Source organism: Agromyces sp. SYSU T00194 (genome assembly GCF_040496035.1).
In the GTDB taxonomy this organism is placed as follows: Bacteria; Actinomycetota; Actinomycetes; order Actinomycetales; family Microbacteriaceae; genus Agromyces; species Agromyces chitinivorans.
In genome coordinates, this window is sequence record NZ_JBEPJZ010000002.1 from 171,607 (window position 1) to 284,126 (window position 112,520).

The 112,520-nt window shown below is 72.3% G+C and carries 104 protein-coding genes, 3 tRNA genes and 1 other RNA gene (2 of these 108 only partly in view); 55 read left to right on the top strand and 53 right to left on the bottom strand.

Annotated elements, in window-relative coordinates; genetic code table 11:
• On the top strand, nt 1-962 hold the 3' portion of the coding sequence (locus ABZK10_RS13575) for a glycosyltransferase (RefSeq protein WP_353809832.1). 292 nt of this gene lie to the left of the window's left edge; 962 of the gene's 1,254 nt are visible here — the last part of the coding sequence; the start codon falls outside the window, past its left edge; its stop codon occupies nt 960-962.
• A gap of 10 nt (nt 963-972) precedes the next feature.
• A tRNA-Ile gene (locus ABZK10_RS13580) sits at nt 973-1,046 on the top strand.
• Here ABZK10_RS13580 and ABZK10_RS13585 read toward each other — a convergent pair.
• Entirely contained in the window at nt 1,028-2,002 is a 975-nt protein-coding gene (locus tag ABZK10_RS13585; RefSeq protein ID WP_353809833.1) for an SDR family oxidoreductase, read from the bottom strand. The two genes, ABZK10_RS13580 and ABZK10_RS13585, sit on opposite strands and share 19 nt — an antisense overlap.
• Before the next feature lie 125 nt (nt 2,003-2,127).
• Between ABZK10_RS13585 and ABZK10_RS13590 the strand changes: the two genes are divergently transcribed.
• The 5 genes from ABZK10_RS13590 to ABZK10_RS13610 all read left to right on the top strand — a co-directional run bounded on the left by ABZK10_RS13590 (nt 2,128) and on the right by ABZK10_RS13610 (nt 5,445).
• The gene (locus ABZK10_RS13590; RefSeq protein ID WP_353809834.1) at nt 2,128-3,270 is read left to right on the top strand and encodes a 3-hydroxyisobutyryl-CoA hydrolase; all 1,143 of its coding nucleotides are present in this window, start codon (nt 2,128-2,130) and stop codon (nt 3,268-3,270) included.
• A gap of 7 nt (nt 3,271-3,277) precedes the next feature.
• Nucleotides 3,278-3,748 (top strand): NUDIX domain-containing protein, encoded by a 471-nt coding sequence (locus ABZK10_RS13595; protein ID WP_353809835.1) that lies wholly within the window; start codon nt 3,278-3,280, stop codon nt 3,746-3,748.
• A gap of 188 nt (nt 3,749-3,936) precedes the next feature.
• On the top strand, nt 3,937-4,128 hold the full coding sequence (locus tag ABZK10_RS13600) for a hypothetical protein (RefSeq protein ID WP_353809836.1): 192 nt from the start codon (nt 3,937-3,939) through the stop codon (nt 4,126-4,128).
• 147 nt (nt 4,129-4,275) lie between these two features.
• Nucleotides 4,276-5,295: a sodium:calcium antiporter gene (locus ABZK10_RS13605; protein ID WP_353809837.1), complete on the top strand. Its 1,020-nt coding sequence runs from the start codon at nt 4,276-4,278 to the stop codon at nt 5,293-5,295.
• An 18-nt stretch (nt 5,296-5,313) separates the two neighbouring features.
• The gene (locus ABZK10_RS13610) at nt 5,314-5,445 is read left to right on the top strand and encodes a hypothetical protein (RefSeq protein WP_353809838.1); all 132 of its coding nucleotides are present in this window, start codon (nt 5,314-5,316) and stop codon (nt 5,443-5,445) included.
• On the opposite strand, the gene ABZK10_RS13615 is transcribed toward ABZK10_RS13610, so the two are convergent.
• Nucleotides 5,446-6,207 carry a putative endonuclease domain-containing protein gene (locus tag ABZK10_RS13615; RefSeq protein ID WP_353809839.1) on the bottom strand — a complete coding sequence of 254 codons (762 nt, stop codon included), beginning with the start codon at nt 6,205-6,207 and terminating at the stop codon, nt 5,446-5,448.
• A gap of 110 nt (nt 6,208-6,317) precedes the next feature.
• Between ABZK10_RS13615 and ABZK10_RS13620 the strand changes: the two genes are divergently transcribed.
• Nucleotides 6,318-8,051 (top strand): bifunctional 3'-5' exonuclease/DNA polymerase, encoded by a 1,734-nt coding sequence (locus tag ABZK10_RS13620; protein ID WP_353809840.1) that lies wholly within the window; start codon nt 6,318-6,320, stop codon nt 8,049-8,051.
• Nucleotides 8,052-8,240: 189 nt separating this feature from the next.
• Nucleotides 8,241-8,759, top strand: a complete 519-nt coding sequence (locus ABZK10_RS13625) for a DUF3145 domain-containing protein (RefSeq protein ID WP_353809841.1) — start codon at nt 8,241-8,243, stop codon at nt 8,757-8,759.
• A 158-nt stretch (nt 8,760-8,917) separates the two neighbouring features.
• On the opposite strand, the gene ABZK10_RS13630 is transcribed toward ABZK10_RS13625, so the two are convergent.
• From ABZK10_RS13630 to aceE, 8 genes are all read right to left on the bottom strand, one after another.
• Complete coding sequence (locus ABZK10_RS13630; protein ID WP_353809842.1) at nt 8,918-9,667, bottom strand: cytochrome c biogenesis protein CcdA; 750 nt, start codon at nt 9,665-9,667, stop codon at nt 8,918-8,920.
• An 8-nt stretch (nt 9,668-9,675) separates the two neighbouring features.
• Entirely contained in the window at nt 9,676-10,224 is a 549-nt protein-coding gene (locus ABZK10_RS13635) for a thioredoxin family protein (protein WP_353809843.1), read from the bottom strand.
• 91 nt (nt 10,225-10,315) lie between these two features.
• Nucleotides 10,316-11,551 carry a beta-ketoacyl-[acyl-carrier-protein] synthase family protein gene (locus ABZK10_RS13640; protein ID WP_353809844.1) on the bottom strand — a complete coding sequence of 412 codons (1,236 nt, stop codon included), beginning with the start codon at nt 11,549-11,551 and terminating at the stop codon, nt 10,316-10,318.
• Nucleotides 11,552-11,632: 81 nt separating this feature from the next.
• Complete coding sequence (locus ABZK10_RS13645) at nt 11,633-11,881, bottom strand: acyl carrier protein (protein WP_353809845.1); 249 nt, start codon at nt 11,879-11,881, stop codon at nt 11,633-11,635.
• Between the two features lie 66 nt (nt 11,882-11,947).
• Complete coding sequence (locus ABZK10_RS13650) at nt 11,948-12,952, bottom strand: beta-ketoacyl-ACP synthase III (protein WP_353809846.1); 1,005 nt, start codon at nt 12,950-12,952, stop codon at nt 11,948-11,950.
• Between the two features lie 29 nt (nt 12,953-12,981).
• Entirely contained in the window at nt 12,982-13,902 is a 921-nt protein-coding gene (locus ABZK10_RS13655; protein WP_353809847.1) for an ACP S-malonyltransferase, read from the bottom strand.
• Between the two features lie 100 nt (nt 13,903-14,002).
• On the bottom strand, nt 14,003-15,205 hold the full coding sequence (locus ABZK10_RS13660) for a PucR family transcriptional regulator (RefSeq protein ID WP_353809849.1): 1,203 nt from the start codon (nt 15,203-15,205) through the stop codon (nt 14,003-14,005).
• 5 nt (nt 15,206-15,210) lie between these two features.
• Nucleotides 15,211-17,937 (bottom strand): pyruvate dehydrogenase (acetyl-transferring), homodimeric type, encoded by a 2,727-nt coding sequence (gene aceE / locus ABZK10_RS13665; RefSeq protein ID WP_353809850.1) that lies wholly within the window; start codon nt 17,935-17,937, stop codon nt 15,211-15,213.
• Nucleotides 17,938-18,159: 222 nt separating this feature from the next.
• Between aceE and ABZK10_RS13670 the strand changes: the two genes are divergently transcribed.
• Nucleotides 18,160-18,232 (top strand) — tRNA-Val (locus tag ABZK10_RS13670).
• Nucleotides 18,233-18,257: 25 nt separating this feature from the next.
• Here the strand turns inward: ABZK10_RS13670 and ABZK10_RS13675 are convergent.
• Nucleotides 18,258-20,351 (bottom strand): multicopper oxidase family protein, encoded by a 2,094-nt coding sequence (locus tag ABZK10_RS13675; RefSeq protein WP_353809851.1) that lies wholly within the window; start codon nt 20,349-20,351, stop codon nt 18,258-18,260.
• A 187-nt stretch (nt 20,352-20,538) separates the two neighbouring features.
• On the opposite strand from ABZK10_RS13675, the gene ABZK10_RS13680 reads away from it, so the two are divergent.
• The 5 genes from ABZK10_RS13680 to rnpB all read left to right on the top strand — a co-directional run bounded on the left by ABZK10_RS13680 (nt 20,539) and on the right by rnpB (nt 23,156).
• The gene (locus ABZK10_RS13680) at nt 20,539-20,706 is read left to right on the top strand and encodes a hypothetical protein (protein WP_353809852.1); all 168 of its coding nucleotides are present in this window, start codon (nt 20,539-20,541) and stop codon (nt 20,704-20,706) included.
• 18 nt (nt 20,707-20,724) lie between these two features.
• Entirely contained in the window at nt 20,725-21,120 is a 396-nt protein-coding gene (locus tag ABZK10_RS13685; protein ID WP_353809853.1) for a hypothetical protein, read from the top strand.
• A 10-nt stretch (nt 21,121-21,130) separates the two neighbouring features.
• On the top strand, nt 21,131-21,952 hold the full coding sequence (locus tag ABZK10_RS13690; protein WP_353809854.1) for a Nif3-like dinuclear metal center hexameric protein: 822 nt from the start codon (nt 21,131-21,133) through the stop codon (nt 21,950-21,952).
• A 43-nt stretch (nt 21,953-21,995) separates the two neighbouring features.
• Complete coding sequence (locus ABZK10_RS13695) at nt 21,996-22,733, top strand: zinc ribbon domain-containing protein (RefSeq protein WP_353809855.1); 738 nt, start codon at nt 21,996-21,998, stop codon at nt 22,731-22,733.
• A 47-nt stretch (nt 22,734-22,780) separates the two neighbouring features.
• Nucleotides 22,781-23,156: RNase P RNA component class A (gene rnpB, locus ABZK10_RS13700), an RNA gene on the top strand.
• A 19-nt stretch (nt 23,157-23,175) separates the two neighbouring features.
• On the opposite strand, the gene ppgK is transcribed toward rnpB, so the two are convergent.
• The gene (gene ppgK / locus ABZK10_RS13705) at nt 23,176-23,976 is read right to left on the bottom strand and encodes a polyphosphate--glucose phosphotransferase (protein WP_353809856.1); all 801 of its coding nucleotides are present in this window, start codon (nt 23,974-23,976) and stop codon (nt 23,176-23,178) included.
• A 66-nt stretch (nt 23,977-24,042) separates the two neighbouring features.
• On the opposite strand from ppgK, the gene ABZK10_RS13710 reads away from it, so the two are divergent.
• Nucleotides 24,043-24,228, top strand: coding sequence for an SPOR domain-containing protein (locus ABZK10_RS13710; RefSeq protein WP_353809857.1), 186 nt, complete (start codon nt 24,043-24,045; stop codon nt 24,226-24,228).
• A gap of 22 nt (nt 24,229-24,250) precedes the next feature.
• Here the strand turns inward: ABZK10_RS13710 and panB are convergent, their stop codons facing one another.
• Nucleotides 24,251-25,138, bottom strand: coding sequence for a 3-methyl-2-oxobutanoate hydroxymethyltransferase (gene panB / locus ABZK10_RS13715; protein WP_353809858.1), 888 nt, complete (start codon nt 25,136-25,138; stop codon nt 24,251-24,253).
• A 134-nt stretch (nt 25,139-25,272) separates the two neighbouring features.
• Between panB and ABZK10_RS13720 the strand changes: the two genes are divergently transcribed.
• Nucleotides 25,273-26,610 (top strand): glutamine synthetase family protein, encoded by a 1,338-nt coding sequence (locus ABZK10_RS13720; protein WP_353809859.1) that lies wholly within the window; start codon nt 25,273-25,275, stop codon nt 26,608-26,610.
• A 19-nt stretch (nt 26,611-26,629) separates the two neighbouring features.
• Nucleotides 26,630-29,656, top strand: coding sequence for a bifunctional [glutamine synthetase] adenylyltransferase/[glutamine synthetase]-adenylyl-L-tyrosine phosphorylase (locus ABZK10_RS13725; protein WP_353809860.1), 3,027 nt, complete (start codon nt 26,630-26,632; stop codon nt 29,654-29,656).
• A 110-nt stretch (nt 29,657-29,766) separates the two neighbouring features.
• Here ABZK10_RS13725 and glnA read toward each other — a convergent pair whose 3' ends face one another.
• A complete protein-coding gene (gene glnA / locus ABZK10_RS13730; protein WP_353809861.1) occupies nt 29,767-31,191 on the bottom strand; it encodes a type I glutamate--ammonia ligase in 1,425 nt (474 codons plus the stop codon).
• A gap of 142 nt (nt 31,192-31,333) precedes the next feature.
• Between glnA and ABZK10_RS13735 the strand changes: the two genes are divergently transcribed.
• Nucleotides 31,334-31,765, top strand: a complete 432-nt coding sequence (locus ABZK10_RS13735; protein ID WP_353809862.1) for an RDD family protein — start codon at nt 31,334-31,336, stop codon at nt 31,763-31,765.
• 84 nt (nt 31,766-31,849) lie between these two features.
• Here the strand turns inward: ABZK10_RS13735 and ABZK10_RS13740 are convergent, their stop codons facing one another.
• The 3 genes from ABZK10_RS13740 to lipB are packed head-to-tail and all read right to left on the bottom strand — an operon-like array spanning nt 31,850 to nt 34,251.
• Nucleotides 31,850-32,560 carry a DUF4191 domain-containing protein gene (locus tag ABZK10_RS13740; protein ID WP_353809863.1) on the bottom strand — a complete coding sequence of 237 codons (711 nt, stop codon included), beginning with the start codon at nt 32,558-32,560 and terminating at the stop codon, nt 31,850-31,852.
• Nucleotides 32,561-32,614: 54 nt separating this feature from the next.
• Nucleotides 32,615-33,604 (bottom strand): lipoyl synthase, encoded by a 990-nt coding sequence (lipA, locus tag ABZK10_RS13745; protein ID WP_353809864.1) that lies wholly within the window; start codon nt 33,602-33,604, stop codon nt 32,615-32,617.
• The gene (lipB, locus tag ABZK10_RS13750; protein WP_353809865.1) at nt 33,601-34,251 is read right to left on the bottom strand and encodes a lipoyl(octanoyl) transferase LipB; all 651 of its coding nucleotides are present in this window, start codon (nt 34,249-34,251) and stop codon (nt 33,601-33,603) included. Before lipB ends, lipA begins: the two co-directional genes overlap by 4 nt.
• Before the next feature lie 108 nt (nt 34,252-34,359).
• Here lipB and ABZK10_RS13755 point away from each other — a divergent pair, with 108 nt between their 5' ends.
• Nucleotides 34,360-35,820, top strand: a complete 1,461-nt coding sequence (locus tag ABZK10_RS13755) for a hypothetical protein (protein WP_353809866.1) — start codon at nt 34,360-34,362, stop codon at nt 35,818-35,820.
• Nucleotides 35,821-35,829: 9 nt separating this feature from the next.
• Here ABZK10_RS13755 and sucB read toward each other — a convergent pair whose 3' ends face one another.
• Nucleotides 35,830-37,239: a 2-oxoglutarate dehydrogenase, E2 component, dihydrolipoamide succinyltransferase gene (gene sucB, locus ABZK10_RS13760; protein ID WP_353809867.1), complete on the bottom strand. Its 1,410-nt coding sequence runs from the start codon at nt 37,237-37,239 to the stop codon at nt 35,830-35,832.
• 66 nt (nt 37,240-37,305) lie between these two features.
• The gene (lpdA, locus tag ABZK10_RS13765) at nt 37,306-38,679 is read right to left on the bottom strand and encodes a dihydrolipoyl dehydrogenase (protein WP_353809868.1); all 1,374 of its coding nucleotides are present in this window, start codon (nt 38,677-38,679) and stop codon (nt 37,306-37,308) included.
• Between the two features lie 225 nt (nt 38,680-38,904).
• On the opposite strand from lpdA, the gene ABZK10_RS13770 reads away from it, so the two are divergent.
• The 4 genes from ABZK10_RS13770 to ABZK10_RS13785 all read left to right on the top strand — a co-directional run bounded on the left by ABZK10_RS13770 (nt 38,905) and on the right by ABZK10_RS13785 (nt 43,372).
• Nucleotides 38,905-39,828, top strand: coding sequence for a proteasome assembly chaperone family protein (locus tag ABZK10_RS13770; protein WP_353809869.1), 924 nt, complete (start codon nt 38,905-38,907; stop codon nt 39,826-39,828).
• Between the two features lie 193 nt (nt 39,829-40,021).
• Nucleotides 40,022-41,371, top strand: coding sequence for an RNA polymerase sigma factor (locus tag ABZK10_RS13775; RefSeq protein WP_353809870.1), 1,350 nt, complete (start codon nt 40,022-40,024; stop codon nt 41,369-41,371).
• Nucleotides 41,372-41,378: 7 nt separating this feature from the next.
• The gene (locus ABZK10_RS13780) at nt 41,379-42,644 is read left to right on the top strand and encodes a Mur ligase family protein (protein ID WP_353809871.1); all 1,266 of its coding nucleotides are present in this window, start codon (nt 41,379-41,381) and stop codon (nt 42,642-42,644) included.
• A complete protein-coding gene (locus ABZK10_RS13785) occupies nt 42,641-43,372 on the top strand; it encodes a type 1 glutamine amidotransferase (RefSeq protein ID WP_353809872.1) in 732 nt (243 codons plus the stop codon). The genes ABZK10_RS13780 and ABZK10_RS13785 overlap by 4 nt, the downstream gene beginning before the upstream one ends.
• Nucleotides 43,373-43,463: 91 nt before the next feature.
• Here ABZK10_RS13785 and ABZK10_RS13790 read toward each other — a convergent pair whose 3' ends face one another.
• The gene (locus tag ABZK10_RS13790; RefSeq protein WP_353809873.1) at nt 43,464-43,700 is read right to left on the bottom strand and encodes a DUF7455 domain-containing protein; all 237 of its coding nucleotides are present in this window, start codon (nt 43,698-43,700) and stop codon (nt 43,464-43,466) included.
• 177 nt (nt 43,701-43,877) lie between these two features.
• On the opposite strand from ABZK10_RS13790, the gene ABZK10_RS13795 reads away from it, so the two are divergent.
• On the top strand, nt 43,878-45,956 hold the full coding sequence (locus ABZK10_RS13795) for a DNA gyrase/topoisomerase IV subunit B (protein WP_353809874.1): 2,079 nt from the start codon (nt 43,878-43,880) through the stop codon (nt 45,954-45,956).
• An 81-nt stretch (nt 45,957-46,037) separates the two neighbouring features.
• Here ABZK10_RS13795 and ABZK10_RS13800 read toward each other — a convergent pair whose 3' ends face one another.
• The gene (locus ABZK10_RS13800) at nt 46,038-48,515 is read right to left on the bottom strand and encodes a DNA gyrase/topoisomerase IV subunit A (RefSeq protein WP_353809875.1); all 2,478 of its coding nucleotides are present in this window, start codon (nt 48,513-48,515) and stop codon (nt 46,038-46,040) included.
• 75 nt (nt 48,516-48,590) lie between these two features.
• On the opposite strand from ABZK10_RS13800, the gene ABZK10_RS13805 reads away from it, so the two are divergent.
• Nucleotides 48,591-49,739 carry an alkaline phosphatase family protein gene (locus tag ABZK10_RS13805; protein ID WP_353809876.1) on the top strand — a complete coding sequence of 383 codons (1,149 nt, stop codon included), beginning with the start codon at nt 48,591-48,593 and terminating at the stop codon, nt 49,737-49,739.
• On the opposite strand, the gene ABZK10_RS13810 is transcribed toward ABZK10_RS13805, so the two are convergent.
• Complete coding sequence (locus tag ABZK10_RS13810) at nt 49,736-50,323, bottom strand: DUF3043 domain-containing protein (RefSeq protein ID WP_353809877.1); 588 nt, start codon at nt 50,321-50,323, stop codon at nt 49,736-49,738. The two genes, ABZK10_RS13805 and ABZK10_RS13810, sit on opposite strands and share 4 nt — an antisense overlap.
• A 40-nt stretch (nt 50,324-50,363) precedes the next feature.
• On the opposite strand from ABZK10_RS13810, the gene ABZK10_RS13815 reads away from it, so the two are divergent.
• The 5 genes from ABZK10_RS13815 (at nt 50,364) to ctaF (ending at nt 55,453) form a co-directional block, all read left to right on the top strand.
• Nucleotides 50,364-51,788, top strand: a complete 1,425-nt coding sequence (locus ABZK10_RS13815; protein WP_353809878.1) for a dipeptidase — start codon at nt 50,364-50,366, stop codon at nt 51,786-51,788.
• A gap of 81 nt (nt 51,789-51,869) precedes the next feature.
• Complete coding sequence (gene erpA / locus ABZK10_RS13820) at nt 51,870-52,226, top strand: iron-sulfur cluster insertion protein ErpA (protein WP_286309348.1); 357 nt, start codon at nt 51,870-51,872, stop codon at nt 52,224-52,226.
• A gap of 180 nt (nt 52,227-52,406) precedes the next feature.
• Nucleotides 52,407-53,294 (top strand): aa3-type cytochrome oxidase subunit II, encoded by an 888-nt coding sequence (gene ctaC / locus ABZK10_RS13825; protein WP_353809879.1) that lies wholly within the window; start codon nt 52,407-52,409, stop codon nt 53,292-53,294.
• A gap of 5 nt (nt 53,295-53,299) precedes the next feature.
• The gene (ctaD, locus tag ABZK10_RS13830) at nt 53,300-55,036 is read left to right on the top strand and encodes an aa3-type cytochrome oxidase subunit I (RefSeq protein WP_353809880.1); all 1,737 of its coding nucleotides are present in this window, start codon (nt 53,300-53,302) and stop codon (nt 55,034-55,036) included.
• Complete coding sequence (gene ctaF / locus ABZK10_RS13835; RefSeq protein WP_353809881.1) at nt 55,037-55,453, top strand: aa3-type cytochrome oxidase subunit IV; 417 nt, start codon at nt 55,037-55,039, stop codon at nt 55,451-55,453.
• Between the two features lie 103 nt (nt 55,454-55,556).
• On the opposite strand, the gene ABZK10_RS13840 is transcribed toward ctaF, so the two are convergent.
• The 6 genes from ABZK10_RS13840 to ctaE are packed head-to-tail and all read right to left on the bottom strand — an operon-like array spanning nt 55,557 to nt 61,344.
• Nucleotides 55,557-56,216, bottom strand: coding sequence for a class I SAM-dependent methyltransferase (locus tag ABZK10_RS13840; RefSeq protein ID WP_353809882.1), 660 nt, complete (start codon nt 56,214-56,216; stop codon nt 55,557-55,559).
• A 41-nt stretch (nt 56,217-56,257) separates the two neighbouring features.
• Nucleotides 56,258-57,106 (bottom strand): methyltransferase domain-containing protein, encoded by an 849-nt coding sequence (locus ABZK10_RS13845; RefSeq protein ID WP_353809883.1) that lies wholly within the window; start codon nt 57,104-57,106, stop codon nt 56,258-56,260.
• Nucleotides 57,107-57,131: 25 nt separating this feature from the next.
• Nucleotides 57,132-58,748: a cytochrome bc1 complex cytochrome b subunit gene (qcrB, locus tag ABZK10_RS13850; RefSeq protein ID WP_353809884.1), complete on the bottom strand. Its 1,617-nt coding sequence runs from the start codon at nt 58,746-58,748 to the stop codon at nt 57,132-57,134.
• On the bottom strand, nt 58,745-59,821 hold the full coding sequence (gene qcrA, locus ABZK10_RS13855; protein WP_353809885.1) for a cytochrome bc1 complex Rieske iron-sulfur subunit: 1,077 nt from the start codon (nt 59,819-59,821) through the stop codon (nt 58,745-58,747). Before qcrA ends, qcrB begins: the two co-directional genes overlap by 4 nt.
• A gap of 36 nt (nt 59,822-59,857) precedes the next feature.
• A complete protein-coding gene (gene qcrC / locus ABZK10_RS13860) occupies nt 59,858-60,649 on the bottom strand; it encodes a cytochrome bc1 complex diheme cytochrome c subunit (RefSeq protein WP_353809886.1) in 792 nt (263 codons plus the stop codon).
• A gap of 50 nt (nt 60,650-60,699) precedes the next feature.
• Nucleotides 60,700-61,344 carry an aa3-type cytochrome oxidase subunit III gene (ctaE, locus tag ABZK10_RS13865; RefSeq protein WP_353809887.1) on the bottom strand — a complete coding sequence of 215 codons (645 nt, stop codon included), beginning with the start codon at nt 61,342-61,344 and terminating at the stop codon, nt 60,700-60,702.
• Nucleotides 61,345-61,476: 132 nt separating this feature from the next.
• Between ctaE and trpD the strand changes: the two genes are divergently transcribed.
• Entirely contained in the window at nt 61,477-62,529 is a 1,053-nt protein-coding gene (trpD, locus tag ABZK10_RS13870) for an anthranilate phosphoribosyltransferase (RefSeq protein WP_353809888.1), read from the top strand.
• Here the strand turns inward: trpD and glpK are convergent.
• Nucleotides 62,522-64,036 carry a glycerol kinase GlpK gene (glpK, locus tag ABZK10_RS13875; protein WP_353809889.1) on the bottom strand — a complete coding sequence of 505 codons (1,515 nt, stop codon included), beginning with the start codon at nt 64,034-64,036 and terminating at the stop codon, nt 62,522-62,524. The two genes, trpD and glpK, sit on opposite strands and share 8 nt — an antisense overlap.
• 181 nt (nt 64,037-64,217) lie before the next feature.
• Between glpK and dhaK the strand changes: the two genes are divergently transcribed.
• Genes dhaK through dhaM form a run of 3 tightly spaced genes read left to right on the top strand, consistent with a single transcriptional unit; the run spans nt 64,218 to nt 66,586 of the window.
• Nucleotides 64,218-65,219, top strand: coding sequence for a dihydroxyacetone kinase subunit DhaK (dhaK, locus tag ABZK10_RS13880; RefSeq protein WP_353809890.1), 1,002 nt, complete (start codon nt 64,218-64,220; stop codon nt 65,217-65,219).
• 27 nt (nt 65,220-65,246) lie between these two features.
• Nucleotides 65,247-65,897: a dihydroxyacetone kinase subunit DhaL gene (gene dhaL / locus ABZK10_RS13885; RefSeq protein WP_353809891.1), complete on the top strand. Its 651-nt coding sequence runs from the start codon at nt 65,247-65,249 to the stop codon at nt 65,895-65,897.
• Nucleotides 65,894-66,586, top strand: coding sequence for a dihydroxyacetone kinase phosphoryl donor subunit DhaM (dhaM, locus tag ABZK10_RS13890; RefSeq protein ID WP_353809892.1), 693 nt, complete (start codon nt 65,894-65,896; stop codon nt 66,584-66,586). The genes dhaL and dhaM overlap by 4 nt, the downstream gene beginning before the upstream one ends.
• A 16-nt stretch (nt 66,587-66,602) precedes the next feature.
• Here the strand turns inward: dhaM and ABZK10_RS13895 are convergent, their stop codons facing one another.
• Complete coding sequence (locus tag ABZK10_RS13895; RefSeq protein WP_353809893.1) at nt 66,603-68,303, bottom strand: SDR family oxidoreductase; 1,701 nt, start codon at nt 68,301-68,303, stop codon at nt 66,603-66,605.
• Nucleotides 68,304-68,444: 141 nt separating this feature from the next.
• Between ABZK10_RS13895 and ABZK10_RS13900 the strand changes: the two genes are divergently transcribed.
• Nucleotides 68,445-69,707: a sensor histidine kinase gene (locus tag ABZK10_RS13900; RefSeq protein ID WP_353809894.1), complete on the top strand. Its 1,263-nt coding sequence runs from the start codon at nt 68,445-68,447 to the stop codon at nt 69,705-69,707.
• Complete coding sequence (locus ABZK10_RS13905; RefSeq protein WP_353809895.1) at nt 69,704-70,327, top strand: response regulator; 624 nt, start codon at nt 69,704-69,706, stop codon at nt 70,325-70,327. The genes ABZK10_RS13900 and ABZK10_RS13905 overlap by 4 nt, the downstream gene beginning before the upstream one ends.
• Here ABZK10_RS13905 and ABZK10_RS13910 read toward each other — a convergent pair.
• On the bottom strand, nt 70,320-71,204 hold the full coding sequence (locus ABZK10_RS13910; protein ID WP_353809896.1) for an AraC family transcriptional regulator: 885 nt from the start codon (nt 71,202-71,204) through the stop codon (nt 70,320-70,322). The genes ABZK10_RS13905 and ABZK10_RS13910 overlap by 8 nt on opposite strands.
• Nucleotides 71,205-71,352: 148 nt before the next feature.
• Here ABZK10_RS13910 and ABZK10_RS13915 point away from each other — a divergent pair, with 148 nt between their 5' ends.
• Both ABZK10_RS13915 and ABZK10_RS13920 read left to right on the top strand, forming a co-directional pair.
• The gene (locus tag ABZK10_RS13915) at nt 71,353-71,748 is read left to right on the top strand and encodes a hypothetical protein (protein WP_353809897.1); all 396 of its coding nucleotides are present in this window, start codon (nt 71,353-71,355) and stop codon (nt 71,746-71,748) included.
• Between the two features lie 73 nt (nt 71,749-71,821).
• The gene (locus ABZK10_RS13920) at nt 71,822-72,268 is read left to right on the top strand and encodes a DUF2871 domain-containing protein (RefSeq protein WP_353809898.1); all 447 of its coding nucleotides are present in this window, start codon (nt 71,822-71,824) and stop codon (nt 72,266-72,268) included.
• A 10-nt stretch (nt 72,269-72,278) separates the two neighbouring features.
• Here the strand turns inward: ABZK10_RS13920 and ABZK10_RS13925 are convergent, their stop codons facing one another.
• Together ABZK10_RS13925 and ABZK10_RS13930 are read right to left on the bottom strand one after the other, a co-directional pair.
• Entirely contained in the window at nt 72,279-72,791 is a 513-nt protein-coding gene (locus ABZK10_RS13925; protein WP_353809899.1) for a hypothetical protein, read from the bottom strand.
• A gap of 123 nt (nt 72,792-72,914) precedes the next feature.
• Complete coding sequence (locus ABZK10_RS13930; protein ID WP_353809900.1) at nt 72,915-73,334, bottom strand: nuclear transport factor 2 family protein; 420 nt, start codon at nt 73,332-73,334, stop codon at nt 72,915-72,917.
• Between the two features lie 516 nt (nt 73,335-73,850).
• Here ABZK10_RS13930 and ABZK10_RS13935 point away from each other — a divergent pair.
• Nucleotides 73,851-75,995 (top strand): molybdopterin-containing oxidoreductase family protein, encoded by a 2,145-nt coding sequence (locus ABZK10_RS13935; protein WP_353809901.1) that lies wholly within the window; start codon nt 73,851-73,853, stop codon nt 75,993-75,995.
• Here ABZK10_RS13935 and ABZK10_RS13940 read toward each other — a convergent pair.
• The gene (locus tag ABZK10_RS13940) at nt 75,924-77,231 is read right to left on the bottom strand and encodes a DUF1254 domain-containing protein (protein ID WP_353809902.1); all 1,308 of its coding nucleotides are present in this window, start codon (nt 77,229-77,231) and stop codon (nt 75,924-75,926) included. The two genes, ABZK10_RS13935 and ABZK10_RS13940, sit on opposite strands and share 72 nt — an antisense overlap.
• Nucleotides 77,232-77,419: 188 nt before the next feature.
• A complete protein-coding gene (locus ABZK10_RS13945; RefSeq protein ID WP_353809903.1) occupies nt 77,420-77,581 on the bottom strand; it encodes a hypothetical protein in 162 nt (53 codons plus the stop codon).
• A gap of 222 nt (nt 77,582-77,803) precedes the next feature.
• Here ABZK10_RS13945 and ABZK10_RS13950 point away from each other — a divergent pair, with 222 nt between their 5' ends.
• Nucleotides 77,804-78,643 (top strand): patatin-like phospholipase family protein, encoded by an 840-nt coding sequence (locus ABZK10_RS13950; protein ID WP_353809904.1) that lies wholly within the window; start codon nt 77,804-77,806, stop codon nt 78,641-78,643.
• 32 nt (nt 78,644-78,675) lie between these two features.
• On the top strand, nt 78,676-79,668 hold the full coding sequence (locus ABZK10_RS13955) for a 1-acyl-sn-glycerol-3-phosphate acyltransferase (RefSeq protein WP_353809905.1): 993 nt from the start codon (nt 78,676-78,678) through the stop codon (nt 79,666-79,668).
• 20 nt (nt 79,669-79,688) lie between these two features.
• Here ABZK10_RS13955 and ABZK10_RS13960 read toward each other — a convergent pair whose 3' ends face one another.
• Nucleotides 79,689-79,916, bottom strand: a complete 228-nt coding sequence (locus ABZK10_RS13960; RefSeq protein ID WP_353809906.1) for a 2TM domain-containing protein — start codon at nt 79,914-79,916, stop codon at nt 79,689-79,691.
• Between the two features lie 145 nt (nt 79,917-80,061).
• On the opposite strand from ABZK10_RS13960, the gene ABZK10_RS13965 reads away from it, so the two are divergent.
• A complete protein-coding gene (locus tag ABZK10_RS13965; RefSeq protein WP_353809907.1) occupies nt 80,062-80,664 on the top strand; it encodes an HdeD family acid-resistance protein in 603 nt (200 codons plus the stop codon).
• Nucleotides 80,665-80,709: 45 nt separating this feature from the next.
• Here ABZK10_RS13965 and ABZK10_RS13970 read toward each other — a convergent pair whose 3' ends face one another.
• Together ABZK10_RS13970 and ABZK10_RS13975 are read right to left on the bottom strand one after the other, a co-directional pair.
• Nucleotides 80,710-81,381 (bottom strand): GAP family protein, encoded by a 672-nt coding sequence (locus ABZK10_RS13970; protein ID WP_353809908.1) that lies wholly within the window; start codon nt 81,379-81,381, stop codon nt 80,710-80,712.
• 43 nt (nt 81,382-81,424) lie between these two features.
• A complete protein-coding gene (locus ABZK10_RS13975) occupies nt 81,425-82,189 on the bottom strand; it encodes an SDR family oxidoreductase (protein ID WP_353809909.1) in 765 nt (254 codons plus the stop codon).
• 76 nt (nt 82,190-82,265) lie between these two features.
• On the opposite strand from ABZK10_RS13975, the gene ABZK10_RS13980 reads away from it, so the two are divergent.
• The 4 genes from ABZK10_RS13980 (at nt 82,266) to ABZK10_RS13995 (ending at nt 84,936) form a co-directional block, all read left to right on the top strand.
• Complete coding sequence (locus ABZK10_RS13980; RefSeq protein ID WP_353809910.1) at nt 82,266-82,736, top strand: NfeD family protein; 471 nt, start codon at nt 82,266-82,268, stop codon at nt 82,734-82,736.
• A 27-nt stretch (nt 82,737-82,763) separates the two neighbouring features.
• Nucleotides 82,764-83,705, top strand: coding sequence for an SPFH domain-containing protein (locus ABZK10_RS13985; protein ID WP_353809911.1), 942 nt, complete (start codon nt 82,764-82,766; stop codon nt 83,703-83,705).
• Nucleotides 83,706-83,713: 8 nt separating this feature from the next.
• Entirely contained in the window at nt 83,714-84,466 is a 753-nt protein-coding gene (locus ABZK10_RS13990; RefSeq protein WP_353809912.1) for a glycerophosphodiester phosphodiesterase family protein, read from the top strand.
• Between the two features lie 92 nt (nt 84,467-84,558).
• A complete protein-coding gene (locus tag ABZK10_RS13995; RefSeq protein ID WP_353809913.1) occupies nt 84,559-84,936 on the top strand; it encodes an RNA polymerase-binding protein RbpA in 378 nt (125 codons plus the stop codon).
• 33 nt (nt 84,937-84,969) lie between these two features.
• Here ABZK10_RS13995 and lnt read toward each other — a convergent pair whose 3' ends face one another.
• The 9 genes from lnt to ABZK10_RS14040 all read right to left on the bottom strand — a co-directional run bounded on the left by lnt (nt 84,970) and on the right by ABZK10_RS14040 (nt 94,829).
• Nucleotides 84,970-86,535, bottom strand: coding sequence for an apolipoprotein N-acyltransferase (gene lnt / locus ABZK10_RS14000; protein WP_353809914.1), 1,566 nt, complete (start codon nt 86,533-86,535; stop codon nt 84,970-84,972).
• Nucleotides 86,532-88,961, bottom strand: coding sequence for a DEAD/DEAH box helicase (locus ABZK10_RS14005; RefSeq protein ID WP_353809915.1), 2,430 nt, complete (start codon nt 88,959-88,961; stop codon nt 86,532-86,534). The genes lnt and ABZK10_RS14005 overlap by 4 nt, the downstream gene beginning before the upstream one ends.
• A gap of 12 nt (nt 88,962-88,973) precedes the next feature.
• Nucleotides 88,974-89,726, bottom strand: coding sequence for a twin-arginine translocase subunit TatC (gene tatC / locus ABZK10_RS14010; RefSeq protein ID WP_353809916.1), 753 nt, complete (start codon nt 89,724-89,726; stop codon nt 88,974-88,976).
• A 46-nt stretch (nt 89,727-89,772) separates the two neighbouring features.
• Nucleotides 89,773-90,027: a Sec-independent protein translocase subunit TatA gene (gene tatA / locus ABZK10_RS14015; RefSeq protein ID WP_353809917.1), complete on the bottom strand. Its 255-nt coding sequence runs from the start codon at nt 90,025-90,027 to the stop codon at nt 89,773-89,775.
• Nucleotides 90,028-90,113: 86 nt separating this feature from the next.
• Nucleotides 90,114-91,109: a helix-turn-helix transcriptional regulator gene (locus ABZK10_RS14020; RefSeq protein WP_353809918.1), complete on the bottom strand. Its 996-nt coding sequence runs from the start codon at nt 91,107-91,109 to the stop codon at nt 90,114-90,116.
• Entirely contained in the window at nt 91,109-92,122 is a 1,014-nt protein-coding gene (locus ABZK10_RS14025) for a helix-turn-helix transcriptional regulator (RefSeq protein WP_353809919.1), read from the bottom strand. Before ABZK10_RS14025 ends, ABZK10_RS14020 begins: the two co-directional genes overlap by 1 nt.
• A 31-nt stretch (nt 92,123-92,153) precedes the next feature.
• Nucleotides 92,154-93,092 (bottom strand): FKBP-type peptidyl-prolyl cis-trans isomerase, encoded by a 939-nt coding sequence (locus ABZK10_RS14030; RefSeq protein ID WP_353809920.1) that lies wholly within the window; start codon nt 93,090-93,092, stop codon nt 92,154-92,156.
• A gap of 58 nt (nt 93,093-93,150) precedes the next feature.
• Nucleotides 93,151-94,152, bottom strand: a complete 1,002-nt coding sequence (locus ABZK10_RS14035; RefSeq protein ID WP_353809921.1) for a tRNA (adenine-N1)-methyltransferase — start codon at nt 94,150-94,152, stop codon at nt 93,151-93,153.
• Nucleotides 94,149-94,829 carry an HAD family hydrolase gene (locus ABZK10_RS14040; RefSeq protein ID WP_353809922.1) on the bottom strand — a complete coding sequence of 227 codons (681 nt, stop codon included), beginning with the start codon at nt 94,827-94,829 and terminating at the stop codon, nt 94,149-94,151. Before ABZK10_RS14040 ends, ABZK10_RS14035 begins: the two co-directional genes overlap by 4 nt.
• 78 nt (nt 94,830-94,907) lie before the next feature.
• On the opposite strand from ABZK10_RS14040, the gene ABZK10_RS14045 reads away from it, so the two are divergent.
• Complete coding sequence (locus tag ABZK10_RS14045; protein WP_353809923.1) at nt 94,908-95,825, top strand: PAC2 family protein; 918 nt, start codon at nt 94,908-94,910, stop codon at nt 95,823-95,825.
• 78 nt (nt 95,826-95,903) lie between these two features.
• Here ABZK10_RS14045 and ABZK10_RS14050 read toward each other — a convergent pair whose 3' ends face one another.
• Nucleotides 95,904-96,722, bottom strand: a complete 819-nt coding sequence (locus ABZK10_RS14050; RefSeq protein WP_353809924.1) for an undecaprenyl-diphosphate phosphatase — start codon at nt 96,720-96,722, stop codon at nt 95,904-95,906.
• A 58-nt stretch (nt 96,723-96,780) separates the two neighbouring features.
• Nucleotides 96,781-98,109 (bottom strand): M20/M25/M40 family metallo-hydrolase, encoded by a 1,329-nt coding sequence (locus ABZK10_RS14055; protein ID WP_353809925.1) that lies wholly within the window; start codon nt 98,107-98,109, stop codon nt 96,781-96,783.
• Between the two features lie 130 nt (nt 98,110-98,239).
• On the opposite strand from ABZK10_RS14055, the gene ABZK10_RS14060 reads away from it, so the two are divergent.
• From ABZK10_RS14060 to ABZK10_RS14085, 6 genes are all read left to right on the top strand, one after another.
• A tRNA-Leu gene (locus ABZK10_RS14060) sits at nt 98,240-98,325 on the top strand.
• 285 nt (nt 98,326-98,610) lie between these two features.
• Nucleotides 98,611-99,363, top strand: coding sequence for a DnaE2-dependent mutagenesis accessory factor ImuA' (imuA', locus tag ABZK10_RS14065; protein ID WP_353809926.1), 753 nt, complete (start codon nt 98,611-98,613; stop codon nt 99,361-99,363).
• Nucleotides 99,360-100,931: a DNA polymerase Y family protein gene (locus ABZK10_RS14070; protein ID WP_353809927.1), complete on the top strand. Its 1,572-nt coding sequence runs from the start codon at nt 99,360-99,362 to the stop codon at nt 100,929-100,931. Before imuA' ends, ABZK10_RS14070 begins: the two co-directional genes overlap by 4 nt.
• Nucleotides 100,931-104,362 (top strand): error-prone DNA polymerase, encoded by a 3,432-nt coding sequence (locus tag ABZK10_RS14075; RefSeq protein ID WP_353809928.1) that lies wholly within the window; start codon nt 100,931-100,933, stop codon nt 104,360-104,362. The genes ABZK10_RS14070 and ABZK10_RS14075 overlap by 1 nt, the downstream gene beginning before the upstream one ends.
• A gap of 102 nt (nt 104,363-104,464) precedes the next feature.
• The gene (locus ABZK10_RS14080; RefSeq protein WP_353809929.1) at nt 104,465-105,631 is read left to right on the top strand and encodes an MFS transporter; all 1,167 of its coding nucleotides are present in this window, start codon (nt 104,465-104,467) and stop codon (nt 105,629-105,631) included.
• 167 nt (nt 105,632-105,798) lie between these two features.
• Nucleotides 105,799-106,662, top strand: coding sequence for a DUF3097 domain-containing protein (locus tag ABZK10_RS14085; RefSeq protein ID WP_353809930.1), 864 nt, complete (start codon nt 105,799-105,801; stop codon nt 106,660-106,662).
• Nucleotides 106,663-106,707: 45 nt separating this feature from the next.
• Here the strand turns inward: ABZK10_RS14085 and ABZK10_RS14090 are convergent, their stop codons facing one another.
• The 4 genes from ABZK10_RS14090 to ABZK10_RS14105 all read right to left on the bottom strand — a co-directional run bounded on the left by ABZK10_RS14090 (nt 106,708) and on the right by ABZK10_RS14105 (nt 111,699).
• The gene (locus ABZK10_RS14090) at nt 106,708-107,793 is read right to left on the bottom strand and encodes a VIT1/CCC1 transporter family protein (RefSeq protein WP_353809931.1); all 1,086 of its coding nucleotides are present in this window, start codon (nt 107,791-107,793) and stop codon (nt 106,708-106,710) included.
• A gap of 116 nt (nt 107,794-107,909) precedes the next feature.
• Nucleotides 107,910-108,389 carry an Lrp/AsnC family transcriptional regulator gene (locus ABZK10_RS14095; RefSeq protein ID WP_353809932.1) on the bottom strand — a complete coding sequence of 160 codons (480 nt, stop codon included), beginning with the start codon at nt 108,387-108,389 and terminating at the stop codon, nt 107,910-107,912.
• Between the two features lie 44 nt (nt 108,390-108,433).
• Entirely contained in the window at nt 108,434-109,867 is a 1,434-nt protein-coding gene (locus ABZK10_RS14100; RefSeq protein ID WP_353809933.1) for an MFS transporter, read from the bottom strand.
• Between the two features lie 23 nt (nt 109,868-109,890).
• Nucleotides 109,891-111,699: a DEAD/DEAH box helicase gene (locus tag ABZK10_RS14105; protein WP_353809934.1), complete on the bottom strand. Its 1,809-nt coding sequence runs from the start codon at nt 111,697-111,699 to the stop codon at nt 109,891-109,893.
• Between the two features lie 111 nt (nt 111,700-111,810).
• Between ABZK10_RS14105 and ABZK10_RS14110 the strand changes: the two genes are divergently transcribed.
• Nucleotides 111,811-112,520, top strand: partial view of an SGNH/GDSL hydrolase family protein gene (locus ABZK10_RS14110; RefSeq protein WP_353809935.1) — the 5' portion only. 100 nt of this gene lie beyond the right edge of the window; only the first 710 of its 810 coding nucleotides appear in the window; the start codon lies at nt 111,811-111,813; its stop codon lies beyond the right edge, outside the window.

Below are 112,520 nucleotides of genomic sequence, written 5' to 3' on the forward strand. Positions count from 1 at the left end.
TGCCGTGGCGCATCCGGGCCAACAGCGCCCGCATCCTCGACGAGGTCCGGCCCGACGTGGTGCACTTCCAGTCGCACATCGTGGTGGGGCGCGGCCTGTCCGTCGAGGCGAAGGCGCGGGGCATCCGCATCGTGGGCACCAACCACTTCATGCCCGAGAACATGCTCGAGTTCACGCTCATCCCGAAGGCGTGGCAGGAGTGGGCCGTCGGGCTCGCCTGGAAGGCCGCCCGGCGCACGTTCGGCCGTGCGGAGTCGGTCACGACCCCGACCCGCCGCGCCGCCGAGTTCCTCGAGAAGTACACCGGCCTCAGCGGCGTGCATGCGATCTCCTGCGGCGTCGACGCGGCCAGGTACTCGCCGAACTGGGAGCCCCGCACCGAGAACCGCATCGTGTTCGTCGGCCGCGTCACGGGCGAGAAGCAGATCGACGTGCTGCTGCGCGCCGCGACGCTGCTGCCGCCCGAGCTCGACGCGAAGATCGAGATCGTCGGCGGCGGCGACCAGAAGCGCAACCTCGAGCACCTCGCGGTCGAACTCGGCATCGCCGACCGCGTCACCTTCACCGGCTACGTGACCGACGAGCAGCTGCGCGACGTCTACCACCGGGCATCCGTGCTCGCGATGCCCTCGATCGCCGAGCTGCAGTCGATCGTGACCATGGAGGCGATGGCCTCGGCGCTGCCCGTCGTGGCCGCGAACGCCATGGCGCTGCCGCATCTCGTGCACGACGGCGAGAACGGCTACCTCTTCGAGCCGGGCAGCCCGGAGGACCTGGCGGCGAAGCTCCGCATGGTGCTCGAGGCCGACCCGGAGCGCTACGCCGAGTACAAGCGGGAGTCCCTCCGACTCATCGCCGCGCACGACATCCAGCGCACGCTGACGACGTTCGAGAGCCTGTATCGTGGTGAGCCGGTGACCGATCCGGTCACCGATGGTGCGTCGGCGGCTCGGCCCGAGTGAGTCGGTGCGCGGGGCGGTAGCTCAGCCGGTTAGAGCAGTGGACTCATAATCCATCGGTCACGGGTTCAAGTCCCGTCCGCCCTACCGTCGGTCGATGCGGCGTCACCCCCGCGGTCGCCGGGCCCCGCCGGACGGCCGCTTCCGACGCGATCGAGCGCGAACCGCCAGGCACGCGCCGCCTCCGTCGGCGACCGCAGCCGACGGAACGCGGGTTCCTCCGCACCGGGGCCCGCGAGCTGGAGCACGCCGGACGGCCCGAAGAATCCGGTGCCGTCGCCCTCGCTCGCCAGCGCGAGGAGCGCCGGCTCGGCGGCCTGCGCCGGCGGGTTGCCGGTGTGCTCCTCGGCCGCATGCAGCAGGACCGGCGGGACGAGGGCGCGCACCGCGGGCGCGATGCCGGTGCCCGGTGCCACGCCCGGGTGGCAGAGGTTGACGCGGATGCCCCACCCGACCTCGGCACTCCGGCGCCCCAGTTCCATGCCGAACAGTCCCAGCGCGAGCTTCGAGGCCGCGTACGCGCGCATCGGTGCGTAGCGCCGTTCCGGCTGCGGGTCGTCCCAGTCGATGCGCGCCGTGGCGGCGGCGAGGCTGCACTGGATCGCCACGCGTGCGCCGCGCCTCCGAAGCAGCGGCAGGAGCCCGAGCACCAGCGCGGCGTGCCCGAGGAAGTTCACCTGGAGGTGCAGTTCGTTGCCGTCGACGGTCACGCGCCTGCCGTGCTCGCCCAGCAGCACGACTCCGGCATTCAGCACGAGCAGGTCGATGGGACGCTCCTCGCGTCGAAGGGCGTCCGCGAGGCCGCGCACGGAGTCGAGTACCGCGAGGTCCAGGTCGCGGACGTGGAGCTGCGCGTCCGGTGTGGACGCACGGATCTCGTCGGCGACCCGCTCGCCCTTCCCGCGGTCGCGCACCGGCATCAGCACCTCGGCTCCGGCGCCGGCGAGCGCCCGCGCGACCTCCACTCCGACGCCGCTCGACGCGCCGGTGACGAGCGCCCTCCTCCCGTGCCAGTCGGGCAGCTGCAGCGGCGAACGGGACATGACTCCAAGGATGCCGAACCGCACGGGAACGGCGTGCCGCGACCCGCGCATCCGTCGGGTGCGACACGGCGCCGTGGCGCGAGCCGGTCTCGCGCACGGCCTCCGGCCCGGTAGCGTGGGGGACGATGTCTACGCCTGTCAGCGCCGAGGTCCGGGGATCCGTCGGCCACCTGCGTCTCACCCGTCCCGATTCGATCAATGCCATCGACCTCGCCATGATGCAGGGGTTGAGCGACGCGCTCGACGCCTGGGCGGAGGACGATGCCGTCGAGGCCGTGCTGCTCGACGGCGTCGGCGACTACGGGTTCTGCGCGGGCGGCGACTTCCGCGAGATCCTCGCGCGGGCCGCCGAGGGCATGACCATCGGCTCGGTGTTCTTCCGCAACGAGTACCGGGTGATCGCCAAGCTCGCCGAGTACCCCAAGCCGGTCGCCTCGATCATGCACGGCATGACGATGGGCGGCGGCATCTCGCTCGGCGGCCACGTCGCCACCCGCGTGGTGACCGACCGCGTGAAGCTGGGGCAGCCCGAGACCGGCTACGGCTTCGTGCCCGACGGCGGGGCGACCTGGCGGCTCGCGCGCACGCCCGGCGAGATCGGCACCTACCTGGCGCTGAACTCGGTCGACCTGACCGCGGCCGACGCGATCGCGCTCGACTTCGCCGACGCGATGGTGCCCGCCGACCGCGTGGAGGAGCTCACCGCCGCGCTCCTCGACGCCGACGCCGGCGCCCACGCCGCGACGGTCGCCGAGTTCGCCGTCGACGCGGGGCCCTCGCCGGTGCTGGCGCGGCAGGACTGGATCGACGCCTGCTACTCGGCCGACTCGGTGGAGGCGATCCTCGAGCGGCTGTGGTCGTTCTCCAACGGTCGCGCGGTGCAGGGCCTGAAGGCGGAGGACTCGGCCGACCCCGACGCCGCGACCGCTGCGGGCGAGGCCGCCGAGATGCTCCTCCGGCTGTCGCCGACGGCACTGGTCGCCACCCTGCGCTCGGTGCGCGCCGCGCGCGACGGCGAGACCCTGCGTGACGCGCTCGAGCGCGAGCTGCGCCTCGCCCGCTGGTTCACCACCCAGCCCGACCTCTTCACGGGCGTGCAGGCGCTCGTCGCCCAGAACACGGGCACGCTGCACCAGGACACGGTGCCCGAGTGGAAGCCGGGCGGCCTCGAGGACGTCGACCTCACCGACATCGTCGCGGCGATGGAGACGCCATTGCGCCACAGCGTGTTCGACCGGGGCCTGGCCATCCCCGAGGCCGAGGCGTAGGAGCGCGGTGGAGGACGCCGATGCGTACCTGCGTCGGCTGCGCCGCGCCGTCGGCCACGACCCGCTCTGGCTCACGAGCGTCACGGGCGTGGTGCTCGACGCGGATGCCTCGCGCTGCCTGCTCGTGCGCCGGTCCGAGACCGGCCTGTGGGCGCCCGTCGCCGCGGTGCTCGGCCCGGGGGAGGAGCCCGCGCCGGCGATCGAGCGCGCCGTCCGTCTCGACACGGGTGCGGATGCGACGACCGACCGGCTCGCGTGGGTGCACGTCACCCGGCCCCTGCAGTACGCGAACGGCGATCGCGCGCAGTACCTGAACCTCGTCTTCCGCCTGCGGGCGGCGCCGGCGACGGATGCCCCCGAGCCGGCCCGCGCCCGGTGGTTCCCGCTCGACGGGCTCCCGTCCGACCTCGGCGACGACCACCGCGAACGCATCGCGGCCGCGCTCGCGCCCGGCACGGGCACCCGGTTCGCGCGCTGAGCCGGTGGCAACGCCGAGACGCCGTCCGTCGAGCGATGCGGCGGCGCGGGCGGGGCTGCCGCTTCCAGGTCGTCGACGTCTGCGTGCGGCCCGAGCACCGGGGTCGGTGCTGGGGAGTCTGACGCGGCCGGGCGCGGGCACTGTGCGTTTCCGGAGGCGGCGGACCGGAACGCGGTAGCGTGGAGCGCATGGATCTCCAGCTGCTGATCGGGATCGGGGTCTTCGTCGTCGTCGTCGGCGGGGCGTCGTGGTACTTCTTCATCCGCCGCGACGAGCCGAAGGTGCACACCTACGGCTCCCGCGAGAGCGACCAGAACATGAACCTCGCAGAGGCGCAGACCGACCTCGGCCGGCACGGCCGCATCGGGGGCGACGTCTAGTCCCACGCGGCATCCGCCGTCGTATCGTCCTGGCCGAGCGCGCGTCAAGCGGTCGCGCCGGGCAGCGCGCCCGCCTAGGCTGCCGCGCATGCCGTCCTCCCCGCACGCCCGCGCCGCCCGCCCCGCTCGACCGAGCACGGCGCGCGCGTGACGGGCGCCTGGCCGCTCTGGGCGAGCATCCTCGGGCTCGTGGCATCCGGCCTCGTCATCGTCTCGGCAGGCTGGAGGCTCACCCGCACCGCCGACCTGCTGGCGGTGCGCACCGGCATGGGGCAGGCCCTCGCGGGGGCGCTGTTCCTCGGCGCCGTGACCTCGCTGCCCGGCATCATCACGACCGTGACCGGCGCGACGGCGGGCGACGCGGGCTTCGCCCTCGCGAACCCCGTCGGCGGCATCGCGGTGCAGACCGTGTGGCTCGCCGTGGCCGACCTCGTCTACCGCCGCGCGAACCTCGAGCACTCGGCCGCCTCGCTCGAGAACCTGCTGCAGTCGCTCGTGCTGGTGGCGATCCTCGCCGTGCCCGTGGTCGCATACGCGACGCCGGAGTTCGCGATCGGCTGGATCCATCCGGCGACCCTCGCGATCCCGCTGCTGTACGGCTACGGGCTGTTCCTCACCAACCGCATGCGTGCCGACCCCATGTGGGAGCCGGTGCAGACGCCCGACACGCAGCGCGAGTCCGAGGAGGACGACGACGAGCGCATCCCGACGCGGGTGCTCTGGCGCCGGCTCGTGGTGCTCGCGGGCATCGTGGGCGCGACCGGCTGGGTGATCGGGCAGTCGGGGCTCGGCCTCATCGCGGCCACGGGGTGGCCGAGCGGCGTGACGGGCTTCACGGTGACGACCGCGATCACGTCGCTGCCCGAGCTCGTGACGCTCATCGCCGCCGTGCGGATGGGCGCGCTGACCCTCGGGGTCGGCAACATCATCGGCGGCAACCTCTTCGACAGCCTGATGATCCCCGTGGCCGACGCCGCGTACACCGACGGCACGATCTACGAGGCCGCGGGCCCGTCGAGCCTGGTGCTGCTCGGCGGCACGGCGCTCATGACGGCCGTGCTCGCGGCGGGCCTGCTCGTGCGCGAGCGGAAGGGCATCGGGTTCGAGGGACTGTCGATCCCGGCGGTCTACGGACTGACGGTGGCGGCCGCCATCGCCGCCACCTGACCGCGATAGGGTCGCTGCATGCTGGACGTCTCGACCCCCGCCGGCGTCGCCTTCGCGCTGCTGGTCGTCGCCTCCCTGCTCACGACCCTCATCCTCGCGGTCGTGCGCCTCGTGCGGATGTCGCGTGAGGACGACGACGAGGACGAGTGATCACGTCGCGAGCGCCTCGTCGGGCACCCGCAGCGCATCGACCGCCAGGTCTCCCCGGATGCGCCGCATGAGCGCCACGACCTCGTCGACCACGTCCTCGGTGAGACCGGTGCACGTGACGGAGTAGGGGCCGAGCGGTTCGAGCCCACGGGCGCGGATGCGGATGACCTCCCAGCCGACCTCGTTCAGCGCCGCGTCCTTCTCCTGGTCGGAGCCCTCCTTGAGCCCGCGGTGCGCGCGACCGCCGCGACCGGGGTCGTCGTACTCCACGGCGATGCGCAGCTGCGGCACGAGGATGTCGGGCCAGACCTCCTGCCTCCCGTAGAACATGCGCGCCGTGCGCACCGCGTTCACGCGGTGGTGCAGGCGGATGCGACGGGCCAGCATGATGCGCAGGCGCTGCTCGGTCGCGGAGGTGCGCACCTTCAGTCCGGGCTTCATGAAGGCCAGGCCCGCCTCGCGCGCGGCGCCGGGCGACGCGGCGTTCCGGATGCACTTGGCGCAGCTCGGGCCCGTGAGCACCGCGCGCACGGACGCCCGGTAGCGATCGTGCCCGCGCGGGCAGCGCCACTCGTACTCGGCGCCCACGCGGGTCTCCACGGCGACCGCGCGCCGGTCGGGCGGTGCGGCCTTCGCGATGAGCTCGCGACGCGAGCGCTGCGTCTCGTCGAGCAGCATGCACAGCGGGCACGGACGCGACAGCGCGACCACGCCGTCGCCGCGCGGGGCGCCGTGGCCGCAGCCGAAGCGCACCGCGGTCATCGCACGGCTCCGAGGCCGGGAGCGGGCGCGGGATGCTGCGTCGTCGTCATGCCCCGGATGCTCCCACCACCCGGCGACACCGGCACCCCGCGTCCCCGGTGCAGGCCAGAATGGGAGGCGTGCACCTCCTCCTCGCCCGCGCCGCATCGGGCGCGGCCTCGATCGTGCACCTCGAGGAGGGCACGGTCGAGCGGCTGGCCGACGCCGACCTGCCGGTGCGGGTGGCCGAACTCGAGACGCGTGGGCCGCGCTGGGTCTGGAGCGACACGCGCCACTGGTACCGGCCGCTGCTCGCCGCGGGCGTGCGCGTCGAGCGCTGCCACGACCTGCGGCTGGCCCGCGCCATCCTCCGCGCGTCGAGCCTGGTCGAGGGCTACGACGCCGCCGAGGGCCACGACGCCGGCTGGGACGCCCCGCCCGCGGAGCCGCTGCCGTCGGCCGCATCCCGCGGCACGCCGCTGTTCGAGTTCGGCGAGCTCGAGGCATCCGTCGCGCCGACCCGCAGCGTCGACCTCCACTCGGCACCCGAGTCCACCGCCGAGTACGACCGGCAGCGGGCCGCGATCGAGGCGTCGGGAGCGGATGCGCCGAGGCTGCGCCTCCTCCTCGCGGCGGAGTCGGCGGGAGCGCTCGTCGCCGCCGAGATCCACGCGGGCGGCATTCCGTGGCGCCGCGACGCCCACGAGGCGGTGCTCGAGGCGGCGCTCGGCGATCGACCGGCCAGCGGGCGCAAGCCGCGTCGCCTCGAGGAGCTGCAGGCCGAGATCGCCGACGCGCTCGGCGGCCCGGTGCAGCCCGACTCCCAGTCGGAGCTCCTGCGCGCCCTGCAGCGGGCGGGCCTGCCGGTGCGCACGACGCGGGCGTGGGAGCTGCAGGAGGTCGACCACCCGGCGATCGCGCCGCTGCTGCAGTACAAGAAGCTCGCGCGCCTGCTCGCCGCGAACGGCTGGGCCTGGCTCGACGAGTGGGTGCGCGACGGCCGGTTCCGTCCCGACTACCTGCCGGGCGGCGTGGTCACCGGCCGGTGGGCGACCCGCGGGGGAGGCGCGCTGCAGCTGCCCAAGGCGGTGCGCGGCGCCGTGGTCGCCGACCCCGGGTGGCGGCTCGTGGTCGCCGACGTGGCGCAGCTCGAGCCGCGCGTGCTCGCTGCGATGGCCGGCGACCGGGCGATGGCCGAGTCCGCTCGCGGCGCCGACCTGTACGACGGCATCGTGCGGCGCGGCGTCGTCGCCACCCGCGACGAGGCGAAGGTCGCCATGCTCGGCGCCATGTACGGCGCGTCGAGCGGCGACGGCGGCCGGCTCGCGCCGCGGCTCGGGCGGGCGTACCCGCAGGCGATGGGCCTCGTCGACGCCGCCGCGCGCGTCGGCGAGTCCGGAGGCGTCGTGACGACCCTCCTGGGGCGCTGCTCGCCCGCGCCCTCCGCCGACTGGCGCGCGCTGCAGTCGGCCGCCTCGCAGCCCGACGCCACGCCCGCCGACGAGCGGCGGGCCCGCACCACGGCGCGTGAATGGGGCCGGTTCACCCGCAACTTCGTGGTGCAGGGCACCGCGGCGGAGTGGGCGCTGTGCTGGCTGGCCGAGATCCGCCGCGGGCTGCACGCCCTCGAGGTGCCCGTCACGGCACGCCGGTCGACCGCCGCCGGCCCGGTGTTCGCGGGCCGCCCGCACCTGGTCTACTTCCTCCACGACGAGGTCATCGTGCACGCTCCGGCGGGGTGCGCGGATGCGGCCGCCGACGTGGTGCGCGACGCCGCCGTGCGCGCGGGCGAGCTGCTGTTCGGGGATGCGCCGGTCGACTTCCCGCTCGACCTCGCGATCGTCGACCGCTACTCCGACGCGTGAGGGTGCCGAGCCGTACGCCCCGGTCGTCCGGATCGGCGTGGGCGAACCGCGGATCACACCCTTGTCATTCCGGGCCTCGTGGGGGAAGATTGCCTCGACGCGAGGCGACTCGCGCCGACAGCTGAACACGAAGCTCCATCCGTGCCCGAGGTCGTAGGGGAAGACGCACCTCGAGAAACGGAGCAGGAGATGACGGATGCAACTCGGCAGGCCATGCCTGCGCGGGGCGTGGTCTACGTGCACTCGGCGCCTCGCGCACTCTGCCCGCACGTGGAGTGGGCCATCGGTCGCGCACTGGGCCAGGCGGTGAGCCTGGACTGGGCCGACCAGCCGGTGCTGCGCGGCGCCCAGCGCGCCGAGGTGTACTGGGAGGCAACCCAGGGCACGGGCGCGGCCATCGCATCGTCGCTGCGCGGGTGGGAGCACCTGCGATTCGAGGTCACCGAGGACCCGTCTCCGGGCTCCGACGGCGCGCGGTGGATGCACACGCCCGACCTCGGGGTGTTCCACGCGCAGCTCGACACGTCGGGGAACGTGGTCGTCCCCGAGGACCGGGTCCGGTACGCCATGGAGATCGCGGGCGCCGATGCCGTCGAGCTGCACCGCGAGCTGCGCCTCGCGCTCGGGCAGGAATGGGACGACGAACTGGAGCCGTTCCGCCACGCGAGCGACTTCGCACCCGTGGTCTGGCTGCACAAGGTGGGGTAGCGGTCGGGCCCGCGCACCGGGCCGCGTGGCGCTCCGCGTCGTCGGATGAGGGATTCCCCGGCGGTGCGTGCGAGCGAAACGCACCCGGTTCGCCCCGCGGGCGGCGGATGCCACGAGGCATCCGCCGCCCGCCCCCCATGTTGGCGCGTGGCGATGCGTCAGGGCAGCAGCGACCGCTCGAGCTCCTCGATGGGGGCGTACCAGCCCTGGTCGAGCACGAAGGTCTGCAGCGTCTTGTCGAGCCCCAGCACCACGCCGACGCCGACGATCACCAGCAGCACGCCGACCGTGCGGCGCAACCACCCGCTCGGGTCCGCGAGCCAGCCGAGCCGCCGTGCGAGGCCCTGCCCGGCGAGCCCGATGAGCAGCAGCGCCAGCGCGAGCCCCAGCGCGTACACCGACACGTAGAGCGTGCCCGCGGCCAGCGAAGCCGGCAGCACCGTGGCGACGATCAGCGCATAGGTCGGGCTGCAGCTCGAGAACGCGGGCCCGAGCGCGGCGCCGAGCAGCACGTCGCCGCCCAGCCCGCCGCGACGGTAGCCGGCATCGAGCAGCCGCCCGCCGCGCGCCTGCAACCCGGTCGCGAGCTGGATGCGCTCCCACGTGCGCGGCATCGCGAGGGTCAGCCCGAACACGGCCACGATCACGCCGGACAGGAGCTGCCAGACCAGCACCGGCACGCCCAGCAGCGCCGTCGTCGCCTTCAGCAGCATCGTGAACGCCACGACGGACACGGCGAGGCTGGCCGCGATGACGAACGGGCGGTACCAGGCGCGCTCGGCGACCTCGGCGTCGGTGGAGCTGCGCACGACCGAGCCGCCCACGATCACGGGCAGCAGCGGCAGCACGCACGGCGCGAGCACCGTGAGCACGCCCGCGGCGAATGCGGCGAGGGTCAGTGCGAGCACGGCCGGCGTCAGCTCCCGGCGATGCCGAGCGCGGCGAGCGACGGCGCGAGCACGGGCTGCTCGTAGGCCACGTAGCGGTCGACGAGCGCACCGGAGCCGTCCACGTGCACGAGCGTCGTCTGCAGCGTCACGCCGTACTGCGCGCGCAGGTCCTGGTGCGAGTCGTAGTCGACCTTCAGCACCGTGACGCCGTCGGGCACCCCGGAGGCCAGGATGTCGGCCTCGAGCGCGCGGCACTGCACGCACCAGGTCGCATGGAAGAACAGCACGCGCTCGCCCTCGGCGGCGTCGAGCGCGGCAGGGGAGTAGTCGACGTACGCACCCGGCGTCGCGGCGTCGGGTGCGGCACCGGAGGCATCCGCGGCATCCGCCGACTCCGTGGTCCCGCCGTCCTCGGTGGCGTCCGGGGTCGCGGGCTCGGCCGCGGCGCGCGCCGACGGCGATGCGGCGGTCTCGACGGCGTCGTCGCCGCCCGTCGCTGCGAAGACCACGGCGGTGGCGATGCCGCCGGCGACGAGCACGCCGACGACGGTGAGGGCGATGGATCGGGGAGTCACGCGCCCATCATGGCATCCGGCCGCGCATGCGCACGGACGGTTCGCGCGGCCGTCACCACCTCGTAAGGAGTGGCGACGGCCGCGCGGCGGGTCAGGCGGTGCGGAACGCCGCGACGGCGTTGTGGCCGCCGAACCCGAAGGAGTTGCTGATCGCCAGCGCGTCGCCGTCGCCCAGCGCGCGCGGCTCGGTGACGACGTCGAGCGGGATCTCCGGATCCTGCTCCGACAGGTTGATCGTCGGCGGCATGACGCGCTCGGAGAGCGCGAGCACCGTGAACATGGCCTCGATCGCGCCGGCGCCGCCGAGCAGGTGGCCGGTGGACGACTTGGTCGCGGTCACGGCGATGTCGTCGAGCCCGTCGCCGAACACGCGGCGGAGCGCGTTGTACTCGGCGATGTCGCCCACGGGCGTGCTCGTCGCGTGCGCGTTGATGTGGCGCACGTCGGACAGCTCGGCGCCCGCGTTGCGCACGGCGGCGATCATGGCGCGGGCCGCGGCCGACCCCTCGGGGTCGGGTGCCGTGATGTGGTACGCGTCGCTCGTGATCGCCCCGCCGAGCACCTCGGCGTAGATGCGGGCGCCGCGGGCCCTGGCGTGCTCCTCGGTCTCGAGCACGAGCGCAGCAGCGCCCTCGCCGAGCACGAACCCGTCGCGACTCACGTCGTAGGGGCGCGAGGCGACCGACGGGTCGTCGTTGCGGCGCGACAGCGCCTGCATCGACGCGAACGCGGCGATGGGCAGCGGGTGGATGGCCGCCTCCGAGCCGCCGGCGATGACGACGTCGGCCAGGCCGTCCTGCAGGTGATCGTAGGCGTTCACGATCGCCTCGGTGCTCGAGGCGCAGGCCGACACGACGGTGCGGATGCCGGCGCGCGCGTGCAGGTCCATGCCGATCGCCGCGCCCGGGCCGTTGGGCATGAGCATCGGGACGGTCATGGGCAGCACGCGGCGCGGGCCGCGCTCGCGCAGGGTGTCCCACGCGTCGAGCAGCGTCCAGACGCCGCCGATGCCGGTCGACCAGTCGACGGCGAGCCGCTCGGGCGCGACCTCGGGCGCACCGGCGTCGGCCCAGGCCTCGCGGCCGGCGACGAGCGCGAACTGGCTCGACGGGTCGAGACGCTTGGTCTCGTGCCGCGCGAGCACGTCCGCGGTGGGCACGGCGGCCTGCGCGGCGAAGGTGACGGGCAGCTCGTGCTCCGAGGCCCATCCGGCCTCGATGCTGGTGGCGCCGGAGGTTCCGGCGAGGAGCGCCTTCCAGGTGTCGACGGCGGTGCCGCCGAGCGGTGTGGTGGCGCCGATTCCCGTGACGACGATCTTCTTGGTCATGACGATGGACTCTCTCGGGGAGGGGGTGGCGTGGGCATGTCGTGGGGCCGGCCGACGAGCGGCCGGCCCCACCCGATGCGACTAGGCCTGGGCCTTGACGATGAAGCCGACGGCGTCGCCGACGGTCTTGAGGTTCTTGACCTCTTCGTCGGGGATCTTCACGTCGAACTTCTCCTCGGCGTTGACCACGATGGTCATCATCGAGATGGAGTCGATGTCGAGGTCGTCGGTGAACGACTTGTCCAGCTCGACCGTGTCGGTCGCGATGCCGGTCTCGTCGTTGATGAGCTCGGCCAGGCCGGCCAGGACTTCTTCGGTGGACAGTGCCATGGTGCGTTTCTCCTTGTGATGTCGCTCGTATGACCGGGGTTCAGTCTAGAGGGGGGTGGATGCGGCTCAGGGAAGAACCACGACTTGCGCGCCGAACACGAGCCCGGCGCCGAACCCGATCTGCAGGGCGAGGCCGCCCGACAGCTCGGGGTGCTCGGTCAGCAGGCGGTGCGTCGCGAGCGGGATGGATGCGGCAGACGTGTTGCCGGTGGTCTCGATGTCGCGGGCGATGGCGACCGTGTCGGGCAGCCCGAGCTGCTTGGCGAACTCGTCGATGATGCGCATGTTCGCCTGGTGGGGGATGAAGGCGGCGAGGTCGGATGCCTCGACGCCGGCCGCCTCGAGCGCCTGCTTGGCGACCTTGGCCATCTCCCAGACGGCCCAGCGGAACACCGCGGGACCCTCCTGGCGGAGCGTCGGCCAGGCGGCCGTGCCGTCGCGGAACTCGGTGAGCTTGGCGTTCATCGAGACCACGTCGGCCTTCGAGCCGTCGGAGCCCCAGACCGTGCGCGAGATGCCGGGCGTCTCGCTCGGCCCGATCACCGCGGCGCCGGCGCCGTCGCCGAGCAGGAACGAGATCGAGCGGTCGGCGGGGTCGACCACGTCGGAGAGCTTCTCCGCGCCGATCACGAGCGCGTAGTGGGCGGCGCCGGTGCGGATCAGGGCGTCGGCCTGGGCCACTGCGTACGCGTAGCCGGCGCAGGCCGCGTTCGAGTCGTACGCGGCGGCCGGGTTCGCACCGACCCGGTCGGCGACGATCGCCGAGATCGACGGGGTCTGCAGGGTGTTGCTGATGGTCGCGACGATGACGAGGTCGATCTCGGCCGGGTCGACGCCCGACCGCTCGATCGCCTCCTTCGCGGCCTCGGTGGCGAGGTCGACCGCACCGATCCCGGCGCTGGCGCGCGTGCGCGTGACGATCCCGGTGCGCTGGCGGATCCACTCGTCGGAGGAGTCGATCGGCCCGATCAGGTCGTCGTTGGGCACGATGCGGTCGCCGCGGGCCGCGCCCAGAGCGAGGATGCGCGTGTATGCGGGGCCGGTGGCCTGCTTGAGGGTGGGGGTCGTCATGGGTGCTCTCTGTCGGGGTCGGGTGCCGCTCACGCGACGGCGTCGAGGAGGTCGCGCGCAGCGGCCAGGTCGTCGGGCGTCTTGACCGCGACCGACGGCACGCCGCGCAGCCCGCGCTTGGCGAGGCCGACCAGCGCGCCCGCCGGTGCCAGTTCGATGATGCCCGAGACGCCGCGGTCGGCGAAGGACGCCATGCACAGGTCCCAGCGCACGGGCGATGAGACCTGTCCGACGATGAGCTCGAGGTAGCGGGCGCCCGATTCGACGATCGACCCGTCGTTGTTGGTCCAGAGCGGCAGCGACGGGTCGTGCACGTCGAGGGTGCCGGCCGCCTCGGCGAGTCGATCGACCGCGGGAGCCATGTACGCCGTGTGGAATGCGCCGGCGACCTGGAGCGGCACCACGCGTGCGCCGCGCGGGGCGTCCTCGGCGAGCTTCGCGAGCGCGTCGCGGGCGCCCGCGACGACGACCTGGCCGCCGCCGTTGACGTTCGCCGGCGCCAGGCCGAGCTCGGCGAGCTTCGCGTCGAGCGACTCGGCGTCGCCGCCGAGCACCGCGCTCATGCCCGTCTCCTCGAGGGCGGCCGCGTCGGCCATCGCCCGCCCGCGCACGGCGACGAGCCGCATCGCGTCGTGCTCCGAGAGCACGCCTGCGCCCGCTGCGGCGGTCAGCTCGCCGACCGAGTGCCCGGCGATGCCGCCGATGCGCTCGCGTCCGCCGTCTTCGGTGAGCGCTCGCAACGTCATCAGGCCCGCGGCGACGATCAGCGGCTGGGCGATCGCCGTGTCGCGGATCGTGTCCGCATCGCTCTCGGTGCCGTGCCGCACGAGGTCGACGCCGGCGGCATCCGACAGCTCGGCCAGGTGGGCGGCGTACGACGGCTCTGCGAGCCAGGGCGAGAGGAAGCCGGGGGTCTGGGATCCCTGACCCGGGCACACGACGACGATCACCGTTCCAGTCTGCCAACGCGACGCGCGGCGCGAGTGTGCATGCTCGACAAGGCTCGGCGCGAACCGTTGTCCAGATGCCACAGCGACATCCGGGAACGGATCAGGACCGGCGCACCGGGGTCTCGTGGTCGCTCATCGACCCGATGATGAGCGCGGCCTGCAGGATCAGCGCCTCACGCGCACCCGTGGCGTCCCACCCGATGACGTCCGACACGCGCTTCAGCCGGTACCGCACGGTGTTGGGGTGCACGAAGAGCTCGCGGGCCGTCGCCTCGAGCGAGCGGCCGTTGTCGAGGTAGCACCAGAGCGTCGTGAGCAGCTCGGTCGAGTGCGCCTGCAGCGGCCGGTAGATGCGATGCACGAGGGTCGCCCGGGCGAGCGGGTCGCCCGCGAGGGCCCGCTCGGGCAGGAGGTCGTCGGCGTGCACCGGTCGCGGGGCGTGCCGCCACGACCGGGCGACGGCGAACCCGGCGAGGGCCGCACGGGCGCTCTTCGAGGCGTCGACGAGGTTCGGCACCTCGTGGCCGAGCACCAGGTGCCCGGGCCCGAAGTGCGGCTCGAGCGCGACGGCGATCTCCATGAAGCTGAGCGCGGCCGACGTGCCGATCTGCTCGTCGCCGTCGTGGGTGCGCGGGTCGGACCGGCCGACGACGAGCACGAGGCGACTGCCCTGCACGCCGATCAGCACGTCGGCGGCCATGTGCCGTGCGGCGCGGCGCACCTGGTCGACGTCGAGCGTCTTCGGCGTGGTGCCCACCAGCACCGCGACCTCGCCGTGTCCGTGCCAGCCCAGTGCGGCGATGCGGCTCGGCAGCTCCTCGTCGTACTCGCCGGAGAGGATCGAGTCGACGACGAGCGCCTCGAGGCGCGCGTCCCACAGGCCGCGCGCCTCCGCGGCGCGCGCGTAGACGTCGGCGGCGGCGAACGCGATCTCCCGCGAGTACAGCAGGATCGCCTCGCGCAGTGGCTCGCCGCCGTCCTTCACCCGCTCCTCGACGACCTCCACGGTCACGCGGATGAGTTGCAGCGTCTGCTGCAGGCTCACCGAGCGCAGGAGCTCGCGCGGGGCCGCGCCGAACACGTCGGCGGCGATCCACGGCGTCGACCGCGGGTCGTCGAACCAGGCGATGAACGAGGTGATGCCCGCCTGCGCGACGAGGCCGACCGCCGAGCGGCGGCTCGGAGGCATGTCGCCGTACCACGGCAGCGTGTCCTCGAGTCGCTTGAGCGTCGCGGTCGACAACTCACCGGAGATCGTCCGCAGCCATGCGAGCGTCTCCGCCTTCGTCCGGTTGGCGGCCACGTCGGCTAGCTCTCACCCCCGGCGGACCCGGTGGTGCCGGCGTTCACGTCGTGCAGCCGGTACTTCTCGATGGCCTGCGCCGGGATGCCGCGGTCGATCTCGCCGCGCTGGGCGAGCATCTCGAGCGTGCGCACCACGACCGACGGGCCGTCGATGGTGAAGAAGCGACGCGCGGCGGGGCGGGTGTCGCTGAAGCCGAAGCCGTCGGCGCCGAGCGTCGCGAAGTCGCCGGGCACGTACGCGCGCACCTGGTCGGACACCGCGTGCATGTAGTCGGTCACCGCGACGAACGGGCCGCCGGCCGACTCGAGCTTGCTCGTGAGGTACGGCACCTGCGGCGTGGCATCCGGATTCAGGAAGTTGTGCTCGTCGGCGGCCAGGCCGTCGCGGCGCAGCTCCGACCACGAGGTCACCGACCACACGTCGGCCGACACGCCCCAGTCGTCGGCGAGGAGCTGCTGCGCCTCGAGCGCCCACGGGACGGCGACACCGGAGGCCATGACCTGGGCCTTCGGGCCCTGCACCTGCGAGGCCGAGATGCGGTGGATGCCGCGCTCGATGCCCTCGACGTCGACGCCCTCGGGCTCGGCGGGCTGCACGATCGGCTCGTTGTAGACCGTCAGGTAGTACATGACGTTCGGGTCGGGGTGCTCGCCGCCGTACATGCGCTTCAGGCCGGCCCGCATGATGTGGCCGATCTCGTAGCCGTAGGCGGGGTCGTAGGTGACGACCGCGGGGTTCGTCGACGCCAGCAGCGGCGAGTGCCCGTCGGCGTGCTGCAGTCCCTCGCCCGTGAGCGTGGTGCGGCCCGCGGTCGCGCCGATGATGAACCCGCGCGCCATCTGGTCGCCTGCGGCCCACATGGCGTCGCCCGTGCGCTGGAACCCGAACATCGAGTAGAAGACGTAGATCGGGATGAGCGGCTCGCCCTCGACCGAGTACGACGTGCCGATCGACGTGAACGCCGCCATCGCGCCGGCCTCGTTGATGCCGACGTGCACGATCTGGCCCTGCGGGCTCTCCTTGTACGCCAGCAGCAGCTCCCGGTCGACCGAGGTGTAGTGCTGGCCGTTCGGGTTGTAGATCTTCGCGCTCGGGAAGAACGCGTCGATGCCGAACGTGCGGGCCTCGTCGGGGATGATCGGCACGATGCGGTTGCCGAAGTCCTTCGCACGCATGAGGTCCTTCAGGAGGCGCACGAAGGCCATCGTCGTGGCGATCTCCTGGTGGCCCGAGCCCTTCTTCGCGATCGCGTAGGCCGAGTCGTCGGGCAGCGAGATCGCGGTGTGGTTCGTGCGGCGCTCCGGCAGGTAGCCGCCGAGCTCGCGCCGGCGCTCGTGCAGGTACTGGATCGCCTCGTCGTCCTCGCCCGGGTGGTAGTACGGCGGGAGGTAGGGGTTCTCCTCGAGCTGCGCGTCCGTGATCGGGATGCGCATGGTGTCGCGGAACGTCTTGAGGTTGTCCAGCGTCATCTTCTTCATCTGGTGGGTCGCGTTGCGGCCCTCGAACGCCGGACCGAGGCCGTAGCCCTTGATGGTCTTGGCGAGGATGACGGTGGGCTGCCCCTTGTGCTCGCTGGCGGCCTTGAAGGCGGCGTAGACCTTGCGGTAGTCGTGGCCGCCGCGCTTGAGGTTCCAGATGTCGTCGTCGGAGAGGTCCTTGACGAGCTCGAGCGCACGCGGGTCGCGTCCGAAGAAGTTCTCGCGCACGTACGCGCCCGACTCCGCCTTGTAGGTCTGGAAGTCGCCGTCGGGGGTGATGTTCATGAGGTTGCGCAGGGCGCCCTCGTCGTCGCGGCCGAGCAGGTCGTCCCACTCGCGGCCCCAGACGACCTTGATGACGTTCCAGCCGGCGCCGCGGAAGAAGCTCTCGAGCTCCTGGATGATCTTGCCGTTGCCGCGGACGGGGCCGTCGAGACGCTGCAGGTTGCAGTTGATGATGAAGTTCAGGTTGTCGAGGCCCTCGTTCGCCGCGACCTGCAGCTGGCCGCGGCTCTCGACCTCGTCCATCTCGCCGTCGCCGAGGAACGCCCAGACCTGCTGGTCGCTGGCGTCCTTGATGCCGCGGTTGGTGAGGTACTTGTTGAGCTGCGCCTGGTAGATCGCGTTGATCGGGCCGAGGCCCATCGACACGGTCGGGAACTGCCAGAACTCCGGCATGAGCCGCGGGTGCGGGTAGGAGGGCAGCCCGTTCGGGGCGTGCGACTTCTCCTGGCGGAACCCGTCGAGCTGGTCGGTCGTGAGCCGGCCCTCGAGGAAGGCGCGGGCGTAGGTGCCGGGGGAGGCGTGGCCCTGGACGTAGACCTGGTCGCCGCCACCCGGGTGGTCCTGGCCGCGGAAGAAGTGGTTGAACCCGACCTCGTAGAGCGCGGCCGACGATGCGTACGTCGAGATGTGGCCGCCGACGGCGATGCCGGGGCGCTGGGCGCGGTGCACGAGCATCGCCGCGTTCCAGCGGATCCACGCGCGGTAGCGGCGCTCGAGTCCCTCGTCGCCGGGGAACTCCGGCTCGTTCTCCGGAGCGATGGTGTTCAGGTAGTCCGTGGTGGGCACCATCGGCACGCCGAGGTGCAGCTCCTTGGAGCGCTTGAGCAGGCTGAGCATGATCTCGCGCCCGCGCTGGTGGCCCTGCGACGCGACCAGCGCGTCCAGGGACTCGGACCACTCCGCCGTCTCCTCCGGGTCGGAGTCCATCTCGGTTGCGGAGTACGGGTCCTGGTCGTTGACAGTCACACTCGACCTCTCTCGTGTCTCTCGTGGCAGATCCTGCCGTGACGGCGCGCGTTGGTGACGGCCGGGTCGCGGCACGCGGCACACCTTGCCATCCTAGGGTCTCGCGGAGCGAGCGACGCCAATCGGCGGATGCGGCGCCGCGCCATGCGGTCCGTGCCCGGCGCCGTGGGCGGTCGGAGCAGCTCGACGACGGTAGACTCGCAGGGTCGCGCAGGCGGCGGAGGGCCTTTAGCTCAGTTGGTAGAGCGCCACGTTTACACCGTGGATGTCATCGGTTCGAGCCCGGTAGGGCCCACGCCTCGCCTCCCGCCGGCGACCGCCTACGTCGGCTGGCCGGTCTGCGGGGGGCCGACGCGGAACGGGCGCATCATCTCGTTGTCCTCGTGCTCGACGATGTGGCAGTGCCAGACGTACTGGCCGGGCGTGTTGAACTGCGCGCGCACGCGGGTCACCTCGCCCGGGTAGGCGATCACGGTGTCCTTGACGCCCGTCTCCCACAGCTCCGGCGGAACTGCGGAACCGACCGGCTCGACGTGCGACGTGCCCTCGTCGACGAGGATCGGCTGCCGATCGACGACCTCGAACGCGACCTCGTGGATGTGGATCGGGTGCGCGTCGCCGGTGGTGTTGTAGAGCTCCCAGACCTCGGTGCCGCCCACCGTCGGGTTCTCGGTGAGCGCCTCGTCCCAGGTGCGCTCCGACCAGGTGCCGTCGTCGGCGACGACGCCGAGCTGGGCCTCGACGGGCCCCTCGGTGCCGTTGCCGGCCACCGCGGACTCCTCGATGAGCGCGAGCCGACGCGTCGCGGTCTCCGGTGGCAGCGGCGTCCGCAGCGGCAGTTGCAGGAAGGCCGGAGGCGTCGTGGCGTCCTGCCCGACGGCCGGCGCGACGCGGAACTGCATCACCTGGCCGGTCGTCAGCGGGTCGGCGGGATCGAAGTCCACCCCCGGCACGCCGCCGCCGAACGGTTCGTCGGGCCCGACGTTCTGCAGCACGTACTGCCCGACCGGCACGTCCGTGAAGTCGACGATGAGGTCCGCCCGTTCGGCAGGCCCGAGGAGCAGGCGGTCTCCGGTGCTCGACGTGAGGTCGACCGGCGCATCGAGGAACCCGCCCTCGTTGCCGATCGCCCAGGTGCGCACGCCGGGGACGCCCGCGAAGTCGAGGATGAGGAAGCGCGACTGGCAGCCGTTCAGGAACCGGAGCCGGTACCGGCGCTGCTCGACGTCCAGGAACGGCCAGGTGGTCCCGTTGACGATCAGCGTGTTCCCGAAGAACTCGGGGTTCCAGATCGGCGAGAACTCGCTGTCGGGGATGAACGGGCCGTCGATGCCGTCGAAGAAGGTGCGCGTGTCCGGGTAGAACAGGCTGCCGTCCGCGTTGAACGAGCGGTCCTGCACCGCGAGGGCGATCTCCCGGTAGGACTTGTTCGGCGGGAACTTGTCGTTCTCGCGCGGCGCGGGGCCGGGCAGCACGGCCCGCGTCCCGTCGCGGGAGTCGAGCACGGCGTCGTCGCCCTGCGGGCCGCCCCGGATCAGGTAGAACCCGGCGGGTCCGGCGTAGACGTTCAGTCGCGTCATCCCCAGTGCATGGTCGTGGTACCAGTCGGTCGAGGCGCGTCCCAGGTTGGGGTACTGCGACACGGCGGTGCCGGGGCCCCACGCGTAGGCCGGGTCCTGCCCGTATGCGGCTGCCGCCTTCGCGGCGAAGAATGCGTACCAGGTGCCCTCGGTCGCGTAGGACGCGGGGATGTCGATCGCGTCGGGGAGGAACCAGGCCTCGGTGTAGCCGTCGCTGTAGTCCCCGACGCCGACCGCGCCGTGCACGTGGGTGACGATCGGCACCGGCCCCTCGTAGGCGTCCGGGGTGCTCGTGAACGACGGGCGCGAGTCGCGACCGCCGGTGCCTCCCGGCGGGTTGGCCCAGTGCAGCGTGGGGTCGACCGGGAGCAGGTGCGGGAGCGCGCGGCCCGCATCGTCGGTGAGGGCGTTGATCCACGTGACGCGCACGGGCCGGTCGTAGGAGGCCTCGATCGTGAGCGACGGGGCGTTGTGCAGGAGCAGGCCGCGCTTCGAGGCGGCCCTCACCGCCCCGTAGCCCCAGAGCGTGGTCGCCGGCAGCGGGGTCGGCAGCACCTGCTGGGTGAACTGCCGCATCGAGATCTCGTAGGTGTCCGCGGGCTTCCCGCCGGGCATCGTGATGGTCCCCGACCGGGGCATCACCGGCGGCACCAGCACCGGCGCCTGGTACTTCGGGATGTCGCCGGGGGGCAGCGACCCTCCGGGGACCTCGGCCGCCGCGAGCGGCACCCGGAACGGGGTGCCGCCGACGGTTCCGACGAAGACCAGTCCGGCCCCCGCCACGGTTGCGATCCGGAGGAAGTCGCGCCGGCTTGCGGACGTTCGGGTGTCCATGATGGCTCCTCTCGGCATCGACGTCGTCGTCGGTCCGATCCGGGCCCGCTGCGAGCGCGGGCCATGCACGGGATGATTCCACCGGCCCGGGCCCCGCAGCGGGCCGAAGGACCCGCCGCGGTGTCGGATCGGGTCCTCCGCGACGGGAACGGCGACGGCCGTGCGCGGCGGCTCCTAGACTGCCCGCATGGGAGACGTGCATCCGGACGCCTGGGTCTCGCCGCACGCCGTGCTGCGGGGCGACGTCTCGATCGGACCCGGATCGCGCGTGCTCGACTTCGCCGTCCTCGACGGCCGCCGCGGGTCGGTGCGGATCGGCACCGACGTCGTGGTCATGGAGCACGCGGTACTGTGAGCGCGCGAGGAGCACCCGGTGGTGATCGGCGACGCCGTGCTGGTCGGCCCGCACGCGCACGTGAACGGCGCGCGCGTCGAGGACGAGGTCTTCCTCGCGACCGGGGCCGCGCTCTTCCCGGGTTCCCGCATCGGCACCGGCTCCGAGGTGCGGATCCACGGCGTCGTGCAGGTGAACTCGACGCTCGCGCCGGGCACGGTGGTGCCCATCGGATGGATCGCGGCCGGCACGCCCGCCGAGCTGTTCGCACCCGATCGGCACGACGATCTCTGGGCCGTGCAGCGCGAGCTGGACTTCCCCGGCACGGTGTACGGCGTCGGGCGCGACACGTCGATGCGCGAGCTCATGCGACTCCAGTCGGAGCAGTACGGGCCGGGCGCCGGCCCGGGAGACCCGCCGACGCCCCCGCGCTAGGCTGGCGCACGTGCCTGTCTCCCTCGCCGACGCCGTCGCCGCCGCGCACCGGCTCTGGCCGCTCGACGGCGCGGAGGCGTGGGACGCGCCCGGCCTCGTCAGCGGCGACCCGCGCTCCGAGGTGTCGCGCGTGCTGCTCGCCGTCGACCCCGTCGGGATCACCGTCGACGAGGCGCTCGATGGCGGGTACGACCTGCTGCTGACGCATCACCCCCTGCTCCTGCGCGGGGTGACCTCGGTCGCGGAGGACCGCTACAAGGGTGCGCTGCTGGCGCGGCTCATCAGAGGCGGATGCGCGCTGCTCGGCGCCCACACCAACGCCGACGTGGTGGAGGAGGGCACCTCAGCGGTGCTCGCCGCCGGGCTCGGCCTGGTCGACGCGCAACCGATCGTGCCGGGGGCCGTGCCGTCCCGAGGGCTCGGTCGGGTGGGCGATCTCGCCGAGCCGGTCACGCTCGGGCGCTTCGCGCGACGCGTGCTCGACCTGCTGCCCGCGACCGCGGGCGGCGTGCGGGTCGCGGGCGACTACGACCAGCCCGTGCGCCGCGTCGCCGTGTGCGGGGGAGCGGGCGACTCGCTGCTCGCCGACTCCGCCGTGCGCGCGGCGGACGCCTACGTCACGGCCGACCTCCGGCACCACCCGGCCTCGGAGTCGCGCGAGCAGACGTTCACCGCCGGCTCCGGGCCCGCGCTCGTCGACGTGTCGCACTGGGCGAGCGAATGGCTCTGGCTCGACGCCGCCGCGACCGAGTTGCGCGCCGCGCTGCCGGGCGTCGAGGTCGACGTCAGCGAGTCGCGCACCGACCCGTGGGACTTCGCCGTCGTACACTGACCGCTCCGGCGCATCCGCACCACCCCCAGACCGAGGAGAACACGTGAAGGCCACTCCCGCAGCGCAGCAGGAGCTCCTGCGCCTCCAGGCGCTCGACACCCGACTCCAGCAGATCGCGCACCGGCTCGGCGCGCTGCCGCAGGCGGAGCAGCTCGCCGAGCTCGGCAGCCGCGACGACCAGGCGCGCCGCAGGCGCACCGAGGCGTCCGGTGCGCTGGACGACGCGCGGGCCGAGCTGCGTCGCGTGGAGTCCGACGTGGAGGTCGTCGAGGCGCGGATCGCGCGCGACGACGCCCGCCTCGCGTCGAGCACCTCGATGAAGGACGTCGCGGGCCTGGAGTCGGAGCTCGCATCGCTGCGACGCCGCCTCGGCGACCTCGAGGACATCGAGCTCGCCGTCATGGAGCGCGTCGAGGAGCACGAGACCGCGGTGCACGGCATCGACGACGAGCGCGAGGACCTGGCCGGCGAGATCGCCCGCGTCTCGGACGAGCGCGACGAGGCGGCAGGTGCGCTCACGACCGAGCGCGACCAGGTCGCGCGCGACCGCGCGGCCATCGCCGAGGGCCTGCCGGAGGACCTCGCGGCGTTCTACGAGCGTCGCCGGGTCGCCGGCGGCGGCATCGGGGCGGCGCTGCTGCGCCAGCGCACCTGCGGCGGCTGCACCATCACGCTCACCGGGTCCGACCTCGAGGACGTGCGTCGCGCCGCGGACGACGACGTGCTGCAGTGCCCCGACTGCGACCGCATCCTCGTGCGCACCGACGAGTCCGGCCTCTGACGCCGCACCCGGCGCGCGCCTCCGACCGGTAGGCTGGAGGGTGCGAGCGGGTCGGCAAGACGGTCGCGTCGCCCGAGCGATCGGGCGCCGAGGAACGTCCGGGCTCCGCAGGGCAGGACGGTGGGTAACACCCACCCGGGGCAACCCGCGAGACAGTGCCACAGAAAGCAGACCGCCACGGGCTCCGGCCCGCGGCAAGGGTGAAACGGTGGGGTAAGAGCCCACCAGCGGCCGCGGTGACGCGGTCGGCTCGGCAAACCTCGTCCGGAGCAAGGCCAGACAGGGAACCATGGGGCTGCCCGTCCCGTTCCCGGGTGGGCCGCTGGAGGGTCACGGCGACGTGGCCCCGAGAGAGATGGCCGTCCAGCCGGTGTCGCGCAAGCGCCCGGTGAACAGAACCCGGCGTATCAGCCGGCCCGCTCGCCCCACCGGGACGCCGGTGTCACCCCTCGTTCGACGACGACGGATGCTCCACGCCGGCCGCCCACTCCGTGCCGTACACCACGGCCATCGCGGCGGCGCCCAGGATGCCCGCGTTGTTCCGATGCACCGCCGGCACGATCGGGGTGTTCAACTTCAGCAGCGGCAGGAAGTGCTCGTGCCGCTTCGAGACCCCGCCGCCGACGATGAACAGGTCGGGGGAGAACAGGAACTCCACCGTCTCGTAGTAGCGCTGCAGCCGCTTGGCCCACTTCTCCCAGGTGAGCTCCTTGCGCTCCATCACCGAGTACGCGGCGCGGCTCTCCGCATCCCTGCCGTCGATCTCGAGGTGGCCGAGCTCCGAGTTGGGCACCAGCACGCCGTCGTAGAGGAGCGCGGAGCCGATGCCGGTGCCGAGCGTCGTCATGATCACGAGTCCGCGTTCGCCCAGGCCGGCACCGAACCGCGACTCGGCGTAGCCCGCGGCATCCGCGTCGTTGATGAAGTGGATGGGCACGCCGAGCTCCTTCTCGAACAGCGCCTCGGCCGGGAGGCCGATCCACTCGTCGGAGATGTTCGCCGCCGACATCGTGCGGCCGTGCCGCACGATCGCGGGGAAGCAGATGCCGATCGGCGTCTGCCCGTCGTGGTCGAGCTGCCCGAGGAGCTCCTTCGTGGCCTCCAGGATGTCGGCCGGTTCGCCCCCCTGCGGCGTCGGCACCTTGATGCGATCGGAGACCAGCTCGCCGGCGTCGACGTCGACCATCGCCCCCTTGATGCCGGTTCCGCCGATGTCGATGCCGATGGCTCGCTCCCCGCCCATGTGGTCACCCTAGCGCGAGCCCGGCACGCCGGGGAGGGGCGCGTCGGTCGGGCGTAGGATCGGGACATGACGTCCCAGGGGGAAGATCAGTACTGGTACAACATGCGCACCGGCGAGGTCGAGCGGGGCTTCGTGTCCCCGTCCGCCGACCGCGTGGGCCCGTTCCCGACGGCCGGTGAGGCCGCCCGGGCCCTCGAGATCCTGCGCGCGAACAGCGCGAAGTGGGCCGAGGAGGATGCCGCGGAGGACTGATCCCCGCGCCCGGCGGCCCGACCTACTCGTAGCTGTGCTCGGGGCCCGGGTAGACGCCGGAGTCGACATCGGCGCGCCACGCGCGCGCGGCGTCGCCGAGCGTCTGGGCGAGGTTCGCGTACTGGCGCACGAACTTCGGGATCCGGCCGGTGGTCAGGCCCGCCCAGTCGGTCCAGACCAGCAGCTGCCCGTCGGTGTGCGGTCCTGCGCCCACGCTGATGGTCGGGATCGCCAGGGTCTCGGTCACCCGCTTCGCGGCATCCGCCGGCACCATCTCGAGCACGACCGCGAACGCGCCGGCGTCCTGCACGGCGACGGCGTCCTCGACCAGGCGGTCGGCCGCGTCGCCGCGGCCCTGGATGATGTGGCCGCCGAGGCCGTGCTCGGACTGCGGGGTGTAGCCCACGTGGCCCATGACGGGAATGCCGGACTGCACGATGCGCTCGATCTGCGGTGCGCTGCGCCGCCCGCCCTCGAGCTTGACGGCGTGCGCGCCCGACTCCTTCATGAACCGCACCGCCGTGTGGAGGGCCTCCTCGGGACCCGACTCGTAGGAGCCGAACGGCATGTCGGCGACGACGAACGCCCGCGTCACGGCCTTCGCCACGGCCCGGGTGAGCGGCATGAGCTCGTCGACGGTGACCGGCAGCGTCGTGTCGTAGCCGAGCACGTTGTTGCCGGCCGAGTCGCCCACCAGCAGGAAGTCGATGCCCGCCTCGTCGAAGATGTGTGCCGTGAGCTGGTCGTAGCTCGTGAGCCCCGTGATCGGGATGCCCTGCTCCTTGGCGTTCTGGAAGTGCCGGGTGCGGACGCGTCGGGGGCCTGCGGCCCGCCCCGACGCCCCGCCGTAGGGGTTCTGCTCGGCGGCGGCGGACGACGGGTCGGCGGACGGCTCAGGCAGCTCTGGCATGCGGCAAGTCTAGCCATGCGGCATGGGCCGCCCGGCGGCATCCGCCGCACTGCCGGGCACGCCGACGCGCGCCCGCGCCGGGTCGTGGCCGGGCTGCGGAGCCAGTAGCCTAGACGAAGCGAGAGAGGGTGTAGATGGACAAGCAGCGGGACTTCGTGCTCCGGACCATCGAGGAGCGGGGCGTCAAGTTCGTCCGGCTCTGGTTCACCGACGTGGTGGGCACGCTGAAGTCGGTGGCGATCGCGCCGGCGGAGGTCGAGGGGGCGTTCACCGAGGGGCTGGGATTCGACGGCTCCGCGATCGAGGGACTCACCCGCAGCTACGAGTCCGACCTGCTCGCGCACCCCGACCCCACGACGTTCCAGACGCTCCCGTGGCGCGGCGACATCGACCCGACCGCGCGCATGTTCTGCGACATCACCACGCCCGACGGCGAGCCGGCCGTCGCCGACCCCCGCAACGTGCTGAAGCGCACCCTCGAGAAGGCCGCCGACGCGGGCTTCACGTTCTACACGCACCCCGAGATCGAGTTCTACCTGCTGAAGTCGTCGAAGATCGGCGCCGAGGGCCCGCAGCCCGTCGACTCGGCCGGGTACTTCGACAACGTGCCGGGCGGCACGGCGCACGACTTCCGTCGTCGCTCGGTGCGCATGCTCGAGGACCTCGGCATCTCGGTCGAGTTCAGCCACCACGAGGCCGGTCCCGGCCAGAACGAGATCGACCTCCGCTACGCGGACGCGCTCGCGATGGCCGACAACATCATGACCTTCCGCACGGTGATCAAGGAGGTGGCGATCGAGCAGGGCGTGTACGCCACGTTCATGCCGAAGCCGTTCTCCGACCAGCCGGGCTCGGGCATGCACACGCACATGTCGCTGTTCGAGGGCGACAGCAACGCCTTCTTCGAGGCCGGCGCACAGTACCAGCTGTCGAAGATCGGTCGCCAGTTCATCGCTGGCCTGCTGCACCACGCCGGCGAGATCTCGGCCGTCACCAACCAGTTCGTGAACTCCTACAAGCGCCTCTGGGGCGCCGACGAGGCGCCGAGCTTCATCACCTGGGGCCACAACAACCGGTCTGCGCTCGTGCGCGTGCCGCTCTACAAGCCCAACAAGGGCCAGAGCGCGCGTGTGGAGTACCGCGCGATCGACTCCGCGGCGAACCCGTACCTCGCGTTCTCGCTCCTGCTCGCCGCGGGCCTGAAGGGCATCGAGGAGGGCTACGAGCTCCCGCCCGAGGCCGAGGACAACGTGTGGTCGCTGAGCGACGCCGAGCGCCGCGCGCTGGGCTACAAGTCGCTGCCGGCGAGCCTCGACCACGCCATCGAGTACATGGAGGGGTCGGAGCTGGTCGCCGAGACGCTCGGCGAGCAGGTCTTCAACTACGTGCTCGCGAACAAGCGCCAGGAGTGGCGCGAGTACCGCAGCCAGGTGACCCCGTTCGAACTCAAGCGCAACCTGGAGATCCTCTAGCATCGGCCGGCGGGACACCATGAGCGGCCGGAGCCAGAGCCTCACCGCCCTCGCCCGCCTGGGGTTCGACGACCTGAGCGCCGGCGCCGAGCGCCTCGCAGCGGTCGGCGAGCTCCTCGGGGTCGGGGAGGACGCGTGCGTCGGAGTCGTGCGCCACGCGGCGGACCCCGACCAGGCGCTCGCCCTCCTGCAGGACCTCGCCGAGCGCGACGTCGACCGCGTCGCGTCGCTCGTCGCGGACCCGACCGCCGCCGCGGGACTCGGGCGCCTGCTCGGCGCGTCGCGCGGACTCGGCCAGTTCTTCGAACGACACCCCGCCGAGCTCGAACTGCTGCGCGACGGCCCCGTGGCACCTGCCACGGCGGGGGAGTACCGCGCACGCATGCTCGAGGCCATCGACGGGCTCGGCCACGGCGGGCTCGACGACGCGGAGGCCGCCTGGCCGGCGCTGCGCGCCCGATACCGGCGGATGCTCGCGCAGATCGCGTTGTACGACCTCAGCGCCGCCGACGCGGTGGACGTGCTCGACCGCGTCGCAGCGGCGCTGGCCGACCTCGCCGGCGCGGCGATCGACGCGGCCATCGAGCTCGCGCGCCGGGCGCACTCCCGCCGCGAGGGTGATCCCGCCGCACCGGCGCGGTTCCCGGCCGAGCGGGTCGCCGCAACCCGGCTCGCGGTCATCGGCATGGGCAAGGCCGGCGCGCGGGAGCTGAACTACGTGAGCGACGTCGACGTCATCTTCGTCGCCGAGTCGGCCGACGACGAGGTCGTCCCCGGCCCGGTCGCCATCGACATCGCCACGCGCCTCGCGATGACCATGATGCGCGCGCTCAACGGCGCATCCGTCGAGCCGCCGCTCTGGGAGGTCGACCCGAACCTGCGGCCCGAGGGCAAGGACGGCGCGCTCGTGCGCTCGCTCGAGTCGCACCTGACGTACTACGACCGCTGGGCGAAGAGCTGGGAGTTCCAGGCGCTGCTGAAGGCGCGTGCCATGGCGGGCGACCTCGAGCTGGGCGGCCGCTACGTCGACGGTGTCGCCCCGAAGGTGTGGGCGAGCGCGTCGCGCGAGAACTTCGTCGAGTCGGTGCAGAAGATGCGCGAGCGGGTCACCGAGTTCATCCCCGACGACGAGATCGACGTGCAGTTGAAGCTCGGCCCGGGGGGACTGCGCGACATCGAGTTCACGGTGCAGCTGCTGCAGCTCGTGCACGGGCAGTCCGACGATTCGGTGCACCAGCGGGGCACGGTCGCCGCGCTCGACGCCCTGGCGCTCGCGGGCTACGTGGGTCGCGTCGAGGCGGCGGAGTTCACCCGCGACTACCGCATGCTGCGCGTCATGGAGCACCGGCTGCAGCTGGAGCGCCTGCGGCGGACCCACCTCATGCCGCGCACCGACGAGGGCATGCGGCTGCTGGCCCGGGCGAGCGGCCTCGCGCCGACCGGCGAGGAACTGCGCCGGCTCTGGCAGGCGACGCGCGCTCGCGTCCGCGGCCTGCACGAGCGCCTCTTCTACCGCCCGCTGCTGTCGGCGGTCGCGGCGCTGCCGGAGGAGGGCCTCGAGCTCACCAGCGAGCAGGCGGCGGCGCGCCTCCAGGCGATCGGCTTCCGCGATCCGGCAGGTGCGCTCGCGCACATCGCCGCGCTCACGAGCGGCGTCTCACGCCGTGCGGCCATCCAGCGTCACCTGCTGCCCGTGCTGCTCGACTGGTTCGCCGACGGGGCCGACCCCGACTACGGGCTCCTGGCGTTCCGCCGCCTGAGCGACCGACTCGGCTCGGCGCACTGGTACCTCCGGTTCCTCCGCGACTCGACCGCGGCCGCGCTCCGGCTCACCCGGGTGCTCTCGGGGTCGCGGTTCGTCGGCGAGCTCCTCGACCTGGCGCCCGAGTCGGTCGTCTGGCTCGACGACGACGCCGAGCTGCGCCCGCGTGCGATCGACGAGCTCCGGGAGGAGGCGCAGGCGGTGCTCGCCCGCCACGCCGACCCGGAGGCGGCGGCGAAGGTGCTGCGGACCATGCGGCGGCGCGAGGTGCTGCGCCTGGCCTTCTCGGCCATCGTCGGCACGTGCTCGGTCGAGGAGCTCGGCTACGGCCTCGCGGACATCACCCAGCAGCACCTCGAGGCGATGCTCGCGGCGATCCGCCGACCGGCCGGCGGCGACGGCGACGGCATCGAGTTCGGGATCATCGCGATGGGTCGTTTCGGCGGCCGCGAGCTGGGCTTCGGATCGGACGCCGATGTCATGTACGTGTTCCGCCCCGCCGGCGCCGAGTCGCAGGACGCCCAGAAGCGCGCCCAGTTCCTGGTCTCCGAGTTGCAGCGCCTGACTGCGGACGCCCGGCTGCCGCTGGACCTCGATGCGGACCTGCGGCCCGAGGGGCGCAACGGGATCATGGCGCGCTCGCTCGACGCGTACCGGGCGTACTACGCGCGCTGGTCGCTGACGTGGGAGGCGCAGGCGCTGCTGCGCGCGCGGGGCGCCGCGGGCGATGCGGCGCTGCTCGCCGAGTTCGAGGAGCTCGCCGACGCGATCCGCTACCCGGCCGTGATCGGCGAGCAGGAGGTCCGCGAGGTCAAGCGGATCAAGGCCCGGGTCGAGAACGAGCGGCTCCCGCAGGGCGCCGACCCGATGCGCCACCTGAAGCTCGGGCGCGGGTCGCTGAGCGACGTGGAGTGGTTCGTGCAGCTGCTGCAGCTGCGCAAGGCCACCGACGTGCCCGACCTGCGGACGACGTCGACGCTGCAGGCGCTCGCGAGCGCCGCCCGCGCGGGCTTCGTGACCGACCACGACGCCGAGATCCTCCGCGAGGCGTGGATCATCGCGTCCCGTGCGCGCTCCGCGCTGACGCTCTGGCTCAACAAGACGACGGACGTGCTCCCGGTCGAGCGCACGCAGCTCGAGGGCGTCGCACGACTCCTGGAGTACCCGCCCGGATCGGCCAGCCAGCTCGAGGAGGACTACCTCTCCGCGACCCGCCGCGCCCGCCGGGTGTTCGAGCGCTCGTTCTACGGCGAGCCCGAGCGGCGCCAGCCGAGCACGGGCTGACCCGGTCGCATCCGCTCGCCGCGGCCACGCGCGGCGAGGCATGGCCGGCGCCGGAGACGCCGATGGGCCGCACCACCGAAGTGGTACGGCCCATCGGGGATGTCAGGCGATCAGACGCCGAAGTACAGCTCGTACTCGAACGGGTGCGGCCGCTGCGCGAGCGGCTTGATCTCGTTCTCCATCTTGTAGTCGATCCAGGTCTCGATGAGCTCCGGCGTGAAGACGCCGCCCGCGAGGAGGAACTCGTGGTCGGCGGCGAGCGCGTCGAGCGAGTCCTGCAGCGAGTTCGGGACCTGGGGGATGTTCTTGGCCTCCTCGGCGGGGAGCTCGTAGAGGTCCTTGTCGACCGGCTCGTGCGGCTCGATGCGGTTCTTGATGCCGTCGATGCCGGCCATGAGCTGGGCCGCGAACGCGAGGTACGGGTTGCCCGAGGCATCCGGCGCGCGGAACTCGATGCGCTTGGCCTTGGGGTTGGTGCCCGTGATCGGGATGCGGACCGCGGCGGAGCGGTTGCCGGCCGAGTAGACCAGGTTAACCGGCGCCTCGAAGCCCTTGACCAGGCGGTGGTAGCTGTTCAGCGTGGGGTTCGTGAACGCGAGCACCGAGGGGGCGTGGGCGAGGATGCCGCCGATGTACCAGCGCGCGACGTCGGAGAGCCCGCCGTAGCCGGCCTCGTCGTAGAACAGGGGGCTTCCCTCGTTCCACAGCGACTGGTGGGTGTGCATGCCCGAGCCGTTGTCGCCGAAGAGCGGCTTCGGCATGAAGGTCGCGACCTTGCCCCACTGGTTCGCGGTGTTCTTCACGATGTACTTGAACTTCAGGATGTCGTCCGCGGCGTGGACCATCGTGTCGAAGCGGTAGTTGATCTCGGCCTGGCCGCCCGTGCCCACCTCGTGGTGCGCACGCTCGAGCACGAGGCCCGACTCGATGAGCTTCAGCGAGATGTCGTCGCGCAGGTCGGCCTGCTTGTCGACCGGCGAGACGGGGAAGTAGCCGCCCTTGTAGGGGGTCTTGTTGGCCAGGTTGCCGCCCGGCTCCTCGCGACCGGTGTTCCAGGCGCCCTCCTCGGAGTCGACCGAGTAGAAGCTCGCGTTCTGCTTCACCTCGTAGCGCACGTCGTCGAAGATGTAGAACTCGGCCTCGGGGGCGAAGTAGGCGGTGTCGGCGATGCCGGTGGAGGCGAGGTACTTCTCGGCCTTCTTGGCGACCTGGCGCGGGTCCTTGGCGTAGATCTCGCCGTTGCGCGGGTTGTAGATGTCGAACACCATGATGAGCGTGCGCTCGGCCCGGAACGGGTCCACGTACGCGGTGGTCACGTCGGGGATGAGCTGCATGTCCGACTCGTGGATGTTCGCGAAGCCGCGGATCGACGAGCCGTCGAAGAGCTGGCCGACGGTGAAGAAGTCCTCGTCGACGGTCGACGCCGGGATGTTGAAGTGCTGCTGCACGCCCGGAAGGTCGGTGAAGCGGATGTCAAGGAACTTGACGTCCGTCTCCTTGATGAACGAGAGCACTTCGGATGAATCACTGAACATGTGGCGTTTCTCCAAAATCGGGGGAGGGGACCGGACGACTACCTCGGTGCAGCCGATCCGACGCTACCGACCGGCGGTTACCCGGCCGTGACACTAATGTTTCCGGCATGTTACGTAGGCGGCAACCGTCTAGACTCGTCCGGTGCCCGAGAACCCCACCACGTTCGGCCAGCTCCCGCCCAGCGAATGGCCCGGCGAACGCCTCGGGCTCCCGGAGACGGGCCCCGGTTCCGTGGGGCGGGTCGGCCGTCGCATCCTGGCGATCTGCATCGACTGGCTGATCGCCAACCTGATCCCGCTGCTGTGGGCCTCGTACGCCTCGAACGTGCACTCCTGGTCGACCCTCGCGGTGTTCGCGGTCATGCAGGTGCTGTTCATCCCGACCATCGGCGGCAGCATCGGGCATCGCATCACCGGCATGCGCGTGATCGCGCTCGACGGGGGCTGGGTGGGCCTGCGGCGACCGGTCGTGCGCACGCTGCTGCTGGTGATCGTCGTGCCGGCGCTGATCTGGGACTCCGACCAGCGCGGCTTCCACGACAAGGTCGCCGGCACGGTGCTCATCCGCGCCTGAGCGAGCGGATGCCCCGGGGCGGACCGGGGCGGAGGCGAGCGGATGCCCGTCGCATCCGCTCCACCGCATCGGGCGAGGCCCGGTTCAGCGCACCTTGCCGCGCTGCGGTCGCGCCTTCATCGGGTCGATGCCCTTCGGGATGGGCAGCTGCGTCTGCAGCGAGTTGAGCCGGTTGCCGACCGCCATGACCTCGGCCTTGGTGAGCGACTTCTTGATCGACTTGAGCGACCTGGGCAGCTTGTGCAGCGGGATCGCGCCCTCCTCGGTGCCGACGCTCAGCTGCGTGATCTGCACGTTGGGGAGGATGCGGGCGATCTTGCGCTGCTCGTCGTCGAGCATGCGCTTCGTGCGGGTGGGGGAGCCCTCGCCGATCAGCGCGACGCCGCCCTTGCCGACGGCGCGGTAGATCGCGTCCTGGGTCTTGCCGTTGACCGCGACCGGCATCTCGTTGCCCATCCAGCCGCGGCGCAGGCCCGACTTCAGCACGGCGCCCACGGCGCCCGGCTGGCCCTCGATCTGCGAGTACGCCGCCCGCTCGGCGCGACGGCCGAGGATGACGAGCGCGAGCAGCAGGCCGCCGAGGAGGCCCGCCACGAGGAAGAGCGAGATGGTGAACCAGTTGCCGTTGCCGATCAGCACCGACAGCAGCGCCGCCACCAGCACGGGTGCGAGGAACCCGAGGAGGATGAGCCAGGGAGCCGTCGAATCGTGGCGGCGGGTCATCTGGAAGACCTGCCACATCTGCTTGATCCGGCCGGGCTCCTTCGTCGACGAACGGTCCTTGCTGCGTGCCATGGTGTCTAGGATACCGGCGCGGCCGGGCGACGTTGACCGCCGCCCGGCCGATGTTCAGACGACGGCCTGCTCGAAGCCCAGCGCCGCGTCGGCGAGGTGCTCGAGTTCGGCGGGGATCTGCCTCCCACTGCGGCGCATCGACTGCGCCCACAGGCGCCCGGCACGGTAGGACGAACGCACCAGCGGACCGGCGAGCACCCCGAGGAACCCGATCGCCTCGGCCTCGTCGCGGAGCTCCACGAACTCCTCCGGCCGCACCCATCGGTCCACCGGGAGATGACGCGGGCTCGGGCGCAGGTACTGCGTGATCGTGATGATGTCGGTGCCGGCGGCGTGCAGGTCGCGCAGGGCCTCGGAGACCTCCTCGCGGGTCTCGCCCATGCCGAGGATGAGGTTCGACTTCGTGATCAGGCCCGCGTCGCGCCCCCGCGTGAGCACGTCGAGCGACCGCTCGTAGCGGAACGCCGGGCGGATGCGCTTGAAGATGCGCGGCACGGTCTCGACGTTGTGCGCGAACACCTCGGGCCGGGCCGAGAACACCTCGCCGAGGTGCTCGGGGCGCCCGGAGAAGTCGGGCACGAGGATCTCCACGCCCGTGCCCGGGCTCTGGCGGTGGATCTCGCGGATGGTCTCGGCGTAGAGCCACGCGCCCTCGTCGGGCAGGTCGTCGCGGGCGACGCCGGTGACGGTCGCGTAGCGCAGCTCCATGCGCGCGACCGACTCGGCCACGCGACGCGGCTCGTCGGTGTCGTAGTCGGCGGGCTTTCCGGTGTCGATCTGGCAGAAGTCGCAGCGCCTCGTGCACTGCGAGCCGCCGATCAGGAACGTCGCCTCGCGGTCCTCCCAGCACTCGTAGATGTTCGGGCAGCCGGCCTCCTGGCACACAGTGTGCAGGTCCTCGCTCTTCACCAGCGACTGCAGCGACCGGTACTCGGGGCCCATCTTCGCGCGGGTCTTGATCCATTCGGGCTTGCGCTCGATCGGGGTCTGCGCGTTGCGGACCTCGAGGCGGAGCATCCGACGGCCCTCGGGTGCGGTGCTCACGCGACCACCTCCTCGCGCTCGGCGGCGAACTCGGCGACGAGTCGGTCGCGGACCGCTCCGACCAGGTCGGACGGATGCGTCGGATGCCCGATCACCCGCGAGATCGTGGTCACGCCCGCGTCGCGGATGCCGCACGCGACGATGCGACCGTACGGCTCCAGCGAGTTGCTGCAGTTGAGCGCGAACCCGTGCATCGTGACGCCCTCGGCCACGCGCACGCCGATCGCGGCGATCTTGTCCTCGGCGCCGGGCGGGCCGACCCAGACCCCGGAGCGGCCGTCGACGCGACGGCCGTCGACCCCGAGGGGCTGCAGCACGTCGATCAGCACCTGCTCGAGGCGCCGGACGTAGCCGACCACGTCGATCGGCTCGGCGAGGCGGATGATCGGATAGCCGACCAGTTGGCCCGGACCGTGCCAGGTGATCTTGCCGCCCCGGTCGACGTCGACGACGGGGGTGCCGTCGACCGGCCGTTCGTCGGGGGCGGTCCGCTTGCCGGCGGTGTAGACGGACGGATGCTCCAGCAGGAGCGCGGTGTCGGGGCGTTCACCCGCGACGACCGCTCGATGGACGGCGCGCTGAAGGTCGAGACCCTCGATGTACGGCACGGAGTTGGCGCTTAGCCCCGCGACGATGACGTCGAGCATGACCCCAGTCTAGGTGTCGCGTCCTCCACACGCGCCCCCATCGCGGAAGCGCGACGGGGGAGCGGCGGCGCGGGGCCGTCGCGCGCCTCGCCGGGCGATGCTGTGGCGGTGACTGGCGGAACCGAGGGCGTGCTGACGGGGGGCTACCGGGTCGTGCGGCGCATCGGCGCGGGCCGGCGCTGCACGGCATGGCTCGCCGCGCCCCCGGCGGACGGCGGGGGGTCGGAGGCGCCGGTGGTGCTCCGCACGTACCCGGCCGGTGCCGCCCCGGGCCCGCTCGCGGTCGAGGTCGCCGCGCTGGCGCGCACGGCGCGTGGCGTCCTCCCCGCGCTGGTGGACGTGATCGGCGACGGCACGCGCACGACCCTCGTCGTCGAGCACCTCGAGGCGGGGCTGCCCGAGCTGCTCGAGTGCCGGGAGTGGTCGCCGGGCGAGGCGGTCACCCTCCTCGCGGGGGTCCGCGAGGCCGTGCTCGCGCTCGAGTCCGCCGGGTTCGCACCGGACCGCCTCGCGCCAGGTCAGGTGATGCTCGATCGCACGGGCCGGCCGCGCCTCGTCGGGGCGGGGAGCCTCCGCGACCTCACCGACGCGAGCGGGATCGCGCGGAGCGAGGCCGCCCGGGCGGCGATCGCCGCGTACGGCGGCCTCGTGCGCGCCGTGGGCGCACGGCTGCCCGACCCGGCCGTGCTGGACGCGTTGGCCGGCTGGTGCGACCGGGCCGGTCGCTCACGGCCGTTCGTCCGCGACGACGCCGCGTGGGAGCGGGAGCTGTTCGCCGTCGCGCCCCCGGCGCCGATTCTCCGGGGCGACCGCTCGCCCGCGGGGCGGGCCGCGGACGGGGTCGGGTCGCCCGCCCCCGGCGCGGTCGGTCGGGTCGGGGACGCCGGGGCCCGACCCGAGTCGTATGCCGGGCCCGCGAGCGGCGGCGCGGCGGCCTGGGCGGGCATCCTGCAGCTGCCCGAGCAGACCGCGGAGGCGTGGGAGCAGGCGCTCGACGCGGGACTGCCCGCCCGGCTGCGCAGCGCACTCCGCGCCCGTCGGCGACCGCTGCTCGTGGGCGCGGCCGTCGCCGCCTCGGTGCTGGTGCTCGCGCTCACCGCGCTGCAGGGCGACGGTGCAGCCGATGCCGCGGACGACGCGCGGGCGCCCTCGACCGACGTCGCGTCGCCCGCCGAGGTCGACACGGTCACCGAGGCGGCCGATCCCGGAGCATGGGAGCCACCGGATCCGGACGCCGACCCCGCCGAGGCGGCGGCAGCGCTGCTGGCTCGGCGCGCGCGGTGCCTCGAGCTCCGCTCCGAGCCGTGCCTCGCAGACGTGGTGCAGCCGGGTTCGCCGATCGAGGCAGACGATCGCGCATGGATCGGCGAGGCATCCGTCGGCGAGGCGCCGATCGGCGCAGTGCACTCCACCCCGGCAGCGGTCGACCCGCGGGAGGTCGTCGTCGTCGATGTGCTCGGCGACGCCGTGCTGGTCGAGGTCGGATCGGGCTCGCCGGAAACGCCACCGGCCTCGGTCCTCATCGTGAGGGCCGAGGCCGGGTGGAGATTGCGGTCGCTCCGGGAGTGACCGGCGGGATCAGATGCCGAGGTCGCCCTCGAAGTCGCCTTCCTCGAGGCGGTCCTTGACCGCGGTGAGGAATCGGGCGGCGTCGGCCCCGTCGATGATGCGGTGGTCGTACGACAGCGCGAGGTAGACCATCGAACGGACCGCGATCGCGTCGGAGCCGTCCTGGCTGACCACGACCGGACGCTTCACGACGATGCCCGTGCCCAGGATAGCGGTCTGCGGCAGGAACACCACGGGGGTGTCGAACAGCGCACCGCGCGAGCCGGTGTTCGTCAGCGTGAAGGTGCCGCCGGCGAGCTCGTCGGGCTTCAGCTGGTTGTTGCGGGTGCGCTCGGCGAGGTCGGCGATCTGCGCCGACAGGCCGGCGATGTCGTGCTCGCCCGCGTTCTTGATCACCGGGGTCAGCAGGCCGCGCTCGGTGTCGACCGCGATGCTCAGGTTCTCGGTGTCGGGGTAGACGATCGAGTCGCCGTCGACGGTCGAGTTGATGATCGGGTACGCGCGGAGCGCCTCGATGGCGGCCAGCGCGAAGAACGGCATGAAGGAGAGCTTGTTGCCGGTCTCCTCGAGGAACGCCGCCTTGGCCTTGTCGCGGAGGCGCGCCACCTTGGTGACGTCGACCTCGACGACGCTCGTGAGCTGGGCCGTCGACTGCATCGAGACCACGGCGCGCTCGGCGACGACCTTGCGCAGGCGCGTCATCGCCTGCGTCGTGCCGCGCAGCGGCGAGGGCTCCGGGCGCGGCTTCGGCGCTGCAGCGGGCGCGGCTGCGGCCTCCGTCGACCGGGCGTCGAGCACGTCCTGCTTGCGGATGCGGCCGCCGACACCGGTGCCGGTGACGGTCGAGAGGTCCACGCCCTGGTCGTTCGCGAGCTTGCGCACGATCGGGGTGACGTAGCCGCCGCCCGCGTGGGCCGGGGCGGATGCGGCAGGAGCGGCCGGGGCCGCGGGAGCGGCCGGGGCCGCAGGAGCGGCCGGTGCCGCGGGAGCCGCCGGTGCTGCGGGCGGTGCGGGCGGAGCCGCGGGTGCGGCCGGGGCTGCGGGCGCCGCAGGAGCGGGCTCCGGCTCCGGGGCCGGCTCGGGAGCGGGCTCCGGCTCGGGAGCAGCCTCGGGCTCGGGAGCGGGCTCCGGCTCGGGGGCTGCGGCGGGCTCCGGCTCGGCCGCCGGCGCTGCGGCGCCGGAGCCGTCACCGATGGTCACGAGCGGCGTGCCGACCTCGACCGTCTCGTCCTCCTGGACGAGGATCTCCTCGATGACCCCCGCGACGGGCGACGGGATCTCGGTGTCGACCTTGTCGGTCGAGACCTCGAGCAGGGGCTCGTCGACCTCCACCTGGTCGCCGACGTTCTTCAGCCATCGGGTGACCGTACCCTCGGTGACACTCTCACCGAGTGCCGGGAGGCTGACGGATTCGCTCATGCGATTGACTCCTTCACAGCGTGTGCGCTTTCTAGCTTATTGCAGGGGTGTTCGGGGCCGCGGGCGTCACATCGCGTGCAGCGGCTTGCCGGCGAGCTTCAGGAACGCCTCGCCGAGCGCCTCGTTCTGCGTCGGGTGCGCGTGCAGGAGCGGGGCGACGTCCTCGGGGTACGCCTCCCAGTTCACGGCCAGCTGGGCCTCGCCGATGAGCTCGCCGACGCGTGCGCCGATCATGTGGACGCCGACCACGGGGCCGTCCTCGACGCGGACGACCTTGATCGATCCGCTCGTGCCGAGGATGTGGCTCTTGCCGTTGCCACCGAGGTTGTACTCGTAGCTCGACACCTGATCGTCGCCGAACTGCTCCTTGGCCTTCGCCTCGGTGTAGCCGACCGACGCGACCTCGGGGTCGCAGTAGGTGACCTTCGGGATGTTGACGTCGTCGACGACGATCGGGTCGAGGCCGGCGAGCTCCTCGGCGACGAAGATGCCCTGCTGGAAGCCGCGGTGCGCGAGCTGGAGCCCGGGGACGATGTCGCCGACGGCGTAGACGCCCGGAACGCTCGTCTCGAGGCGGTCGTTGGTGAGCACGAACCCGCGGTCCATCTCGATGCCGACCTCCTCGTAGCCGAGGTTGTGGGTCGCCGGACCGCGGCCGACCGCGACGAGGAGCAGGTCGGCCTCGACGGTCGTGCCGTCCTCGAGCGTGACGACCACGCCGCTGTCGTCCTGGGTGACGCCCTGGAAGCGCGTGCCGAGCTTGTAGTCGATGCCGCGCTTGCGGAACGCGCGCTCGAGCTGCTTCGAGACCGACTCCTCCTCGTTGGGCACCAGGTGCGGCAGGGCCTCGATGATCGTGACGTCGGCGCCGAACGAGCGCCACACGCTCGCGAACTCGACCCCGATCACGCCGCCGCCGAGGACGGCGACGCGCTGCGGCACCCACTCGAGCTGGAGGGCGGTCTCGCTGGTGATGACCCGGCCGCCGATCTCCAGGCCGGGGAGCGTGCGCGAGTACGAACCGGTGGCCAGGACGACCTTCGCGCCGGTGATGGTCTGGTCGCCGACCTGGACCGTGGTCGGCGAGGTGAGACGCCCCTCGCCCTCGACCACGGTGATGCCGCGGGCCTTGACGAGTCCCTGCAGGCCCTTCCACTTGCTGGAGACGACGCCGTCGCGGTAGGCGTTCACGGCGGGCATGTCGATGCCCTCGAACGTGGCCTTCACGCCGAACTTCTCCGACTCCTTGGCCCCGTCGGCGATCTCCGCCGCGTGCAGGAGCGCCTTCGTCGGGATGCAGCCGCGGTGCAGGCAGGTGCCGCCGAGCTTGTCCTTCTCGATGAGGGCGACGCTGAAGCCGAGTTGCACGGCGCGCAACGCGGCCGCGTAGCCTCCGCTGCCTCCTCCGAGAACGACGACGTCAAAATTCTGCTCGGACACTCGGATATCTCCCTTGCGCACCAGATGTCTGCGACACGGTCTGCCCGGCGGATCGGTGGTCGCCGGCAGGCTGCTCGGGCGAGTCGTTCTCGCCCCACACGACCTTACTACCCGTCGGACCCGCCGGTGCGCGGGCGGTCGTGCACGCGAAGTGTTCGCTCTCGGCATGCCACCGGGCAGCGGGCGGCGGCGGCCACGGGCATCCCGCTCAGTAGCATTGGAGGCATGCGAGACCCCCGCGAACTCTACGAGCTGGTCGACGGCGTCGAGGTCCCCGAGGGGCTCCCGCTGGTCGCCGGCCTCACCGGGTTCGCCGACTCGGGCGGCGCCGTCTCGCAGTTCACGAGCTACCTGGTCGACACGCTCGACACCGAGCTGGTGGCGGAGTTCGACGTCGACGAGCTGCTGGACTACCGGGCCCGTCGCCCCGTCATCACGTTCGACCAGGACCACATCTCCGACTACGAGCCCCCACGCCTGCGGATGCACCTCGCGAGCGACGAGCTCGGACGGCGATTCCTCCTGCTGACCGGCTTCGAGCCCGACTTCCAGTGGGAGCGGTTCGTGCGCGCGGTGCTGGACCTCGTCGACCGGTTCGGCGTGGCGACCGCGACCTGGGTGCACGCGATCCCCATGCCCGTGCCGCACACGCGTCCGATGGGCGTGACCGTCAGCGGCAACCGGGACGACCTCGTCGAGTCGATGTCGGTGTGGCGCCCGCACACGCAGGCGCCCGGCAACGCGCTGCACCTGCTCGAGTACCGGCTGCGCGAGCGCGGCATGCCGATCGCCGGCTTCGTGCTCCTGGTGCCGCACTACCTCGCCGACACCGAGTACCCGCTCGCGGCGGTGTCCGCGCTCGAGTGCATCAGCGCGGCGACGGGGCTGATCTTCCCGACCGACGCACTCCGCGAGCAGGGACGCGAGTTCATCGCCCGCATCGATGAGCAGGTCGGCGAGAACGGCGAGCTCGCGAAGCTGGTCGGCTCGCTGGAGGAACGCCACGACGCCTACATGGAGGGCACGACGCTGCGGTCGCCGCTCACCGACGAGGCGGGCGAGGTGCCCAGCGCCGACGACATCGCCGCCGAGTTGGAGAAGTTCCTCGCGTTCCGCCGCACGCGGGACGACGACACGCCGCGCGGATAGCGGGCGAGGGGAATTCGATCCGCCTGGAGCGGGTTATAATTGTACGAAGGACCCATCGAGTCGGCCGTCAGCGATCTGCCCGCGATCGCACCCGACTTGACATGGGCCTTTGTAATGTCCGAAACGATCGTGCGGCCCGAGAGTCGGGCCCGGCGGCACGCCGTCGCATCGATCGGACCCGAGAGGTTTCCGCATGGCACAGCAGACCGAACCGAAGCAGGGCGCCCCTGCGACGAAGGCCGCGAAGTCCGCATCCACCGCCACCAAGTCGCCCGCGAAGCAGGCCACCGGCACGGGCTCGACGGCGAAGAAGGCCACGACCAAGCGCGCGCCCGCGAAGTCGACGGGCTCGAGCACCACGAAGACGCGCACGGCGAAGCGCACCGACGAGGCGCCTGCGACCGAGCAGCGCGCCCCGCGTTCGCGCGCCGCGACCGGCACCCGCAAGAAGGCCGCCCCGAAGGACGCCGACGAGGAGGAGGCCGACGGCCCCGACGCCGACGACCAGCACGAGGACGAGGCCGAGACCCCGACCGCCAAGGTCGAGGCGCACCCGACCGGCGCCATCGTGCTGCGCGCCGTCGACGAGGACGACGACGTACCGGTCTACTCGACCCAGATCACGGGTGCCACGGCCGACCCGGTCAAGGACTACCTGAAGCAGATCGGCAAGGTCGCGCTCCTGAACGCGGCCGAGGAGGTCGAGCTCGCGATGCGCATCGAGGCCGGCCTGTTCGCCGAGGAGAAGCTGTCGCACATGTCCAAGGAGGAGCATCGCAGCCAGCTCGGCCGCGAGCTCGCCTGGGTCGCGAAGGACGGCCAGCGCGCGAAGAGCCACCTCCTGGGCGCGAACCTGCGCCTGGTGGTCTCCCTCGCGAAGCGCTACACCGGCCGCGGCATGCAGTTCCTCGACCTCATCCAGGAGGGCAACCTCGGCCTCATCCGCGCGGTCGAGAAGTTCGACTACACCAAGGGCTTCAAGTTCTCGACCTACGCGACGTGGTGGATCCGCCAGGCGATCACGCGCGCCATGGCCGACCAGGCCCGCACCATCCGCATCCCGGTGCACATGGTCGAGGTCATCAACAAGCTCGCTCGCGTGCAGCGCCAGATGCTGCAGGACCTGGGCCGCGAGCCCACGCCCGAGGAGCTGTCGAAGGAACTCGACATGACCCCCGAGAAGGTCGTCGAGGTGCAGAAGTACGGCCGCGAGCCGATCTCGCTGCACACCCCGCTCGGCGAGGACGGCGACAGCGAGTTCGGCGACCTGATCGAGGACACCGAGGCGGTCGTCCCGGCCGACGCGGTGGGCTTCACGATGCTGCAGAAGCAGCTCGAGAGCCTGCTCGACTCGCTGTCCGAGCGGGAGGCCGGCGTGATCCGCATGCGCTTCGGCCTCGGCGACGGCCAGCCGAAGACGCTCGACCAGATCGGCGACACGTTCGGCGTGACGCGCGAGCGCATCCGCCAGATCGAGTCGAAGACGATGGCGAAGCTGCGCCACCCGTCGCGCTCCCAGTCGCTCCGCGACTACCTCGAGTAGGCCGCAGGTGCGCTACGCGCCGGCGATCCTCGTCGGCCGGTTCGTGCGGTTCCTCGCCCGGCTGCGCAAGCCCGGCGGGGGATCGGCCGTGCCCGGCCTCGTGGTGAACCGCATCGCCCCCGGCTACCTCCCGCACGCGCTCGGCGCGTTCCCCGACGGCCTCGTCGTGGTCTCGGGCTCGAGCGGCAAGTCGACGACGACCAAGATGCTCGTCGGGGTGCTGCGCGCGCACGGGCGATCGGTCTTCACCAACCCGTCGACCGCGAACATCAGCCAGGGCCTCACCTCGGCCCTGCTCGAGCGCGCCGACGTGCGGGGCCGGGTGCCGGGCGATCTCGCGGTGCTCGAGATGGACGAGGGCCACGGTGCGCGCGTCACGGCGGGCCTCCACCCCGACGTCGTGGTGCTGACCAACGTCATGGTGGACCAGATCGACCGGTTCCACGACTCCGAGGCGGTCGCGGGCATGCTCGGGCGCATCGCGGGCCGCGCCACCCGCTCCATCGTGCTCAACGCCGATGACGCGTACCTGGTGCAGGTGGCGTCCGTCGCCGAGCGGGGGGTCGCGATCGAGCGATTCGGCGTGAGCGGCGAGGTGCTCGCGGCGACGCCGCGCGGGCTCGGCAACGCCGAGACCGCGGGGGAGCGGCTCGCCCCCGGCGACGGCGTGCGCATCGTCGCCCTCGACGGCGACCGCGTCACGCTCGAGGCGGACGGACGCACCGTCGACGCGCGGCTGCCCGCCCGCGGCATCCACTACGCCGTCGATGCGGCGGCCGCGATCGCCGGCGCCCGCGCGGTGCTCGGCCGCGACCTCGACCTCGATGCCGCCGCCGCGTCGATCAGCGCCATGCCGGCGGTCTTCGGCCGCGGCGAGCGGGTGTCGGTGCGCGGGGTCGACGTCGAGTTCGTCCTGGTGCAGAACCCGTCGAGCTTCCAGCTGAACGTCGACGGCATCGCCCCCGGCACCGACCAGATCCTGTTCGCCATGGGGTCGGACGTGCGCGACCCGTCCTACTTCTGGCCGGTCGACGCCTCAGGCCTGGGCCGGGTCCACGCGGTCTCGGGGTCGAAGGCGCACGAGGCGGCGCTCCAGCTCGCCTACGACGGGGTGGTCATCGATCGCGTCGAGCCCGACCTCGGCACCGCGCTCGACGAGTTCCTCGCACTGCCCGAGCCCGAGACGGGCGTGAAGACGATCGTGTTCACGGCCGACTCGATGCGCCGCACCCGCGCCCACCTCGGCCTCGCCGAGGCGAAGGAGGACGCATGACGACCCTGGCGATCGTGAGCCTGTTCCCCAGCCTGCTGAACGTCAACGGCGATGCCGAGAACGGCGACGTCCTCGCCGCGCGCGCCCGCTGGGCGGGGCTCGATGCGATGCACCTGCGGCTCGAGGACGCCGGCGAGATGCCGGTCGAGCCCGACGTGATCGTGCTGGGCTCGGGAACGGATGCGGCCGCGCACGTGGCCCGGGAACGCCTCGCGCCGCTCCACGACGACCTGCGCCGGTGGGCGACCGAGGGCGTGCGCATCCTCGGCGTCGGCATCGGCATGGAACTGCTCAGCTGGGGGATCGAGTTCGCGGACGGCGGCACCCTCGAGGGCCTCGGCATCGTGCCGGGGCGCGCGGTGCCGCGCGATGCGCGGGTGAGCGACGACCTCGTCGTGCGCACGAGGCACGGCCTGCTCGTCGGCTACGAGAACCACGCCCGCGACTACGTGGGCGCCGAGGCCTCGCCGCTCGGCCGCGTCGTCCGCGGCAGCGGCAACGGCCGCGACTCCGGGCAGGAGGGCGTGGTCATGGGATCCGTCATGGGCACGCACCTGCACGGGCCGGTGCTCGCGAAGCACCCCGTGCTGGCCGACGCGATGCTGACCGCCGCCGCCGAGCGGCGCGGGGCGACGTACCGCGTCGCCGACGCGGCATCCGTCGTCGACGGCTACGCCGACGCGGCGCGATCGACGATCCTCGAGCGCCTGGGCGTTTCCGCGGGCTGACCGCTCGGGTGGCGGCGCGTCGGCCCCGGGGGAACGACGACGGCCCGCCCGGATCCGAGGATCGCGGACGGGCCGGTGAGGTCGTCGAGCGCTAGGGGCGCGACTCCGAGACCAGGCGGCTGGACTCGTCGTGCCAGCTGTGCGCGATCTCGGAGAGCTTCTCCTGGTGCTTGCGGCCGTGGTGCGCGCAGAACAGCAGCTCGCCGTTGTTCACGACGACGCGGATGTACGCCTGCGCACCGCAGCTGTCGCAGCGGTCCAGCGCGGTGAGCTCGTGCGGCGGCTCGAGCTCATCGACCGCACCATCGGTCTCCGGGTATCGGGTCATGGCTCCTCCTCCGTACGTGCACCGAATTCTTGGGTGCCTCCATGAAAGCACGGCCCGGCTGTGCGTTCGGCCCGGAGGGACGGTATTTCGCTCAACGCGTACAGTGCGCCGACGGATGCCCCCGGGCGGGGTGTCGACGTCGGGGCGACGCCCGACGCGCGGGTAGTCTGGACGGTCGTGAGCGCAGACTATTCCGCCAGGCACCTCTCCGTACTCGAGGGTCTCGAGGCGGTGCGCAAGCGCCCGGGCATGTACATCGGATCCACCGACTCGCGCGGACTCATGCACTGCCTGTGGGAGATCATCGACAACTCGGTCGACGAGGCGCTCGCGGGCCACGGCTCGGAGATCGACATCGTGCTGCATCGCGACGGAAGCGTGGAGGTGCGCGACCAGGCCCGCGGCATCCCCGTCGACGCCGAGCCGCGCACCGGGTTGTCCGGAGTCGAGGTCGTCTTCACGAAGCTCCACGCGGGCGGCAAGTTCGGCTCGGGGTCGTACGCCGCCTCCGGCGGACTGCACGGCGTCGGGGCATCCGTCGTCAATGCCCTCTCCGAGCGGCTCGACGTCGAGGTCGACCGCGACGGACGCACCTGGGCGATGTCGTTCCACCGGGGCGAGCCGGGTGTCTTCGACGACGGCGGCACGCCCACGCCCGACGCGGCGTTCACGCCGTTCGAGCTCTCCAGCGAACTGCGGGTCGTCGGCAAGGTCGCCAAGAAGACGACCGGCACCCGCGTGCGCTACTGGGCCGACCGGCAGATCTTCACGCGCGACGCCGCGTTCCTCGCCGAGGAGCTCATCGGGCGCGCGCGCCAGACCGCGTTCCTGGTGCCCGGCCTGGGCATCTCGATCGTCGACGAGCGCGGCGACGAGCCCGAGACCACGCGCTTCCGGTTCGACGGCGGCATCTCGGAGTTCGCGGAGTACCTCGCGACCGACCCTGCCGTGACCGACGTCTGGCGCCTCGAGGGCTCGGGCACCTTCACGGAGACCGTGCCCGTGCTCACCGACTCGGGCACCATGGTCTCGACCGAGGTGGAGCGCGAGTGCGTGGTCGACGTGGCCCTGCGCTGGGGCAACGGCTACGACACCACGGTGCGCAGCTTCGTGAACATCATCGCCACGCCCAAGGGCGGCACGCACCTCGCCGGCTTCGACCAGGGGCTCATGCGGGTCATCCGCGCCCAAGTGGAGCAGAACGCGCGACGCCTCAAGGTCGGCACCGACAAGCTCGACAAGGACGACGTGCTCGCCGGCCTCACGGCGGTCGTCACCGTCCGCCTCGCGGAGCCGCAGTTCGAGGGCCAGACGAAAGAGGTGCTCGGCACCCCGGCCGTGCGCGCGATCGTCACGAACGTGGTCGCGACCGCGTTGAAGGAGCGCTTCGCCTCGACGGCGCGCGCCGACAAGGCGCAGTCGTCGGCGCTGCTCGAGAAGGTCGTGGCGGAGATGAAGGCGCGCATCTCGGCGCGCACGCACAAGGAGACGCAGCGGCGCAAGAACGCGCTCGAGAACTCGACGCTGCCCGCGAAGCTGGTCGACTGCCGGTCGAACGACGTCGCGCACAGCGAGCTGTTCATCGTCGAGGGCGACTCGGCGCTCGGCACCGCCAAGCTCGCCCGTGACAGCGAGCACCAGGCGCTGCTGCCGATCCGCGGCAAGATCCTCAACGTGCAGAAGGCGTCGATCGCCGACATGCTCGGCAACGCCGAGTGCGCGTCGATCATCCAGGTGATCGGCGCCGGGTCGGGTCGCACCTTCGACATCTCCATGGCCCGCTACGGCAAGGTCATCATCATGAGCGACGCCGACGTCGACGGCGCGCACATCCGCACCCTGCTGCTGACGCTCTTCTTCCGCTACATGCGCCCGATGATCGAGGAGGGGCGCGTGTTCGCGGCCGTGCCGCCGCTGCACCGCGTCGTGGTCATGCATCCCGGCTCGAAGCCGAACGAGACCATCTACACCTACTCCGAGGCCGAGCTCGACGGCGTGCTGAAGGGCCTGCAGCGCAAGAACCGCCGCTACCAGGACCCGATCCAGCGCTACAAGGGCCTCGGCGAGATGGACGCCGACCAGCTCGCGGTCACGACCATGGACCCGCGTCACCGCACCCTGCGACGCGTCGGCATCGCCGACGCCGAGCAGGCGGGCCGCGTGTTCGAGCTGCTCATGGGCAACGAGGTCGCGCCGCGCAAGGAGTTCATCGTCGACAGCGCCGCCGCGCTCGACAAGGAGCGCATCGACGCCTGACCCGGCGCCCGCCGGGGGAGGCGGGGGCGGATGCCGGGGCATCCGCCGCACCCGTGCGGTCGGTCGCGGCGCGTCGTCCGCTCAGCCGACCCGGCGGCCGATCGCGCCGACGACCGCGTCGAGCGGGGTGCCCGACGCGTCGCGCTTGGCACCGGGCTCCGGCAGCGTGCGGGTGGCGCCGTCGGTGCCGACCGCGAGCGCGGGCTCGGGTCCGACCCAGGCGACGGAGAGCTCGGTCTCGCCCTTCAGGAAGCGCTGGGCGCGCACGCCGCCGGTGGCCCGGCCCTTGCCGGGGAACTCGGCGAACGCGCTGACCTTCGCCGAGCCGGGGTCCGTGCCCATGAGCGTCTCCCCGCCCGCGGCGACCGTCGCCACGACCGACTGCTCCACCTCGTCGGCGGCGAGCGCGGTGAAGTGCACGACGCGCGCGTCGGCGCCGAGCTTGATGCCCGCCATGCCGCCCGCCGCGGCGCCCTGCGGGCGCACCGACGATGCCGGGAAGTGCAGCAGCTGGGCGTCGGATGCCACGAAGACGAGTTCGGCGTCGTCGGGCGCCGGTGCCGCGGCGACCAGCTCGTCGCCGGGCTTCATCGCGATCACCTCGAAGTCGGGCCGGTTCGGGAACGCCGACGGGACGACGCGCTTGACGACGCCCTGCTTCGTCCCCAGCGCGATCGGCACGTCGCCGGTCATCGGGACGACCGCGAGGATGCGCTCGGAGCGATCGGGCAGCGCGAGGTAGTCGTGCACCCGCACGCCCGCGCCGAGCTGCACCGAGTTCGGCGGGAGCGCCGGCAGCTCGAGCGGGGAGAACCGCACCAACCGGCCGCGACTCGTGATCGCACCGATCTCGGTGCGGCTCGTGGTCGCGAGCGAGGAGCGCACCGCATCGTGCTTGCTGCGGCGCTTCGGCACGGTGATCACGGGCGGGCCGTCCTCGCCGACGGGGAGGTCGACGCGGGCGATGCGACCGGTGACGCCCAGGAGCACCCGGCAGGGGACGTCGGCGTGCTCGAGGTCCTCGGGGGCCTGCTTGCGGCGCTTGGCGCCGGCCGGCTGCTGCTTCGCCTCGGTCAGCAGCGTGCGCCGGGGCGATCCGTACCGCTCGGCGACGTCGCCGAGCTCGTCGGCGACGAGCGTGCGGATCGCGAGCTCGCTGGAGAGCAGTTCCTCGAGCTCGGCGATCTCGGCCAGCAGGGTGTCGCGCTCGGCCTCGAGCTCGATGCGGGAGAACTTCGTGAGGCGGCGCAGGCGCAGCTCGAGGATGTACTCGGCCTGCAGGGTGCTGAGGTCGAAGACGTCGATGAGGCGCGAACGGGCCTGCTCGGTGTCGTCGGAGGTGCGGATCACCTGGATGACCTCGTCGATGTCGAGGATCGCGATGAGCAGGCCCTCGACGAGGTGCAGCCGGTCCTTCCGCTTCGTGAGGCGGAACTGCGAGCGGCGCGTGACGACGCTCACGCGGTGGCCGATGTAGACCTGCAGGAGCTCGCGCAGCCCGAGCGTCTGCGGCTGGCCCTCGACGAGGGTCACGTTGTTGATGTTGAACGAGTCCTCGAGGGGGGTGAGGCGGTACAGCTGCTCGAGCACGGCCTGCGGGTTGAACCCGGTCTTCACGCCGATCACGAGGCGCATGCCGCGCTTGCGATCGGTGAGGTCGGTGACATCCGAGATGCCCGTGATCTTCTTGGCGTTGACGCCGTCCTTGATCTTCTCGATCACGCGCTCCGGACCCACGAGGTACGGGAGCTCGGTGACCACGAGGCCGGACTTGCGGGCCGTGAGCTGCTCGATGCTCACCTTCGCGCGGGTCTTGAACGAGCCGCGGCCGGTCGCGTAGGCGTCGCGGATGCCGCCGAGGCCGACGATCGTGCCCCCGGAGGGGAAGTCGGGCCCGGGCACGAACTCCATGAGCTCGTCGAGGCTCGCCTCGGGGTTCGCGATGAGGTGCTGGGCGGCCGCGGCGACCTCGTTCAGGTTGTGCGGCGCCATGTTGGTGGCCATGCCGACGGCGATGCCGCTCGCGCCGTTGACGAGCAGCCCGGGGATCGCCGCGGGCAGCACCTCGGGCTGCAGGAACGAGTTGTCGTAGTTCGGCACGAAGTCGACGACGTCCTCGTCGAGGCTCTCGACCATCGCCAGCGCCGGGGGTGCCAGGCGCGCCTCGGTGTACCGCGGGGCGGCCGGGCCGTCGTCGAGCGAGCCGAAGTTGCCGTGCCCGTCGACGAACGGCACGCGCAGGCTGAACGCCTGGGCCATGCGCACGAGCGCGTCGTAGATCGCCGCGTCGCCGTGCGGGTGCAGGCGTCCCATGACCTCGCCCACGACGCGCGCGGACTTCACGTGGCCGCGGTCGGGGCGCAGGCCCATCTCGCTCATCTGGAACAGGATGCGGCGCTGCACCGGCTTCAGGCCGTCGCGCGCGTCGGGCAGCGCCCGGGAGTAGATGACGGAGTAGGCGTACTCGAGGAACGAGCCCTGCATCTCGGACGCGACGTCGACGTCCTCGATGCGTTCGGCGATCTGGTCGTCAGCGGGCAGCTCAGGCGTTCGGGACATCCGTGCTCTCGATCGGGCGTGCCGCGAGGGCACGGGTTCACAGGGGGTCGCCCGGCCTGTGCCAGACTGGGCGCGATGCGAGCCATGCTACCCGTCGCCGCCCCCGATGCCCCGCGGCTCACCGACGTGCTGGCGAGTGCGATCGAGAGCGTGCAGGGCCTGCCGAACCGGCTCGACCTCCCCGCCGCGGACGTCGCGATCGTCGTGCTCGTGGACGGCCTCGGCGCGTCCAACCTGCGGGCCCGGGCCGGGCACGCCCGCCGGCTCTCCGCGCGGTTCGGCAAGCGCGACGTCGTCCGCACGGTGTTCCCCTCCACGACCGCGGCGGGCATCACCACGTTCGCGACGGGTCTCGAACCGGGCACGCACGGCCTCGTCGGCTACCGGGTGTTCGACGCCGCGGCCGACCGCACCGTGAACGTGCTGAGCGGCTGGGACGTCGAGGGCACCGACCCCGTGGCGTGGCAGCCGCACCCGACCCTCTTCGACGCGGCCGTCGCCCGAGGCATCCGGGCGGTCGCGGTCGGCCCGGCGAGGTACCGCTCGTCCGGGTTCACGCGCGCTGCGCTGCGCGGTGCCGAGTACGTCGGCGCCGATTCGGTCGAGTCGCGCTTCGCCGCCGCGGGCGAACTCGCCGAGGCGGGGGGTCCGGCGGTCGTCTACGTCTACGTGCCGGAGCTCGACATGGCCGCGCACGCGGTGGGCTGGGAGTCGGACCGCTGGCTGGGGGAGCTGGAGCGGCTCGACGCCGCGTACGGCGACCTCGAGCGGCGGATGCCCCGGGGCGCGGGCCTGCTCGTGACCGCCGACCACGGCGTGCTCGACGTGGCCGCGCACCGGCACGTGCTGATCGACCGGGACCCCGCGCTCGTCGACGGCGTGCGGCACGTCGCTGGCGATCCGCGCTGCCTCTACCTGACCTTCGAGCCGGGTCTCGGCGCGGCGGAGCGCGCAGCGCTCGTGGCGCGGTGGCGCGAGGCCGAGGAGTCCCGTGCGTGGGTGCTCACGCGCGAGGAGGCGATCGCCTCGGGCGCGTTCGGCCCCGTCGCATCCGTCGTCGAGTCGCGCATCGGCGACCTCGTGGTCGCGGCGCGCTCGCAGGTCGCGTACTACGACGGGCGCGATCCGAACCCCGGCCCGCGCGCCATGGTGGGCCAGCACGGCTCGGCGACCGACGACGAGGTGCGGGTGCCGCTCGTCCGCGCCGGGGCGTACGCCCGCTAGCTCGGGTAGTTCCCGCGCTTGACCTGCGGCTTCGGCAGGCGCATCGGGCGCAGCTGCAGCGCGCGCATCGCGGCGTACCAGCGGATGCCGCCCTCGACGCGCGTCTCGCCGAACTTCGCGGCGAGCTTCTTGCGCAGGGTGCGGCCGAGCAGGAGCACGTCGATCACGGCGGCGATGAAGAACACCCAGAGCGCCATGGTGCCGATGATCTGCGTCTCGTAGCTCGGGATGAACGTGAGGATGATCACGAGGAACATCACCGGGATGAGGATCTCGCCCAGGCTGAAGCGCGCGTCCACGTAGTCGCGGATGTACTTCTTCTGCGGGCCGCGGTCGCGCTGCGGGAGGTAGCGCTCGTCGCCCGCCGCCATGCCGACCCGGGCGCGTTCGCGCGCCTCGGCCGACTTGGCCTTCTGGATGCGGGCCGCCTCCTTGCGGTCGTTCGGCACGAGCGGCCGCTTGCGTGCGGCCTCCTGCTCGGCGCGGGACGGCGTCGGTGCGCCCTTGCCCTTCGGTGCCGGCGCCTTCGCGGCGTCGTCGCCGGTGGGTGCCTGGTCGGTCTCGTTGCTGGGGGTCTTGGCCACGTCTGATCCTCGGATTGCCGGTCCCCTTAAGATTACCCGCATGAACGAGCCTGCCCCGACCGGGAGCGACCACCCGTCCGCCGACGAGCGCGAGGAGCGCGTCCGGGAGGCGGTCGACGCCGGCTTCCCGACCACCGTGGCGGAGCTCTCGCGACTCGTGCGCATCCCGTCGGTCGCCTGGGACGGCTTCGACCCCGCACACGTCGCGGAGAGTGCGGAGGCCGTCGCGGAACTGCTGCGCGGCACGGGCGTCTTCGACACCGTCGACATCGCGCGCGCGCCGGTCGGCGACGACCCCGCCGTGCTCGGCCAGCCGGCGGTGCTCGCCCGGCGCGCCGCGCGCAACGGCCGCCCGACCGTGCTGCTCTACGCGCACCACGACGTGCAGCCGCCGGGGGAGGACGCCGACTGGGACTCGCCGCCGTTCGAGCCCACCGCCCGCGGCGACCGCCTGTACGGGCGCGGGGCCGCCGACGACAAGGCCGGCGTCATGGCGCACGTCGCCGCGGTCCGCGCGCTCGCATCCACGGCCGAGTCGATCGACCTCGGCATCGCGCTGTTCATCGAGGGCGAGGAGGAGGACGGATCGCGCTCGTTCGCGAACTTCCTGGAGGTGCACCGCGACGCGCTCGCCGCCGACGCGATCATCGTCGCGGACTCGACGAACTGGGACGTCGAGACGCCGGCCCTCACGGTCGCCCTGCGCGGCAACGTCACCTGCCGGGTCACGGTCTCCACGCTCGCGCACGCGTCGCACTCGGGCATGTTCGGCGGTGCGGTGCCCGACGCGATGATGGCGATGATCCGCCTGCTCGACACGTTGCACGACGCCGACGGCGCGGTCGCCGTCGACGGGCTCCGCTCGATCGAGATGGAGACCCCGCCGTACGATGAGGAGCAGCTCCGCGGCGAGGCCGGCCTGCTCGACGGCGTCACGCCGATCGGCCGCGGCAGCATCCCGCACCGGCTCTGGGCGCAGCCGTCGATCACCGTCACCGGCACCTCCGCACCGCGTCTCGTGGACGCCTCGAACACGCTCGCCCCGTCGGTCACGATGAAGCTCAGCGTGCGCGTGGCCCCCGGCCAGCAGGCGGCGGAGGCCGCGGCGGCGATCGAGCGGCACCTGCGCGCGCAGGCCCCCTTCGGCGCGCACGTCGACATCGACGACGTCGTCACGGGCGATCCGTTCCTCGTCGACACCGACGGCTGGGCGGTCGACGCGATCATGGGCGCGATGGCCGACACCTGGCCGCAGGCCCCGGTCCAGACCGGCATCGGCGGTTCGATCCCCTTCATCGCCGACCTGACCCGGGTCTTCCCGGACGCGCAGATCCTGGTCACGGGCGTCGAGGACCCCGACTCGCGCGCGCACAGCCCGAACGAGTCGCTGCACCTGGGGGCGTTCAAGCGGGCCGTGCTGACCGAGGCGCTCTTCCTGGCCCGGCTGGACGCGCGCACCGACTGAGCCCGCCCGGGCCCCCGCCGCATCCGCCCGGGGTAGAATCGCACCGGACACCCCGTCAGCCGCGATCGTTCGAGGAGCACCATGACGCAGACCATCCCCGCCGAGACGGCCGCCCACGGCGTCAGCCTGAGCGACAACGCCGCAGCCAAGGTGAAGAGCCTGCTCGAGCAGGAGGGTCGCGACGACCTGCGCCTGCGCGTGGCGGTGCAGCCGGGCGGATGCTCCGGGCTGATCTACCAGCTCTACTTCGACGAGCGCCTGCTCGACGGCGACGCGACCGTCGACTTCGACGGCGTCGAGGTCATCGTCGACCGCATGTCGGTGCCCTACCTCGACGGTGCGGCGATCGACTTCGAGGACACCATCCAGAAGCAGGGCTTCACGATCGACAACCCGAACGCGCAGGGCAGCTGCGCGTGCGGCGACTCGTTCCACTGAGCTGAATCGACCGAAGCGGGGGCGGCCACGGGCCGCCCCCGCTTCGGCGTACCCGGATGCGGGCGACGGCAAGGCGACGCGGCGGTGGGCCGTGCACACGGTGGGCTGCGCGTCGGAGTAGGCTAGGGATCGATCACCACTTCACTGAGAAGTGCCTACGAATCTCCCGAAAGGTCACCGGTGCGCCAGAACCGCCGTCTCCGATGGGCTGCTCTTCCGATCGCAGCGACACTCACAATCGTCCTCGCCGGATGCACGCAGGCGCAGTTGAACGGTTTCCTGCCGGGCTTCGTCGAGGGGGAGGAGCCCGTCACCAACCACACCGAGCGCGTCTCGGGACTGTGGGTCACCTCGTGGCTCGTGCTGCTGGTCGTCGGCGTGGTGACCTGGGGCCTCACGATCTGGGCGGTCGTCGTGTACCGCCGCCGACGCGGCCAGACCGGCCTCCCGGTGCAGCTCCGGTACAACATGCCGATCGAGGTGTTCTACACGGTCGTGCCGCTCATCCTGGTGCTGGGCTTCTTCGCCTTCACGGTGCGCGACCAGAACGCCATCGAGGCGCGGTACGAGAACCCGGACGTCACGATCGAGGTCATCGCGAAGCAGTGGGCCTGGGACTTCAACTACGTCGATGAGGACGTGTACTCGCCCGGCATCCAGGGCCAGGTCGAGGACGGCGGATCGTTGGTCGAGTCCGAGGTGCCGACCCTGGTGCTCCCGGTGAACGCGAAGATCGAGATCGAGCTCGAGTCGCGCGACGTCATCCACTCCTTCTGGGTCGTCGACTTCCTCTACAAGAAGGACATGTACCCCGGCAAGACCAACTACATGTCGGTCGAGCCCACCCGCGAGGGCACGTATGCCGGCAAGTGCGCCGAGCTCTGCGGCGAGTACCACTCGCTGATGCTCTTCAACGTCGAGGTCGTCTCGCAGGCCGAGTACGACGCCTACATCCAGTCGCTGCGCGACGCCGGCCAGACCGGCCAGCTGTCGAGCGAGTACGACCGCAACCAGAACCTGCCGGGCACGGGCGCGCCCGAGGTCGTCGAGCACGAAGAGGAGAACTGAGCGACATGAGCACCACTGCCGCACCGGCCAGGCCGAGCGCCGCCGCGTCGCCCTTCGGCCCGCCGTCGGTCGAGCGCAAGGGCAACGTCCTCGTCCGGTGGATCACCTCCACCGACCACAAGGTCATCGGGTACCTGTACCTGATCACCTCGTTCATCTACTTCTGCATCGGCGGCGTCATGGCGCTGATCATCCGCGCCCAGCTGTTCGAGCCGGGCCTGGAGATCCTCCAGACCCGCGAGCAGTACAACCAGCTGTTCACGATGCACGGCACGATCATGCTGCTGATGTTCGCGACGCCGCTGTTCGCGGGCTTCGCGAACGTGCTGATGCCGCTGCAGATCGGCGCGCCCGACGTCGCGTTCCCGCGTCTGAACGCGCTGGCGTACTGGCTGTTCAACTTCGGCTCGCTCATGGCGGTCGCCGGCTTCCTCACCCCCCAGGGTGCGGCCTCGTTCGGCTGGTTCGCCTACCAGCCACTGGCATCGACGACGTTCTCACCGGGCATCGGCGGCAACCTCTGGATGCTCGGCCTCGGCATGTCGGGCTTCGGCACGATCATGGGCGCGGTGAACTTCATCACCACGATCATCACGATGCGCGCGCCGGGCATGACCATGTTCCGCATGCCGATCTTCACCTGGAACACCCTGGTCACGTCGATCCTGGTGCTCCTCGCGTTCCCGGTGCTCGCAGCGGCGATCCTGGCCGCGTCGGCCGACCGCATCTTCGGCGCCCATATCTACGATCCGGCCAACGGCGGCGTCATCCTCTGGCAGCACCTGTTCTGGTTCTTCGGCCATCCCGAGGTGTACATCATCGCGCTGCCGTTCTTCGGCATCGTGTCGGAGATCTTCCCGGTGTTCAGCCGGAAGCCGATCTTCGGCTACAAGACCCTCGTGTACGCGACCATCGCGATCGCGGCCCTCTCGGTCACGGTCTGGGCGCACCACATGTACGTCACCGGTTCGGTGCTGCTGCCGTTCTTCGCGCTGCTGACGATGCTCATCGCCGTTCCGACGGGCGTGAAGATCTTCAACTGGATCGGCACGATGTGGCGCGGCTCGATCACGTTCGAGATGCCGCTCGTGTGGTCGCTCGGCTTCCTCATCACGTTCGTGTTCGGTGGCCTCACGGGCGTCATCCTCGCCTCGCCGCCGCTCGACTTCCACGTGTCCGACAGCTACTTCGTGGTGGCGCACTTCCACTACGTCGTCTTCGGCACGGTCGTGTTCGCCATGTTCGCCGGGTTCTACTTCTGGTGGCCGAAGTGGACCGGCAAGATGCTCAGCGAGCGCCTCGGCGCGTGGCACTTCTGGCTGCTGTTCATCGGCTTCCACACGACGTTCCTCATCCAGCACTGGCTGGGCGTCGTGGGCATGCCCCGCCGGTACTACTCGTACCTGCCCGAGGACAACATCACCTGGATGAACCAGCTGTCGACGATCGGCGCAATGATCCTCGCGGTCTCGATGATCCCGTTCTTCCTGAACGTCTTCATCACCGCCCGGCGTGCGCCGAAGGTGACCGTCAACGACCCGTGGGGTTACGGCCGCTCGCTCGAGTGGGCGACCAGCTGCCCGCCGCCGCGGCACAACTTCACCTCGATCCCGCGCATCCGCTCGGAGTCGCCGGCGTTCGACCTCAACCACCCCGAGGCAGCGCTTCCGATCGGCATCGGGCCGGCGAAGGACGCCCCGGATGCTCCGACCTACGAGGTCACCGAAGGGAAGGTCAAGTAGATGCGCGCGAATGTCGGGATCTTCTGGATCATCGCTGCGTTCTTCGCCCTCGCGGACGTCGCGTACATCGTCTGGTCGGTGATCGAGTACGGGCACCCCGAGTGGGTCGGCCTCGTGGCCATCGGCCTCAGCGCCGTGCTGGCGGCGTTCATCGCCTTCTACCTGGGCATGGTGCACCGCGCCCAGGGCGGTGAGCTCCCCGAGGACCGCCTCGACGCGAACATCGACGACGGGGATGCCGAGCTCGGCTTCTTCAGCCCGTGGAGCTGGTGGCCGATCATGCTCGCGGCTGCGGCGGCCCTCGGCTTCCTGGGGCTCGCGGTCGGCTTCTGGATCACCTTCATCGCGGTCCCCGTGGTGCTCGTGAGCCTCGTCGGCTGGACCTACGAGTACTACCGCGGACTCTTCGCGCGCTGACCCTTCGCACGCTGACGCATCGCGCACGCCGACGGCCCCTCCGGTCTCCACCGGAGGGGCCGTCGGCGTTCGGGGACCTCGGAGGCGCGGGCTCGGGCGCGAGTCAGCCGGGCCGCACCGCGCCGATCACGCTCCACCGCGCACCGCGGCTCCGCAGCGGGATCTCGAAGCCGTCGGCGCGGAGCGCGTCGATCATCACGGCGGGTCGGTGCAGGTACCCCCGGAATCGCTTCCCGCTGATGCGGTGGAGCAGGTTCTTGGTGCCGATGCGCAGCAGCGTCCACGGCGTACGCGGCGGATGGCTGAAGACGACCGCGCGCCTCGCGCGGCCGGCGGCCGCATCGAGCAGCCGAACCGCATGCGGGTAGCAGCAGACCACGCGGTTCAGCACGACCACGTCGACGGGTGCGACCGCGTCGGGCCGTTCGGCCAGGTCGACCCCCACGACTCGGGTGATCCGGCGTTCCAGGCCGTGTTCGGTCGCGAGCGCGCGGGCGACGCCCTCGTACTCGCCGGAGAGCTCGAGGTTCACCGCACGGGCCGCGCCGTGCTCGAGCAGTTCGAGCTGGAGCTCACCGACCCCGCCGCCGATCTCGAGGACGCTGGCGCCGCGCACGCCCATGTCGTCGAGGAACGCGAGGATGCGACGGTCCAGGCGGGGGAGCCCCCTGCGCCGATACCTCCGCGCGACGGACTCGGCGAACCGCGTGTCGAAGATCTCCTCGTAGCGGCTCGTCGCGCCCGGGTCGCAGCATGCGTCCACGGCTCCAGTATGCGCCTGCAGCAGCACGCGGAGGACGCTGGTCAGTCGCCGGAGGCGAAGACCAGCACGTCGACCGAGACCGTCACCCGGCCGACGACCGGGTCCGTCCCCGCGGAGGCGTGATGGGCCGACGGGCCCATGGCCACGAGGTCGACGACCGCGGGGTCGCCGCCGTCGAGCGCTCCGTCGAAGCGTGACGCGTCGAGCAGGCGGAGGCCGGCGGCAGCGGCATCCGCCAGCACCGCCTCGCGCTTCCCGCCCCGGACGTCGATCACGGCTCCCGCGGCGCGCAGCTCCGACAGGTGGTGGTCGGAGGGGATGACCGTGACCAGACGGCCGCCCGGCGCGAGGACGCGCGCGAACTCGGGCAGGTTGCGCGGCGCGAAGACGTTGAGCACCCGATCGACGCCCGAGGTGGCCACGGGCAGCGGAGACCAGAGGTCGAGCACGACGCCCAGGACCTCCGTCGCCGGGGCCCCGTCGCGGGTGCGGCGCACCGCGGTGCGCACCGCGTCGGGGGAGAGGTCCGCCAGGAGCGCCGTGGAGGGAACCGCGATGCGTTCCAGGGCCGTCGTGGCGTACTGGCCCGTGCCGCAGCCCAGGTCCACGAGCACGGCGCCCTCAGGGGCGTCCGCGGCGGCTGCTTCCGCCACCGCGTCGCGCAACGAACGGAATGGGGGCGTCTCGAGCACGCGATCGCGCGCAGCGAGCATCTCGGCGGTGTCGCCGCGGACCTTCGGGCGCTTCGCCGGGAAGAGCGTCAGGTAGCCGCGCCGGTTCGCGTCGTACGCGTGGCCGTTCCCGCACCGGATCGTGCCGCGCACGTCGCCCCCGAACGCGCCGACGCAGATCGGGCACCGCAGCAGGTCGACGAGTGGCCGACCGGTCATGCGATGCCCGATCCGAGGTAATGCGTCAGTGGTGGTCCGAGTGCGAGGCCTCGAGCTCGGCCCGGGTGACCGGCGCGATGCGGTCCTCGAAGAACCAGCGCGAGAAGCCCGCCCGGAGGCGCTGGCCGAACGTGATGCGCCCGCGTGCGTCGGGGCGGATCATGAGCGGCTCGTAGCTCTCGTAGCTCACGAGGCGCCAGCGGTCGTACTCGTCGAGGGGCTGGTGCACCTCGATGAACTCACCGCCGGGGAGCTTCACGATGCGCCCCGACTCGTAGCCGTGCAGCACGATCTCGCGGTCCTTCTTCTGCAGCGCGATGCAGACGCGCTTGGCGATGAAGTAGGCGAGGATCGGGCCGAGGATGACGACCGCCTGCAGGGAGTGGATGACCCCCTCCATCGTCAGCTTGAAATGCGTCGCGATGATGTCGGAGCTGGCCGCCGCCCAGAGGCCGGCGTAGAAGGTGACACCCGCCGCGCCGATCGCGGTGCGCGTCGGGGCGTTGCGCGGACGGTCGGCGATGTGGTGCTCGCGCTTGTCGCCCGTGACCCAGGCCTCGATGAACGGGTAGATGAACACCAGGCCCAGGAAGACCAGCAGGCCGACCAGCGGGACGAGGATGTTGAACGACCACGTGCGCTCGAGCCAGACGAACTCCCAGCCCGGCGGGATGAGTCGCAGCGCGCCGTCGGCGAAGCCGATGTACCAGTCGGGCTGCGTACCGGCGGAGACCGGGGACGGGTCGTAGGGCCCGTAGTTCCAGATCGGGTTGATCGTGAACAGCGACGCGATGAGCGCCAGCACACCGAAGACGATGAAGAAGAAGCCACCGGCCTTGGCCGCGTACACGGGCAGGATGGGCGGGCCCACGGCGTTCTGCTGCGTCTTGCCCGGCGCCGCGTACTGCGTGTGCTTGTGCACGACGACGAACAGCAGGTGGACGGCGATGAGCGCGACCACGAGCGCGGGCAGCAGGAGGATGTGCAGCGTGTACAGGCGGCCGACGATGGCCGTGCCCGGGAACTCGCCGCCGAAGAGGAGGAACGAGGTCCACGTGCCGATCAGCGGGATGCCCTTGATCATGCCGTCGATGATGCGGAGGCCGTTGCCCGAGAGGAGGTCGTCGGGGAGCGAGTAGCCCGTGAAGCCCTCGCCCATCGCCAGCACGAAGAGCACGAAGCCGATGACCCAGTTCAACTCGCGCGGCTTGCGGAACGCGCCCGTGAAGAAGATGCGCAGCATGTGCAGGCCGATGGCCGCCACGAACAGCAGCGCCGCCCAGTGGTGCATCTGGCGCACGAACAGGCCGCCGCGCAGGTCGAACGAGATGTCGAGCGTCGAGGCCATCGCGACGGACATCTCGATGCCCTTCAGGGGCACGTACGAGCCCTCGTAGTGCACCTCGGCCATCGAGGCCTGGAAGAAGAACGTCAGGAACGTTCCCGTGATGAGCACCACGACGAAGCTGAACAGCGCGATCTCGCCGAGCAGGAACGACCAGTGGTCGGGGAAGGCCTTGCGGCCGAGCTCCTTGACGACGGTCGAGATGCTCGTGCGCTCATCGATGTAGTTGGACGCGGCGGCCGTGAAGCCGCCCTTCCGCTTCTCGGGGGCGCTGGTGGTCGGGGCTGCGGTGCTCAATGGCGCTCCCAGAAGCTCGGGCCGACGGGTTCGTTGAAGTCGCTCTGCGCGACGAGGTAGCCCTCGTCGTCGACCGCGATGGGCAGCTGGGGCAGCGGCCGCGCGGCCGGGCCGAAGATGACCTCGCAGTGGTTCGCGACGTCGAACTGCGACTGGTGGCACGGGCAGAGCAGGTGGTGCGTGTGCTGCTCGTAGAGCGCCACGGGGCACCCGACGTGCGTGCAGATCTTCGAGTAGGCGACGATGCCCTGGTAGGACCAGTCCGCGCGCTCGGGCGTCTCGTTGAGGTCCTCGGGGTTGAGGCGCATGAGGAGGACCGCGGCCTTCGCCTTCTCCTCGAGCTTGTGGTGCTCGAGCTCGTTGAGGCCCTCCGGGATGACGTGGAACGCGCTGCCGATCGTGACGTCCGACGCCTTGATGGGCACGCCCGAGGGGTCGAGCGTGAGGCGCGTGCCCTCGGCCCACATCGTGTGGCTGAGGAGCTCGACCGGGATCTGGTCCTGCGGCGCGAGGCCGCGGAAGAGCACGACGGCGGGCAGCGGGAAGACCACGAGCGCGCCGATGAGGCTGTTGCGGATGACCGAGCGGCGGCTGAAGCCGGACTCCTCGTCGGCGTCCTGGAAGACCTTGATCGCGCCGGCGCGGGTGTCATCGCTGCCACGGACGGGGTGGCGCTCGTCGACCTGCTCCACGTCGTACATGAGGGCCTTGCCCCAGTGCACGGCGCCGACGCCGATCGCGAGCAGGGCGAGTGCGACGCCCAGCCCGAAGAAGAGGTTGTTCAGGCGCACGTCCACGACCGAGCCCGACTCCATCGGGAACAGCATGTACGCGGCGATCGCCCAGACGCTGCCGACGATCGACAGGTAGAAGAGCGTGTAGACGGTGCGCTCGGCCGACTTCCGCTTCTTCGGGTCCTCGTCCGTGACCCGCTTGCGGTGCGCCGGGAACCCGGGGTTCTCGAACGCATCCGCCGCGATCACGGCGGTGCCGGGGGAGGCGGCGACCTCCTGCCCGTGCGATGACGAGCCGGCAGCGGCGATGTCCGTACCGCCGTTGTCGTCCTGTGCCATGGTTCTCCTTCTTACGCTTCCTCGATGCCCGTGCGCCTAGTTCGACTTCGCCGTGATCCACACCGTGATCGCGACGACCGCGCCGAGACCGAAGATCCAGATGAAGAGGCCCTCGGCGACCGGTCCGAGCGAACCCAGCTCGAAGCCACCCGGGGAGCGGTTGTCCTGGATGTACTGCAGGTAGGTGATGATGTCGCGCTTGTCCTCGGGCGTGATGTTGAGGTCGTTGAAGACCGGCATGTTCTGCGGCCCGGTGACCATCGCCTCGTAGATGTGCACGCCGGTGACGTCGTTCAGCGCGGGCGCGAACTTGCCCTCGGTGAGGGCACCGCCGGCACCCGCGACGTTGTGGCACATGGCGCAGTTGATGCGGAACAGCTCGGCGCCGTTCGCGGCGTCGCCGCCGCCGTTGACGAGGGAATCGGCGGGGATGTCGGGGCCGGGCCCGAGCGACGCGACGAAGTAGGCGAGCTGCTTGATCTGCTCGTCGGTGAACTGCACCGGCTTCTGCTCGGCCTGGGGGCCCTGCATCTGCATCGGCATGCGGCCGGTGCCGACCTGGAAGTCGACCGCTGCGGCACCCACGCCGATGAGGCTGGGCCCGGCGTCCGTGCCCTGCGCGTCGAGGCCGTGGCAGGTGGCGCAGTTGGCCTGGAAGAGCTTCTTGCCCTCGTCGATCGTCTGCTGCGACGTCGCGTCGACCTCGGCCTGCGCGGTGCCCGTGCTGAAGGCGGCGTAGGCGCCGCCCGTGAACACGAGCCCGAGCGCGAGGAGCGCCACGGTGGCGAGCGGGGAACGTCGTCCCGTCCGACGCTTCGAGCTGGTCATCGTTCTCTTCCTGTTGCGGTGCATGCGGATGGTCGTGGGCTCCCGGTGCGTCATTTGAGGACGTAGATGACGAAGAACAGGCCGATCCAGACCACGTCGACGAAGTGCCAGTAGTACGACACCACGATGGCGCTGGTCGCCTCCTTGTGCCCGAAGTGCTTGACCGCGTACGCGCGGCCGACGACCAGCAGCATGGCGATGAGGCCGCCCGTGACGTGCAGCGCGTGGAAGCCGGTCGTGAGGTAGAACGCGGAGCCGTACGCGTTGGAGTCGAGGGCGATGCCCTCGGAGACGAGCGTGGCGTACTCGAGCACCTGGCCCGAGACGAAGATGGCGCCCAGGACGTAGCTCACGAGGAACCACTCGACGAGGCCCCACTTGCGGAGCTGCCACAGGCTGCCGGTGCGCCGGGGCTGGAACTTCTCGGCTGCGAAGACGCCGAACTGTGCGGTGAACGAGGAGGCGACCAGGATGGCCGTGTTGATCGCGGCGTACGGGACGTTGAGGCGCCCGGCCTCGAAGTTCCACAGCTCGGGCGACGTCGAGCGCAGCGTGAAGTAGATCGCGAACAGACCGGCGAAGAACATGACCTCGCTGCCGAGCCAGACGATCGTGCCCACCGCAACGGTGTTGGGCCTGTTGATCACGGGCGTTGTGGCCGCAGGGGCGATTGAGGAGCTCGTCACGCTCCCCATTATGGCCGATTTCTCAGACGGGTTTTGAGCACCCCATCATCCGTGTCTCGGAAACGCATGGGAGCGCGCCCCGATTCCAGCCGTGAACAGGCCGTGAATCCGGTGGGAATCCGGTCTGGCTAGGATCGTGGCATGCTCGAGACCCCCACCTGGCCGTCGGTCCTGACCGCCCTCCTCGACCGCGAGGACCTCAGCGTCGCCGAGGCGGCCTGGTGCATGGAGCAGGTGATGACCGGGGCCGCGTCGCCCGCGCAGCTCGCCGCGTTCCTCGTCGCGCTGCGCGCGAAGGGCGAGACGGTCGACGAGGTCGTGGGCTTCCGCGATGCGATCCTCGAGCACGCGGTGCCGCTGGACGTCGACCCCATGGCACTCGACATCGTCGGCACGGGCGGCGACCGCGTGGGCACGGTGAACGTGTCGACCATGGCCTCGATCGTCGCCGCGGCATCCGGGGTGCCCGTCGTCAAGCACGGCAACCGCGCGGCGAGCTCCTCGTCGGGCTCGTCCGACGTGCTCGGTGCCCTCGGCGTCGACCTCACCATCGCCCCGGAGCGGGTCTCGTCGGTGCTCGACGAGGTGGGCATCACGTTCGTGTACGCGGCCGCGTTCCATCCCGGGTTCCGGCACGCCGGCCCCACGCGCGCGGACCTCGGCATCCCCACCGTCTTCAACATCCTCGGTCCGCTCTGCAACCCGGCCCGGGCCGAGGCGTCCGCGGTCGGCGTCGCCCAGCTCGACCGCGTGCCGCTCATCGTCGGCGTGTTCCAGACCCGTGGCGCGACCGCGCTGGTGTTCCGGGGCGACGACGGCCTGGACGAGTTGACCACCACGGGGCACAGCCACATCTGGGAGGTCTCCGGCGGCACCGTCCGCGAGCACGACCTCGACCCGCGCGACGTCGGCATCGAGCGCGCGCAGATGAGCGACCTGCTGGGCGGCGACGCCGCGCACAATGCCCAGGTGGTGCGCGACGTGTTCGCCGGGGCCCGCGGCCCGGTTCGCGACATCGTGCTGCTCAACGCGGCCGCCGGGCTGGTCTCCTACGCGCTCGCCCGCGACCCCGGGCAGCTCCAGCGCAACATCCTCGACCGGTTCCGCGAGCAGCTCGCGGTGGCCGCCGAGGCGATCGACTCGGGCGCGGCCGCGGCGAAGCTCGACGCGTGGGTGGCGGCGACCGTCAGCTGACGTCCTCGTCGACCCAGTCGAAGGTGCGGGTGACCGCCTTCTTCCACTGCCGGAGCAGGCGCGCACGCTCGGCCTCGTCGATCTGCGGCTCCCACCGCCGGTCGGGACGCCAGTTCGCCCGCAGCTCGTCGAGGTCGCGCCAGACGCCGGTCGCGAGCCCGGCGGCGTAGGCGGCACCGAGCGCGGTGGTCTCGGCGACGACCGGCCGGACGACGGGGATGCCGAGGATGTCGGCCTGGAACTGCATCAGCGTGTCGTTGGCGGTCATGCCGCCGTCGACCTTCAATTCGGCGGCGGATGCCCCGGCGTCGGCGTTCACCGCGTCGAGCACCTCGCGGGTCTGGAACGCCGTCGACTCGAGCACGGCGCGTGCCAGGTGCCCCTTGTTCACGAAGCGCGTGAGGCCCACCAGGGCGCCGCGGGCGTCCGGACGCCAGTAGGGGGCGAACAGCCCGGAGAACGCCGGCACGAAATAGGCCCCGCCGTTGTCGTCGACGGTCTTCGCGACGGTCTCGATCTCCGCCGCCTCCGAGATGAGGCCCAGGTTGTCGCGCACCCACTGCACGAGCGACCCGGTGACGGCGATCGACCCCTCGAGTGCGTAGTGCGGCGGCGCGTCGCCGAGCCGGTACCCGACGGTCGTGAGCAGGCCGTTCGACGAGTGCACGATCTCCTCGCCGGTGTTGAAGATGAGGAAGTTGCCCGTGCCATAGGTGTTCTTGGACTCGCCCGCGTCGAACGCCGCCTGCCCGAACGTCGCGGCCTGCTGGTCTCCGAGGATGCCGGCGATCGGCGTCTCGCGGAGCAGGCTCGACGCCGCCGCGACGCCGTATACCTCCGACGACGAGCGGATCTCCGGCAGCATCGCGCGCGGCACGTCGAAGGCGGCGAGGATCTCGTCGTCCCACTGCAGGGTCTCGAGGTCCATGAACAGGGTGCGGCTCGCGTTCGTGACATCCGTCGCGTGCACGCCGCCGTCCACGCCGCCGGTGAGGTTCCACAGCAGCCAGGTGTCGATCGTGCCGAAGAGGAGCTCTCCCGCCTCGGCGCGCTCCCTCGCGCCGTCGACGTGCTCGAGGATCCACGCCACCTTGGTGCCGGCGAAGTAGGTCGCCAGGGGCAGCCCCGTGGTGGCTGCGAACCGGCCGGGGCCGCCGTCGGCCGCGAGCCGGTCGACGAGGGGCTGCGTGCGCGTGTCCTGCCAGACGATCGCGTTGTACACCGGGAGGCCGGTCGTGCGGTCCCATACGACCGCGGTCTCGCGCTGGTTCGTGATGCCGACGGCGACGATGTCGTGCCGCGTGATGCTGGCCTTGCCGAGGGCCTGGCCGATGACCTCGCCCGTGCTGCGCCAGATCTCGATCGGGTCGTGCTCGACCCAGCCGGCGCGGGGGAGGATCTGCCGGTGCTCGAGCTGCCCCGTCGAGACGACGCCGCCCGATCGGTCGAAGACCATTGCGCGGGTGCTCGTGGTGCCCTGGTCGATCGCGATCACGTACTCGCCCATCCGCGTACCTCCCCGCCTCGCGCATCGACGCGCGCGACCCACCCTACCCACGCGGCCACCCCGCACGACAGGCCGCGCACGGGGGCTGCCGGAGCGCGCCGGGGCGGCGTAGGTTGGGGGCGGGCGTCGCATCGCGGCGAGCGCGCTCCGACGGAGCGGTCGACGTGCCGAGGGGAGGGGCATGAAGAAGCTCATCAACGACCCGTCCGACGTGGTCGCGGAGTCGGTCGCGGGGTTCGCCGCGGCGCACGCCGACCTGGTGCGGCTCGTGTCCGACCCGCTGCACGTGGTGCGCCGCGATGCGCCGGTGGCGGGCAAGGTCGGCATCGTCAGCGGCGGAGGCAGCGGGCACGAGCCGCTGCATGCGGGCTACGTGGGGTACGGCATGCTGGACGCCGCCGTGCCCGGCGCCGTGTTCACCTCGCCCACGCCCGACCGGATCCTCGCCGCGACGCGCGCGGTCGACGGCGGGGCGGGGGTGCTCCACATCGTGAAGAACTACACCGGGGACGTGCTGAACTTCGAGACCGCGGCCGATCTCGCGGCGGCGCACGGCATCGAGGTGCGTGCGGTCGTCACGAACGACGACGTGGCGGTGCGCGACTCGCTGTACACGGCCGGCCGCCGAGGCACCGGCGGCACGGTGCTGGTCGAGCGGATCGCCGGTGCGGCCGCGGAGCGCGGCGACGACCTCGACGCGGTCGCGGCCATCGCGGCGGCGGTCAACGCCGACGCGCGGTCGATGGGCGTGGCCCTCGAGCCGTGCGTCGTCCCGCACTCGGGCGAGCCGAGCTTCACCCTCGGCGACGACGAGATGGAGTTCGGCATCGGCATCCACGGCGAACCCGGGCGCGAGACCATCCCGCTGGAGCCCGCGGACGCGATCACCGACCGGCTGCTCGACGCGATCCTGCCCGACCTGCCGTTCGCCTCGGGCGACCGCGTGCTGCTGCTCGTCGACGGCATGGGCGGCACGCCGCTGTCGGAGCTCTACATCGTCTACCGCCGCGCCGCCGAGCGCCTGGCCGACGCCGGCATCGAGGTCGTCCGGTCGCTCGTGGGCGACTACATCACGGCCCTCGAGATGCGCGGTTGTGCACTGACGCTGCTGCGCCTCGACGACGAGCGGCTCGAGTTGTGGGATGCTCCCGTGCAGACCGCAACGCTGCGCTGGGGACGATAGCCGGCTGGCCGACACGTGAGGAGTGGCATGGACGACGTGGGTGGGAACTGGGCCTCGGAGTGGATCCGACGCAGCGCCGCGACGATCGCGGAGCACCGCGCGGAGTTGACGGCCCTGGATCGGGCGATCGGCGACGGCGACCACGGCGAGAACATGCACCGCGGATTCCAGGCCGCCCTCGAGGGCGTCGACGGCCTCGCGCCCGACGCCACGCCCGCCGACGCGCTCATGCTCGTCGCCACCACGCTCATCTCGACCGTCGGCGGCGCCGCCGGGCCGCTCTACGGCACGGCGTACCTGAAGGCCGCCGGGGCGGCGCAGGGCCTCGCCGAGCTCGGCCCGGCGGACGTCGTGGCGCTGCTCACGGCCGCGCGCGACGGCATCGTGCTGCGCGGCAAGGCCGAGTCGGGCGACAAGACCATGGTGGACGCCTGGACGCCGGCGGTCGATGCCGCGGCCGCGGCGACCGCCGCGGGCGCTGACGTGCGCGCCGTGCTCGAGGCCGCGGCGACGGCGGCCGAGGACGGCGCGGCGGCCACCGAGCCGCTCGTCGCCCGCAAGGGCCGCGCGAGCTACCTGGGCGAGCGCTCGGCCGGCCACCGCGATCCGGGCGCGCAGTCGACGGCGCTGCTGCTGCGCGCGGCGGCGGATGCGGCGGATGCGGCGGAGCCGGCGTGACCCAGGCTCCCGACGAGCCGCGCGTGGGCCTCGTCTTCGTCTCGCACTCGGCCGCCATCGCCGACGGCCTGGTCGAGCTCGCGCGGCAGATGGCGGAGGACGTCGTCATGGTCGCCGCGGGCGGCATGGACGACGGCGGCATCGGTACGAGCTTCGCCAAGGTCTCGGAGGGCATCGCCCGGGCGGACGGCGGCAACGGTGCCGCCGTGCTCTTCGACCTGGGGTCGGCCGTGCTCACCGCGGAGACCGCCCTCGACTTCGTCGACGACGAGCAGCGCGAGCGGGTGCGGGTCGTCGACGCGCCGCTCGTGGAGGGCGGCGTCGCGGCCGCGGTCGCGGCGCAGACGGGCGGCACGCTGGACGACGTGGTCGCGGCCGCAGAGGCCGCCGGGCGCGCGCGACCCGTCGTCGCCGACGCCTCGCCGGCGCACATCGGCTACGCGCGCACCGTGACGCTGACCAACGACGCCGGACTGCACGCCCGCCCGGCGGCCGAGTTCGTGCGCCTCGCGAGCACGTTCGACGCGCGGGTCCGCGTCGACGGGAAGGACGCGAAGAGCCTGCTGGCGATCATGTCGCTCGGCGCCGTGCGCGGGGACCGGGTGACCATCTCCGCCGAGGACCCGGCCGCCAGGTATGCGGTCGACGCCCTCGCCGACCTCGTGGAGTCGGGCTTCGGCGAGCACTGAGCGCGCGGTCGACCGGTCAGTTGCCGCCCGCGACGCGGATGTCGGCACCGGTCGTGTACGAGGCATCCGCCCCGAACAGGTAGGCGACGGCACCGGCGGCCTCGTGCGGCTGCCCGGCGCGCCGCATCGGGATGTTCGGCGCACGCTCGGCGGGAGCGTTCGGCCGGCCCGCATCCGCGTGGATCTCGGTGTGCGTCGTGCCCGGTGACACCGTGTTCACGCGCACGCCGACCGCGGCGAACTCCTTCGCGAGCCCGGTGGTGAGCGCGTTGAGCGCGGCCTTGCTCATGGCGTACGGCACGTACGTGTGCGGCGCGCCGCTGGTGGCCGCTCCGGAGGAGATGTTGACGATGCAGCCGCCCGCCCCGCCGCGATCGGTCGCCATGACGGAGATGGCGTCCTTCGCGAGCAGCATCGGCGCGCGCACGTTGACGTCGAACACGACCTCGGCCTCGGCCTCGTCGACATCGAGGAACTCGCCGATCGTGCCGGTGATGCCGGCGTTGTTCACGAGCCCGGTGATGCGGCCGAAGTGGTCGAGCACGGCGGGGACCAGCGCGTGCACGTGGGCGACGTCGCCCAGGTCGGCGTGCAGGATCGCCACCTCGCTTCCGGCCGCGCGGCACTCCTCGGCGACCCGCTCGACCTCCTCGCGGCGCACCCGGTAGGTGAGGGCGAGGTCGTGCCCGTCGGCCGCGAGGCGCCGGGCGATCGCGGCGCCGATGCCGCGTCCGCCGCCCGTGATCAGGGTGACCGGTCGGGCGTCGGGTGCGGGCGCGTCGCTCATGGGCCCACGATAGCCCGGCGGCTGCTGCGATCGGCTCCCGGGGCGCAGGCCCCGGAACTGCACGAGGAACGTGCCCGCCGCGACCACGCCGAGGCCCAGCCACTGCAGCGGCGCGAGCGGCTCGGCGAGGAAGATCGCCGCGAGCACGGCGATCTGGATGAGCATCGTGTTGTTGATCGCGGCCGACGGCGCGGCCCGGAGGGTGCGCAGCGTGTGGTTCCACAGCGTCCAGGCGAGGGCCGTGTTCACGACCGCGAGCACGACGATGATGCCCCACGCCCGGGCGGCGATCTCGGGCACGTCCTCGCTCGCGAGGCCGGTGCCGAGCAGCAGCACGGCGCCGATCGCCATGGAGGGCGCGGTGACCGCGAGCGCCGAGAGGTGCGCACGCCCGTTGACGCTGCGGCCGAGCACCGCGGACGCCGCGTTGGCGAGCAGCCCGACGAGTCCGACCAGCACGCCCGCGAGCGTCGCGCCGGCACCCCCGCCCGCGACGAAGTACGTCACGCCGCCGACGACGGTGAGCGCGAGCCCGAGGACGCCGCCCCGTCCGACCCGCTCACCGAGCGCGAGGAGCGCGCCGACCGCCACCGCGACCGGCGTGAGCGAATAGAAGAGGCTCAGCGTCGCGGCGGGCAGGAGCGCCAGCCCGACGAACTGCGCGCCCTGCGTGATCGCGTACATGACCGCGCCGAGCGCAGCGAGCTCGAGCCAGCCCCGCGGGGGGAGCGCTCGGAGCTCCGCCCGGACGCGCGGACGTGCGAGGGCGACCGCGAGCAGGAGCACCGCAGCGAGCCCGTAGCGGAGGCCGGCGAACGTGAGCGGCGGCAGGTCGTCCTCGAGTCCGATGCGGATCAGCACCCAGGACGACGACCAGAGGAGGGTGACGAGGAACGCCTGGGCCGTCGCGACGAGGAGCTGGCGGCGCATCCGTTTCACCCCGTCCCGGTCAGCTCGCGGTGGGGCTCGGTGCGGCGGGGGCCATGGCGCCATGGTAGCGGGGCGCACGCGGGTCGGCCCCGTGTGCACACCCGGTGCGCCGGGCGCCCCGGAGCGGGCAGGATTGGGGGCATGTCGGCTTCCCCCCGCACGTCCCCCCGCGCGCGGGTGCACGGCGCGCGTCGCGAGCGCGTCACCGGTGAGAGCGCGGGGCAGGCGATCCGCATCGGGCTGGCCACCATCACGCTCGTGCTGCTCGCGATCGCGGCGATGCGCGCCCTCGCCGCGGGCACCCCGGCCATCGGCGTGATCACCGTCTCGCTGCTGTTCACGGCGTGCTCCATCGCCGGCGCGCTGCTCGGCGACCAGATGCGCGAGCCGAGCATCGCCGCCAGGTGGCTGGCGCTGGTCGTCCTGGCCTGGATCACGTGCGTGATCGTGTCGCCCGAGTACGTCTGGCTCGCCTTCCCGATCTGGCTGCTCGCGGGGTTCATCCTGTGGCTGCCGGGCGCGCTCGTGCTGAGCGCACTCGTGCTCACCATCACGATCGTCGCGCCCGTGCTGCACGGCGGCGAGACGACGTACGCCGAGGTGATCGGCCCGCTCGTCGGCGGCGCCTTCGCGGTCGGCATCTCGCGCGGGTACCTCGAACTGCTGCGCGACGCGCGCGAGCGTCGGCAGCTCATTGCGTCGCTCACGGCGGCGCAGCAGGAGGCATCCGACCTGCAGGAGGAACTCGCCCGCACGCAGCGCGAGAGCGGCGCCGGCATGGAGCGCACGCGCCTCTCGCGCGACATCCACGACACCGTCGCGCAGAGCCTCACCTCCATCGGCATGCTCGCGCGTGCGGCGCAGGCCGCGAGCTCCCAGCACGACACGCAGCTCGCGCAGATCGAGCTGCTGGCCCGCGAGGGGCTCGCCGACACCCGGCGGATCGTCAACGCGCTCACGCCGAGCGAGCTCGAAGGATCGGGGTTGGGCGATGCACTGCGACGGATGCTGCGCCGGCTGGAGTCCGACACCGAGATCCGCACCGACCTCCGCGTCGACGTCGACGGGCCCGCGCTCTCGACCGCTGCCGAGATCGCGCTGCTGCGCACCACGCAGTCCGCACTGGCGAACGTGCGTGCGCACGCGCACGCGACCAAGGTCGTCGTGAGCCTGGCCGACGTGGGAGGCGGCGTGCGGCTCGACGTCGTCGACGACGGGGTCGGCTTCGACGCGGCGCAGTGGAAGGCCCGGCGCGCCGGCCGGGGCCCCGGGGGATACGGGCTCCGGGCGATGCGGGCGCGCCTGCGCGACCTCGGCGGCGACCTCGACGTCGAGAGCTCGCCCGGTGCGGGAACCGCGCTGTCGGCGTCCCTCCCGCGCGTGGCGGCCGGAACCGCGGGATGAGCGCGCTCCGCGTGCTCCTCGTCGACGACCACCCGGTGGTGCGCGCGGGCCTGCGCGCCGTGCTCTCCGCGACCGGTGACCTCGAGATCGTCGGCGTGGCCGCCACCGGCGAGGAGGCGGTCGCGCTGGCGAAGGTGCGTCGTCCCGACGTCGTGCTCTGCGACCTGCGCCTGGGGGAGGGGATGGACGGCGTGGGCACGACGGCCGCACTCCGCGCCGCGGACCCCGCACTCGTCGTGGTGATGCTCACCACGTTCGACCGCGACGCGGAGGTGCTGGCGGCGATCGAGGCGGGGGCATCCGGCTACCTGCTGAAGGACTCGACCCCCGAGGAGATCGTCGCGGGCGTCCGGAGCGCCGCCCGCGGCGGCACCGTGCTCTCACCCGAGCTCAGTGCCCGCGTGGCATCGGTCGCCGGTTCGTCGCGGGTGACGCTCACGCAGCGCGAGCTCGAGGTGCTGCGCGCGCTCGACACGGGTGCCTCCAACCGCGAGATCGCCCGGCAGCTGTTCGTCAGCGAGGCGACCGTGAAGACCCACCTGGTGCACCTGTTCGAGAAGCTCGGCGTCGACTCGCGCACGCGCGCGAGCGCGGTGGGGCGCGAGACCGGCCTCATCTGACCGCGCGCGTGCCGTCGGGCTCGATCGGCAGCCAGAGCTCGCAGGTCGCGGTGGCGAAGTCGGGCGCGCGTTCGAGCACCGCGACCATCGACGGACCGGGTCGCAGGCGCCACGGGTTGGACGGGAACCAGTCGGTGGCCGTCGCCGACCAGGTCGACTGCAGCGCCGACGGGTAGTCGCCCTCGGCGCGGAAGACCGCCCAGGTGCCCGCGGCGACGTCGATCACGTCGAGGTCGTCAGGCACCGCGGCATCCGCTCCCAGGGCGACGCCGTGCAGGTAGGTGAGCGCGCTGCCCTCGGCGGCGTCGGGATCGACGTCGGCGCTCACCTGGAGCAGGCCCGCCGGCTCGGTGCCGCTCAGCGACTTCAGCCGCTCGTGCTCCGCCACCGGAAGCGCGGCGATGTGCGCCTGGATGTGCGGATTGGCGCCACGGTGGACGAGCGGCACGCGGGCGGCGTGCCCCACGAGTTGGAATTCGGGGCGATCGATGATGCGGGCGTCCATGGAGATGTTCCCTTCGACGGTCAGGCGGAACCTGAGCTGCGGTTGCGTGCGAAGGGTGCCGCCATCGCGGCGCACGTCCGCCGGGCTCGCGCCGTGCACCGCACGGAATGCCCGGGTGAACGCCTCGACCGAGCCGTAGCCGTAGCGCACCGCGATGTCGAGCAGTCGCTCGTCGCCGCGCAGGTCCGCGGCCGCGACGGTCATCCGCCGTCGCCGCACGTACTCCGACACGGGCATGCCGGCCAGCGACGCGAACATGCGGCGCAGGTGGTACTCGGTCGTGCCGAGTTCGCGGGCGAGGCCGGGCACGTCGAGATCGTCCGCGAGGTGGTCCTCGACGAACTCGACGAGTCGGTTCAGGTTCGCGATCACGGGTGCTCCCTTCGAGACGAGCTTCGCGGTCGTCCGGGCGCAGCACCCGACCGTTCCGGTCCGATTCGATCGTGCACCATGCATGCCCATGCATGCCCATGCGTGCCCATGCGGACGATCGCGACCGTGCGATCGCTACGTTGGTCGCATGCCGTTCGCCCTGGTGCTCACCGCCGTCCTGTTCGTGCTCGCCGTCTTCCAGTTCGCGCTCGTGATCGGCGCGCCGCTCGGCCACTTCGCGTGGGGCGGCCGGCACCGCGTGCTGCCCGCGCGCCTGCGGGTCGGCAGCGCGGTGTCGATCGTCGTCTACGCGTTCATCGTGGCGATCGCCTGGGATCGCGTGGGGCTCATCGACGTGTTCGGCGCGCAGTTCTCGGAGGTCGCGATGTGGGTCGTCTTCGGCTACCTCGCGCTGGGAATCCTGATGAACGCGGTGTCGCGCAGCGTCGCCGAGCGCGCCCTGATGGTGCCGGTGTCGATCGTGCTCGCGGGCTGCTCGCTGCTCATCGCGCTGGGGTACGGCGAGCTGGCGACCGCCGCCTGATCTCAACCGTTCGGTTGATCCGCTCGGTCGCAGGCCGGGAGAGGCTGTCACGGCAACCTCGAAAGGATTCACCGTGCGCCGTCTCTTCACCGCCTCGTTCACGTATCTCATCGCCGGGGTGCTCTCCGGCCTGTTCTACCGGGAGTTCACGAAGCTCAACGGTTTCCCCGAGGGGGAGTCGACCCAACTCGGGCTCGCGCACACCCACCTGCTGACGCTGGGGTTCGTGGTGCTGCTGGTCGTGCTGGTGCTCGAGCGACTCTTCGCACTCTCGCGCAGTCGCCTGTTCGGCTGGTTCTTCTGGACCTACAACACCGGTGTCGTGCTCACCTCGGCGATGCTCGTCTGGCACGGCTCGCTGACGGTGCTGGGGGAGGAGCCGGGCGCGATGATCGCCGGCATCGCCGGACTCGGCCACATGCTGCTCACCGCGGGCCTGGTGCTGCTGATGTCGGCACTCGGGCGTGCCCTCGGGCGAGAGCGGGCGGATGCCCCTGAGCCGGCCGCGCTCGTTGCCTGACGCGTGGGCGTCAGTTCGAGAAAGGCAGGTATTCGAAGGAGTACCGGGCGCTGGCGCAGAGCTGCCCGCCGCTGGACAATTGCTGGATCGTCACGAAGACGTCGGCGCCGTCCTCTTCGCCGCCGGGGCGGGTGATCGTGAACTGGAGCCTGCCTTGCGCGTCGAGCGTGTCCGCCCTCACCGGGAAGTCCTGAGGGAAGGTCGTGACGCCGTTGATGCCGGTGAAGTCCAGTCCCTCCACGGCAGTGACCCGGATGGTCATCTCGGCGGCGATCGCCGCCGATGCATTCGTCCCGTAGTTGAGGCTGACGTCGATCGAGTCGACACCCTGATCCAGCTTCGAGGTGCCCACGAAGAGCACGCAGACCGGTGCCGGTTCGCTCGCGGCGGCGACGGGAACCGTCGCGGCGAGTGCGATCGTCGGGAGGGCCCAGGCTGCGCCGGTGACGATGCCTCGGCGCGAGAGCGGAGTGGGCTCGACGTGACCGTCGCTCTGGCTGCGGTGGGGCGTGCTCGGCGACATCGTGCTCCTTCGGGCGGCTGGGCTGGCGAGCGGAGCCGCCGCGAAGCGGAAGCGGACTGCGGCGACAGGTTCAGGCTAGCGGGGCCGACCTCACCGCGATAGGGCGAACCGCGTGGAGTTCGCCTAGAACGACTGGCCCTCGCCCTGACCGCTCGCCGGCGCGGAGAGGTGGGTCTGCACGAAGCGCCAGCCGGCGTCGGTGCGTACCAGGCCCACCGTCAGGCGCAGCCCCGGTGCGGCGAACGACTGGCCGCCGACCGTGCCGACCACCGCGACGTCGCAGTACGCGAACGCCGCGTCGCCGACGATCGTCGCGTGCACGTTGGTGAACCGCATCTCGACCTCGTCGGCCTGCGAGAAGTCGCGCTCCGCCTGGACGCGGTATTCGTCGAGTCCGAACCGCACCTCGTCGGCACCGGTGCCGACCAACTGCACGTCGTCGCCGTACCCCATCGCGAGCAGCGCCTCGACGTCCTGGGCCCGATACGCGTCGGACCAGCCCTCGAGCACCGCTCCGATCTCGTCAACCGCCGCACTGGACATCGTGACCTCCTCGTCACTCGCTGAATAGTCCTCAGTTTGGCACCGCGTTCCGCAGTCGGGAAGAGGTGACGTTCGGCACGGCTGAGGGGGTCACCGATCGGTGCTGAGCGTATAGACGACTCCGAACACGACGAACACCCCGAGAGCGAGGCCCACGAGGACTTCGACCCGCGAAAGCCAGTCCAGAGCGCGCATGAGCGCGCGGAACGGACGGGGAGGTACTCGGCCGGGGCGCACGCCCGAATCCTCTCGCAGGTGCACGGAGCATGCAGTTCGACACAGCGCCACCTGTGGACGCGCCATGTGCGGCCGTTCGCTTGTCGTCCACAGCGGTCATCGGCGTCGCCCCGGGAAGCGTGAGGAGGTCGTGCCCGATGCGGGCGCGGATCGACGCGAGGTAGTCGGACCTCGGCATAGCTGGGAGTCACCGCAGCGGGCCTACGCGCCTCGGAGTACGGTCGGGGGAACGCCGGCGCTCCGAGCGTCGGATCGCAGGCACACGGAGGTGTCCCGTTGGTGATCCCGATTCCCGTCCACGTGCGCGGCGCGTGCCCGCACGACTGTCCCGACACGTGCGGGTGGCAGGTCACCGTCGAGGACGGGCGGGCGACGAAGCTCGCCGGAGATCCGGAGCATCCGTACTCCCGGGGCACCCTCTGCGCGAAGGTCAACCGCTACCTCGACCGCGTGTACGCCGACGAGCGCGTGCTGCACCCGTTGCGGCGAGTCGGGCCGAAGGGATCGGGGCAGTTCGAGCGGGTCTCGTGGGAAACTGCGCTCCGCGAGATCGCGGCCGGCCTCACCGAGCGCATCGACCGCCACGGCGGCGAGACCGTGCTGCCGTTCAGCTACATGGGCACCCAGGGGCTGCTGCAGGGCAGCGGCGCGGGGGACCGGTTCTTCGGTCGCATCGGGGCGACGCAGCTCGTGCGTGCCGTCTGCGCGTCGACGGGATCGACGGGTGTGGCGCAGGCGATCGGCACGAACGTGGGCATCATGCCCCACGAGATCCGGCACGCGCGCTTCATCGTGCTGTGGGGCACGAACACGATCGTCACCAACGTGCACCTCTGGCCGTTCATCCGCGAGGCGCGGGCGGCAGGCGCGCAGGTCGTCGTGATCGACCCGGCCGCGACGCGCACCGCGCGATCGGCCGACTGGCACGTGCAGCCGCTTCCCGGCACCGACACGGCGCTGGCGATGGGCCTCATGCACGTGATCGTACGCGACGGGCTGCAGGACGCCGAGTACCTCGAGCAGCATGCGACGGGGTTCGACGACTTCGCCGAACGACTCGACGAGTTCACGCCCGAGCGCGTCGCGGCGACCTGCGGGCTCCGGGCGGACGAGATCGTGCGACTCGCGCACGCCTACGCCGCCTCGCCGGCATCCTGCATCCGCCTGCTCGTGGGCATGGAGCATCGGGCGGCCGGCGCGGAGACCTTCCGCACGATCGCGTACCTGCCCGTCGTGACCGGCGCGTGGCGCCACCGGGGCGGGGGACTGCTCTTCCTGACGGCCGGCCTGCACTGGGACGCCATGAACGTCGAGCCGCTGCAGCGCGTGGACCTCGTCTCGGCGGACACGCGATCGGTCAACATGATCCAGGTCGGGCGGGCGCTGACGGATGCGACGCAGGAGCCGCCGATCACAGCGATGATCGTGCACGGCGCGAACCCCGTCGTCACGATGCCGAACCAGGCGCTCACGATCGAGGGCCTCATGCGCGACGACCTCCTGACGGTCGTGCACGAGCAGTTCCTCACCGACACCGCCCGGTACGCCGACTACGTGCTGCCGGCCACGACCCAGGTCGAGCACCTCGACCTGATGTGGTCGTGGGGGCACGACGTGATCGCGGTCAACCGGCCCGCGATCGATCCGGTGGGCGAGGCGGTGTCGACCACCGAGTTCTTCCGCCGGCTCTCGTCGGCGATGGGACTCGAGGACGCGTACCTGCACCTCAGCGACGACGAGATGCTCGACATCGCGATGGACAGCGATGGGTTCCGGGGCATGGAGATCACCCGGGAGCGGCTCGAGGGGGAAGGGTGGGCGCGGCTCGACTCCGAGCGCGGGCCGACGCCGTTCGCCGACGGCGGCTTCCCGACCGACGACGGCAGGTGCGCGTTCGTCGTGCCCGTGGCATCCGCCGCCCTCGACCGGGACGAGCGGTGGCCGCTGCACCTGATCAGCGCGAAGGGGTCACTGCGGTTCCTGAACTCCAGCTACGCACACGTGCCGTGGCACTTGCGGGCGGAGGGTGAGCTGCCCGTGGCACTTAACCCCGAGGATGCCGCGGAGCGCGGCATTGCGGACGGCGATCGCGTCGACGTGGTCAACGCACGCGGGTCGGTGGCGGCGACCGCGCGCCTCGGCGACGTGCGGCGGGGCGTGGTCGCGTTGCCGTCGGGCTGGGCGCGTGGCGCCGAAGGCACGTCGGCGAACGTGCTGACGCCCGACGGGCTGAGCGATGCCGGCGGCGGTGGCGACTTCCACGACGCGTTCGTCGAGGTCATGCCGGCGCCGGCGTCCGTGCCGGAGGAGTCCGCTGGGGCCGAGGGGCGAGCCCGGGGGAGCGCAGTCGGTTCAGGCGCGGAGCAGCGGCGGTGGATTCCAGCGACCGTCGAGGACCTCCGGTCGCGGCGCGTAGAGCCGTAGGGTCAGCCCCAGGGGCCCCGGCGGGGCGGGGAGCCAGTTCGCCTCGGCCCCGGCACCGGGGCTGCGGCTCGCGATCGCGAGGTCGAGCGATCCGTCGTCGTTGTAGTGCAGCGCATCGCGATCGCCCAGTGCGTATCGGCCGAGCGGGTTGGGGACGGTGAATCCCGTCTGGTCGTACATCGTGAGCGACCAGAAGGCGTCCACCGGCGGAAGCGCGTCGGCGGCGAAGTGCAGCACGTACTCGTGCTCGCCGACGGGAATCTCGCCGTGCTCGTCCGTCACGAGCATCGGGTAGACCGCGTCCTCGGGCAGGTTCGCGCCGAGCCCGATCATCGCGACGACCGCGCGGTACAGGTAGTCGGTGCCGTACACGCCGATTCCTGCGCGCCGCATCGACCAGCCGTCGACCACCGGCGCCGACCGCGGGATGCTCGCACGCATGTGTGCAAGCGCTTCCACGGGTGCGGCCGCCAGGGCCGCGGACACCTCGGGTGATGCAGCCTCCGGGTCGAAGGGGCGCCCGGGTCGGATGCCCAGGTGATGGAGGCGCGCGAGCACGGGTTGGTCCGTCGGATGCGGGGGAGCGACGTCGAGCAGCGTAGACGCACGCCGGAAGAACTCGACACCGGGCATCGCGCCGACCTGGTCCATCGGCGAGGGGTCGCGGTCGGGCGCCTCGGGTACGGGCGCCGGGCCGCGGTCGACCAGGGGGCGGATGCCGAAGCCGTCCTGGACGGCGTGCACCGCCTCGTAGTCGGCGGGGCCATTCGTCTGGGTGCGCCCGAGCACCCAGACCCAGGGCGTCGGCGCGTCGATCCGCTCGAGGTCGCCCGGCAGTTCGTCCCGCCACCCGGGAGGCACGATCGCATACGAACCCGTGGCTCCGCCGGTCGTGCGCGTACCGACGACGGCGAACACGTCGGTCCACATGTCGAGCAGCGGCAGCATGAAGTACCGATCCACCTCGCGGCTCACCGAGAGCACCACGGGGCCGTCGTTCAGGTCGAGCCATGCGGGGGAGTAGAGCGTGTCGAAGTTCGGGCGTACGACGTCGGTGAAGTCCCCGCGGGGGAATGCGCGCATGTGGAGGAACGTGTTCGCGGGGCCGCACCCCGGGATCCGGTCGGCGGGCACGCTCGTCGTCAGCCGGCGCGTCAGGTCCATCAGGACGAGCGGGTAGAGGTAGAGGTACCCCTCGACGGCGATCCGCTCCAGCTCGCCGCGACGTCCGGCCATGAGCATCTCCTCCCTGCGGCGGGTCGCTCGATGCCGGGAGCGCACCGCACGATCGCACGAGATCGCGACGCCTCGTCGCGATCTGTTCGACACGGTACGCGCAGGGGAACGGCTCGCCAGGGTCCAAGGACCCGGGGCCGGCGCCGAATGCCCGAGCCCGCGGGAGCCGGATGCTCCGGGGCGCCGGACTACTGATCCCCGGACGACGTCCGGCTGAGCAGGCTCTGCGCGATCGAGAGGGTGGCGAGGGCCTGGACGGATTCCCACGTGCCGGGCTTCAGCTTCGCCGCGGTCTGGGCGGCCTGGGCCGCGTACGCGTCGGCGAGTCGGGCGGCGTCGTTGTTGCTCATGGATACTCCTCGGGGACGAGTCATGGCACCGGCTCGTGCCGGTGCCACCTCGTGGCTCACGCTAGTGGCGACGGGGCACCGGGGAGCGGCGACGGCAGTCACTGTTCATAGGAACTGACATAATGTGCATTATCGGACACAGCCTATCGCGAACGTGTGGCCGGAATCCCGGGTGCCGAATGTCCTGCGCATGCGACGGGTGGGCTGCGGCAGAATGGCGGCATGACCTTCGGCAGGGTCGCATACGTGCTCGGCGGCGGCGGCGTGCTCGGCGCCGTGCAGGTCGGCATGGTCCGGGCGCTGCTGGAACGCGGCATCCGACCCGACCTGGTCGTCGGCACGTCGATCGGCGCGATCAACGGCGCGATCATCGCCGCCGACGTCGACGAGAGCGTCGATCGGCTCGATCAGGCGTGGTCGTCCCGTGAGGCGCGATCGATGGCATCCGGCATGGGCATCCGCCCCGGGCGCGCCCACGTGATGTCGACGGCGCCGCTCCGCAGGCTGCTCGAGCACGGACTCGGCGGCGCGCACAGCTTCCGCGACCTCCGGGTGGAGTTCCGCTGCTGCGCCGCGAGCATCGAGCGGGCCGCCGAGCACTGGTTCACGAGCGGACCGCTCGTGCCCGCGGTGCTGGCTTCGTCTGCGGTGCCGGGCGTGTTCCGCCCGGTGCGCATCGGCGGCGAGCACTTCGTGGACGGCGGCATCGTCAACTCGATCCCGCTCGGCGAAGCCGTCGCCGCCGGCGCGACGGAACTCGTCGTGCTGCAGGTCGGCCGCATCGAGCATCCGCTCAGCGCGCCGCAGTCCCACCTCGCGACCGCGCGGATCGCCCTGGAGATCTCGCGCCGGCACCGGTTCGCCCGCGACTCCGCCGCGCTGCCCGAGGGCGTGCGCATGCACGTGCTGCCGACCGGTACGAGTTCGTCCCGCGACAACCGCATCGCCCGCAACCTCACCTCGAAGGCGATCCGCCGGCGGATCGACGCCGCCTACGCCGCATCGGCCGACTACCTCGACGCCCGTGCCGAGGCGGGCGCACTCCCGGCCGCGAGCGACTGATGCGACTCCCCCCGCGATGGGTGCGCCGGTGCGTGATCGCACCGCTCGTCGTCGTGCTCGCCCTCGGCCTCACGCTCACGCTGCCGGTCTGGCTCGTCCTTGCGGTCATCGCCTCGCTCATCATGGGCTGGCGGTTCCGCATCCCGCGCATCCTCTGGATGCTCGACGTCTACCTGCTCTGGGAGGCGGCAGCGCTCATCGGGCTGCTCGGCCTGTGGATCGCCTCCGGCTTCGGATGGCGCATGCATCGGCCTCCGATGCAGCACGCGCACTACCGGTTCGTGGCGCGCATGCTCCGCTTCCTGTTCTGGAACGCCCACTGGGCACTCCGGCTCGACATCGAGGTGCGCGTGCCGCCCGGCTTCCACGACGACGCGCGGCCTGCGGTCATCGCCAGCCGTCATGCCGGGCCGGCCGACTCGTTCATCCTCATCCACGCCGTGCTGAACTGGTTCGACCGCTCCCCCAGGATCGTGATGAAGGACACGATGCAGTGGGACCCCGCGGTCGACGTCGTGCTGAACCGTCTCCCGAACCGGTTCATCGCTCCCCCTCCCCTGCACGCGGTGAACCGCCGGGAGGATACGGACGTCATCGCCCGCATCCGTGAGCTCGCGACCGGGATGGGGTCGGGCGACGCGTTCGTGATCTTCCCCGAGGGCGGCAACTTCACGCCCGAGCGGCGCGCCCGCGCCATCGAGCGGCTGCACGCCGCGGGTCTGCACGCCGCGGCGGAGCGCGCCTCCCGCATGATGCACGTGATGGCGCCACGGCCCGCCGGCCTCTTCGCTGCACTCGACGGCGCTCCTGACGCCGACGTGTTCTTCGTCGCGCACACCGGGCTCGACCGCATCCGCTCGATCGGCGACGTGTGGAAGGAGCTGCCCACCGACACCGCCATCGTGATGCGGTTCTGGACCGTGTCGCGGTCGCGCATCCCCGTCGACCACGACGAGCGCCTCGAGTGGCTCATGGACGAATGGGAGGCGATCGACCGGTGGATCGATCGGGCACGCACCGAGTGACGCGGCGCGGATGCACGTGATCAGCGCGGTGCACGGAGGCCGATCGCCCACCCGAGCGCGTGGAACGCGAGCCCGATCCCCCAGAACAGGGTGATCCAGTACGCCCAGGTGAAGCCGCCCCCGGTGATCCAGTCGAGGAACCAGAAGAAGCCGTTGATGATCGCGAAGGCCCCGACGTGCCAGAGGATGGCGTCGGTCGACCGGCGACGACGATCCGCACGCTCGGCCGGTTCGGTGGTGGCATCCATGACGACGGGCGCTCCTCACTGACGTGGTGTCGGCTCCCATGCTGGCGACGATGCGGCGCCGACACGAGGTCCAAGGTCCTGCCCGGTCCGCCTTGCTGGGAATACTCTGAGAACGACGAATCCGCCCATACAGGAGGTCGACCGCATGTCCAGTCCCCAACCGACGCCCATGTTCGCGTCGTTCACGCTCGACGCCGACGCACTCACGAAGTCCGCCGTGAACGGCGTCCGCGCCGCCCTCGGCATCAGCGGCGTGGTCGCGCTCGTCCTCGGCGCCATCATCACGTTCTGGCCCAAGGGCGCCGCCGTCGGCATCACGGTGATGCTGGCGATCTACTTCCTGGTGGCCGGCCTCGTCTACCTGGGGGTCGGCATCTTCTCCCGCGGACTCAAGGGCGGGGCGAGGGCGCTCGACATCATCCTCGGCGTGCTCTTCATCGTGGCCGCCGTGCTGGCGTTCGCGAACCTCACCGCGACCGCCGAGTTCCTCGCGATCTTCATGGGCGTGCTGATCGGCATCGTCTGGATCATCGAGGGCATCGTCGCGCTCGCGCAGGCCGGCGACACGACCTCGAAGGGCTGGACGATCTTCTTCGGCATCCTGAGCATCGTCGCGGGCATCGTGCTGCTGTTCTCGCCGTTCTGGGGCGCCCTGCTGCTCTTCCTGATCGCCGGGATCAGCCTGATGATCCTCGGCATCGTGCAGATCGTCCGCGCCTTCACCTTCGGACGCGGCGTCACCGCCTGAGCGCGTCGCACCGGCGGGCTCGGGAGCTTCCCGGGCCCGCCGGGCTCATCCCACGGACTCGAGGCCGTACCCGAAGACCACGACGCCGATCAGCAGCACGATGACGGCCGTGACCGACCCGTTGTTGCGCACCATCCATTCGCGGGTGCGCACGAGGCGGGCCGTCATGCGATCCGGGGCGGCGAGCGTGAGGACGATCGGCACCGCGACCGTCGACGCGGCGACGAGCGTGTAGATCCCGATCACCACCGCCGACTCCCCCGCCGCGAGCTCGGCACCGCGGATGTTCAGGCCCGCGGCCGTGGCCAGGAGGATGGCCTTGGGCCGCACGTTCAGCAGCAGCGAGACGCCGAGCGACGACCACGGACCGAACGACGACACCGTCGACAGCCAGCCGGGCATCGAGTACGCGGCGGTCCGCAGCGAACGACGGAGCCGGAGCACGCCGAAGACGACGAGCGCGACGCCGACCAGCAGTTCGGCGATGCCGAGCGCGACGTCCGGCTGCCGATCGGAGCGCGGGGTCGGGATCGCCTGCGCACCGAGCGTGGTGAGCGTCACGACCAACGCGAGCCCCACGACGGTGCCGATGAGGAACGGCAGCGCCGCTCGCCTCCGGTTCGGCGACAGCAGGATCAGGATCGTCGCCATGATCGGCACCGAGCTGATGGCCATGGCCAGGGCCACGGGCAGCACGTGCGCGATCGCCTGCAGCACGGTGCCCCCTCCCCCCGCATCCGCCGCGAGGCCGCCGATCCGACTACTCGGCGGCGAACCCCGAGACGTCGCCGACGTAGCGCGTGTTGCCCTCGGGCACCGGGTCGACCGCGGCCGACGCCACCTCGGCGGCGAACTCCGACACGTTGTACAGGCGACCGGCCTGCTCCTTGCGCGCCCCGATCGCGCCGGGATTGGCCCGCTCGAGCAGGGTGGCCGTGATGGTGCCCTCGATCATGTCGCCCGAGACGACCACGAACCCGAAGCCCGCGTCCTCGAGCGCGGGGATGCGCTCGCGCAGGGCGTCCTCGCCGGCGCGCTTCGACAGGGCGACCGGCTCGTACTCGGGCATCGTCGGCGTGGTGCGGATGAAGTGCGCCTGGTGGCTCGTGACGAACACGATGCGGGCGCCGGGGTTCAGGACCGGCAGCGCGCGCTCCAGCACGTTGACCTGGGCATCGCGGTTCAGGACCATCGCGTAGTCCTCCGCCATGCCCGACTCCATGCCGCCGGATGCATTGAGCACGAGGACGTCGATGCCGCCGAACGCATCCTTCGCCTCCTGCATCATGCGTGCCACGGACTCCGGGTCGGTGAGGTCGGCGCCGACCGCGATCGCACGACCGCCGGCGGCGGTCAGCTCGTCGACGAGCTTGCGCGCGCGCGCCTCCTTGTTGCGGTAGTTCACGACGACGTTCGCACCTGCCTCGGACAGGTAGCGGACCGTGTCGGCGCCGATGCCGCGCGAGGAGCCGGTGACGAGTGCGGTGGTGCCGGTGAGGGACCCGGGAGCCAGAGGATTGTTCACAGGACGACCCTACCAACGCGGCCATTCCGGGCCCGCCCGGTGATAGCTTCGTCACAGGCGTCGAAGGGGCTGGTACATGTTCGATCTCTCCCAGTACGTCTGGCTCGTCTGGTTGACCTTCATCGTCGTGTGCATCATCATCGAGCTCCTCACGCTCGAGTTCACGTTCCTCATGATCGCGTTCGGTTCGATCGCCGGACTCGGCGCCGAACTGCTCGGAGCCCCGTGGTGGCTGCAGTTCCTGATCGCGGCCGCCGTGTCGGTGCTGCTGATCCTCACCATCCGTCCGGTGCTGCTGCGCTACATGCGCCGCGGCGAGGACCCGACGCCGAGCAACATCGCCGCGCTGCTCGGCATGACGGGCCGCGTGGTCGGTCCCGTCACGGAGACCTCCGGGCTCGTCAAGCTCGCCAACGGCGAGACCTGGACCGCCCGCCTCTCCCCCACCACCGAGCAACGCACCGTCGCGCCCGGCGAGACGGTGCTCGTGACCCTCGTCGACGGAGCGACCGTCGTCATCATCCCCACCGAACGCGCCGCATCCTGACGATGCGGCCATCCGACAGGAGCACCCATGCCCAGTGACGTGACCGACGTCGTCGGCCAGCTCTTCCTGATCGTCCTGCTCATCGCGGTCGGCGTCTTCGTCATCGTGGTGCTCGTCCGAGCGATCCGGATCATCCCGCAGGCGTACGCCGGCGTGGTCGAGCGCCTCGGCCGCTACCACAAGACCCTCACCCCGGGCCTGAACATCCTGGTCCCCTTCATCGACCGGGTGCGACCGCTCGTCGACATGCGCGAGCAGGTCGTCTCGTTCCCGCCGCAGCCGGTGATCACCGAGGACAACCTCGTCGTCTCGATCGACACGGTCGTCTACTTCCAGGTGACCGATGCCCGCGCCGCGACGTACGAGATCGCGAGCTACCTCGGGGCGGTCGAGCAGCTGACGACCACGACGCTCCGCAACGTGGTCGGCGGCCTCAACCTCGAGGAGGCGCTGACCAGCCGCGAGGAGGTCAACTCGAAGCTGCGGATCGTGCTCGACGAGGCGACGGGCAAGTGGGGCATCCGCGTCAGCCGCGTCGAGCTGAAGGCGATCGACCCGCCCGTGTCCATCCAGGACTCGATGGAGAAGCAGATGCGCGCCGAGCGCGATCGTCGTGCCGCGATCCTCACCGCGGAGGGCACGAAGCAGTCCGCGATCCTGGAGGCGGAGGGCCGACGGCAGGCCTCCATCCTCAAGGCCGAGGGCGACGCGAAGGCCGCCGTGCTGCGCGCACAGGGCGAGGCGGAGGCCATCACCACGGTGTTCGACGCCATCCACCGCGGCGACCCCGACCCGAAGCTGCTCGCGTACCAGTACCTGCAGACGCTGCCGCAGATCGCCAGCGGCGAGGCGAACAAGCTCTGGATCGTGCCGAGCGAGCTCACCGAGGCGCTCAAGGGCGTCAGCTCGGCATTCGCTCCCGGGCGGGGCGCTCCCCCGGCGGGCGGGCACGCCGCACCGCGCGACTGACCGGTCGGATGCTGCTGGAGGGGCCGCCCCCGCGCGTGCTCGCCCACCGCGGCCTGGCCATCGACGCGCCCGAGAACACGCTCGCCGCGTTCCGGGCGGCGCTGGCGACGGGCATCCGCATCGTCGAGACCGACGTGCACGTGTCCGCCGACGGGATCGCCGTGATCGCGCACGACCCGGACCTGCGTCGCACGGCGGGGCTCGATCGGCGGGTCTCCGAGCTCACCGCGGACGACCTCGCCGACGTCGACCTGGGCGGGGGCCACGGCGTGCCCATGCTCGCCGACGCCCTCGCCACGTTCCCCGACGCCCGCTTCAACATCGACCTGAAGGTCGAGGAGGTGCTGTCGCCGGCCGTCGCGGCGATCCGCGCGGCAGGGGCTTCCGAGCGCGTGCTGCTCACCTCGTTCGACGAGGGCCGCCGCGTGCGCGCCGCGCAGGCGTTGCCGGGCGTGGCCACCTCGCCGGGCTCCCTCGGGGTGCTGCGGGTGCTCGTCGCGACCCGGCTCGGGAGCGACCGCCGGGTGCGACGGATGCTGCGCGGCGCCGTGGCCGTGCAGGTGCCCGAGCGCGTGCGCGGACTGCGGATCGTGACCCCCCGGTTCGTGCGGCGCGTGCACGCGGCGGGCGCCGAGGTGCACGTCTGGACGGTCAACGCGCCGGACGACATGCGCCGCCTGCTCGACCTCGGCGTCGACGGAATCGTCACCGACCGCGCCGACCTCGCGCTCGACGTGCTCCGCGAGCGATCGCCCGGCTGAGAATCGTCTGGCAATCACGCAGCCCGCGGGAAGGGAACGCCCAGCTTGGTCGTCTATAACGGTTCGGAGACGATCGAGGGAAGGAGCGCGTCATGGCTGACCGGAGTCTACGAGGAATGCGCCTCGGAGCGCAGAGCCTGCAGAGCGAAGACGGCGTCGTGTTCGCCGACCGCGCGGAGTACACCTACCGCTGCGAGCACTGCTCGCAGGAGACGGTGATGGTCTTCTCGACCGAGGCCGAGATCCCCGAGACGTGGGAGTGCCGCCACTGTGCGCGCGAGGCCACGCTGCTGGTCGACTCGAAGCCCGTCGAGGTGGACCGCTCGGCCGAGAAGACCGGCCGCACGCACTGGGACATGCTGCTCGAGCGCCGCACGCGCGCCGAGCTGGAGGAGCTCCTCGAGGAGCGCCTGCAGTACCTGCGCGCCCGTCGCGGCGAGGCGCAGGACCAGCACAAGATCGGCGCCTGAGCCGCCGATCCGCAATTCGAACCGGCCGAGCCCCTAGGGGTTCCGGCCGGTTCGTCGCATCCGGACGAAGCCGAGCACCAGGCCGGCCAGCCCGATCACGGTGAGCGTCCAGGGCACCCATCCGCCGAGGAGGACGGCCGGCGTGAGGCCGTCGCGCAGCTCGACGTCGGTGACCATCGCACCGGACTCGTACGCCGGCAGCGCGTCGATCGTGCTGCCGGACGCGTCGATCACCTGGCTCGTGCCCGTCGTCGAGAGGTTCACGACGGCGCGGCCGGTCTCGATCGCGCGCAGCCTGGCGAACGCGAGCTGCTGGAGGTTCTCGTCGGTGCCGCGGAAGTCCGCGTTGTTCGTCTGCAGCAGGTAGACCTGCGCGCCGTCACGGGCGCCCTCCCAGACGAGGTCGTCGTAGATCACGTCGAAGCAGATCGCGAGACCGGCGAGCACGCCGTCGATGTCGAAGACGGGCGCATTCGTGCCCGGGCTGTAGCCGCGTTGCACGAGCCCGACGAGGTCGGGGGCGAGCGCGTAGTAGAAGTCCCGGTCGGGGATGTACTCGCCGAACGGCACCGGGTTGCGCTTGTCGTACTGGGCCACGGCGCCCTCCCCCGCGACCCACAGGAGCGAGGAGTTGAAGAACTCGTCGCCCGTGGTCGTGACGGTGTTCAGCAGCACCGGCGCGCCGGCACGCGTGGCGACGTCATCGAAGATCGCCGCGGTGCCGGCATCGCGGGTGGGATCGATGTCGGATCCGCCCTCGGGCCACAGCACGACGTCGAGCCCGGGCTCGTCGAGGATCGGCTCGGTGGCGTTCAGCTGGGCCTGCAGCACGTCGCCGCGCGCGCGCACGTCGAAGTAGCCGGACGGCCCGTTGCCCTGCACGCTCGCGACGCGGAAGGTGCCCGCCGCCGCAGTCGGCCAGGCCGGCAGCAGCGCCGCGACGAGCAGCACGATCGCCACCGGGAGGGCACGGCGCGGGCGCCGCCAACCGCGCAGCCGCACCAGTTCGACGATCGCCGCGACCGCCCAGACCATGACGAACGAGAGCCCGGTGAAGCCGATCCACGACACCAGCGGGGCGAACGGGCTCTCCGACTGGCTCGCGGCCACGCGCCCCCACGGGAAGCCGCCGTACGGCAGCGTGCCGGAGGCGAACTCGCGTGCGCACCACAGCGCGGCGACGACGACGGGCAGCAGCACGAGTCGCACCCAGGGCGACGCGCCGACCGCCGGGACCCAGCGGTAGGCCAGCATGATCGCCACGCCGCCGACGGCGACGAACACCGACTCGAACAGCGAGAGCGCCAGCCACGGGACCGGGCCGAGGTAGAGCGAGGTCCAGCCCACGTGCGCGAGCCAGAACGCGGCGCCGAACGCGTACCCCACGCCGAGCGCTCCCCAGGCGCTGCGCCCGACCAGCGGCACCAGCGCCATCGCGACGCCGACGAACGCGAGCGGCCACACGCCCAGGTCGGGGAAGCCGAGGTCGAACACGAGTCCACCGCCGGCTGCGACGAGGAATGCGGCCCAGAGCGGGAGGATCGGCCGGGTGGCGCGCGCGGTGCCGGGTGCCTCGCGCTCGTGCAGCACGGGGCTCACGCGACGGTCCCGTCGGCCACGACGCCCCGGCGGATCGCGTCGATCGCCAGCCGCGCCGTGGCGCCCACGGCGGGGTCGGCCGCCGTGCCGAGCTGGTCGAGCAGGTCGATCACCTGCTTCGTCCAGCGCACGAAGTCGCCCGCGGCCATGTCGGCCACCTCGAGGACCGCGCCGAGCGAGTCCCCGCGTGCCCACGCGTGCATCGGCGTGCAGAGCGCGGTGGCGAGCGGCTCGCTTCCGGAGAGCCGGTGCTCGCGCTCGACGTCGTCGAGCTCGCTCCACGCGTCGCGCGTGCGGTCGAGCGCGATCCGGAAGGCGCCCCGCGGGAGCATCCGCTCGTCGGCGTCGACCAGGTCGCGCCGCGGCTCGTAGACGATCGCGGCGGCGATGGCGGCGAGCGACGGCGCGTCGAGCTGGGTCCACAGCCCGCGGCGGAGGGACTCGGCCACGAGCAGGTCGCGTTCGCCGTAGATGCGGCGGAGGGAGCGGCCGGCGGCCGTGAGCGCGGCTCCGGCCGAGGTCTCGCGCACGTAGTCGAGTTCGAGGAGCACGTCGGTGACCCGGTCGAACACCTTGCCGATCGCGCCGGTGCGCGTGCGGATCTGCCCGGTGAGCTGCTGCTGCTCGCGATGCAGGCGCCACCAGCGCTCCGCCCAGCGCGAGTGCGCCTCGCGGTCGGCGCAGCCGTGGCAGGGGTGCCGACGCATCTGCCTGCGCAGGTCGCCGAGGTCGCGCTGGATCTGCTCCCGATCGGCGTGCGACGCGCCGCCGCGCGAGTTCCTGCGCTCGAGGTCGCTGATGTCGCGGCGGATCCTCGCGTACTCCGCGAAGTCGCCGAGGTGGCAGGTCATCGCCTCGGCGTAGCCGGCGAGGGACTCCTCCTGCTTGCGCACCGTGCGCGCCAGGTCGACCACCGCGCGGTCGGCCTGGAACTGCGCGAACGACGATTCGAGGATCTCCCGCGTGCGATCCCTGCCGAAGCGGTCGATCAGGTTCACCGCCATGTTGTACGTCGGCCGGAAGCTCGAGTTCAGCGGGTAGCTGCGGCGGGATGCGAGCGAGGCGACCGCCTGCGGGTCCATGCCGTCGGTCCACTGGATCACGCTGTGGCCCTCGACGTCGATGCCGCGCCGGCCGGCGCGCCCGGTCAGCTGCGTGTACTCCCCCGGCGTGATCGGCACCCGGGCCTCGCCGTTGAACTTCTCGAGCTTCTCCAGCACGACCGTTCGGGCCGGCATGTTGATGCCGAGCGCCAGCGTCTCGGTCGCGAACACGACCTTCAGCAGCTTCTGCTGGAAGAGGTCCTCGACGACCTCCTTGAACGCCGGCAGCAGCCCGGCGTGATGCGAGGCGACGCCGCGCTGCAGCCCCTCCAGCCACTCGTAGTAGCCCAGCACGGCGAGGTCCTCGTCGCGCAGCGTGCGGCAGCGCTCCTCGACGACCTGGCGGATCTCCTCGCGCTCCGAGGCATCCGTCAGCCGCAGGCCCGAACGCAGCACCTGGCGCACCGCCTGATCGCAGCCGGCGCGCGAGAAGATGAACACGATCGCGGGCAGCAGGTGCGTGTCGTGCAGCTGCCGGATCACCTCGGAGCGGTCGAGCCGCCCCACCGACTCGGGGCGTGCGTGCCAGCGACCCCGATCGCTGCCGCGGCGGCCCCGCGAGGAGCGGCCCTGCAACGATCGCCCGCCCGCCTGGGCCAGCCGCACGAGCTCCGGGTTCACCCGATGCGTGGCCGCGCGGCCCGACGAGTCGAACAGGTCGAGCAGCTTGCTCCGCACCAGCACGTGCTGCTCGAGCGGCACGGGGCGCTCCTCGGAGACGATGACATCGGTGTCGCCGCGCACCGCCTGCAGCCAGTCGCCGAACTCCTCGGCGTTGGACACGGTGGCGCTGAGCGAGACCAGGCGCACTCGGTCGGGGAGGTGGATGATGACCTCCTCCCACACCGCGCCGCGGAATCGATCGGCGAGGTAGTGCACCTCGTCCATGATCACGTAGGCGAGGTCCTCGAGCAGCGGGGAGCCCGCGTAGAGCATGTTGCGCAGCACCTCGGTCGTCATGACCACGATGCGCGCGCCCGAGTTCACGTTCGTGTCGCCCGTGAGGAGACCGACGTCGTCGGCCCCGTAGACGCCCTGCAGCTCCTGGAACTTCTGGTTGCTGAGCGCCTTCATCGGCGCGGTGTAGAACACCTTCGCGTGGGCGTCCTGCATCGCGAGGTGCACCGCGAACTCGGCCACGATGGTCTTGCCCGCACCGGTCGGCGCCGCGACGAGCACGCTGCGGCCCTCGTCGAGGGTGCCGCAGGCGGCCAGCTGGAACGGGTCGAGGTCGAAGCCGAGACGGCCGGCGAACTCCGCGACGCGGGAACCCGCCCGCTGCTGCCGGGACCGCTCGTACCGCTCGGCGGGGCTCAGGGACATCACGTACCCAGCCTAGGCAGCCAGACCCTCCTCGAGCGCACGCAGCCGTCTCGCCACGCGCCGGTCGTGCAGGAACGCGATGAACCAGGCGGTGAAGTACAGCACGATCATCGGGATCGCGAGCATGAACATCGAGATGACGTCGGCCGCGGGCGTCGCGATGGCCGTGAACAGCACGATCACGAGGATCGCGATGCGCCACGACTTGATCAGCGTCGCGGCGCTCAGGATGCCCACGAAGTTCAGCAGCACCAGGAACACGGGCACGACGAAGCCGATGCCGATCGCCAGCACCAGCTTCAGCACGAAGTCGAAGTAGATCTTCGCGTCGAGGTAGCTCACGTCGTCGCTCGGCACGAAGCTCGTCATGAGGGCCACGACGTTCGGCAGCACGAACCACCCGGCGGCGCAGCCGGCGAAGAAGAGCGGAATCGCCGTGAAGAAGAACGCGAAGGTGTAGCGGCGCTCCCGCCGGTTGAGCCCGGGCACCAGGAACGCGAACACCTGGTACAGCCACACCGGGCTCGCGATGACGATGCCGAGCGTGAACGCGATCTGCAGGCGCAGGTCGAACGCACCGGTGATCGTCGGGTAGGTGATCTCGGCGTCGCGCGCCTGCGTCTCCACGATCCGGGTCACCGGTTCGCGGAGCGCGTCCCAGACCCACTCGGACAGGAGCCAGCCGATGACTGCTCCGACGACGATGGCGATCGCCGCCTTGAACAGCCGGTTGCGAAGCTCGATGAGGTGCTCACCGAGCGACATGCGCTTCTCGCGGTTGGCTCCGCGAGGTGCTCTCGCGGCCACCGGGTCAGGAACTCGTGCCGGAGTCGGTGCGCTTGGTGGCCGAGTCGTCCTGGGCCTGCTCGGCGGTTCCGGCGGCGTCGCCCTTCGCCTTCGCGTCGGTGCCGTCGGCGTCGTCGCCGTCCTGGCGCACCTCGCTCTTGAGGATCTTCATGGACTGCCCCAGGCTGCGGGCCAGCGCAGGCAGGCGCGGGGCGCCGAACAGCAGCAGGATGACGACCAGGATGATCAGGAAGTGCCATCCGGAAAGGTTTGCAAACATAGTGACTCTCGTCGTTCGGGGCGGGGTCTGTGCGGGTCAGTCTATCGCGCACGGGCGTGCGCGTGGCCCGCTGGGGAGCACGGGCCTCAGACCGTGTCCGAATCGTGCCCGGCCGGGTAGCGGTCGAGCCCCGCCCGCGCCCAGTCGCGCACCGCACGTCGGGCGTCGTCGGGCGCCAGCACCGTGATCAGCCCGGGCAGCCCGGCGACCAGGCGCTTCAGGCCGTGGAAGTGGGCGACCCGGATCGACGCCCGCACCCGCTCGGCGCCGGCGGCCGCCTTCTCGACGTCGACCAGGTAGTCGCCGAGCAACGGCAGCGCGCTGACCGCGACGTCCACGGTGATCACCAGGTCGTCGTCGCTGCCCTGGAAGAGCTGGTCGGGCAGTGCGACGTCGCTCGCACGGAAGGCGATGGGCTCGTCGGTCAGGGTGAGGTCGCGCATGCGGTCGATGCGGAAGGTGCGCACGGCCTCGCGCAGGTGGCACCAGCCCCGCACGTACCAGTCGACGTCGGACGACTCGATCCGCAGCGGATCGACGCGCCGACGCTCGCGATCGCCGCGGGCGTTCAGGTAGTCGAACTCGATCTGCCGCTCCGACGCCACCGCGTCGCGCACCAGGCCCAGGGCCGCATCCTCGTCCCCTCCTGCGACCGCCACGGAGCTCGGCGTCGCCGACGCACCGCGTGCGAGCTTGCCCATGAGGGTGCCGATCCGCTCGCGATCGAGGTTCTCCGGCACGGCGGAGAGGTACTGCAGCCCGGCGATGAGCGCCGCCGCCTCGCGCGCCGAGAACCGCGGTGAGTCGTCGATGGCGACCTGCTGCACGATCACGATGCGGTCGTGGTCGAGGAACTCGTCCCACGAGATGTCGAAGAGGTCGCCGTGCTGGTAGGCGTGCGTGTCGCCGGGCACGCCGGAGACGGCGATGAGGCGCACGGCCTGCCGGATCGCCTCCTCGTCGACGGCGAAGTGCTCGGCGGCCTCGGCCACGCTCACGCGGCCGTGGTCGAGCAGGTACGGAACGAGGGAGAGCAGGAACGCGAGCTTGTCCTGCGCCTTCAGCGGCGGCGGCTTGGCCATCAGTCGTCCCCTCCGTCGTGGGCGGATGCCACGCGCTCGAGGCGCGACCGGACGCCGTCGGCGAGGGTTGCGGGCGCCGTCACGCGCACCTCCGGCCCGAAGGCCGCGAGCTCGTCGGCGACGATCTCGGCGTCGGTGTAGTGCAGGCGGTAGCCGGTGCCCTCGGCGATCGCGCCGCGACGTCGCGCGAGCCGCACCGCGGCGTCGCTGTCGGGCTCGACCTCCAGGTCGGCGACCTGGGAGCGCCAGAGCTCGTCCAGCTCCGCGAGCGCCTGCTCGGCCATGCCGGGCTCGGGCGCGTCGAAGGTGCTGCCCGGCACGACCGACACGTCGCCGACGATGCGCGACAGCAGGAACGTGCGGCGTGCGCCGAGCTCGCGGTCCCACGCGTAGAGGTGCCAGCGGCCCTCGTGCAGCACGACCGCCCACGGTGCCACGGTGCGGCGTCGCGGTGCGGACCGGCCCGGGTTCAGGTAGTCGAATCGCACGACCTGGCGGCGGTCGAGCGCCTGGCTGAGCGGCTCGAACGCGCTGTCGCGCACGCGCAGCCGCGGCGCGTACCCGATGACCGGCTCGCGCGGCTCGACGCCGAGCGAGCGCAGCTTCGTGAGCGCGCGGCGCGACTCCCCCGACAGGCTGCCCTCGCGCCACACGGTCGCCGCGAGCGCGAGCAGGGCGGACTCCTCGGGCGTGAACGTCACGTCGTCGGGGAGGTCGTACAGCCCCTTCGGGATGCGGTACCGGAGCGACTGGTTGTCACCCGGGCGGTCGGGCGACTCGAGGGTCTCGATCGGGATGCCGAGCTCGCGCACGTCGTCCTTGTCGCGCTCGAACTGGCGCTCGAGCGCCTGGTTCGCGCCGCCGCGGTCGTAGCGCTGGCGGTAGCCCTGGACGGTCGAGAGGATCTCGGACTTGGTCAGCCCGGACTCGGTGGCGAGCAGCGCGAGCACGAGGCTGAACAGTCGTTCCTCGACCGACACGCGGTCCTGGTTCGCGGCTGCTGACGACGGCACAGGTGCGATCATACCGACGCGCGGGTCCGGGTCAGTCGATCCCCAGGATGTCGATCACGAACACCAGCGTCGCGCCCGGCGGGACCGCGCCGGAGCCCTGGTCGCCGTAGCCGTCCTCCGGGGTGATCGTCGCGATCACCTGGCTGCCGACCTGCTGGCCGACGATGGCCTGGGAGAAGCCGGGGATCACGTCGGCGCCCTCGCCGACCGTGAACGACGCGGGGCTGCCGTTCTGCCAGCTCGAGTCGAAGACCGAGTTGTCGTCCCACAGCACGCCCGTGTAGTGCACGGTGACCGAGTCGCCCGACTCGACCGTGGGGCCGTCGCCCTGCCGCAGCACCGCGACCTCGGTCTCGGTGGGCGGGTCGGTCGCCGGCACCGTGATGCCGGGGCGCCCGTCGGGACCGAGCACGACCGCGGGGAACCCGGAGGTGCCGGGACGGATCGAACCGTTCGCGCGCGGCAGGTAGGTGCGTTCCACGTCGACCACGAACAGGAGCGTGTCGTCGGGTGCGACGCCGAGCTGCACGCTGCCGGCCTCGCCGAAGCCGTCGGCCGGGGGCACCGCGATCAGCACGCGCGAACCCTCGGAGGCGCACTGCAGCCCGGTGAACAGGCCCGGCAGCAGCGTGCCCTCGTCGAGCACCGCCGGGATCGGGTCGGTGTCGCGGTCCGCCTCCTGGATCGTCGCACCGGTCGAGGCGTTGTACACGGACAGCTTGACGAGTGCCTTCTGGCCGGCCACGAGGGTGTCGCCCGTGCCGTCGATCAGCACGTCGCACTCCGTCTCCTCCGCGATCACCGGCGTCGGGAAGTCGACGCGCGGGGTCGTCCCGAAGGAGCCGCCGACGGTGACGAGGTCGGTCGCGGGGCCGGGGCCGGCCGCGTCCTCCGACGCGGGCGCGGAGCATCCGGTCAGGGCGAGCGCCAGGGCGCCTCCGGTCGCGATGAGCGCGAGAGTCCGTCGCACAGGTCCTCGATTCGTGGTGTCGTTCGGGTGGCGGTCGGCGGATGCGGCCGGAAGCATCCTACCCGTCGTCGGCGGTGCGCCTCTGCGCCAGCTCCGCGGAGGCGCTCGCCTCGCGGACGCGCTTGCGCAGCGCCTTGTCGCTGACGTTCCGCTCGCCGAGCGCGCCCGGCGTCCACGCCTCGACGTCCTCGTCGCTGAAGTCGGACTTCGATGCGCGGCGCTTGAGGTCGGGCAGCACGACGCCGGGAGCGAGGCGCCGCGCCGTGATGAGGAACCCGGTGTGCGCGACCATCCGGTGGTCGGGCCGCACCGCGAGACCCTCGACGTGCCAGCCGCGCACCATGGTCTCGCTCGACGCCGGGTTGGTGTAGCCGCCGGTCGCGCGGATGGCCTCGGCGACACGCGACAGCTGCGTGGCGGTGGCCACGTAGCAGAGCAGCACGCCGCCGGGCTTCAGCGCGGCCGAGACGGCGTCGAGGGTCTCCCACGGCGCGAGCATGTCGAGCACGACGCGGTCGACGGATGCCTCGGGGGCGGTCTCCGGCAGGGTGTGCGCGAGGTCCCCGGCGGTGACGCTCCAGTTCGACGGCACCTCGCCGAAGTAGGTCTGCACGTTGCCGCGCGCGACGTCGGCGAACTCCTCGCGGCGCTCGAACGACAGCAGCCGCCCGCCCGAGCCGATCGCGCGCAGCAGCCAGAGCGACAGCGCTCCGGAGCCGACTCCCGCCTCGACGACGGTCGCCCCGGGGAAGATGTCGGCCTGCGCGAGGATCTGCGCGGCGTCCTTCGGGTAGACGATCGCGGCGCCGCGCGGCATCGACATGACGAAGTCGGCGAGCAGCGGCCGCAGCGCCAGGTACTCGATGCCGGCCTGGTTGACGACCACCGAGCCGTCGGGCAGCCCGATCAGGTCGTCGTGGGCGATCCCGCCCTTGTGCGAGTGGAACACCTTGCCCGGTTCGAGCGTGATGGTGTGCAGCCGGCCCTTGGGGCCGGTCAGCTGCACGCGGTCGCCGACGGTGAAGGGCCCGCTGGGCTGGGGGGCGGATGCGGCGCTCATGCGTGCTCCCCCGTGCGCGCGGCTGCGAAGACGGCGACCAGGTCGTCGACCGTGCGGCCGCCGAGGCTCGGCCAGCGCTCGTGCGCGGGCTCGTCGTCGAGCGGGAGGATGTGCGGCACGCCCATGGTCACGGCGCCCGAGGCCATGGCGGCGGCGAGGCCCGTCGGCGAGTCCTCGACGGCGAGGCAGTCCTCGATCGCCACGCCCAACAGCTCGGCGGCGCGCAGGTAGGGCTCGGGGTGCGGCTTCGCGTGCGTCACCGCGTCGCCCGTGACGATCGCGTCGAAGGCCGGGAAGCCCATGGCCGCGACCACGTCGTCGGCCATCGAGCGGATCGACATGGTCACGAGGGCGGTGCGGATGCCCCGCTCGCGCAGCGCCTGCAGCAGCTCGCGGGCGCCGGGCTGCCACGGCACGCCCTCGGACGCCAGCAGGCCCCGCACCTGGTCGGTCAGCCCGTGCACGATGCGGTCCTCGGGCAGGTCGACGCCGTACCCCTGCAGGATGCGCGCCGACGGCCAGAGCCCGCTGCCGACCAGTGCGAGCGCGTCCTCCTGGGTCCAGGTGCCGCCGAACGACTCGACCAGCTCCGTCTCCGCGCGGATCCAGTACGGCTCGGTGTCGACGAGGGTGCCGTCCATGTCCCAGAGGACCGCGGCGGGTAGGGCTTCGCTCACGACCGTCAAGTCTACGTGCAGCGCCTATTGTGGACCTGAGGGCGGCGCGAGCCGCCCGGAGGGGAACGCGCGGGCGTAGTGGCAGACGAACACGGGATCAACGGCGGCAGGATCCTCGTCGTGGCCTTCGAGGGCTGGAACGACGCCGGCGAGGCCGCGTCGGGAGCGGCGCAGGCCGTGATCGACCACCTCGACCTCGTCGAGATCGGCGCGGTCGACCCCGAGCTCTACTACGACTACCAGTTCACCCGTCCGACCGTCGCGATGGGCGACGACGGCGTGCGCCGGCTCACCTGGCCGGGCGCCCGCCTGCTCGGCCCCGCTCCGGGCGCACCCGACGACGAGGACGACGAGCGCGTGACCGGGCCGGGCGCCGACCAGGTGCACGTGCTGATCGGCGCCGAGCCCGCGCGCACCTGGAAGGGCTTCGCCTCCGAGATCATCGACGGCGCGCTGTCCGCGGGCATCGAGGTCGTCGTCTTCCTCGGCGCGATGCTCGCCGACGCGCCGCACACGCGCCCGCTCTCGGTGTTCGTCTCGAGCGACAACCCGGAGGTGCGCGACGAGCTCGGCATCGACCGGCCGAGCTACGAGGGGCCCGTCGGCATCCTCAGCGTGCTCTCCGACGCCGCGGAGCGCGCGGGCATCCCGACCCTGTCGCTCTGGGCCTCGGTGCCGCACTACGTGCACAACTCGCCGTCGCCGAAGGCCGTGCTCGCGCTGCTGTCGAAGCTCGAGGAGATCACCGGGCTCAGCGTGCCGCGCGGCTCCCTGGAGTCGGATGCCGCGGCCTGGGAGGCGGGCGTGGATGCGCTCGCCGCCGACGACGAGGACATGGCCGCCTACATCGAGCAGCTCGAGCAGGCGCGCGACACCGTCGACTCCCCCGAGGCGAGCGGCGAGGCCATCGCGCAGGAGTTCGAGCGCTACCTCAGGCGGCGCGGGGACGGACCCGGCGACACCCGCGGCGAGCAGCCCTGGCGGCCGCGCGACTGAGCGTCGCCACCGGGGCATGCGCTCGTCGACCGCGGCGCCGGCTCGGGGGCATCCGCTCGCCCCGTGCGGGAACCGCCGTCAGGCGTCGATCGTGCCCGTCGCGAGCAGCACCATGATCGTGCCGCCGAGCAGCACCCGGTAGATCACGAACGGCAGGAAGCTGCGCTTGGAGATGTAGCTCATGAAGAACGCGATCACGAGGAGCGCGACCACGAACGCGACGAGCGTCGCAGCGGCCGTCTCGACCGGGCCGTAGACGCCCGGCTCGCCCCAGCTCTTGAACAGCTGGTAGAAGCCCGAGCCGAACACCGCGGGGATCGCCAGCAGGAACGCGTAGCGGGCCGCCGCGGCGCGCTCGTAGCCCATGAGGAGCCCCGCGGTGATGGTGCCGCCCGAGCGCGAGACGCCCGGGATGAGCGCGAGCGCCTGCGCGAACCCGTAGATGATGCCGTGCCCGTAGGTGAGGTCGTCGAGCCCCCGGCGCTTCGCGCCGATCCAGTCGGCGATGCCGAGCAGGATGCCGAAGACGATGAGGGTCGTGGCGACGATCCAGAGCGAGCGCAGCGTGGTCTCGATCTGGTCCTGGAAGATCAGGCCGAGCACCACGATCGGGATCGAGCCGAGGATGATCAGCCAACCCATGCGCGCGTCGGGGTCGTTGCGGGGCACGCGTCCCCAGAGCGCGAGCCACCAGCGCGAGACGATGCGCACGATGTCGCGCCAGAAGAAGACGACGACCGCCGCCTCGGTGCCGATCTGCACGATCGCCGTGAATGCCGCGCCCGGGTCGGCCGCGTTCGGCAGGAACTCGCCGAGGATGCGCAGGTGCGCGCTGGAGGAGATCGGCAGGAACTCGGTGAGCCCCTGCACGAGTCCGAGGATCAGCGCTTCGATCATGCCGGGCTCACCTTCCGCCCCGCGCGGCGGGGCCGCGTGTCGTTGCGGTGGGGATCGCTCAGTAGTCGAGCAGCAGGTCCTGCAGGACCCTGCTCCCGAAGACTAGTGCGTCCAGCGGCACCCGCTCGTCCACCCCGTGGAACATGGCCGGGAAGTCGAGGTCGGCGGGCAGCCGGAGCGGCGCGAAGCCGTAGCCGGCGATGCCGAGGCGGCTGAGCGCCTTGTTGTCGGTGCCGCCCGAGAGCAGGTACGGGAAGACCGGCACGCCCGGGTCGTGGTGCTCGAGCGTCGCCTTCACGGCGTCGACGAGCGGGCCGCTGAACGGGGTCTCGAGCCCGACGTCGCGCACGACCGTCTCGATCTCGATGTCGTCGCCGACGATCTCGCGCACGCGGGCGAGCACGGCGTCCTCCTCGCCGGGGAGCGTGCGGATGTCGATCAGCGCCTCGGCGCGGTCGGGGATGACGTTGTGCTTGTAGCCCGCGGTCAGCAGCGTGGGGTTCGTGGTGGTGCGCAGGGTCGCGCTGAGGAAGCCCGCCGCCGAGGTGCGCAGGACGAGCTCGTCGGGCGAGACCTGCTGCGGGTCGGCGCCCGTCACCCGGGCGATCTCGGCGAGCAGCGCACGCGTCGTGTCGACCAGGTGCAGTGGCCACTCCTCGCGACCGAGGGCTGCGACCGCCTCGGCGAGGCGGGTGATCGCGTTCTCGCGCACGAGCCGGGAGCCGTGCGCGGCGGGTCCGCGGGCGACCAGGCGGATCCAGACCAGCGCCTTCTCCCCCGTCTGCAGCAGGTAGGCGCGCTCGCCGCCGAGGTGCACCGAGTAGCCGCCGACCTCGCTGATCGCCTCGGTCGCACCGGCGAACACCTCCGGGTGGTGGTCGACCATCCAGCTCGAGCCGAAGAGGCCGCCCGCCTCCTCGTCGGCGAAGAACGCCAGCACCAGCTCGCGCTCGGGCTGCCGGCCCGAGGCGAGGATGTCGCCGACGGCCGTGAGGATCATGGCGTCCATGTCCTTCATGTCGACCGCTCCCCTGCCCCAGAGCAGGCCGTCGCGCACCTCGCCCGCGAACGGGTCGACGCTCCAGTTGCGCGGGTCGGCGGGCACCACGTCGAGGTGTCCGTGCACCACGAGTGCGGGCTTGTCGGGGTTCGCGCCCGGCACGCGGGCGACCACGCTCGTGCGCCCCGGTGCGGCGTCGAACAGCCGGGGCTCGAGGCCCATCGCCGACAGGTGCGCCTCGACGTACTCGGCCGCCTCGGTCTCTCCCTCGGAACGCCCCTCACCGTGGTTCGTGGTGTCGAACCGGATCAGGTCGCGGGCGATCCGGACGGTCGGCTCGAGCGCGTCGGTGCCGGTGGGGACGGGGTGCTCGGATGCCTCGGACATGCCCCACACGCTACCCCGGATGCCGCGCGGCGATCGGCCCGGGGCATCCGCCTGCATGGTTCGGCGCACCGTTCGATCCGTGGTAATGTCTTCTCTCGGGCCTGCGGGAGATCGCGGGTTCGCAACACACGCGCGGGTGGCGGAATTGGCAGACGCGCTAGCTTGAGGTGCTAGTGCCCGTATTAGGGCGTGGGGGTTCAAGTCCCCCCTCGCGCACGGTGTGAGAACGGCCGGATCGGATGATCCGGCCGTTCGTCGTTTGTGCGGCTGATCCCGTTTCGGGGGCTTCCCCATCGAGCGTGCGCCCCTGTTCGCGGTCGAGGGCCGGTTCTTCGCCTGAGGGCGAAAGCTTCAGCCCTCAGGCGAAGAAACGGCCCTCAGACCTCTCATTCGGGCGCGACGTACTCGATGTGGGTGGGTGCCGGTTCGGTGGTGTCGAGTGGCGCGGGACGAGTGGCATCCGCCGCTTGACTCATTCGAACATACGTTCGAACATGGGGTGTGGCACTCACCGCTCCCCTCCGGCCGTCCCGCGTCTCCGCGGGCGAGGCCCGCGAACGCGCCGACGCGCTGCGCGCACGCATCGCCGACATGCAGTCGACCAGGCTCGAGGGGCGGGCGATCCCGACACTGCCGGCGCTGCACGACCTGCTGCCCGGCGGGGTGCTGCGCGAGGGCGGCGCGTACGGGGTCGAGGGGTCGACGAGCCTCGTCATGGCGATGCTCGCCGGTGCGTCGGGGGCCGGGTCGTGGTGCGCCGTCGTCGGCGTGCCGGGGTTCGGCGCCGAGGCCGCACGGCTCGCGGGACTCGACCTCGACCGGCTCGTGCTCGTGCCCGAACCCGGGCGGCACTGGCTGGCGGTGGTCGCCGCGCTCGTCGACGTGATTCCGGTCGTGGCGGTGCGCCCGCCCGAGGCGGTCGGGGCGGCGGATGCCTCGCGGCTCGGCGCCCGGCTGCGCCAGCGCCGTGCGGCGCTCGTGGTCGACGGCTCCTGGCCGCAGAGCGAGGTGCAGCTGCGGGTCGCCGAGAGCCGCTGGACCGGGCTCGGCGACGGGCACGGGCGGCTCGCCGCGCGCGAGGCGGTCGTGACGGCGTCGGGCCGGGGCGGGTTCGGGCGCGCGAGCACCGCGCGGCTGCTGCTGCCGGGCGCGCATGCCGCGGCGGAACGGGTCGACGAGGGTGCGCTCGGCGACACGGGCGGGCGCGCCGGGGCGGAGCAGGCGCCGGCCCCGCTGCGGAGGGTCGCCGGATGAGCGCCGGGCCCGAGGCATCCGACCCCCGGCGCACCATCGTGGTGTGGTGCCCCGACTGGCCGGTCATCGCGGCCGCACGCGAGGCGGGGCTCTCGCTCGAGTCGCCGCTCGCCCTGGTCGAGAAGGGCCTCGTGTTCGCCTGCTCGGGCGCGGCACGGCGCGACGGGGTGGCGCGCGGGCTGAAGCTGCGCGAGGCGCAGTACCGCTCCCCCGCGCTCGAGCTGCTCGACTACGACGCCGGGCTCGACGCGCGCGCCTTCGAGCCCGTGGTGCGACGGGTCGAGGAGACCACGCCCGGCGTGCAGCTGCTGCGCCCCGGTGCGCTCGCGGTGCGGGCACGCGGGCCGGTGCGGTACTACGGCGGCGAGGCCGAGGCCGCCGAGGCGCTGCGGGCCGCGGTGGGCGGGTTCGGGCTGCCCGTGCGGGTGGGTGTCGCCGACGGGCCGTTCGCGGCCGAGCAGGCGGCACGCGCGACCTCGGAGGCGGCGCCGGTGCTGCGGGTCGAGCCGGGCGGGTCGGCCGCGTTCATCGCGCCGCTGCCCGTGGGCGTGCTCGTCGACCCGCGCACCGCGACGCTGCTGCACCGGCTCGGGGTGCGCCGGCTCGGCGAGTTCGCCGCGCTGCCCGCCGACGACGTGCTGCGTCGGTTCGGGCCGACCGGTGCGTTCGCCCACGACCGCGCGGCGGGCCGCGACGGCGCCCGGGTGCTCGCGCGCACGCCACCGCCCGAGTGGGACGAGCAGGTCGAGTTCGAGCCGCCGCTCGACCGCATCGACCAGCTCGCGTTCGCGTTCCGCACCCGGGCGGAGTCGTTCATCGAGCGCCTCACCGCGGCGAAGCTCGTCTGCACCGCGGTGCACATCGAGATCGTCGACGACGAGGGCGGCGTCTCGGCGCGCGACTGGCTGCACCCGCGCTGGTTCACGCCGGGCGACGTGCTCGACCGCATCCGCTGGCAGCTGCAGGGGTCGGGCGGCGCCGACGCGGGGCTGGGCTCGCCGATCGCGCGGGTGCGCGTGCACCCCGAGCGGCTCGACTCCACGGGCAACCACGAGGAAGGGCTCTGGGGCACCGGCCCCGACGAGCGCGTGCACCACGGGCTCACCCGCGTGCAGGGCATGCTCGGGCACGAGGGCGTCGTCACCGCGACCATCGGGGGCGGGCGCATGCTCGCCGACCGCGAGGTGCACGTGCCGTGGGGCGACCGGCCGCCCGAGGGGGTGTCCGACCGCCCCTGGCCCGGGTCGCTGCCCGCGCCGCTGCCCGCGACCGTGTTCCGCGAGCGGGTGGCGGCCGGGCTCGTCGACGCCGACGGCGCCGCGATCACCGTCGACGAGCGCGGGTCGATCAGCGCACCGCCGGCCGCGTTCACCGTCGCCGGGCTCGCGGCGCCCGGCGGGCCGCGCCGGGTGCGGGCCTGGGCGGGGCCGTGGCCGGTCGTCGAACGGTGGTGGGACGCCGCGACCGCGCGGCGCGCGCACCGGTTCCAGGTGGTCGACGACGACGGAGCCGCCTGGCTGCTCGTGCGCGACGCCGACGAGTGGCGCGCCGAGGCGAGGTACGACTGATGGGCTGGAACAACCCGCCCATCCCCTGGTCGGAACTCGAGCGCACCCTGTCGGACGCGAGTCGCCCCGGGCCGCCCCGGCCGATCGCGGACGGCGGCGACGCTCCGGCCTTCTCCCGCAAGCGGCATCCGTACCGCCCGCCCGTCGACGAGGCGCCCGCAGAGCCCACGGCGACCGTGCCGTACGCCGAACTGCACGTGCACTCCGCGTTCAGCTTCCTCGACGGAGCATCGCAGCCCGAGCGGCTCGTCGAGGAGGCGCACCGGCTCGGCCTCGCAGGGCTCGCCCTCACCGACCACGACGGCTTCTACGGCATCGTGCGCTTCGCCGAGGCCGCCGAGGCGTACCCCGAGCTCGCGACCGCGTACGGCGCGGAGCTCTCGCTCGGCCTCACCACCCCGCAGATGGGCATGGCCGACCCCGAGGGCGACCACCTGCTCGTGCTCGCGCGCGGCGAGGCGGGCTACCACCGGCTCGCATCGGCCATCACGGCCGGCCAGCTCGCCGGCGGCGAGAAGGGCCGGCCCACCTACGACCTCGACGAGCTCGGCGAGCGGGCGGGCGGCGAGTGGGCGGTGCTGAGCGGATGCCGCAAGGGCACCGTGCGCCGCGCGCTCGAGACGGGCGGGGCGGATGCCGCGGGGCGCGAGCTCGAGCGCCTGTCCGAGCGCTTCGGCCGGGAGAACGTGTTCGTGGAGCTGTTCGACCACGGGCATCCGGGCGACCAGGACGCCAACGACCTGCTCGCGGGCCTCGCCGGCCGCCACGGCATGCCCGTGCTCGCGACCAACGCGGTGCACTTCGCCACGCCGCCCGAGCACCGGCTCGCCTCGGCGGTCGCCGCCGTGCGCGCGCGCCGCAGCCTCGACGAACTCGACGGCTGGCTGCCCGCGACCGGCACGGCCCACCTGCGCTCGGGCGCCGAGATGGCCGAGCGGTTCCGCCGCTACCCCGGCGCCGTCTCGCGCACGGTCGAGCTCGCGGAGCAGCTGTCGTTCCGGCTGCGCAGCGCCCGGCCGCGGCTGCCCCGGCAGGAGGTGCCCGAGGGGCACACGCCCATGAGCTGGCTGCGCGAGCTCGCCTGGCGCGGCGCGGCCGAGCGCTACCCGGGCGACCCGGCGCACGTGCGGGCGAGGATCGCGCAGGAGCTCGACGTCATCGAGCAGAAGGACTTCCCCGGCTACTTCCTCATCGTGCACGACATCGTGCGGGAGGCGCGCTCCCGGGGCATCCTCTGCCAGGGCCGCGGGTCTGCCGCGAACTCGGCCGTCTGCTACGTGCTCGGCATCACCGCGGTCGACTCGATCTTCTACGAACTGCCGTTCGAGCGGTTCCTGTCGAGCATGCGCGACGAGGAGCCCGACATCGACGTCGACTTCGACTCCGACCGGCGCGAGGAGGTCATCCAGTACGTCTACGAGAAGTACGGCAGGCAGAACGCCGCGCAGGTCGCGAACGTCATCAGCTACCGGCCGAAGGTCGCCGTGCGCGACATGGCCAAGGCGCTCGGCTACTCCACCGGCCAGCAGGACGCGTGGTCGCGGCAGGTCGAGCGCTGGGGGTCGGTCGTGTCGACCGACGACCACGACATCCCGCAGCCGGTGGTCGAGCTCGCCGAGCAGGTGCTGGGCTTCCCTCGGCACCTCGGCATCCACTCGGGCGGCATGGTGCTCACCGACCGGCCCGTCGGCGAGGTGTGCCCCATCGAGCACGCCCGCATGGAGAAGCGCACCGTGCTGCAGTGGGACAAGGACGACTGCGCCTGGATGGGCCTGGTGAAGTTCGACCTGCTCGGGCTCGGCATGCTCGCCGCGCTCCAGTACGCGATCGACCTCGTGCACGCCGCGACCGGCGAGGAGTGGTCGCTCGCCACGCTGCCGAAGGAGGAGCAGGCGGTCTACGACATGCTCTGCCGGGCCGACTCGATCGGGGTGTTCCAGGTCGAGAGCCGCGCCCAGATGGGCACGCTGCCACGCCTCAAGCCCCGCCGGTTCTACGACCTCGTCGTCGAGATCGCGCTCATCCGCCCCGGCCCCGTGCAGGGCGGTGCGGTGCACCCGTACATCCGCCGGGCGACCGGGCAGGAGGAGGTCACCTACCTGCATCCGAAGCTCGAACCCGTGCTCTCGCGCACCAAGGGCGTGCCGCTGTTCCAGGAGCAGCTCATGCAGATGGCCGTCGCGGTCGGCGACTGCACCGCCGAGGACGCCGACCTGCTGCGCCGCGCGATGGGCTCCAAGCGCGGCATCGAGCGCATCGACTCGCTGCGCGAGAAGCTCTACGCCGGCATGGCGCGCAACGGCATCGACGCCGAGACCGCCGACGCGATCTACGGCAAGATCCAGGCGTTCGCGAACTTCGGCTTCGCCGAGAGCCACGCGATCAGCTTCGGCCTGCTCGTCTACGCGAGCTCGTGGTTCAAGCTGCACTACCCCGCCGCGTTCCTCGCCGCGCTGCTGCGCGCCCAGCCGATGGGGTTCTACTCGCCGCAGACGCTCACCGCCGACGCGCGGCGGCACGAGGTCGAGGTGCTGCGCCCCGACGTGCAGCGGTCGGGCGCCGAGGCCGTGCTCGAACCGCTCGCAGGCGAGGGGCTCGGTGGGTCGGATGCCGCGCGGCGACCCGCCACGGGGCGCGACGGATGCCTCGATCAGGTGCAGCCGCCGGTCGGGCCGTTCGAGCGGTCGGCGCCCGACGAGTCGGAGGCGCATCGGCGCGACGGGGCGTTCGCGGTGCGGCTCGGGCTCGCGGAGATCCACTCGATCGGTGATGCGGTGGCGGCGCGGATCGTGGCCGAGCGCGAGGCGCGCGGACCGTACCGCGACATGGCCGACGTCGCCCGGCGGGTCGGGCTCGACACCGAGCAGCTCGAGGCGCTCGCCGCCGCGGGGGCGTTCGCCTGCTTCGACCTCGACCGGCGGCAGGCGCTCTGGCTCGCCGGCGAGGCCGCGCAGGACCGCCCCGACACGCTCGCAGGTTCCGTCGTGGTCGTGCAGCCGCCGCTGCTGCCGATGCTCACCGACGCCGAGCAGGTGGTCTACGACCTCTGGGCGACCGGCGTCTCGACCGACGACCACCCGATCCGGCACGTGCGCGAGTACCTCGACGCGCGCGGGGCGATCCGCATCGACCGGCTCGGTGCGGCCCAGCACGGCCGGCGCATCGAGGTGGGCGGGGTCGTCACCCACCGGCAGCGGCCTGCGACCGCGAGCGGCATCACGTTCCTGAACCTCGAGGACGAGTCGGGCACGCTGAACGTCATCGCCGGCGTCGGCGTCTGGACGCGCTACCGGCGCGTGGCCCGCGAGGCGCCCGCGATGGTCGTGCGCGGGGTGCTCGAACGCTCCCCCGAGGGCGTGACGAACCTCGTCGCCGACCGGTTCGAGTCGCTCGCCGTGTCGGCCGCGAACCGGTCGCGCGACTTCCGCTGACGCGCGCTGCGCGACGCCGAGGGCGCGTCCGCGACGGCGGGAGTAGCGTGAGGATCGGGTCGCGCCGTCCGCGGCGCGTCCGCCCGGGAGGGGGTGGGCAGGATGCCGCCGGGATCGTCCGCGCCGCTGTACACCCGAGCGTTCATCGCGCTGACCGCGACCGAACTGCTGTACTTCACCGCGACGGGGATGTCGCTGTACGCGCTGCCGCTGTTCGTCACCGGACCGCTCGGCGGCGACGAGGCCGGCGCCGGACTCGCGGTGGGCGCGTTCGCCGTGTCCGCCCTCGTCCTGCGGCCCTTCGCGGGGCGGCTGAGCGACCGGGTGGGGCGTCGTCCGCTCATCCTCGGCGGGGCGCTGCTGGCGGCCGTGGCGCTCGCGCTGCTCCTCGTCGCCGCGCACCTCGCCGTGGTGGTGCTGCTGCGCCTGCTCGCCGGCGTCGCCGAGGCCGCGTTCTTCGTCGCGATCTTCGCCGCGGTCGCCGACCTGGCCCCGCCCGAGCGCACGGGCGAGGCGCTCTCGATCAACTCGCTCGGGCTCTACCTCGGCCTCACGTTCGGCCCGCCGCTCGCGGAGGCGCTGCTCGGGTTCGGCGGGTTCCCGACCGTGTGGATCGGCGCGACCGCGCTGGCGCTGGCGGGTGCCGGGCTCGGCCTCCTCGTCGGCGAGACCAGCACCGCGCGCACGCCGCCGGGGGCGCCGCTGCACATCCTCCACCGCCCCGCGGTCCCGATCTCGCTCGGCTTCCTCACCGCGCTCATCGCGATGGGCGGGTACCTGGCCTTCGCATCGCTCCACGCCCAGTCCATCGGGGTCCCGAACGCCAGCCTCGCCCTCCTCACGTTCGGCGCGGTGGTCGTGGTGTGCCGCATCGCGTTCGCGCGCGTGCCCGACCGCCTGCCGTCGCTGCCGCTCGGCGCCTCCGCGCTGGCGGGCATCGCCGCCGGACTGGTCATCGCGGCCGCCTGGCAGGACCTCGCCGGGCTGCTCGTCGGCGCCGCCGTGCTCGGCGTGGGCGTGGCGTACAGCACGCCCGCATTCTTCTCCGCGGTGTTCGCCACGGCCGCACCGAACGAGCGTGGCCTCGCCTCCGGCACCGCGAGCGCCGCCATCGACCTGGGCCTCGGCATCGGGCCGATCCTCCTCGGCCTCGTGGCCGCGTCGTCGGGCATCGCCTGGGCGTTCGCCGTCGGCGCGCTCGTCGCGCTCGCCGGTGCCGCCTGGACGCTCGGCCTCGCGCACCGGACGCGGTCGCGCGCCGCGGGCTGACCCGCACCCGCCGGGGCGGCTCGCCGAGCCGGCGGAGACGCGGAACGGTGAGCGGACGGGAGGGGCGAGCCGGCGTGCGGAAGTCGTCGAGGGCGGGCGCGCACGCCGGAGGCAGGCCCGCGGGGTGTCGGGCGCACGCGCGCCGGCGGCTCGGCTAGCCTCGTGCGGTGCCCCTCGACAGCGACCCCCACGACCGGTACGGCAGCGACGTCCTCGCGGGCGACTGGCGCGCTCGGGGCCGGCGCACGATCCCCGACGTGCCGGCCGAACGCGACCTCGTCGTCGAGCGCGCCGACACCGGTTGGTGCGGCGCGGTCATCGGCTTCGAGCAGCGGCACGTGGTGCTCGAGGACCGGCACGGCGCACGCCGCCTGTTCCCGCTCGGCACCGGGTTCCTGGTCGACGGCGAGCCGGTCCGGCTCACCGCCCCGGCGATGCGGGCTCCCACCGGACGCACGCGCACCGCATCCGGCTCGTTCGCCGTGCCGCAGCAGCGCGCGCGCACGGCGCGGGCGAGCCGCATCTTCGTCGAGGGCCGGCACGACGCGGAGCTCGTCGAGAAGGTCTGGGGCGCCGACCTCCGCGCCGAGGGCGTCGTGGTCGAGTACCTCGAGGGCGTCGACGACCTCGACGCGATCGTGCGTGAGACCGCTCCGGCCGCCGACCGGCGCATCGGCGTGCTCGTCGACCACCTCGTGACGGGCTCGAAGGAGCGGGCGATCGCCGACCGGGTCGCACGTGGGCCGTACGGCGCCCACGTGCTCGTGGTCGGGCACCCCTACGTCGACGTCTGGCAGGCCGTGAAGCCCGCACGACTCGGGGTGCGGGCGTGGCCGGTGATCCCGCGCGGCACGTCGTGGAAGCACGGCGTGTGCGCGGCCTTCGGCTGGCCGCACGACGACCAGGCGGACATCGCGCGGGCCTGGCAGCGCATCCTCGGCGCGGTGCGCGACTGGAACGACCTCGAGCCCGAGCTGCTCGGCCGCGTCGAGGAGCTCATCGACTTCGTCACGGCGGGCGAGGACCGCTGACCGGCCCACGCCGGCCGGCTCCCGGAGGCGCCGGACGGCCCCCGATCAGCCGATCGTGGTGCCGAAGGCCAGGCCGAGCACGTAGGTGACGCCCGCCGCCCCCAGGCCGATCGCGAGCTGCCGCAGCGCCCGCTTGCCGGGCGAGGCGCCCGACAGGATGCCCACGACGGCGCCGGTCGCCAGCAGCGCGATGCTCACGAGCACGAGCGCCACGACGAGCGCGAGGGTGCCGTCGGCGCCGAAGAGGTACGGCAGCACGGGGATCAGCGCCCCCGTCGCGAAGAAGCAGAAGCTGGAGATCGCCGCCGCCATTCCGGTGCCCACGGCCTCCGCCTCGTCGTGGGCGGCGGGGATCGCCGTCGAGTCGACGGCGCCCTTCGCCCGCACGCCCGCGATCACGCGCCCGGCATGGGCCGTGGCGTCGGCGGGGTCCATCCCGCGCGCCCGGTAGACGAGCGCCAGTTCGTTGGCGTCGACGTCGAGGTCGGGCAGCGCGGCACGTGCGGCGGGGTCGGGGGCGGATGCCTCGAGCAGTTCGCGCTGCGAACGCACCGACACGTACTCCCCAGCGCCCATCGAGAGGGCACCTGCGAGCAGGCCCGCGATGCCCGTGAAGAGCACGACCCCGCGGTCGACGCCGGTCGCGGCCATGCCGAGCACGAGGGCCAGGTTCGACACGAGTCCGTCGTTGGCGCCGAACACGGCGGCGCGGAACGTGCCCGACAGGCGGCGGCGCCCGCGCGCGGCGAGGCCGCGGACGACCTCGCCGTGGATCTTCTCGTCGGCGGCCATGGCCCGCGTGGCATCGGGGTCGTCGGCGTACGGCGACCGGGCCTCCGCCTGCTGGGCCAGCGCCAGCACGAAGATCGAGCCGAACCGGCGTGCGAGCCCGGCGAGCATGCGCGTGCGGAAGTCGGCGCGGGGCAGGCGCGCGTCGTCGTCGCCGAGCAGCCGGAGCCAGTGCTCCTCGTGGCGTCGCTCGGCGTCGGCGAGGGCGAGGAGGATCTCGCGCTCCTCGCCGTCGCGACGTCCGGCGAGCTCGCGGTACACCGCGCCCTCGGCGCGCTCGTCGGCGAGGTACCGCCGCCACTTCGCGCGCGCGGCGGCTTCCGATCGTGCGTCCACCGGCATCGCAACTCCTCCCGTCGGCCCGTGCGGCCGACGACCACGCTAGCGGCGCGGTCTGCCGGGACCGGCACCGGAGCACCGGATTGGCAGCATTTCGGAGTGCCGAACGCCCGCCGGCATCAGCGCACGAGTTCCTGCCAGCCGTCGCCGTCGGCGTACTCGAAGATGAGGTTGGTCTCGGTGTGGGCGACCGCCGGATGCCCCGTGAGGTAGCTGAGCACGAACTCGCGCAGCTCGCTCGCGTCGCGGGCGGCGACATGCAGCAGGTAGTCCTCCGCACCCGCCATGTGGAACAGCCCGAGCACCCCCGGGAAGTGCGTCGCGGCCTTGCGGAACTCGTCGATCTCGCTGCGCGCGTGCTTGACGAGCCGCACCGCGATGAGCGCCTGGAGCGACGCCCCGAGGGCCTCGAGGTCGATGTCGACGTGGTAGCCGCGGATGTAGCCGCCAGCCTGGAGCTTGCGGATGCGCAGCGACACCGTGGACTCGGCGACGCCGACCTCGGCGGCGAGGGCGGAGCCGGACGCGCGTGCGTTGGCGGAGAGGGCGCGCAGCAGGGCGCGGTCGATGCGGTCGAGCTCGGGTGGCTGGGCGTGCATGCGATTCCTCGAGGTCGGGGGCGGGCGCGGGGCGGAGCGGTCGGTCAGCCGGTCGTGCCGGCATCGGGCGGTTCGACGACGGGCAGCGGACCGGTCGTCGGCGGGCCGTCGACGACGAGTGCCTCCACCCGCACCGGTTCCGGGCGGTTGGTGATGCCGAGTGCCGAGATGACACCGCCGATCGCGAGCATGCCGGCGGTGGCGATCGCGGCGCGGTGGTAGCCGACCACGTCGAGCGCGGTGCCGACGATCACGCCCGAGAAGGCGACCGCGACGAGTCCGGCGATGCGGGCGATCGCGTTGTTCACGGCCGAGCCGATCCCGGCGTGCGACGGGTCGACCGCGCCGAGGATGGCCGAGGTGAGCGGGGCGACCGTGATCGCCATGCCCAGCCCGAGGAGGAGCACGCCCGGGAAGAACTGGGTCCAGTAGAACGCGTCCGCGTCGACCGCGAGCGTGAGCAGGAACCCGACCGCGCACACCAGCGGCCCGACGGCCATGAACAGGCGCGGTCCGTAGCGGCCCGACAGCCCGCCGAACCAGGACCCGAGGAGCACGAGCATGATCGTCGGGGGCAGCGTCGCGAGGCCGGCTTGGAGCGCGCCGTAGCCGCCGACCTCCTGCACGAAGATCGTGATCGCGAACGGCCCGAACGCGAAGCCGGCGTAGACGAACCAGGTCGCGAGGTTGCCGATGCCGAAGTTGCGCGACCGGAACAGCGCGAGGGGCAGCATGGGCGCGGGGACGCGGGACTCCCACCAGATGAAGGCGGCGAGGGCGACGACGCCCACGACGAACGGCACCAGGATGACGGGCGAGCCCCAGCCGAAGCGCCCCTGCTCGATGAGCGCGAACACCGTGCCCCCGAGGCCCAGCACGCCGAGCAGGGCCCCCACCCAGTCGACCCGCGGCCGGTGGAGCAGCGGCTCGTCGCGGCCGAGGGCCCGCATGAGCGCCAGCACGACCACGATCGGCACGATGTTGATGGCGAAGATCAGCCGCCAGGAGACCGTGTCGACGAGCAGTCCGCCGAGCAGCGGCCCGACGAGGAAGGCCGAGGTCGTCCAGGCCGTCCAGCGGCCGATGGCGCGCCCCTGCTCCGGACCCGAGAACGTCGAGACGATGAGCGCGAGCGAGCTCGGCACGAGCAGCGCGCCGGCGGCGCCCTGGAGTCCGCGGGAGAGCACCAGGATCTCTCCGGTCGGCGCGAACGCGCACAGCAGCGAGGTCACCCCGAATCCGTAGAGCCCGATTCGGATGATGCGCAACCGCCCGAACGAGTCGGAGAGCGACCCGGCGATGAGGATCAACGACCCGAGGGTCAGCAGGTAGGCGTCGACGACCCACTGCTGCAGCACCAGTCCCCCGCCCATCTCCCCGGAGATCGCGGGCAGCGCCACGTTCGTGATCGCGCCGTCGAGGAAGGCGCAGAACGAGACGATGACGGCGACGACGAGGACTCGCGAGGAGCGGCTCACGTGGACACGATAGCGCCGCGCGCTCAGTGGGACGAGAGGCGGGACCGCAGGTGGTCGATCCGGGCCTGCAGCTGGGTGACGCTCGCCTTGGAGACCTCGGGGCCGCCGCACCGGCGCCGGAGCTCAGCGTGGATCAACCCGTGGGGCTCGCCCGAGAGGCGGGACCACATGCCCACGAGGCTGTTCAGCAGGGTGCGCTGCTCCTTGAGCGTGCGGTAGAGCGCGACCGGCTGCTCCGCCTCCGGCGCCGGGGCCGCTGCGCCGGTGCGCCCCCGCTGGCGTGCGCGGCGCTCCTGACGCGCCTGACGGTGCCGCAGCAGGTCGGAGACCTGCTCGGGCTCCAGCAGGCCGGGGATGCCGATGAAGTCGAGCTCCTCGTCGCTGCCGGGCTCGGCGAGCGTGCCGAACTCGGTGCCGTCGTAGAGGGCGCGGTCGAAGGTCGCGCTCGAGCCGAGGGCCTCGTAGGTCCACTCCGATGCGAGTTCCTCGGAGGCGCGCTCCTCGCGATTCGCCGCGTCGAGCAGCCCGTCGTCGAGTCCGGGGGCGTCGTCGTCATCGGTGCGGCGGTCGAGGGCGTGGTCGCGCTGCGCCTCGAGCTCGCTGGCGAGGCCCATGAGCCCGGGCACGTTCGGGAGGAACACCGATGCGGTCTCCCCACGCCGACGGGCGCGTACGAAGCGGCCGATCGCCTGCGCGAAGAACAGCGGCGTGGAGGCGGAGGTCGCGTAGACGCCGACGGCGAGCCGCGGCACGTCGACGCCCTCGGAGACCATCCGCACCGCCACCATCCAGCGCCGGTCCCCCGCCGAGAACTCCTCGATCCGCGCGCTGGCCTCCTTCTCGTCCGACAGGACGACGGTGACGGGCTCGCCGGCGATCTGCTCGAGGATCTGCGCGTACGCGCGGGCCGTCGACTGGTCGGTCGCGATCACGAGTCCGCCCGCGTCGGGGATGGCGTGTCGCACCTCGGTGAGCCGTCGGTCGGCGGCCCGCAGCACGGCGGGGATCCAGTCGCCCGTCGGCTCGAGCGCGGTCCGCCACGCCGCGGAGGTGATGTCCTTCGTGTTGTCCTCGCCGAGCCGCGCCTCCATTTCGTCGCCGGCGCTCGTGCGCCACCGCATGTGGCCGGCGTAGACCATGAAGATCACCGGGCGCACGACGCCGTCCTCCAGAGCGCGCCCGTAGCCGTACGCATAGTCGGTGCGCGAGACGCGGACGCCGTGCTCGTCCGGCACGTAGTCGACGAACGGGATCGGCGCGGTGTCGGAGCGGAACGGCGTGCCGGTGAGCGAGAGGCGCCTGGTCGCGTGGCCGAACGCCTCGCGGATCGCGTCGCCCCAGCTCAGCGTGTCGCCGCCGTGGTGCACCTCGTCGAGGATGACGAGCGTGCGGCCCGACAGGGTGAGCTCGGCGTGCAGCGCGGGCCGCATGGCGACCTGCGCGTAGGTCACCGCGACGCCGTGGAAGTGCCGCGCCTGCGCGCCGTGGGCGTTGCGGAAGCCGGGGTCGAGGCGGATGCCCGCGCGGGCGGCGGCGTCCGCCCACTGGCGCTTGAGGTGGTCCGTGGGAGCGACGACGGTGATCCGGTCGATGACGTGGCGCGCGCGCAGTTCGGCGGCCAGTCGCAGCGCGAACGTCGTCTTGCCGGCGCCGGGCGTCGCGGCGGCGAGGAAGTCGCGCGGCATCGCCTCGAGGTAGCGCTCGAGCGCCTCGGCCTGCCAGGCGCGGAGCTTGCTCGCCGTGCCCCAGGCGGCGCGCTCGGGGAACGAGGGTGACAGGTGCTCGGCGGCCGAGGTACCGGGCAGGTGTCCGGGCGGGGTCGCTGTGCTCACTCGACGAGAATCTACCGGCACCCTCCGACCTCGTCCGAATCGACACGGGCGTCCCGGGCGCGTCCCCGTCGACGGGCCGGCACGTCGACGGATCGCGGCAGAATGGGACGCATGGTCACCCAGCAGCATCCGTGGTCGCGGTACGTGGCGATCGGCGATTCCTTCACCGAGGGCATCGGCGATCCCGAGCCCGGTGTCCCCGGCGGTCACCGCGGATGGGCCGACCGCGTCGCCGAGGTGCTGGCGCGCGGCAGCGACGACTTCGCCTATGCGAACCTCGCGATCCGCGGCCGCCTCATCCAGCAGATCATCGACGAACAGGTCGAGCCGGCCCTCGCGCTGCGTCCCGACCTCATCACCATCTCCGCGGGCGGCAACGACGTGATCCGGCCGGGCACCGACCCCGACGAGATCTCGAGCCGCTTCGAGTACGCCATCCAGCGGCTGGGTCGCGACCGGGCCACGATCGTGCTCTTCACGGGCGTCGACGTGGGCTTCTCCCCCGTCTTCCGCGGCATCCGCGGCAAGGTGGCGATCTACAACGAGAACCTCCGGTCCATCGCGGCCGCGCACGACTGCATCGTGGCCGACCAGTGGGCGCTGCACGAGATCCAGGACCAGCGCATGTGGGCGCCCGACCGACTGCACCTGAACGCGCTCGGCCATCACACGGTCGCTCGGATGGTGCTCGACGCCCTGAACGTCGAGAACGACCTCGAGCCGATGCAACCCGAGCCGCTCGAGCTCCGTCGCTGGCGGCAGGCCCGCGTCGAGGACCTCCAGTGGGCGCGCGAGTACCTGGTGCCGTGGGTCGTGCGCCG

Bases quoted from the DNA above. Each gene is read 5' to 3' on its own strand.
- glpK (WP_353809889.1), bottom strand. From the start codon at position 64,036: ATGGGCGAGTACGTGATCGCGATCGACCAGGGCACCACGAGCACCCGC.
- ABZK10_RS13815 (WP_353809878.1), top strand. From the start codon at position 50,364: ATGAACGAGCCTGCCCCGACCGGGAGCGACCACCCGTCCGCCGACGAG.
- ABZK10_RS13800 (WP_353809875.1), bottom strand. From the start codon at position 48,515: ATGTCCCGAACGCCTGAGCTGCCCGCTGACGACCAGATCGCCGAACGC.
- ABZK10_RS14035 (WP_353809921.1), bottom strand. From the start codon at position 94,152: ATGAGCGCCGCATCCGCCCCCCAGCCCAGCGGGCCCTTCACCGTCGGC.
- ABZK10_RS13990 (WP_353809912.1), top strand. From the start codon at position 83,714: ATGCTGCTGGAGGGGCCGCCCCCGCGCGTGCTCGCCCACCGCGGCCTG.
- ABZK10_RS13900 (WP_353809894.1), top strand. From the start codon at position 68,445: ATGTCGGCTTCCCCCCGCACGTCCCCCCGCGCGCGGGTGCACGGCGCG.
- ctaF (WP_353809881.1), top strand. From the start codon at position 55,037: ATGCGCGCGAATGTCGGGATCTTCTGGATCATCGCTGCGTTCTTCGCC.
- ABZK10_RS13940 (WP_353809902.1), bottom strand. From the start codon at position 77,231: ATGGCCGGACGTCGCGGCGAGCTGGAGCGGATCGCCGTCGAGGGGTAC.
- ABZK10_RS13805 (WP_353809876.1), top strand. From the start codon at position 48,591: ATGCGAGCCATGCTACCCGTCGCCGCCCCCGATGCCCCGCGGCTCACC.
- ABZK10_RS13770 (WP_353809869.1), top strand. From the start codon at position 38,905: ATGCGAGACCCCCGCGAACTCTACGAGCTGGTCGACGGCGTCGAGGTC.
- ABZK10_RS13915 (WP_353809897.1), top strand. From the start codon at position 71,353: ATGCCGTTCGCCCTGGTGCTCACCGCCGTCCTGTTCGTGCTCGCCGTC.
- ABZK10_RS14055 (WP_353809925.1), bottom strand. From the start codon at position 98,109: ATGTCCGAGGCATCCGAGCACCCCGTCCCCACCGGCACCGACGCGCTC.
- sucB (WP_353809867.1), bottom strand. From the start codon at position 37,239: ATGAGCGAATCCGTCAGCCTCCCGGCACTCGGTGAGAGTGTCACCGAG.
- ABZK10_RS14020 (WP_353809918.1), bottom strand. From the start codon at position 91,109: ATGGCCAAGCCGCCGCCGCTGAAGGCGCAGGACAAGCTCGCGTTCCTG.
- ABZK10_RS14090 (WP_353809931.1), bottom strand. From the start codon at position 107,793: ATGCCGGTGGACGCACGATCGGAAGCCGCCGCGCGCGCGAAGTGGCGG.
- ABZK10_RS14005 (WP_353809915.1), bottom strand. From the start codon at position 88,961: ATGTCCCTGAGCCCCGCCGAGCGGTACGAGCGGTCCCGGCAGCAGCGG.
- ctaD (WP_353809880.1), top strand. From the start codon at position 53,300: ATGAGCACCACTGCCGCACCGGCCAGGCCGAGCGCCGCCGCGTCGCCC.
- ABZK10_RS13785 (WP_353809872.1), top strand. From the start codon at position 42,641: ATGACGACCCTGGCGATCGTGAGCCTGTTCCCCAGCCTGCTGAACGTC.
- tatA (WP_353809917.1), bottom strand. From the start codon at position 90,027: ATGTTTGCAAACCTTTCCGGATGGCACTTCCTGATCATCCTGGTCGTC.
- ABZK10_RS14075 (WP_353809928.1), top strand. From the start codon at position 100,931: ATGGGCTGGAACAACCCGCCCATCCCCTGGTCGGAACTCGAGCGCACC.
- panB (WP_353809858.1), bottom strand. From the start codon at position 25,138: ATGCCAGAGCTGCCTGAGCCGTCCGCCGACCCGTCGTCCGCCGCCGCC.
- ABZK10_RS13600 (WP_353809836.1), top strand. From the start codon at position 3,937: ATGGATCTCCAGCTGCTGATCGGGATCGGGGTCTTCGTCGTCGTCGTC.
- ABZK10_RS13965 (WP_353809907.1), top strand. From the start codon at position 80,062: ATGTCCAGTCCCCAACCGACGCCCATGTTCGCGTCGTTCACGCTCGAC.
- ABZK10_RS13675 (WP_353809851.1), bottom strand. From the start codon at position 20,351: ATGGACACCCGAACGTCCGCAAGCCGGCGCGACTTCCTCCGGATCGCA.
- glnA (WP_353809861.1), bottom strand. From the start codon at position 31,191: ATGTTCAGTGATTCATCCGAAGTGCTCTCGTTCATCAAGGAGACGGAC.
- ABZK10_RS13790 (WP_353809873.1), bottom strand. From the start codon at position 43,700: ATGACCCGATACCCGGAGACCGATGGTGCGGTCGATGAGCTCGAGCCG.
- ABZK10_RS13720 (WP_353809859.1), top strand. From the start codon at position 25,273: ATGGACAAGCAGCGGGACTTCGTGCTCCGGACCATCGAGGAGCGGGGC.
- ABZK10_RS13710 (WP_353809857.1), top strand. From the start codon at position 24,043: ATGACGTCCCAGGGGGAAGATCAGTACTGGTACAACATGCGCACCGGC.
- ABZK10_RS14095 (WP_353809932.1), bottom strand. From the start codon at position 108,389: ATGCACGCCCAGCCACCCGAGCTCGACCGCATCGACCGCGCCCTGCTG.
- ABZK10_RS13960 (WP_353809906.1), bottom strand. From the start codon at position 79,916: ATGGATGCCACCACCGAACCGGCCGAGCGTGCGGATCGTCGTCGCCGG.
- ABZK10_RS13625 (WP_353809841.1), top strand. From the start codon at position 8,241: ATGACGGATGCAACTCGGCAGGCCATGCCTGCGCGGGGCGTGGTCTAC.
- erpA (WP_286309348.1), top strand. From the start codon at position 51,870: ATGACGCAGACCATCCCCGCCGAGACGGCCGCCCACGGCGTCAGCCTG.
- tatC (WP_353809916.1), bottom strand. From the start codon at position 89,726: ATGTCGCTCGGTGAGCACCTCATCGAGCTTCGCAACCGGCTGTTCAAG.
- ABZK10_RS14080 (WP_353809929.1), top strand. From the start codon at position 104,465: ATGCCGCCGGGATCGTCCGCGCCGCTGTACACCCGAGCGTTCATCGCG.
- ABZK10_RS13930 (WP_353809900.1), bottom strand. From the start codon at position 73,334: ATGTCCAGTGCGGCGGTTGACGAGATCGGAGCGGTGCTCGAGGGCTGG.
- lipB (WP_353809865.1), bottom strand. From the start codon at position 34,251: ATGCTCGACGTCATCGTCGCGGGGCTAAGCGCCAACTCCGTGCCGTAC.
- ABZK10_RS13945 (WP_353809903.1), bottom strand. From the start codon at position 77,581: ATGAGCAACAACGACGCCGCCCGACTCGCCGACGCGTACGCGGCCCAG.
- ABZK10_RS13775 (WP_353809870.1), top strand. From the start codon at position 40,022: ATGGCACAGCAGACCGAACCGAAGCAGGGCGCCCCTGCGACGAAGGCC.
- dhaL (WP_353809891.1), top strand. From the start codon at position 65,247: ATGGACGACGTGGGTGGGAACTGGGCCTCGGAGTGGATCCGACGCAGC.
- qcrA (WP_353809885.1), bottom strand. From the start codon at position 59,821: ATGGCACAGGACGACAACGGCGGTACGGACATCGCCGCTGCCGGCTCG.
- ABZK10_RS13650 (WP_353809846.1), bottom strand. From the start codon at position 12,952: ATGACGACCCCCACCCTCAAGCAGGCCACCGGCCCCGCATACACGCGC.
- ABZK10_RS13590 (WP_353809834.1), top strand. From the start codon at position 2,128: ATGTCTACGCCTGTCAGCGCCGAGGTCCGGGGATCCGTCGGCCACCTG.
- ABZK10_RS13645 (WP_353809845.1), bottom strand. From the start codon at position 11,881: ATGGCACTGTCCACCGAAGAAGTCCTGGCCGGCCTGGCCGAGCTCATC.
- ABZK10_RS13680 (WP_353809852.1), top strand. From the start codon at position 20,539: ATGGGAGACGTGCATCCGGACGCCTGGGTCTCGCCGCACGCCGTGCTG.
- ABZK10_RS13725 (WP_353809860.1), top strand. From the start codon at position 26,630: ATGAGCGGCCGGAGCCAGAGCCTCACCGCCCTCGCCCGCCTGGGGTTC.
- ABZK10_RS13585 (WP_353809833.1), bottom strand. From the start codon at position 2,002: ATGTCCCGTTCGCCGCTGCAGCTGCCCGACTGGCACGGGAGGAGGGCG.
- ctaE (WP_353809887.1), bottom strand. From the start codon at position 61,344: ATGGGGAGCGTGACGAGCTCCTCAATCGCCCCTGCGGCCACAACGCCC.
- ABZK10_RS13995 (WP_353809913.1), top strand. From the start codon at position 84,559: ATGGCTGACCGGAGTCTACGAGGAATGCGCCTCGGAGCGCAGAGCCTG.
- ABZK10_RS13950 (WP_353809904.1), top strand. From the start codon at position 77,804: ATGACCTTCGGCAGGGTCGCATACGTGCTCGGCGGCGGCGGCGTGCTC.
- ABZK10_RS13925 (WP_353809899.1), bottom strand. From the start codon at position 72,791: ATGTCGCCGAGCACGCCCCACCGCAGCCAGAGCGACGGTCACGTCGAG.
- ABZK10_RS14050 (WP_353809924.1), bottom strand. From the start codon at position 96,722: ATGATCGAAGCGCTGATCCTCGGACTCGTGCAGGGGCTCACCGAGTTC.
- ABZK10_RS13895 (WP_353809893.1), bottom strand. From the start codon at position 68,303: ATGCGCCGCCAGCTCCTCGTCGCGACGGCCCAGGCGTTCCTCGTCACC.
- ABZK10_RS13905 (WP_353809895.1), top strand. From the start codon at position 69,704: ATGAGCGCGCTCCGCGTGCTCCTCGTCGACGACCACCCGGTGGTGCGC.
- trpD (WP_353809888.1), top strand. From the start codon at position 61,477: ATGCTCGAGACCCCCACCTGGCCGTCGGTCCTGACCGCCCTCCTCGAC.
- ABZK10_RS13985 (WP_353809911.1), top strand. From the start codon at position 82,764: ATGCCCAGTGACGTGACCGACGTCGTCGGCCAGCTCTTCCTGATCGTC.
- ppgK (WP_353809856.1), bottom strand. From the start codon at position 23,976: ATGGGCGGGGAGCGAGCCATCGGCATCGACATCGGCGGAACCGGCATC.
- ABZK10_RS13980 (WP_353809910.1), top strand. From the start codon at position 82,266: ATGTTCGATCTCTCCCAGTACGTCTGGCTCGTCTGGTTGACCTTCATC.
- dhaK (WP_353809890.1), top strand. From the start codon at position 64,218: ATGAAGAAGCTCATCAACGACCCGTCCGACGTGGTCGCGGAGTCGGTC.
- ABZK10_RS13740 (WP_353809863.1), bottom strand. From the start codon at position 32,560: ATGGCACGCAGCAAGGACCGTTCGTCGACGAAGGAGCCCGGCCGGATC.
- ABZK10_RS13845 (WP_353809883.1), bottom strand. From the start codon at position 57,106: ATGACCGGTCGGCCACTCGTCGACCTGCTGCGGTGCCCGATCTGCGTC.
- ABZK10_RS14070 (WP_353809927.1), top strand. From the start codon at position 99,360: ATGAGCGCCGGGCCCGAGGCATCCGACCCCCGGCGCACCATCGTGGTG.
- ABZK10_RS13620 (WP_353809840.1), top strand. From the start codon at position 6,318: ATGGGAGGCGTGCACCTCCTCCTCGCCCGCGCCGCATCGGGCGCGGCC.
- ABZK10_RS13610 (WP_353809838.1), top strand. From the start codon at position 5,314: ATGCTGGACGTCTCGACCCCCGCCGGCGTCGCCTTCGCGCTGCTGGTC.
- qcrC (WP_353809886.1), bottom strand. From the start codon at position 60,649: ATGACCAGCTCGAAGCGTCGGACGGGACGACGTTCCCCGCTCGCCACC.
- ABZK10_RS13640 (WP_353809844.1), bottom strand. From the start codon at position 11,551: ATGACCAAGAAGATCGTCGTCACGGGAATCGGCGCCACCACACCGCTC.
- ABZK10_RS13615 (WP_353809839.1), bottom strand. From the start codon at position 6,207: ATGACCGCGGTGCGCTTCGGCTGCGGCCACGGCGCCCCGCGCGGCGAC.